Source organism: Streptomyces sp. BK239, from assembly GCF_004217285.1.
Classification (GTDB): domain Bacteria; phylum Actinomycetota; class Actinomycetes; order Streptomycetales; family Streptomycetaceae; genus Streptomyces.
The window spans coordinates 1-111074 of sequence record NZ_SHKS01000006.1; the positions used below are offsets into that span (position 1 = coordinate 1).

111 protein-coding genes, 1 tRNA gene and 1 rRNA gene (1 of these 113 running past the window's edge) are annotated in these 111074 nt (G+C 71.8%); 58 read left to right on the plus strand and 55 right to left on the minus strand.

Annotation, left to right across the window (positions count from 1 at the left end):
* Together rrf and EV567_RS19230 are read left to right on the plus strand one after the other, a co-directional pair.
* Positions 1 to 82: ribosomal RNA gene (rrf, locus tag EV567_RS19225) — 5S ribosomal RNA — on the plus strand; the annotation flags it as partial.
* 82 nt (positions 83 to 164) lie between these two features.
* Positions 165 to 737 (plus strand): N-acetyltransferase, encoded by a 573-nt coding sequence (locus tag EV567_RS19230; protein WP_130441742.1) that lies wholly within the window; start codon positions 165 to 167, stop codon positions 735 to 737.
* A 24-nt stretch (positions 738 to 761) separates the two neighbouring features.
* Here EV567_RS19230 and EV567_RS19235 read toward each other — a convergent pair whose 3' ends face one another.
* The 7 genes from EV567_RS19235 to EV567_RS19265 form a co-directional block, all read right to left on the minus strand.
* Positions 762 to 2333 carry a type IV secretory system conjugative DNA transfer family protein gene (locus EV567_RS19235; RefSeq protein WP_130441744.1) on the minus strand — a complete coding sequence of 524 codons (1572 nt, stop codon included), beginning with the start codon at positions 2331 to 2333 and terminating at the stop codon, positions 762 to 764.
* A 15-nt stretch (positions 2334 to 2348) separates the two neighbouring features.
* Positions 2349 to 3779 carry an ATP-binding protein gene (locus EV567_RS19240; RefSeq protein ID WP_130441746.1) on the minus strand — a complete coding sequence of 477 codons (1431 nt, stop codon included), beginning with the start codon at positions 3777 to 3779 and terminating at the stop codon, positions 2349 to 2351.
* Between the two features lie 9 nt (positions 3780 to 3788).
* Positions 3789 to 5318 (minus strand): SCO6880 family protein, encoded by a 1530-nt coding sequence (locus EV567_RS19245; RefSeq protein WP_407071610.1) that lies wholly within the window; start codon positions 5316 to 5318, stop codon positions 3789 to 3791.
* 35 nt (positions 5319 to 5353) lie between these two features.
* Positions 5354 to 6685 carry a hypothetical protein gene (locus EV567_RS19250; RefSeq protein WP_130441748.1) on the minus strand — a complete coding sequence of 444 codons (1332 nt, stop codon included), beginning with the start codon at positions 6683 to 6685 and terminating at the stop codon, positions 5354 to 5356.
* Positions 6675 to 7493 (minus strand): hypothetical protein, encoded by an 819-nt coding sequence (locus tag EV567_RS19255; protein WP_130441750.1) that lies wholly within the window; start codon positions 7491 to 7493, stop codon positions 6675 to 6677. The genes EV567_RS19250 and EV567_RS19255 overlap by 11 nt, the downstream gene beginning before the upstream one ends.
* 196 nt (positions 7494 to 7689) lie before the next feature.
* Positions 7690 to 7998, minus strand: coding sequence for a hypothetical protein (locus EV567_RS19260; protein ID WP_004000049.1), 309 nt, complete (start codon positions 7996 to 7998; stop codon positions 7690 to 7692).
* 319 nt (positions 7999 to 8317) lie between these two features.
* Positions 8318 to 8848: a hypothetical protein gene (locus tag EV567_RS19265; RefSeq protein WP_130441752.1), complete on the minus strand. Its 531-nt coding sequence runs from the start codon at positions 8846 to 8848 to the stop codon at positions 8318 to 8320.
* A 227-nt stretch (positions 8849 to 9075) separates the two neighbouring features.
* Between EV567_RS19265 and EV567_RS19270 the strand changes: the two genes are divergently transcribed.
* The 3 genes from EV567_RS19270 (at position 9076) to EV567_RS19280 (ending at position 11968) form a co-directional block, all read left to right on the plus strand.
* On the plus strand, positions 9076 to 9843 hold the full coding sequence (locus EV567_RS19270; protein ID WP_130441754.1) for a serine protease: 768 nt from the start codon (positions 9076 to 9078) through the stop codon (positions 9841 to 9843).
* A 154-nt stretch (positions 9844 to 9997) separates the two neighbouring features.
* Positions 9998 to 11005, plus strand: a complete 1008-nt coding sequence (locus EV567_RS19275; protein WP_278044762.1) for a bifunctional lytic transglycosylase/C40 family peptidase — start codon at positions 9998 to 10000, stop codon at positions 11003 to 11005.
* Between the two features lie 246 nt (positions 11006 to 11251).
* Positions 11252 to 11968, plus strand: a complete 717-nt coding sequence (locus tag EV567_RS19280; protein ID WP_130441758.1) for a phosphatase PAP2 family protein — start codon at positions 11252 to 11254, stop codon at positions 11966 to 11968.
* Positions 11969 to 12050: 82 nt separating this feature from the next.
* Here the strand turns inward: EV567_RS19280 and EV567_RS19285 are convergent, their stop codons facing one another.
* Positions 12051 to 13613: an FAD-binding oxidoreductase gene (locus tag EV567_RS19285; protein WP_130441760.1), complete on the minus strand. Its 1563-nt coding sequence runs from the start codon at positions 13611 to 13613 to the stop codon at positions 12051 to 12053.
* A gap of 131 nt (positions 13614 to 13744) precedes the next feature.
* Positions 13745 to 13930 (minus strand): hypothetical protein, encoded by a 186-nt coding sequence (locus EV567_RS19290; RefSeq protein WP_130441762.1) that lies wholly within the window; start codon positions 13928 to 13930, stop codon positions 13745 to 13747.
* 82 nt (positions 13931 to 14012) lie between these two features.
* Here EV567_RS19290 and EV567_RS19295 point away from each other — a divergent pair, with 82 nt between their 5' ends.
* Both EV567_RS19295 and EV567_RS27885 read left to right on the plus strand, forming a co-directional pair.
* On the plus strand, positions 14013 to 14909 hold the full coding sequence (locus tag EV567_RS19295) for a hypothetical protein (protein ID WP_130441764.1): 897 nt from the start codon (positions 14013 to 14015) through the stop codon (positions 14907 to 14909).
* A 183-nt stretch (positions 14910 to 15092) separates the two neighbouring features.
* On the plus strand, positions 15093 to 15257 hold the full coding sequence (locus EV567_RS27885) for a hypothetical protein (RefSeq protein WP_165430427.1): 165 nt from the start codon (positions 15093 to 15095) through the stop codon (positions 15255 to 15257).
* Between the two features lie 47 nt (positions 15258 to 15304).
* Here the strand turns inward: EV567_RS27885 and EV567_RS19300 are convergent, their stop codons facing one another.
* Complete coding sequence (locus EV567_RS19300) at positions 15305 to 15682, minus strand: metal-sensitive transcriptional regulator (protein ID WP_130441766.1); 378 nt, start codon at positions 15680 to 15682, stop codon at positions 15305 to 15307.
* 225 nt (positions 15683 to 15907) lie between these two features.
* On the opposite strand from EV567_RS19300, the gene EV567_RS19305 reads away from it, so the two are divergent.
* Both EV567_RS19305 and EV567_RS19310 read left to right on the plus strand, forming a co-directional pair.
* Positions 15908 to 16528, plus strand: a complete 621-nt coding sequence (locus EV567_RS19305; RefSeq protein ID WP_130441768.1) for a DUF47 domain-containing protein — start codon at positions 15908 to 15910, stop codon at positions 16526 to 16528.
* A gap of 7 nt (positions 16529 to 16535) precedes the next feature.
* Positions 16536 to 17534, plus strand: coding sequence for an inorganic phosphate transporter (locus EV567_RS19310; protein ID WP_130441770.1), 999 nt, complete (start codon positions 16536 to 16538; stop codon positions 17532 to 17534).
* Positions 17535 to 17662: 128 nt separating this feature from the next.
* Here the strand turns inward: EV567_RS19310 and pstB are convergent, their stop codons facing one another.
* The 7 genes from pstB to EV567_RS19345 form a co-directional block, all read right to left on the minus strand.
* Complete coding sequence (gene pstB / locus EV567_RS19315; protein WP_130441772.1) at positions 17663 to 18439, minus strand: phosphate ABC transporter ATP-binding protein PstB; 777 nt, start codon at positions 18437 to 18439, stop codon at positions 17663 to 17665.
* 75 nt (positions 18440 to 18514) lie between these two features.
* Positions 18515 to 19564, minus strand: a complete 1050-nt coding sequence (pstA, locus tag EV567_RS19320) for a phosphate ABC transporter permease PstA (protein ID WP_130441774.1) — start codon at positions 19562 to 19564, stop codon at positions 18515 to 18517.
* On the minus strand, positions 19561 to 20625 hold the full coding sequence (pstC, locus tag EV567_RS19325; RefSeq protein ID WP_130441776.1) for a phosphate ABC transporter permease subunit PstC: 1065 nt from the start codon (positions 20623 to 20625) through the stop codon (positions 19561 to 19563). The genes pstA and pstC overlap by 4 nt, the downstream gene beginning before the upstream one ends.
* Positions 20626 to 20759: 134 nt before the next feature.
* Entirely contained in the window at positions 20760 to 21887 is a 1128-nt protein-coding gene (pstS, locus tag EV567_RS19330) for a phosphate ABC transporter substrate-binding protein PstS (RefSeq protein ID WP_130441778.1), read from the minus strand.
* Positions 21888 to 22182: 295 nt separating this feature from the next.
* Entirely contained in the window at positions 22183 to 22602 is a 420-nt protein-coding gene (locus tag EV567_RS19335) for an NUDIX hydrolase (RefSeq protein ID WP_130441780.1), read from the minus strand.
* Between the two features lie 140 nt (positions 22603 to 22742).
* Positions 22743 to 23951 carry a CHAD domain-containing protein gene (locus EV567_RS19340; protein ID WP_130441782.1) on the minus strand — a complete coding sequence of 403 codons (1209 nt, stop codon included), beginning with the start codon at positions 23949 to 23951 and terminating at the stop codon, positions 22743 to 22745.
* Entirely contained in the window at positions 23932 to 26154 is a 2223-nt protein-coding gene (locus EV567_RS19345; RefSeq protein ID WP_130441784.1) for an RNA degradosome polyphosphate kinase, read from the minus strand. The genes EV567_RS19340 and EV567_RS19345 overlap by 20 nt, the downstream gene beginning before the upstream one ends.
* 505 nt (positions 26155 to 26659) lie before the next feature.
* On the opposite strand from EV567_RS19345, the gene EV567_RS19350 reads away from it, so the two are divergent.
* The 5 genes from EV567_RS19350 to EV567_RS19370 all read left to right on the plus strand — a co-directional run bounded on the left by EV567_RS19350 (position 26660) and on the right by EV567_RS19370 (position 31361).
* Entirely contained in the window at positions 26660 to 27211 is a 552-nt protein-coding gene (locus tag EV567_RS19350; RefSeq protein ID WP_130441786.1) for an RNA polymerase sigma factor, read from the plus strand.
* Entirely contained in the window at positions 27208 to 28044 is an 837-nt protein-coding gene (locus EV567_RS19355) for a zf-HC2 domain-containing protein (RefSeq protein ID WP_130441788.1), read from the plus strand. Before EV567_RS19350 ends, EV567_RS19355 begins: the two co-directional genes overlap by 4 nt.
* Positions 28045 to 28189: 145 nt before the next feature.
* A complete protein-coding gene (locus EV567_RS19360) occupies positions 28190 to 29092 on the plus strand; it encodes an ABC transporter ATP-binding protein (RefSeq protein WP_130441790.1) in 903 nt (300 codons plus the stop codon).
* Entirely contained in the window at positions 29089 to 30660 is a 1572-nt protein-coding gene (locus tag EV567_RS19365) for an ABC transporter permease (protein ID WP_130441792.1), read from the plus strand. Before EV567_RS19360 ends, EV567_RS19365 begins: the two co-directional genes overlap by 4 nt.
* Positions 30661 to 30770: 110 nt before the next feature.
* Positions 30771 to 31361, plus strand: coding sequence for an ABC transporter (locus EV567_RS19370; protein ID WP_242620903.1), 591 nt, complete (start codon positions 30771 to 30773; stop codon positions 31359 to 31361).
* Positions 31362 to 31424: 63 nt separating this feature from the next.
* Here the strand turns inward: EV567_RS19370 and mshD are convergent, their stop codons facing one another.
* Positions 31425 to 32351, minus strand: a complete 927-nt coding sequence (gene mshD / locus EV567_RS19375; RefSeq protein WP_130441794.1) for a mycothiol synthase — start codon at positions 32349 to 32351, stop codon at positions 31425 to 31427.
* Between the two features lie 335 nt (positions 32352 to 32686).
* Between mshD and EV567_RS19380 the strand changes: the two genes are divergently transcribed.
* Entirely contained in the window at positions 32687 to 34489 is a 1803-nt protein-coding gene (locus tag EV567_RS19380) for a bifunctional UDP-sugar hydrolase/5'-nucleotidase (protein ID WP_130441796.1), read from the plus strand.
* A gap of 89 nt (positions 34490 to 34578) precedes the next feature.
* On the opposite strand, the gene EV567_RS19385 is transcribed toward EV567_RS19380, so the two are convergent.
* The 10 genes from EV567_RS19385 to EV567_RS19430 all read right to left on the minus strand — a co-directional run bounded on the left by EV567_RS19385 (position 34579) and on the right by EV567_RS19430 (position 47987).
* Entirely contained in the window at positions 34579 to 36345 is a 1767-nt protein-coding gene (locus EV567_RS19385) for a hypothetical protein (protein ID WP_130441799.1), read from the minus strand.
* Between the two features lie 129 nt (positions 36346 to 36474).
* Positions 36475 to 38115: a glycosyltransferase family 2 protein gene (locus tag EV567_RS19390; RefSeq protein ID WP_165430429.1), complete on the minus strand. Its 1641-nt coding sequence runs from the start codon at positions 38113 to 38115 to the stop codon at positions 36475 to 36477.
* Between the two features lie 415 nt (positions 38116 to 38530).
* The gene (locus EV567_RS19395; protein ID WP_242620904.1) at positions 38531 to 39655 is read right to left on the minus strand and encodes a tetratricopeptide repeat protein; all 1125 of its coding nucleotides are present in this window, start codon (positions 39653 to 39655) and stop codon (positions 38531 to 38533) included.
* Positions 39652 to 40890, minus strand: coding sequence for a 26S protease regulatory subunit (locus tag EV567_RS19400; protein ID WP_130441803.1), 1239 nt, complete (start codon positions 40888 to 40890; stop codon positions 39652 to 39654). Before EV567_RS19400 ends, EV567_RS19395 begins: the two co-directional genes overlap by 4 nt.
* Before the next feature lie 58 nt (positions 40891 to 40948).
* Positions 40949 to 42067 carry a pectinesterase family protein gene (locus EV567_RS19405; protein ID WP_130441805.1) on the minus strand — a complete coding sequence of 373 codons (1119 nt, stop codon included), beginning with the start codon at positions 42065 to 42067 and terminating at the stop codon, positions 40949 to 40951.
* Positions 42068 to 42159: 92 nt separating this feature from the next.
* Entirely contained in the window at positions 42160 to 43605 is a 1446-nt protein-coding gene (locus EV567_RS19410) for a HAMP domain-containing sensor histidine kinase (RefSeq protein WP_130441807.1), read from the minus strand.
* Positions 43602 to 44336, minus strand: coding sequence for a response regulator transcription factor (locus EV567_RS19415; RefSeq protein ID WP_130441809.1), 735 nt, complete (start codon positions 44334 to 44336; stop codon positions 43602 to 43604). Before EV567_RS19415 ends, EV567_RS19410 begins: the two co-directional genes overlap by 4 nt.
* Before the next feature lie 276 nt (positions 44337 to 44612).
* Entirely contained in the window at positions 44613 to 45932 is a 1320-nt protein-coding gene (locus EV567_RS19420; RefSeq protein ID WP_130441811.1) for a S1C family serine protease, read from the minus strand.
* 147 nt (positions 45933 to 46079) lie between these two features.
* Positions 46080 to 47102, minus strand: a complete 1023-nt coding sequence (locus EV567_RS19425; RefSeq protein WP_130441813.1) for a LacI family DNA-binding transcriptional regulator — start codon at positions 47100 to 47102, stop codon at positions 46080 to 46082.
* Between the two features lie 105 nt (positions 47103 to 47207).
* Positions 47208 to 47987, minus strand: a complete 780-nt coding sequence (locus EV567_RS19430) for a response regulator transcription factor (RefSeq protein ID WP_130441815.1) — start codon at positions 47985 to 47987, stop codon at positions 47208 to 47210.
* 234 nt (positions 47988 to 48221) lie between these two features.
* Between EV567_RS19430 and EV567_RS19435 the strand changes: the two genes are divergently transcribed.
* The 8 genes from EV567_RS19435 (at position 48222) to EV567_RS19470 (ending at position 53617) form a co-directional block, all read left to right on the plus strand.
* Positions 48222 to 49073, plus strand: a complete 852-nt coding sequence (locus EV567_RS19435) for a S9 family peptidase (protein WP_130441817.1) — start codon at positions 48222 to 48224, stop codon at positions 49071 to 49073.
* 58 nt (positions 49074 to 49131) lie between these two features.
* A complete protein-coding gene (locus EV567_RS19440) occupies positions 49132 to 49386 on the plus strand; it encodes a MoaD/ThiS family protein (protein ID WP_130441819.1) in 255 nt (84 codons plus the stop codon).
* A gap of 2 nt (positions 49387 to 49388) precedes the next feature.
* Positions 49389 to 50738: a hypothetical protein gene (locus EV567_RS19445; protein ID WP_130441821.1), complete on the plus strand. Its 1350-nt coding sequence runs from the start codon at positions 49389 to 49391 to the stop codon at positions 50736 to 50738.
* 135 nt (positions 50739 to 50873) lie between these two features.
* Positions 50874 to 51611 carry a DUF2993 domain-containing protein gene (locus EV567_RS19450; protein ID WP_130441824.1) on the plus strand — a complete coding sequence of 246 codons (738 nt, stop codon included), beginning with the start codon at positions 50874 to 50876 and terminating at the stop codon, positions 51609 to 51611.
* Between the two features lie 250 nt (positions 51612 to 51861).
* On the plus strand, positions 51862 to 51942 hold the full coding sequence (locus tag EV567_RS28630; RefSeq protein WP_351335063.1) for an Ms5788A family Cys-rich leader peptide: 81 nt from the start codon (positions 51862 to 51864) through the stop codon (positions 51940 to 51942).
* Positions 51943 to 52081: 139 nt separating this feature from the next.
* The gene (locus EV567_RS19460; protein ID WP_130441826.1) at positions 52082 to 52927 is read left to right on the plus strand and encodes a sulfurtransferase; all 846 of its coding nucleotides are present in this window, start codon (positions 52082 to 52084) and stop codon (positions 52925 to 52927) included.
* 41 nt (positions 52928 to 52968) lie between these two features.
* A complete protein-coding gene (locus tag EV567_RS19465) occupies positions 52969 to 53256 on the plus strand; it encodes a DUF1416 domain-containing protein (RefSeq protein ID WP_006139129.1) in 288 nt (95 codons plus the stop codon).
* A 100-nt stretch (positions 53257 to 53356) separates the two neighbouring features.
* Positions 53357 to 53617, plus strand: a complete 261-nt coding sequence (locus EV567_RS19470) for a DUF3099 domain-containing protein (protein ID WP_130441828.1) — start codon at positions 53357 to 53359, stop codon at positions 53615 to 53617.
* Between the two features lie 10 nt (positions 53618 to 53627).
* Here EV567_RS19470 and EV567_RS19475 read toward each other — a convergent pair whose 3' ends face one another.
* Positions 53628 to 53990: a DsrE family protein gene (locus EV567_RS19475; RefSeq protein WP_130441830.1), complete on the minus strand. Its 363-nt coding sequence runs from the start codon at positions 53988 to 53990 to the stop codon at positions 53628 to 53630.
* 254 nt (positions 53991 to 54244) lie between these two features.
* Between EV567_RS19475 and EV567_RS19485 the strand changes: the two genes are divergently transcribed.
* The 3 genes from EV567_RS19485 to EV567_RS19495 are packed head-to-tail and all read left to right on the plus strand — an operon-like array spanning position 54245 to position 56265.
* Positions 54245 to 54820 carry an FABP family protein gene (locus EV567_RS19485; RefSeq protein WP_130441834.1) on the plus strand — a complete coding sequence of 192 codons (576 nt, stop codon included), beginning with the start codon at positions 54245 to 54247 and terminating at the stop codon, positions 54818 to 54820.
* 16 nt (positions 54821 to 54836) lie between these two features.
* On the plus strand, positions 54837 to 55289 hold the full coding sequence (locus EV567_RS19490; RefSeq protein WP_130441836.1) for a Fur family transcriptional regulator: 453 nt from the start codon (positions 54837 to 54839) through the stop codon (positions 55287 to 55289).
* Between the two features lie 10 nt (positions 55290 to 55299).
* Positions 55300 to 56265: a folate-binding protein YgfZ gene (locus tag EV567_RS19495; protein ID WP_130441838.1), complete on the plus strand. Its 966-nt coding sequence runs from the start codon at positions 55300 to 55302 to the stop codon at positions 56263 to 56265.
* 30 nt (positions 56266 to 56295) lie between these two features.
* Here EV567_RS19495 and dtd read toward each other — a convergent pair whose 3' ends face one another.
* Positions 56296 to 56721 carry a D-aminoacyl-tRNA deacylase gene (gene dtd / locus EV567_RS19500; protein WP_130441841.1) on the minus strand — a complete coding sequence of 142 codons (426 nt, stop codon included), beginning with the start codon at positions 56719 to 56721 and terminating at the stop codon, positions 56296 to 56298.
* A gap of 301 nt (positions 56722 to 57022) precedes the next feature.
* On the opposite strand from dtd, the gene EV567_RS19505 reads away from it, so the two are divergent.
* The 3 genes from EV567_RS19505 (at position 57023) to EV567_RS19515 (ending at position 60279) form a co-directional block, all read left to right on the plus strand.
* The gene (locus tag EV567_RS19505) at positions 57023 to 57688 is read left to right on the plus strand and encodes an aerial mycelium formation protein (protein WP_407071611.1); all 666 of its coding nucleotides are present in this window, start codon (positions 57023 to 57025) and stop codon (positions 57686 to 57688) included.
* A gap of 89 nt (positions 57689 to 57777) precedes the next feature.
* On the plus strand, positions 57778 to 59049 hold the full coding sequence (locus EV567_RS19510) for a GNAT family N-acetyltransferase (RefSeq protein WP_130441843.1): 1272 nt from the start codon (positions 57778 to 57780) through the stop codon (positions 59047 to 59049).
* Between the two features lie 312 nt (positions 59050 to 59361).
* Positions 59362 to 60279, plus strand: a complete 918-nt coding sequence (locus tag EV567_RS19515; RefSeq protein ID WP_130441845.1) for a GntR family transcriptional regulator — start codon at positions 59362 to 59364, stop codon at positions 60277 to 60279.
* Here EV567_RS19515 and EV567_RS19520 read toward each other — a convergent pair.
* Positions 60269 to 60451 (minus strand): hypothetical protein, encoded by a 183-nt coding sequence (locus EV567_RS19520; RefSeq protein WP_130441847.1) that lies wholly within the window; start codon positions 60449 to 60451, stop codon positions 60269 to 60271. The two genes, EV567_RS19515 and EV567_RS19520, sit on opposite strands and share 11 nt — an antisense overlap.
* 177 nt (positions 60452 to 60628) lie before the next feature.
* Between EV567_RS19520 and EV567_RS19525 the strand changes: the two genes are divergently transcribed.
* The 6 genes from EV567_RS19525 (at position 60629) to EV567_RS19550 (ending at position 68094) form a co-directional block, all read left to right on the plus strand.
* Positions 60629 to 61507 carry a winged helix-turn-helix domain-containing protein gene (locus tag EV567_RS19525; protein WP_207228810.1) on the plus strand — a complete coding sequence of 293 codons (879 nt, stop codon included), beginning with the start codon at positions 60629 to 60631 and terminating at the stop codon, positions 61505 to 61507.
* Positions 61456 to 62256, plus strand: a complete 801-nt coding sequence (locus tag EV567_RS19530; RefSeq protein ID WP_165430430.1) for an HAD family hydrolase — start codon at positions 61456 to 61458, stop codon at positions 62254 to 62256. Before EV567_RS19525 ends, EV567_RS19530 begins: the two co-directional genes overlap by 52 nt.
* A 338-nt stretch (positions 62257 to 62594) precedes the next feature.
* Positions 62595 to 64742, plus strand: coding sequence for a phosphotransferase family protein (locus EV567_RS19535; RefSeq protein WP_242620906.1), 2148 nt, complete (start codon positions 62595 to 62597; stop codon positions 64740 to 64742).
* Between the two features lie 9 nt (positions 64743 to 64751).
* Positions 64752 to 65369, plus strand: coding sequence for a TetR/AcrR family transcriptional regulator (locus tag EV567_RS19540; protein ID WP_130441853.1), 618 nt, complete (start codon positions 64752 to 64754; stop codon positions 65367 to 65369).
* Between the two features lie 66 nt (positions 65370 to 65435).
* Positions 65436 to 67499, plus strand: a complete 2064-nt coding sequence (locus tag EV567_RS19545; RefSeq protein ID WP_130441855.1) for an AAA family ATPase — start codon at positions 65436 to 65438, stop codon at positions 67497 to 67499.
* 31 nt (positions 67500 to 67530) lie between these two features.
* Entirely contained in the window at positions 67531 to 68094 is a 564-nt protein-coding gene (locus tag EV567_RS19550; RefSeq protein ID WP_242620907.1) for an HAD domain-containing protein, read from the plus strand.
* Here EV567_RS19550 and EV567_RS19555 read toward each other — a convergent pair.
* Positions 68012 to 68917 carry an NAD(P)-dependent oxidoreductase gene (locus tag EV567_RS19555; protein WP_130441857.1) on the minus strand — a complete coding sequence of 302 codons (906 nt, stop codon included), beginning with the start codon at positions 68915 to 68917 and terminating at the stop codon, positions 68012 to 68014. The two genes, EV567_RS19550 and EV567_RS19555, sit on opposite strands and share 83 nt — an antisense overlap.
* A 52-nt stretch (positions 68918 to 68969) precedes the next feature.
* Between EV567_RS19555 and EV567_RS19560 the strand changes: the two genes are divergently transcribed.
* Positions 68970 to 69308, plus strand: coding sequence for a helix-turn-helix domain-containing protein (locus EV567_RS19560; RefSeq protein ID WP_130441859.1), 339 nt, complete (start codon positions 68970 to 68972; stop codon positions 69306 to 69308).
* A 79-nt stretch (positions 69309 to 69387) separates the two neighbouring features.
* Here EV567_RS19560 and EV567_RS19565 read toward each other — a convergent pair whose 3' ends face one another.
* The 3 genes from EV567_RS19565 to EV567_RS19575 all read right to left on the minus strand — a co-directional run bounded on the left by EV567_RS19565 (position 69388) and on the right by EV567_RS19575 (position 71456).
* Complete coding sequence (locus EV567_RS19565) at positions 69388 to 70230, minus strand: GNAT family N-acetyltransferase (RefSeq protein ID WP_242620939.1); 843 nt, start codon at positions 70228 to 70230, stop codon at positions 69388 to 69390.
* A gap of 184 nt (positions 70231 to 70414) precedes the next feature.
* On the minus strand, positions 70415 to 70870 hold the full coding sequence (locus EV567_RS19570) for a DUF6228 family protein (protein WP_165430431.1): 456 nt from the start codon (positions 70868 to 70870) through the stop codon (positions 70415 to 70417).
* An 82-nt stretch (positions 70871 to 70952) separates the two neighbouring features.
* The gene (locus tag EV567_RS19575) at positions 70953 to 71456 is read right to left on the minus strand and encodes an NUDIX hydrolase (RefSeq protein ID WP_130441863.1); all 504 of its coding nucleotides are present in this window, start codon (positions 71454 to 71456) and stop codon (positions 70953 to 70955) included.
* A gap of 111 nt (positions 71457 to 71567) precedes the next feature.
* Between EV567_RS19575 and EV567_RS19580 the strand changes: the two genes are divergently transcribed.
* The 3 genes from EV567_RS19580 to EV567_RS19590 all read left to right on the plus strand — a co-directional run bounded on the left by EV567_RS19580 (position 71568) and on the right by EV567_RS19590 (position 73333).
* Positions 71568 to 71990, plus strand: coding sequence for a helix-turn-helix domain-containing protein (locus EV567_RS19580; protein WP_130441865.1), 423 nt, complete (start codon positions 71568 to 71570; stop codon positions 71988 to 71990).
* Between the two features lie 87 nt (positions 71991 to 72077).
* Positions 72078 to 72773: a hypothetical protein gene (locus EV567_RS19585; RefSeq protein ID WP_130441867.1), complete on the plus strand. Its 696-nt coding sequence runs from the start codon at positions 72078 to 72080 to the stop codon at positions 72771 to 72773.
* A 224-nt stretch (positions 72774 to 72997) separates the two neighbouring features.
* Positions 72998 to 73333, plus strand: coding sequence for a DUF2516 family protein (locus EV567_RS19590; RefSeq protein WP_165430432.1), 336 nt, complete (start codon positions 72998 to 73000; stop codon positions 73331 to 73333).
* 145 nt (positions 73334 to 73478) lie between these two features.
* Here the strand turns inward: EV567_RS19590 and EV567_RS19595 are convergent, their stop codons facing one another.
* The 3 genes from EV567_RS19595 to EV567_RS19605 all read right to left on the minus strand — a co-directional run bounded on the left by EV567_RS19595 (position 73479) and on the right by EV567_RS19605 (position 77355).
* Complete coding sequence (locus EV567_RS19595) at positions 73479 to 74861, minus strand: PP2C family protein-serine/threonine phosphatase (protein ID WP_130441871.1); 1383 nt, start codon at positions 74859 to 74861, stop codon at positions 73479 to 73481.
* A gap of 348 nt (positions 74862 to 75209) precedes the next feature.
* Positions 75210 to 76301 carry a C40 family peptidase gene (locus EV567_RS19600; protein WP_130441873.1) on the minus strand — a complete coding sequence of 364 codons (1092 nt, stop codon included), beginning with the start codon at positions 76299 to 76301 and terminating at the stop codon, positions 75210 to 75212.
* Positions 76302 to 76542: 241 nt separating this feature from the next.
* Positions 76543 to 77355: a class I SAM-dependent methyltransferase gene (locus EV567_RS19605; RefSeq protein WP_130441875.1), complete on the minus strand. Its 813-nt coding sequence runs from the start codon at positions 77353 to 77355 to the stop codon at positions 76543 to 76545.
* A gap of 249 nt (positions 77356 to 77604) precedes the next feature.
* Between EV567_RS19605 and mshA the strand changes: the two genes are divergently transcribed.
* Both mshA and EV567_RS19615 read left to right on the plus strand, forming a co-directional pair.
* Complete coding sequence (mshA, locus tag EV567_RS19610; RefSeq protein ID WP_130441877.1) at positions 77605 to 78942, plus strand: D-inositol-3-phosphate glycosyltransferase; 1338 nt, start codon at positions 77605 to 77607, stop codon at positions 78940 to 78942.
* Positions 78935 to 79438, plus strand: a complete 504-nt coding sequence (locus EV567_RS19615; protein WP_130441879.1) for a YbjN domain-containing protein — start codon at positions 78935 to 78937, stop codon at positions 79436 to 79438. The genes mshA and EV567_RS19615 overlap by 8 nt, the downstream gene beginning before the upstream one ends.
* A 9-nt stretch (positions 79439 to 79447) precedes the next feature.
* On the opposite strand, the gene EV567_RS19620 is transcribed toward EV567_RS19615, so the two are convergent.
* Entirely contained in the window at positions 79448 to 80245 is a 798-nt protein-coding gene (locus tag EV567_RS19620; RefSeq protein WP_130441881.1) for an AraC family transcriptional regulator, read from the minus strand.
* Between the two features lie 49 nt (positions 80246 to 80294).
* Between EV567_RS19620 and EV567_RS19625 the strand changes: the two genes are divergently transcribed.
* Positions 80295 to 80756 carry a DUF2000 domain-containing protein gene (locus EV567_RS19625; protein WP_130441883.1) on the plus strand — a complete coding sequence of 154 codons (462 nt, stop codon included), beginning with the start codon at positions 80295 to 80297 and terminating at the stop codon, positions 80754 to 80756.
* Between the two features lie 206 nt (positions 80757 to 80962).
* Here the strand turns inward: EV567_RS19625 and EV567_RS19630 are convergent, their stop codons facing one another.
* Positions 80963 to 82324 carry an MFS transporter gene (locus tag EV567_RS19630; protein WP_130441885.1) on the minus strand — a complete coding sequence of 454 codons (1362 nt, stop codon included), beginning with the start codon at positions 82322 to 82324 and terminating at the stop codon, positions 80963 to 80965.
* 189 nt (positions 82325 to 82513) lie between these two features.
* Here EV567_RS19630 and EV567_RS19635 point away from each other — a divergent pair, with 189 nt between their 5' ends.
* Positions 82514 to 83275, plus strand: coding sequence for a phosphoglyceromutase (locus EV567_RS19635; RefSeq protein WP_130441887.1), 762 nt, complete (start codon positions 82514 to 82516; stop codon positions 83273 to 83275).
* A gap of 91 nt (positions 83276 to 83366) precedes the next feature.
* Here the strand turns inward: EV567_RS19635 and EV567_RS19640 are convergent, their stop codons facing one another.
* The 4 genes from EV567_RS19640 to EV567_RS19655 all read right to left on the minus strand — a co-directional run bounded on the left by EV567_RS19640 (position 83367) and on the right by EV567_RS19655 (position 85275).
* Positions 83367 to 83642 carry a ribosomal protein L7/L12 gene (locus EV567_RS19640; RefSeq protein ID WP_130441889.1) on the minus strand — a complete coding sequence of 92 codons (276 nt, stop codon included), beginning with the start codon at positions 83640 to 83642 and terminating at the stop codon, positions 83367 to 83369.
* Positions 83643 to 83713: 71 nt separating this feature from the next.
* Positions 83714 to 84136, minus strand: a complete 423-nt coding sequence (locus tag EV567_RS19645) for an arsenate reductase ArsC (RefSeq protein ID WP_130441891.1) — start codon at positions 84134 to 84136, stop codon at positions 83714 to 83716.
* Positions 84137 to 84163: 27 nt separating this feature from the next.
* Positions 84164 to 84898, minus strand: coding sequence for an aquaporin (locus tag EV567_RS19650; protein ID WP_130441893.1), 735 nt, complete (start codon positions 84896 to 84898; stop codon positions 84164 to 84166).
* Positions 84895 to 85275: a helix-turn-helix transcriptional regulator gene (locus EV567_RS19655; protein WP_130441895.1), complete on the minus strand. Its 381-nt coding sequence runs from the start codon at positions 85273 to 85275 to the stop codon at positions 84895 to 84897. Before EV567_RS19655 ends, EV567_RS19650 begins: the two co-directional genes overlap by 4 nt.
* An 80-nt stretch (positions 85276 to 85355) precedes the next feature.
* Here EV567_RS19655 and EV567_RS19660 point away from each other — a divergent pair, with 80 nt between their 5' ends.
* Positions 85356 to 85826 carry an ArsI/CadI family heavy metal resistance metalloenzyme gene (locus EV567_RS19660; RefSeq protein WP_130441897.1) on the plus strand — a complete coding sequence of 157 codons (471 nt, stop codon included), beginning with the start codon at positions 85356 to 85358 and terminating at the stop codon, positions 85824 to 85826.
* Positions 85827 to 86537: 711 nt separating this feature from the next.
* Here EV567_RS19660 and phoU read toward each other — a convergent pair.
* Positions 86538 to 87239, minus strand: a complete 702-nt coding sequence (gene phoU / locus EV567_RS19670; RefSeq protein ID WP_130441901.1) for a phosphate signaling complex protein PhoU — start codon at positions 87237 to 87239, stop codon at positions 86538 to 86540.
* A 223-nt stretch (positions 87240 to 87462) separates the two neighbouring features.
* On the opposite strand from phoU, the gene EV567_RS19675 reads away from it, so the two are divergent.
* Both EV567_RS19675 and EV567_RS19680 read left to right on the plus strand, forming a co-directional pair.
* On the plus strand, positions 87463 to 88878 hold the full coding sequence (locus EV567_RS19675) for a cell wall metabolism sensor histidine kinase WalK (protein WP_130441903.1): 1416 nt from the start codon (positions 87463 to 87465) through the stop codon (positions 88876 to 88878).
* A complete protein-coding gene (locus tag EV567_RS19680) occupies positions 88875 to 89555 on the plus strand; it encodes a response regulator transcription factor (protein WP_130441905.1) in 681 nt (226 codons plus the stop codon). The genes EV567_RS19675 and EV567_RS19680 overlap by 4 nt, the downstream gene beginning before the upstream one ends.
* Positions 89556 to 89655: 100 nt before the next feature.
* Here EV567_RS19680 and EV567_RS19685 read toward each other — a convergent pair whose 3' ends face one another.
* On the minus strand, positions 89656 to 90303 hold the full coding sequence (locus tag EV567_RS19685; RefSeq protein WP_130441907.1) for a DUF461 domain-containing protein: 648 nt from the start codon (positions 90301 to 90303) through the stop codon (positions 89656 to 89658).
* 688 nt (positions 90304 to 90991) lie between these two features.
* Between EV567_RS19685 and EV567_RS19695 the strand changes: the two genes are divergently transcribed.
* The 6 genes from EV567_RS19695 to EV567_RS19720 all read left to right on the plus strand — a co-directional run bounded on the left by EV567_RS19695 (position 90992) and on the right by EV567_RS19720 (position 97548).
* Complete coding sequence (locus EV567_RS19695) at positions 90992 to 91474, plus strand: CarD family transcriptional regulator (RefSeq protein WP_003953493.1); 483 nt, start codon at positions 90992 to 90994, stop codon at positions 91472 to 91474.
* Between the two features lie 355 nt (positions 91475 to 91829).
* Positions 91830 to 92582, plus strand: coding sequence for a 2-C-methyl-D-erythritol 4-phosphate cytidylyltransferase (ispD, locus tag EV567_RS19700; protein WP_130441909.1), 753 nt, complete (start codon positions 91830 to 91832; stop codon positions 92580 to 92582).
* Complete coding sequence (ispF, locus tag EV567_RS19705) at positions 92572 to 93066, plus strand: 2-C-methyl-D-erythritol 2,4-cyclodiphosphate synthase (RefSeq protein WP_130441911.1); 495 nt, start codon at positions 92572 to 92574, stop codon at positions 93064 to 93066. The genes ispD and ispF overlap by 11 nt, the downstream gene beginning before the upstream one ends.
* 130 nt (positions 93067 to 93196) lie before the next feature.
* Positions 93197 to 94597 carry a cysteine--tRNA ligase gene (cysS, locus tag EV567_RS19710; RefSeq protein ID WP_130441913.1) on the plus strand — a complete coding sequence of 467 codons (1401 nt, stop codon included), beginning with the start codon at positions 93197 to 93199 and terminating at the stop codon, positions 94595 to 94597.
* 89 nt (positions 94598 to 94686) lie between these two features.
* Complete coding sequence (rlmB, locus tag EV567_RS19715) at positions 94687 to 95628, plus strand: 23S rRNA (guanosine(2251)-2'-O)-methyltransferase RlmB (protein WP_130441915.1); 942 nt, start codon at positions 94687 to 94689, stop codon at positions 95626 to 95628.
* A gap of 189 nt (positions 95629 to 95817) precedes the next feature.
* On the plus strand, positions 95818 to 97548 hold the full coding sequence (locus EV567_RS19720; RefSeq protein WP_130441917.1) for a DoxX family membrane protein: 1731 nt from the start codon (positions 95818 to 95820) through the stop codon (positions 97546 to 97548).
* A gap of 91 nt (positions 97549 to 97639) precedes the next feature.
* On the opposite strand, the gene EV567_RS19725 is transcribed toward EV567_RS19720, so the two are convergent.
* Positions 97640 to 98371 (minus strand): nucleotidyltransferase family protein, encoded by a 732-nt coding sequence (locus EV567_RS19725; RefSeq protein ID WP_130441919.1) that lies wholly within the window; start codon positions 98369 to 98371, stop codon positions 97640 to 97642.
* Positions 98372 to 98571: 200 nt separating this feature from the next.
* Here EV567_RS19725 and EV567_RS19730 point away from each other — a divergent pair, with 200 nt between their 5' ends.
* Both EV567_RS19730 and EV567_RS19735 read left to right on the plus strand, forming a co-directional pair.
* Positions 98572 to 99531: a MerR family transcriptional regulator gene (locus EV567_RS19730; protein ID WP_130441921.1), complete on the plus strand. Its 960-nt coding sequence runs from the start codon at positions 98572 to 98574 to the stop codon at positions 99529 to 99531.
* A gap of 175 nt (positions 99532 to 99706) precedes the next feature.
* A complete protein-coding gene (locus tag EV567_RS19735; protein WP_130441923.1) occupies positions 99707 to 100969 on the plus strand; it encodes an acyl-CoA thioesterase/bile acid-CoA:amino acid N-acyltransferase family protein in 1263 nt (420 codons plus the stop codon).
* 52 nt (positions 100970 to 101021) lie between these two features.
* Here the strand turns inward: EV567_RS19735 and EV567_RS19740 are convergent, their stop codons facing one another.
* Entirely contained in the window at positions 101022 to 101645 is a 624-nt protein-coding gene (locus EV567_RS19740; protein ID WP_130441925.1) for a histidine phosphatase family protein, read from the minus strand.
* Positions 101646 to 101671: 26 nt separating this feature from the next.
* Here EV567_RS19740 and EV567_RS27890 point away from each other — a divergent pair, with 26 nt between their 5' ends.
* The gene (locus tag EV567_RS27890; protein ID WP_165430434.1) at positions 101672 to 101809 is read left to right on the plus strand and encodes a hypothetical protein; all 138 of its coding nucleotides are present in this window, start codon (positions 101672 to 101674) and stop codon (positions 101807 to 101809) included.
* A 149-nt stretch (positions 101810 to 101958) separates the two neighbouring features.
* On the opposite strand, the gene EV567_RS19745 is transcribed toward EV567_RS27890, so the two are convergent.
* Together EV567_RS19745 and EV567_RS19750 are read right to left on the minus strand one after the other, a co-directional pair.
* Positions 101959 to 102420, minus strand: coding sequence for a hypothetical protein (locus EV567_RS19745; RefSeq protein WP_130442586.1), 462 nt, complete (start codon positions 102418 to 102420; stop codon positions 101959 to 101961).
* A gap of 218 nt (positions 102421 to 102638) precedes the next feature.
* Positions 102639 to 103730, minus strand: coding sequence for an ABC transporter ATP-binding protein (locus EV567_RS19750; protein WP_130441927.1), 1092 nt, complete (start codon positions 103728 to 103730; stop codon positions 102639 to 102641).
* Between the two features lie 273 nt (positions 103731 to 104003).
* Here EV567_RS19750 and EV567_RS19755 point away from each other — a divergent pair.
* A tRNA-Thr gene (locus tag EV567_RS19755) sits at positions 104004 to 104076 on the plus strand.
* A gap of 55 nt (positions 104077 to 104131) precedes the next feature.
* Here the strand turns inward: EV567_RS19755 and EV567_RS19760 are convergent.
* The 3 genes from EV567_RS19760 to EV567_RS19770 all read right to left on the minus strand — a co-directional run bounded on the left by EV567_RS19760 (position 104132) and on the right by EV567_RS19770 (position 107908).
* A complete protein-coding gene (locus tag EV567_RS19760) occupies positions 104132 to 105040 on the minus strand; it encodes an aminoglycoside phosphotransferase family protein (protein ID WP_130441929.1) in 909 nt (302 codons plus the stop codon).
* Positions 105041 to 105115: 75 nt separating this feature from the next.
* Positions 105116 to 106651 carry an MFS transporter gene (locus tag EV567_RS19765; protein WP_242620908.1) on the minus strand — a complete coding sequence of 512 codons (1536 nt, stop codon included), beginning with the start codon at positions 106649 to 106651 and terminating at the stop codon, positions 105116 to 105118.
* Between the two features lie 75 nt (positions 106652 to 106726).
* Positions 106727 to 107908 carry an NAD(P)-binding protein gene (locus EV567_RS19770; RefSeq protein ID WP_130441931.1) on the minus strand — a complete coding sequence of 394 codons (1182 nt, stop codon included), beginning with the start codon at positions 107906 to 107908 and terminating at the stop codon, positions 106727 to 106729.
* Positions 107909 to 108032: 124 nt separating this feature from the next.
* On the opposite strand from EV567_RS19770, the gene EV567_RS19775 reads away from it, so the two are divergent.
* Positions 108033 to 108740: a pentapeptide repeat-containing protein gene (locus EV567_RS19775; RefSeq protein ID WP_130441933.1), complete on the plus strand. Its 708-nt coding sequence runs from the start codon at positions 108033 to 108035 to the stop codon at positions 108738 to 108740.
* A 12-nt stretch (positions 108741 to 108752) separates the two neighbouring features.
* Here the strand turns inward: EV567_RS19775 and EV567_RS19780 are convergent, their stop codons facing one another.
* Positions 108753 to 109253, minus strand: coding sequence for a hypothetical protein (locus EV567_RS19780; RefSeq protein WP_130441935.1), 501 nt, complete (start codon positions 109251 to 109253; stop codon positions 108753 to 108755).
* A 70-nt stretch (positions 109254 to 109323) separates the two neighbouring features.
* On the opposite strand from EV567_RS19780, the gene EV567_RS19785 reads away from it, so the two are divergent.
* The gene (locus EV567_RS19785; RefSeq protein WP_130441937.1) at positions 109324 to 110739 is read left to right on the plus strand and encodes a M1 family metallopeptidase; all 1416 of its coding nucleotides are present in this window, start codon (positions 109324 to 109326) and stop codon (positions 110737 to 110739) included.
* 133 nt (positions 110740 to 110872) lie between these two features.
* Here the strand turns inward: EV567_RS19785 and EV567_RS19790 are convergent, their stop codons facing one another.
* Positions 110873 to 111074, minus strand: partial view of a TerD family protein gene (locus EV567_RS19790; RefSeq protein WP_130441939.1) — the end only. It continues 374 nt past the right edge of the window; only the last 202 of its 576 coding nucleotides appear in the window; its start codon lies off the right edge, out of view; its stop codon occupies positions 110873 to 110875.

The window sequence follows — 111074 nt, forward strand, 5'->3', positions numbered from 1 at the left end:
CATTCCGAACCCGGAAGCTAAGCCTCACAGCGCCGATGGTACTGCAGGGGGGACCCTGTGGGAGAGTAGGACGCCGCCGAACAATCATTGGGAAATCCCCCGCACCTCACGGTGCGGGGGTTTTTCGTTTTACGGCCCTGTCGGGCCCGTATACGGTGACCGGCATGAACTATGTGATCCGGTCCGTGCGTCCCGACGAATGGGCTCTCGCCAGGGAGCTGCGACTGCTGGCGTTGCAGGACCCGGTCGCGCACCTCGCCTTCCTGGAGACGTACGAGGAGGCGCTGGCGAAGCCGGAATCGTTCTGGAAGGAGCGGACGGCGGGGGGCGCCGAAGGTTCGGACACCGCTCAGCAGCTGGTGGCGATAGCCCCGAGCGGGGAATGGGTGGGCACGGCGACCGTGCTGGTCGAGGAGGCCGGGGTCGAGGACTGGGCGGGCCTCCCGGTCGAGCGGCGCCAGGGGCATGTGGTCGGGGTGTTCGTACGGCCCGACGTGCGGGGGATCGGACTGACCGAGGTGCTGTTCGACGCCGTGCTCGAGTGGGCCTGGAGACGCGAGGTGGAGCGGGTGCGGCTCCTCGTGCACGAGGAGAACGGACGGGCGCAGGCCTTCTACCGCCGGGTGGGGTTCCGGCCCACCGGGGTGGTCGTTTCCGTGCCGGCCGATCCCGACGCCCGGGAGCTCGAGTTCGTACTGGAGCCGGCGCGCGGGCGGGGTGCGTCCGAGGTGAGTTGAGGGGCTGACGGGCCGTCGACGGGGTCAGACGGGCAGTTCCGTGTGGGGCCAGCGGGACCGGGCCTGTTCGCGGGAGCGGAGCAGGGCCAGGGTGGGCAGGCCCGCGTCGGCGCCGACCGCCAGGAGGTCCGGGAGCTGCGGGATCGGCGCCACGGCCGCCACGTCGTCCAGGACCAGCGTCAGTGGTGGGTCGAGGCGACCGGAGGATGACCGTTCGGCCATGCGCCGGCCGCGCTCGACCACGCTGGAGACGAGGGCCGTCAGGAGCGGCATGGCGCCGGGATCGCTCCTCGGGTCCTCGATGGATTTGCCGAGCACATAAAGCGTTCCCCCTTCGTTCACGAAGGAATCCAAGGCGAGGGCATCACTTCGGTTGGGAGTGCATGCCTCGCGGATGTTCACCGTGGAGAGGGCGGCGAGGGCACGGGTCGTCAGCTCGTGCGCGATGTCGCGGCGTTCGGGATGTGACGTGAGGGCCGCTTCGAGCTCGCCGGCCGAACCGGGGGCCGCCTTCGGGTTGGTGCGCAGGGCACGGACGGCCTCCTGGACGCCTGAGCCCTGCGACCAGCGGTGGACATGCCGGATGGTGCGGCCGTCGACGGCGGCGGCGTGCAGGTAGCTGCGGAGGAGGGTTTCCGCGGTGTCGGCGACGGCCTGGTCCAGACGGGCCGTGGGGCGTACGGGGGTGAGGAGGGCGGCGGCTCGCGCTGCCGCCGTCGCCTTGTCCGCGCAGCCGGCCGTCGGAGACCAGTGGAGGCGGGCCGGGGTGTCGCAGAGGTGGGCGGGGTCGTAGAGGAGGACGGGGCCGAGTTTGGCGCGGGCGTCCTTCGTGTCCTGCCAGAGGGCGGGTGCGGAGGTGACGACGAGGAGGGGGCCTTCCGCGTCGCGGACGGCGCGGGCGGCCGTGGCGTGGCGGATCTCCCGGGAGGCGTAGAGGACAGGGCCTTCGGGTTGAGAAGGGGTCGTGGGCAGCACCTCCGTGGGCTCGTGGAGTTGCTGCGGGACGGCCGCGGTCACGGCGACCGTCGTGGCGGAGGGCGGAGTCGGCTCGGCTGAAGCTACCTCGGCCTGCTCCCGTGCAGTGGCCGCACCAGTCGCAGCAGTTCCCGTGGTCTGTGGCTCGTGTCGCTCCGCTGGGGGTGCCGTCGCCGCCGCCACCCGGTCCAGGGCCGCCGCCCTTTCCGCCTTCCTGCGTGCCCGGACCGCCCGCCACCGGGCCACCGTCCCCAGTACGAACACCGTGAGGACGAACACCAGCATCAGCTGGCCGATGAACAGCCCCCAGAAGAGGCCGTAACCGGAGAGTTCGGCGGGGTCGGCCTGCGGCCAGGCGCCGGCGATGTCGTGGGGCCGGCCGACGAGGTGGCGCATGGCGAGGGGCGTGCGGGTGAAGGTGACGCCGGCGGGCCAGGCGCCGTGCGCGAAGAGGGCGGCCAGGCCGGTGGCCGTCCAGACGAGCAGGGTCATGCCGAGCAGGAAGCCGAGTATGCCGACCAGGAGGCCGTCGGGGACGCCTCCCGTCTGCGTCGGCCGGCCGCCTCCCGGGCCCGCGTCCCGGTGGTGCCGCTGGTGACGGTGGTCGTCGGTCGGTCTCATGGCCCGGCGACCGCCTTACGCGACCGTCGACTCGGACGAGGACGAGCCGTCCAGGTCGGCCATGTGCTGTTCCATGAAGGCCGCCGCCCGTTCCTCGGCCTCCCGCTCGGCGGCGCGCAGCGCGTCGTCGGCGGACAGGTCGACGGAGGACTCCGTCATCGCGCGGTCGGTGAAGACCACGGGCCGTTCGGTCTCGGTGACCAGGTGTTTGACGACCTGGACGTTGCCGTTGACGTCCCAGACGGCGATGCCGGGCGTGAGGGTCGGGATGATCTCCACGGCCCAGCGCGGCAGGCCCAGGACGCGGCCGGTCGCGCGGGCCTCGTCGGCTTTCTGGGCGTAGATCGTCCGTGTGGACGCCATCTTGAGGATCGCGGCGGCTTCCTTCGCCGCGGCTCCGTCGACCACGTCGGACAGGTGGTGGACGACGGCGACGAAGGACAGACCGAGCCGGCGGCCGAACTTCAGCAGGCGCTGGAACAGCTGGGCGACGAAGGGGCTGTTGATGATGTGCCAGGCCTCCTCGACGAGGAAGATGCGCTTCTTCCGGTCGGGGCGGATCCAGGTGTGCTCCAGCCACACGCCGACGATCGCCATCAGGATCGGCATGGCGATGGAGTTGCGGTCGATGTGGGAGAGGTCGAAGACGATGAGGGGGGCGTCGAGGTCGATGCCGACGGTGGTCGGGCCGTCGAACATGCCGCGCAGGTCGCCGTCGACCAGGCGGTCCAGGACGAGCGCCACGTCCAGGCCCCAGGCCCGTACGTCGTCTATGGCGACGTTCATCGCCTCCGCGGACTCCGGTTCGGGGTGGCGGAGCTGTTCGACGATGTCGGTGAGGACCGGCTGGCGGTCGACGATCGTCTGGTTGACGTAGGCGTGGGCGACCTTGAGGGCGAAGCCGGAGCGTTCGTCCAGGCCGTGGCCCATCGCCACCTCGATGATGGTGCGCAGCAGCGCGAGCTGGCCCGTCGTGGTGATCGAGGGGTCCAGCGGGTTGAGGCGGATGCCGTGGTCCAGGGCGGCCATCGGGTCCAGGCGGATGGGGGTTATTCCCAGCGCCTGAGCGATGAGGTTCCATTCGCCGACGCCGTCCTCGCCCTGGGCGTCCAGGACGACGACCTGGCGGTCGCGGAAGCGCAGCTGGCGCAGGACGTAGGTCTTCTCCAGCGCCGACTTGCCGTTGCCGGACTCGCCGAGGACCAGCCAGTGCGGCGCCGGGAGCTGCTGGCCGTACAGCTGGAAGGGGTCGTAGATGTAGCCCTTGCCGGAGTAGACCTCGCGGCCGATGATCACGCCCGAGTCGCCGAGTCCGGGGGCGGCGGTCGGGAGGTAGACCGCCTGGGCCTGGCCGGTGGAGGTGCGGACCGGCAGACGGGTCGTCTCGACCTTGCCGAAGAGGAAGGACGTGAAGGCGTCGGTGAGGACGGACAGCGGGTCCCGCATGTGAAGCCCCTACCTTCGGATGCCGGTGGCGAACGGGAGCGTGTTCACGAACGCGCGGTGGTGTTCGCGGTCGCACCACTCCAGCTTCAGGTACGACTTGCCCGCCGACGCTCTGATGGTGCGCTTGTCGCGGGCGAGGGCCTCGGGGTTGCGTGAGGAGACGGTGATGTAGCCGACGAGGTTGACGCCGGCGGCGCCGGAGGCGAGGTCCTCGCCGCGCTGGTCGAGGCGGGAGTGGGCGGCCACGTCGCGGGGGTCGACGGTGCGGTTCATCTTGGCGGCGCGGCTCGCCTCGGCCTCGTCGTTGGTCTTCTCGGTCAGCATGCGTTCGATGGCGACCTCGGTGGGTTCGAGGTCCATCGTGACGGCGACGGTGCGGATGACGTCCGGGGTGTGGACCAGGAGCGGGGCGAGGAAGTTGACGCCGACGGGCGTCATCGGCCACTCCTTGATCCAGGCGGTGGCGTGGCACCAGGGAGCGCGGGTGCTGGACTCGCGGGTCTTGGCCTGGAGGTAGGTGGGCTCCATGGCGTCGAGCTCGGCCGGCCAGGCGTTGCGCCGGGTCATCGCCTGGATGTGGTCGATGGGGTGGTCCGGGTCGTACATGGAGTGGACGAGCGAGGCGAGCCGGCCCTGGCCGAGGGGCTGGCGTACGCGGATGTCCGCCTCCTGGAGGCGGGAGCAGATGTCGGTGAGCTCGCGGGCCATGACGACGGCCAGGCCGGCGTCGCGGTCCAGTTTGCGGCCGTTCTGCGGGCGGGCGGCGCGGGCCATGGCGTGGGCCTCGGCGGCCAGTTCGCGCGTGTAGTGCATGCAGGCGACGAGGTAGGCGCGGTGCTGCTCGCTGCTCGTGGACACCATGGACTGGAGCTGGTCGTACGAGGTCTGCAGCCACGGCAGGGACTTGTCGTCGCCGCGCTGGGCGACGTCCTTGGCGTGGGCGTCGGGGTCGGCGGGGAGGGTGCGGGCGAGCATCTGGATGCGGGTGACGAAGCCGTCGCCGTTGGCCACGTGCTTGAGCAGGGTGCCGAAGCGGTCGACGAGGGCTTCCTGGTCCTCGCTGTCGCGCAGGCCGACGCCGGGGCCCTCGATCTCGATGGCGGCGGTGACGGTACGGCGGTCGGCGTGCAGGAGGACGGCGATCTCGTCGGGGCCGAAGGGCGCGGCGAGCCAGGTGATGCGGCCGATGCCGGGGGGCGGGCCGACCTCGATCTCCTGGCCGTCGAGGCGGGTGCCGGCCTCCATGGCGGCCGAGCGGTAGACGGTGCCCTTGCGCAGGGTGCGCTTGTAGCTGCGGTTGATCTCGAACCACTTGTAGAACGTGCGGTGCTTGTACGGCACGTAGACCACGGCGAGGGCGAGCATCGGGAAGCCGGCGAGCAGCACGATCCGCAGGGCGAGGAGGGGGACGAGGAGTCCGCACATCATGCCGAGGAACGCGCCGACGACGATGAGCGCGATCTCGCCGCTCTCGCGGTTGCGTCCGACGATCGCGTTCGGCCGGGCGCGGCCGATCAGATATGTACGGCGGGGCGCCATCGCGTGGGTCACATGGCCCACGTGGGAATCAGCCGTCAACGCCCTTCACCTCCCGTGCGGTTGTTGCGGGTGTTGCCGGCGTGCGGGGTGTTGACCGGGCTGCTGGAGCGGGGTGCGGGTGCGGCGGAGGGGGCGGATCCGCCCCCTCCGCTCGAGGGGCGTGTGCTGTGTGCGGCGACGCCGCCGGCGGCCTGGTTGGCCTGGCGGGGGCTGCTGGAGCCGGAGGCCGCCGAGCCGCCGCCGTTGCTGTCGGCGCGGGTGCTGTGCGTCTTGATGCCCTGGGCGACGAGGGTCGCCGGGGAGCTGATGACGGCGGCGGCCTTGCCTTCGGCGCCCTGCATGATGCGGTTGTTGCGGGAGCCGGCGATCTCGTCGCCGAAGCCGGGGACGAAGCGGTAGATCATGGCGCTGGCGAAGATGGCCAGCAGGATGATCGACAGTCCGGAGACGACGGCGCCGAAGGCGTCCGGGCCGTCGTCGGCGGAGAGGGCGCCGGCGAGGCCGAGCACGATCACGATCACCGGTTTGACCAGGATGACGGCGATCATGATGCCGGCCCAGCGGCGGACGTGGCTCCACAGGTTCTTGTCGACGAGGCCCGCGTAGACGACGGTGCCGAGGAGGGCGCCGACGTAGAGCAGGGCGGCCCTGATGACGAGCTCCAGCCAGAGCACTCCGGCGGCGAGGACGGAGACCAGGGAGACGACGATCAGCATGATCGGGCCGCCGCCGATGTCCTCGCCCTTCTCCAGGGCGGCGGAGAACGTGCCGAAGAACGTGTCGGTCTGGTTGCCGGTGGTCTTGGCGAGGACGTCGGTGAGGCCGTCCGTCGCGGAGACGACGGTGTAGAGGATCAGGGGGGTGAAGGCGGAGGCCAGGACGGTGAGCCAGAGGAAGCCGACGGCTTCGCCGATGGCGGTGGTCAGCGGCACGCCGCGCACCGCGCGCTTGGAGACGGCGAGCAGCCACAGCAGGAGCGTCAGGACGGTGGAGGCGGCGAAGACGACAGCGTACTGCTGGAGGAACTTGGGGTTGGTGAAGTCGACGTTCGCGGTGTCCTTGACGGCCTCGCTGAGCTTGTCGACGGTCCACGCGGCGGCGTCGGCGCAGCCCCTTGCCAGGGAGGAGAGGGGGTCGAGGGTGTCGGAGACGCCGGGGTTGGTGGTGGTGCCGGGGGTGCGGTTGCCGCGCTCGCAGTACTTCTGGGCTTCGCCCGAGATGATGCTGCAGTCGAAGCTGGTCGAGGGGGACGGCGAGGGGCTGGGGCTCGGCGCGGCGAAGGCGCGGCCGGCCAGCAGCAGGGCCGAGGTCTGGACGGCCGTGACCACTCCGGCGAGCCGGAGCACGCGGTGCGGCTTACCGGGCATACGTGAACCCTCCGTACTCCTCGATGGCCTTGCTGATCTCGTCGGAGGCGGCGGCCTTGTCGTCGCCGGGGACCGGGGCGGGGCCGTCCGTCTGATCGTCGGTGACGATCTTCCAGTCTCCGCCGGACCACCGGAGGTCGAAGGTCCAGGTCTTCCAAGACGAGGTGACGGGGTCGGTGGACTTCTCCCCTGACATGCCGATCAGGCCCAGGTACCAGACCGAGACCTTGGCCGTGGCGTCGGTGTAGGCCCGGACGGTGGCGCCCACGGGGACGACGCGGGAGACGAACGTGTTGCCCTGCGGTGCGTTGCCGTCGGCGTCGAGGCCCAGCTTGGCGAGGAAGTCGGCCGAGTAGGCCTGGTCCATGGGCGCCTTGAGCTTGGTGGCGGCGTCGGCGGTGTAGACGGTGGTGAGGATGGTGTGCCGGCTGTCCTTCTGGAACATGTCGGTCGAGCCGAGCGTCACGGCGTAGTTGGCGGCCGCCGACTGGGCGCCCTGCTCGCTCCGGGCGAATCCCGAGGGAATGCCGGAGGCCTCCGTCCCCACCGGCTTCGTGCCTGTCGCCGCCGTCGTCGACGACTTCGGCTTGTCGGTGTCGCCGGCTGCGGTGGAGGAAGGGGAGTCCTCGCCTCCGCGGTTCGCGAAGGCGATCGCGGCGATGAGGAGGACGACGACGCCGACGACCGTCACCAGGCTGCGCGAGCTGGAGCGGGCGGGGCGTTGGGCGCCGCCGTAGGGGTCGGACTCGGGCAGGCGCATCCGCGTGCGCGTGGGCTCGCCGTAGTCGTGTTCGTCGCCGGGACTCATGCCGTGTACGCCCCCTCGTTGCCGTACCTGCCGTACCGGAACGCCTCGAAGTACGACGGTAGCCGTGCTGGTTCCCGCGCGGGCGCGGTGTGGTGACTCGACATCAGGGAAACGCAACCTCAGCCGGTGGGCACGACGGGTGGGTGGGGTCCGGGGGCCGGGCGTGCCCGGACGGGACGGGGACGGGTGGGGCGGGCTACACGGCCATCCCGTACACGATCGTGAACAGTGTGCCGAGTGATCCGATGATGAAGACGCCCGTCAGTCCGGCGATGATGAGGCCCTTGCCCTGCTCGGCGCTGAAGGTGTCCCGCAGGGCGGTCGCGCCGATGCGTTGCTTGGCCGCGCCCCAGATGGCGATGCCGAGGCAGATGAGGATGGCGACCGCCATCACGACCTCGATCATCACCTTCGCCTCGTTTCCCAGGCTGCCGAAGGGCCCCCAGTCCGGCGCGATTCCGCCGATGATGGTGTTGATGTCTCCCTTGTCGGCCGCAAAGAGCATGTAAGTCACCGCCCCTGGTGGGTAGTTCCACGGGCCTCTGCCGGTGTGCAGAGGTCAGCCATCATTCTCGCCGACAAAGCCGCCGTCGCATGTCGACTTGGCGTCAATCGTGAGCGGGATTCGTACGAATAGCTCGTACGGTTACTCTGTGTATCACGGCAGGTCACGCCGGGCAATGAGGTCGTCGCGGAACCTGAGGTGTGGTTCCGTCGTTGACCCACTTCTCAGCCCTGGCACCGGGGCTGACGGCTGGTCGGGTGAGCTTCCGCGTCGATGTTCTCATGCGCGAGAGGGACCGCGGGGGACGGGCGACGGCCGGTCAGATCCGGGCGCGGCGGCGGTGGTAGTGGACGGTGACCGCGCCCAGCAGGGGTCCCCAGGCGACGAGGGGGAGGTAACAGGCGTTCAGGATCCACTGGCCCCACGGGGTGACGTCCAGGTGCGCGTGGAGGGTGGTCCACACGAGGAGGACGCCGTACACCGTGCAGGCGAGGGCGCCGAGTGCCGCGGGGACGACGGCGGCGAGGACGGGGACGGGCCGGCCGCCGAGGTACGGGATCCAGCGGGGCCACACCTCGCCCCACGGCCGGATCAGCCCGTACGTCAGCCAGGCGAGGCCCTCCTGGGCCAGGGACAGCAGGGGGAGCAGCAGCAGGCCCCAGCCGGGGATGAGCATGGCGTCGTACTCGGACTGGCGCAGCCCCAGCGGTACTCCCAGGACGACGGCGATGCGCCATAAGGAGGACGGGAGGTTGACCCACAGGACCGCCGTGGCCGCCCGCCGGGTCCAGGCGGGGACGTCGGGGCGGGGGCGGACGGGCAGGGCGGGCGCGGGGACGGCGTGTGTCACGGGGGCTCCCGGTGGACTGGGCAGGACTGCGGACGCCGTACATGCTGACGGTCGCGCCCCGCCGCCCACGTCGCCCCTGAGGGCCGACCCCGTACGTCCTGAGAGCCGGCTCGGGGCAGTCCCCGGTACCCCTGTGGGCTTACGGGTCTCCCCCCTCGTGCGGGACGACAGGCGGGGGACAGTCTCCTCTGACCTGGTTCTCACTTTCGGGGGTAACAGTGACCCCGATGAAGCGCACTCGTACCGGTCGTCGCCCGTACGCCCTGCTCTGCGTCCTCGTGCTGCTCGCCGCCACCTCGGCCTCCGAGGCGGTCGCCGGGGACGGACCGGGGCCCCTCGGTGTGACCGTCGCCGCGCGGGCGACGGCGCGCACCGTGCGGGTGGGTGCGTTGTTCGACCGGCCGGGCGGTGACCTCGCCGGCGGGCACTTCTGCACCGCGTCCGTCGTCCGCAGCCCGCACCGCGACCTGGTGGTGACGGCGGCGCACTGCCTGGCCGGGCGGGGCGCTCTGTACTTCGCGCCCGGGTACCGCGACGGGAAGGCCCCTTACGGGATGTGGGAGGTGGAGCGGGTGTTCCTGCCCGCCGGGTGGAGGGAGGGGCGGGCCGATGACGAGGACAGCGACGTGGCGTTCGCGGTGCTCGCCGGGCAGGAGGACGGTCAGGAGGTCGAGGACGTCGTCGGCGGCAACCGGTTCGTCACCGGTTCGGTGACCGGTGCCGGCGTCGTGACCGTCACGGGGTATCCCGACGCCGCCGAGGCCCCGTTGACGTGTTCCAACCGCCCTGTGGCCCGCAGCGCGACCCAGCAGCGCATCGACTGCCCCGACTTCACCGGCGGGACGAGCGGGAGTCCCTGGGTGAACGGTTCGGGGGACGTCGTCGGCGTCCTCGGCGGACACGAGCAGGGGGGCGCCACGGCCGACGTGTCGTACAGCGTGGTACTGGGCGGCGGGGCGGGCGCGTTGTACCGGGAGGCGGCGGCCGATCCCTGACGGACGGCAGGGGTGGCAGGGACAGCGGGGGCGGGGCGGGCGGCGGTACCGCGTCAATGGCGGCCGCGCGGGCTGCGAGGGCCCCGGTTGCGCCGGTTTCCCGGGGGGAAGCTCATAGACTGGCGCGGGCGTAATCCGGCTGGGCGAGGGGCGGTTGACGGTGCGTAAGGCATGGATCGTGGCAAGTGCCGCCGCCGCGGTGGGGCTCAGCTTCGTGATGCTGCTCGTCGTCGGTGTGTACATGGTCGCCGGGAACATCGTCAACGGCGTGGGCGGCGGGAGCGTCGGGCTGGCCAAGGGCGCGGTGCCGGCCGCCTATCAGGCGCTCGTGCAGAAGTACGGAAACCTCTGTCCCGCGATCAACCCGGCTCTGCTGGCGGCGCAGTTGTACCAGGAGAGCGGATTCAACCCGAACGCCAGGAGTCCGGCGAAGGCGCAGGGGATAGCGCAATTCATCCCCGGCACCTGGGCCACGCACGGCGTCGACGGCGACGGCGACGGCGACCGCGACGTCTGGGACCCGAATGACGCGATTCCATCGGCCGCGAAGTACGACTGCACCCTCGCCGCGTACGTGAAGAAGGTGCCCGGCGACCCCACGCACAACATGCTCGCGTCCTACAACGCGGGCGCGTACGCGGTCATCAAGTACGGGGGTGTGCCGCCGTACCAGGAGACCCGGAACTACGTGAAGACGATCACGACGCTGGCGAAGAGCTTCGCCGCTCCCGTCACCCGCGTCGATCCCTCCAAGCAGGCCGCCGGGGCGATCTACTTCGCCCAGAAGAAGCTCGGCACGCCGTATCTGTGGGGCGGGAACGGCACGCCTGATCAGGGCGGACGGTTCGACTGCTCGGGGCTGACCAAGGCGGCCTACGAGAGCGTGGGGATCACGCTCCCCCGGGTGGCCAACGACCAGTACAACGCCGGCCCGCACCCCTCGCGGGACGAACTGCTGCCGGGGGACCTGGTGTTCTTCTCGACGGACAAGACCAACTCCCGGGCCATCGACCACGTGGGGATCTACGTCGGCGGCGGCTACATGATCGACGCGCCGTTCACGGGCGCGGTGATCCGGTTCGACCCCATCGACACCCGCAAGTACTTCGGCGCCACCCGGGTGACCGAAGATGGCGCGAAAGCGCTCCCCGCGACCGCCTGAAGGGGCCGGTAACGCACCGTCTGAGCTGCGAGGACCATCTCCCTTCGATAACGTCTGAGTGATCATTCGGTGGAGAGTGGAACGTATCGACGGGGGACGTGCGTTCCTGTTGACGTAGCCCAGCGATGCTTGTGACCGGCGTACCTGTCCCGTACTGGCGGAAGCGGATCTACGAACCACGGGGGTGGGCACGAACGGCGTGCGTGAGGCGCGCCGGGCAACATCACGACGAAGGGCCGCAGCACCATGGCTGGACTCGCCGCATCCGGGTCGAACCCCGACGTCGACCTGCTCTACGACATCAACGGCCTCGCCAAGGACGCGCCCCACTGGCTGGACCGGATCGTGGAGTTCGTCGGCGAGTACGGACTGCTGCTCGCGATGATGCTGCTGATCGTGGGCTGCTGGTGGACCGTGCGCCGCAGACCGGTCGGCGTGGAGGAGGCCTCGGCGTCCGTGGCCGCGCTGGTGTGGGCGCCGCTCGCCGCCGCGGTCGCGGTGCTGGTGAACGTGCCCATACGCGGGTTCGTCGAGCGGCCCCGGCCGTTCCTCGATCACGAGGGGCTGGAGGTGCTGGTCTCCGGCAAGACCGACTACTCGTTCGTCAGCGACCACGCGACGATCACCATGGCGATGGGCGTCGCGCTGTTCGTCGCCAACCGCCGGTTCGGGATCGCCGGACTCGTGCTGGGCCTCGTCGAGGGCTTCTGCCGGGTGTACATGGGCGTGCACTACCCGACCGACGTGATCGGCGGGTTCGCGCTCGGCACCGCCGTGGCGCTGCTGCTGTCGCCGCTCGCCTCGATGCTGCTGACGCCCCTGCTGCGCGCGGTGGACCGTTCGCCCCGGCTCGGCTGGGTCGTGCGGAGCCGCTCGGCGCGGGAGGCCGCGGACGGACGGGACGCCGTGGTGCCGGGGGCCCGGATGGAGGCCGCCAGCCGGGAAAGGGACCTGGCCGCCTAGGCCGTCCAGCGGTGTCGAAGCGAACTGCCGAAGGGGCGGGGCCGGTCGTGCGACCGGCCCCGCCCCTTTCATCTGTCCGCGGTCACAGGCCCTGCGGGTAGGAGAAGACGCCCTTGGGGTCGTACTGCTTCTTCAGCTGCGTCAGCCGGGGCAGCGCGGCGCCGTAGTACGCCTTGCGCCAGTCGGCGAGGGCGGGGTCGGCGTAGTTCTGGTAGGCGGCGCCCGAGGCGTACGGGGTCATGGCGCGGTGCGCCGAGGTCAGCCAGGCCTGGGCGGCGGCGCCGCCGGTGCCGGCCCGCCAGGACGCGAGGTACTGGGCCAGCATGCGGGAGCGGCGGTGTACGAAGGCGGTGGCCGTCGGGGAGACGCGGTTGACCGCGCCGCCCAGCGCGGTCAGCGCGATGCTGCCGGAGCCGCCGCGGACGGCGGTCAGCTGCCTGAGCAGCGTCTGGATGCCCGCCGCCGACAGCGAGCGGTCGAAGAAGGCCGAGCGGGCCGCGTACGTCTCCCGGGCCAGCTTGCCCTGCGGGGAGCGGCCGGGGGTCGCGCCGGGCAGGTGGCACTGGGCGTCGGCGGTGAACGAGGAGCAGCCGGCGTAGATCTCCATGGCCTGCTCGTAGCCGCGGCGGCGCAGGGACACGCCGGTGGCGGGGGCGCCCACGCGCGAGGCCAGGCGGTCCACGGCGTTCTTGAGTTCGCCGTAGGTGCCGATGGAGAAGGCGGAGACGGAGATCCTCGGGCTGCCGCCGGGGGTGTTGGCGAGGTGGAGGGAGGACCAGATCTCGTCGGGCTGGGACGGGCCCCACTCCTGCCAGGCCTTCAGCACCGCCGCCGCCTTCGACCAGGGCCAGGTGAGGTGACAGGTGACGGCCTGGGGCGCGGGGTGGGTTTTGAAGTGCAGTTCGGTGACCACGCCGAAGTTGCTGTTGCCCGCGCCGCGCAGGGCCCAGAACAGGTCCTTGTCGGTCGTGGCGTCGGCGGTGAGCTCCTTGCCGTCCGCCGTCACCAGCGTCGCCCGGGTGAGGCTGTCGCAGGTCAGGCCGTACGCGCGGGAGACCACGCCGTGGCCGCCGCCGAGGACAAGGCCGGAGACGCCGACCGTGGGGCAGGAGCCCGCCGGGATCGTCACGCCCTTGGCGGCCAGCGCCCGGTAGACGTCGATCAGCTTCGCGCCGGCGCCGACGACGGCGGAGCCGCCGCTCGCCCGGACCCGGTTCAGCCGGGAGACGTCGAGGATCAGCCGGCCGTCGCCGGAGGACCAACCGCCGTAGGAGTGGCCGCCGTTGCGGATGGCGATCCTGACGCCGTGCGCGCGGGCGTAGCCGAGGGCGGTACGGATGTCGGCGGCGTGGGCGACGTAGGCGACCGCGGCCGGCTTGAGCGTGTCGAAGCGGGTGTTGTACAGCTGGCGGGCCGCGGTCCAGGAGGCGTCTCCGGGGCGGATCAGGGACCCGTCGAGATCGCGGGCGAGGGCCGCCCAGTTCGCGGCGGCCGCCGCGCTAGCCGTCCGCATCGGGGCGCCGGCGGTCCGGCTGCCGTCGGCCGGGCTCCCCGCTGAGCCGGTGCCGCCGCCCGCCCGGCGGGCGTCCGCCGCGGCCGCCGCGAACGCGGCCGTGCCGCCCGCGATGAACATACGTCGCTGCATGTCGTCGTCCCCCCTGCGCGCCCACCCGCGCGCCTGCCGTGCCTTCGGCGCGCGGCGCGCGCCGTCAAGGAGCGAGACGGCGGCGCGGAGTCAGGGGTTCCACCGGCGGAGCCTTCGGGCGCCGTGCGCGGTCAGCCGTGGGCGTGGTGGTCCGCGTCGGAGCGGGCCGTGCTGCGGGCCCTGCGGGCGGGGCCGCGCCAGCCGCAGGTGCAGCGGGCCAGACAGAAGCGGCCTTCCTCGACGGTGGTGGTGCGGTGTTCCCCGCCGGGCGCTTCTTCCGGGCCGGGACGCGGGGTCGAGCCGTTCTGCTGGGTCACGAAAGGAACGCTACCCACCTTCGGTCGTTGAACCCGACGACGTGGGCCCGTGACGGACGTACCGGCTGGGGGTAGACAGGCGATGGCGGAGCGGCAGCAGCGGCGGTGGGGATCGGCGGTCGTCGCGGGGCTCATGGCCGGGGTCTGCGCGGCCGGGCTCTGCGCCGGCGCGGCCGGGTGCTCCGCCGACGGGGGCGACGGCGAGGACGATCGTGCGGCGGACCGTGCGGCCCGGATGAGCGCCGATCCGGTGCGCGCGCTGCGGCGGGCCGCCGACGCGCTGGTGGCGGCGGGCAGTTCGAAGGCCCGCACGTCGATGGAGATGGCCACCGGCGGCACCCGGGTGACCATCCGGGGCGAGGGCGTCTACGACTACCGCCGGCGGCTCGGTCGGCTGGAGGTCGTGCTGCCGCAGGAGCCCGCCGGCTCCAGCGGACGCCGGCCCATCACCGAACTCCTCACGCCGGGTGCGCTGTTCATGAAGAACCGGGGTGCGGGTGTGCCCGCCGACAAGTGGGTGCGGGTGGACACGGCCACGCTGTCCGACGGGAACCTGGTGACCGGCGGCGCCACCGACCCGTACGCCGCCGCCGAGGTGCTGCGGGGGGCGCGCGAGGCGACGTACGTCGGCAGGACCCGGCTCGCCGGGGTCGAGGTGCGGCACTACCGGGGGACCGCCGACCTCGCGGCGGCCGCCGCGGTCGCCTCCGGGGGCGGGCGGAACGCGCTGGGCGCGGCGGCGAAGGGGTTCGCGACGGCCCGGGTGCCGTTCGACGTCTACCTCGACGAACAGGGGCGGATCCGCAAGGTCAGGCATCGCTTCGGGTTCGTCAACGGCCGTCAGGCAGGGGCGCGGGGGGCCTCCGGCGCGGTCGTCGCGGTCGCCTCGACGACGTGGCTGTACGACTTCGGGGTGCCCGTCGACGTACGGCTCCCGGCGGCCGGGGACATCTACGCGGGGCGGATCGCCGAGGAATGAGGCACGGGAAGCCGAGAGGCGAGGCGACAAGAACTAGCCCGTCCGTGCCATGCGCGGGGCGTGCGCCCCTCCCTACGCTAGGGCGTGTCGCGAAATCCTCGCCTGCCCCGCGCTCCGGGCGGACGGCGCCGCTTTCGTGACACACCCTAGGGAGCCGGTGACGGCAGAGACGAGGTGATGCGCGTGGCTCCGGTCGGCGGTACGGCGGTTCAGGACCACGAGGCCCTCGCCGAGATCGAACTGTGCGGCGAGCTGATCATCGCGGCCTCGGAGGCCGGGGAGCGGCTCAGCATGGAGAGCATCGACGAGGTGCTGCGTGTCGGCGAGGAGCGGAACGCCACAGGGTGAGCCCGCTCACGGGGAGGCGTTCACCACAGCCGGTCCCGGTCGGGGGCTCAGGTCCGCAGCAGGCGGGCGATGGCCTTCGTGGCCTCCTCGACCTTCGCGTCGATCTCGTCGCCGCCCCTGAGGGCCGCGTCCGCGACGCAGTGCCTCAGGTGCTCCTCCAGGAGCTGGAGGGCGAAGGACTGCAGGGCCTTGGTGGAGGCGGAGACCTGCGTGAGTATGTCGATGCAGTAGGTGTCCTCGTCGACCATCCGCTGCAGGCCCCTGATCTGGCCCTCGATGCGGCGCAGGCGCTTGAGGTGCTCGTCCTTCTGCTTGTGGTACCCGTGCACGGCCGGGGCGGCCCCGGGTGCGGCGGTCGGCGCCTCGGCGCCGGTCCCGACGGCGGTCGTCGCGTCCGTCGTGCCCGTCGCGTGCGTGGCGTCCATCGCATCCTCCATACAGATACCCCTCCTGGGTATATGGTACCGAACTTCGGCGGGTAGGAGCGCCTGTGGCCGTCGCACCGGACGGCCGGTGGACCGGACCTCTCGGCAGCCCCGCTGCCGGTCGCCCCGCACGATGGGTGACACTGGGGGACGGCCCATTAGCCGTGGCCGGATGATGCGCCTAGCATCAGCCTGACCGAAACCGATGCATCCTGAGGACCCCACGTGCGCTTTCGTCTGACCCCCAGGGAGACGAGCTTCTACGACATGTTCGCCGCGTCCGCGGACAACATCGTCACCGGCTCGAAGCTCCTGATGGAACTGCTCGGGGCGGACACCGCCGGCCGGGCCGAGATCGCAGAGCGGATGCGGGCCGCGGAACACGCCGGTGACGACGCCACCCACGCGATCTTCCACCAGCTCAACTCCTCGTTCATCACGCCGTTCGACCGCGAGGACATCTACTCCCTCGCCTCGTCGCTCGACGACATCATGGACTTCATGGAGGAGGCCGTCGACCTGGTCGTCCTCTACAACGTCGAGGAACTGCCCAAGGGCGTCGAGCAGCAGATCGAGGTGCTGGCGCGGGCGGCGGAGCTGACCGCCGAGGCCATGCCCAACCTGCGCACCATGTCGAACCTCACCGAGTACTGGATCGAGGTCAACCGGCTGGAGAACCAGGCCGACCAGATCCACCGCAAGCTGCTGGCGCACCTCTTCAACGGCAAGTTCGACGCCATGGAGGTGCTGAAGCTCAAGCAGATCGTGGACGTGCTGGAAGAGGCGGCGGACGCGTTCGAGCACGTGGCGAACACGGTGGAGACCATCGCCGTCAAGGAGTCCTGAGCTCTTCATGGACACCTTCGCGCTGGTCGCGACCATCGGCGTCGCGCTCTTCTTCACGTACACCAACGGTTTCCACGACTCGGCGAACGCCATCGCCACGTCGGTCTCCACCCGGGCGCTGACCCCGCGTGCGGCGCTCGCCATGGCCGCCGTGATGAACCTCGCAGGCGCCTTCCTCGGCTCCGGCGTCGCCAAGACCGTCAGTGAGGGGCTCATCGAGACGCCTCACGGCTCGACGGGGATGGGCATCCTCTTCGCGGCACTGGTCGGCGCGATCACGTGGAACCTCGTCACCTGGTACTTCGGCCTGCCGTCGTCGTCGTCGCACGCGCTGTTCGGCGGCATGGTGGGCGCCGCGCTCGCGGGCGGGACGACGGTGTACTGGGACGGGGTGCTGGAAAAGATCGTCATCCCCATGTTCCTGTCGCCGTTCGTGGGTCTGATCGTCGGCTACCTGGTGATGACGGCGATCCTGTGGATCTTCCGGAAGGCCAACCCCCACAAGGCCAAGCGGGGCTTCCGCATAGCGCAGACCGTGTCCGCGGCCGGCATGGCGCTCGGACATGGTCTCCAGGACGCCCAGAAGACGATGGGCATCGTGGTGATGGCGCTGGTCATCGCCGATGTGGAGAGCTACGGCGACCCGATCCCGGTCTGGGTCAAGATCGTGTGCGCGGTGATGCTGTCGCTGGGCACCTACGCGGGTGGCTGGCGCATCATGCGCACCCTCGGCCGGAAGATCATCGAGCTGGACCCGCCGCAGGGCTTCGCCGCCGAGACCACCGGCGCGTCGATCATGTTCACCACGGCGTTCCTCTTCAAGGCGCCGATCTCGACGACCCATGTCATCACCTCGGCGATCATGGGCGTGGGCGCGACCAAGCGGGTCAACGCCGTGCGCTGGGGCGTCGCCAAGAACATCGTCCTCGGCTGGTTCATCACGATGCCCGCCGCGGCGGCCGTCGCGGCGATGGCGTTCTGGCTCGTGAACCTGGCGTTCCTCTAGGAACTCGGAACAGACGCCCAGACACGCGGACACGGACAAGGCCCGCCCCCCGGAAGCCAGGGGGGCGGGCCTTCGGCCTCACGGTGGCACCGCCATGCAGCACCGCGAGGGGCTCGGCTCCGGCCGGCTCAGCCGAAGCGGCCGGAGATGTAGTCCTCGGTGGCCTGGACCGACGGGTTGGAGAAGATGCGCTCCGTCTCGTCGAGCTCGATCAGCCGGCCGGGCTGGCCGACCGCGGCCAGGTTGAAGAAGGCCGTGCGGTCGGAGACGCGGGCCGCCTGCTGCATGTTGTGCGTCACGATGACGATCGTGAACCGCTCCTTCAGCTCGCTGATCAGGTCCTCGATGGCGAGCGTCGAGATGGGGTCCAGGGCGGAGCAGGGCTCGTCCATCAGCAGGACGTTCGGCTCGACCGCGATCGCGCGGGCGATGCACAGCCGCTGCTGCTGACCGCCGGACAGGCCCGAGCCGGGCTTGTTCAGGCGGTCCTTCACCTCGTTCCACAGGTTCGCGCCCTTGAGGGACTTCTCCACGATGTCCGGCAGCTCGGACTTCTTGTGCTCGCCGTTCAGGCGCAGGCCCGCCGCCACGTTGTCGAAGATCGACATCGTGGGGAAGGGGTTCGGGCGCTGGAAGACCATGCCGACCTCCCGGCGCACCGACACCGGGTCCACGCCCGCGCCGTACAGGTCCTCGTCGTCCAGGAGGACCTTGCCCTCGACGCGTCCGCCGGACGTCACCTCGTGCATGCGGTTGAGCGTGCGCAGGAACGTCGACTTGCCGCAGCCGGAGGGGCCGATGAAGGCCGTCACCGAGCGCGGCTCGACCGTCATCGAGATGTCCTCGATCGCCTTGTGGGAGCCGTAGTACGCGGTCAGTCCGCTGACGTCGATTCGCTTGGCCATGGCTACTGCTTCACTTCCAGTCTCGGTCGCTGCGGCCGCGTCGGCGACCGGTTACTCGGCTGATGCCGCACAGGGTCATCGGGGGGCCTTCCAACGGGCGAGGCCGCGGGCCACCAGGTTCAGGATCATCACGAAGGCGATCAGCGTGAGCGACGCCGCCCAGGCACGGTCGTACGCCGCCTGGGAGCCCGCGCTCTGCGAGTACTGCTGGTAGATGTACAGCGGCAGCGACGCCTGTGCGCCCTCGAAGGGGTTGGCGTTGATGAACGGGTTGCCGAAGACCAGGAGCAGCACGGGCGCCGTCTCGCCCGCGATACGGGCCACCGACAGCATGACGCCGGTGATGATGCCGCCGATGGAGGTCGGGACGACCACCTTCAGGATGGTGCGCCACTTCGGGACGCCGAGGGCGAGGGAGGCCTCGCGCAGCTCGTTCGGGACGAGCTTGAGCATCTCCTCGGTGGAGCGGACCACCACCGGCATCATCAGGATGGCCAGGGCGAGCGAGCCGGCGAAGCCGAAGGGCTGCATGTCGAACATCAGCATCAGGCTGAGGATGAACAGGCCGGCGACGATCGACGGGATGCCCGTCATGACGTCCACGAAGAAGGTGACGGCCCGGGCGAGGCTGCCGCGCCCGTACTCCACCAGGTAGATCGCGGTGAGCACGCCGATCGGCGCGCCGATCAGGGTGGCGAGGCCGACCTGCTCCAGGCTGCCGAGGATGGCGTGGTAGATGCCGCCGCCGGGCTCGGAGTCGGCGACGACGCCCATGGAGTGGGTCAGGAAGTAGACGTCCAGGACCTTCAGGCCGCGCTGCACGGTCGCCCAGATCAGGGACGCGAGCGGGACCACGGCGAGGAGGAAGGCGACCCAGACGAGCGCGGTCGCGATGCGGTCCTTGGCCTGGCGGCGGCCCTCCACGCGCGCGGCGACGCCGTACGTGCCGAGCAGGAAGAGCAGACCGGCGATCAGGCCCCACTGGATGCGGCTGTGCAGTCCGGCGGCGAGGCCGATGCCCACGGCCAGGGCGGCGGAACCGGCGGCGACGGCCGGTGAGGTCCACTTGGGCAGGGCGGCGCCGCGCAGGCTGCCGGGACGCTTGTCGAGAACGGCGTTGCTCATGCGTTGGCCCCCGAGTACTCCTTGCGGCGGGCGATGATCGCGCGGGCCGCGCCGTTGACCAGCAGGGTGATGACGAACAGGACCAGGCCCGACGCGATGAGCGCGTCACGGCCGAACTCGGTCGCCTCGTTGAACTTGCTGGCGATGTTCTGGGCGAAGGTGCCGCCGCCGGGGTTGAGCAGGCTGGCGTGGATGTCGAAGTCCGGGGAGAGCACGGTGGCGACGGCCATCGTCTCGCCGAGGGCGCGGCCGAGGCCGAGCATGGAGGCGGAGATCACTCCGGAGCGGCCGAAGGGCAGCACCGCCATGCGGACCACCTCCCAGCGGGTGGCGCCGAGGGCCAGGGCGGCTTCCTGGTGCATCTGCGGCACCTGGCGGAAGACCTCGCGGCTGACATTGGTGATGATCGGCAGGATCATGATGGCGAGCAGGATGCCCACGGTGAGCATGGAGCGCGGGGCGCCCTGGTCCCAGGAGAAGATCCCGGTCCAGCCCAGGTACTCGTCGAGCCAGCCGAACAGGCCGTTCAGGTGCGGTACGAGGATCAGCGCGCCCCACAGGCCGTAGACGATGGACGGCACGGCGGCGAGCAGGTCGACCACGTAGGCGATCGGGCCGCTCAGCCGGCGCGGGGCGTAGTGGGTGATGAACAGCGCGATGGCGACCGCGACGGGCACCGCGAGGACCATCGCGACGACCGACGAGACCACGGTGCCGAAGGCGAGCACGGCGATGCCGAACTTCGGCGGGATCAGGTTGGTGTTCCACTCGAACGCGGTGAGGAAGTTCGCCTCGTCCTTGCTGATGGCGAGGGAGGCGCGGTAGGTCAGGAAGACCGCGATCGCCGCCATGATCGCCAGCAGCAGGATGCCCGACCCGCGGGTGAGGGTGAGGAAGATCCGGTCGCCGGGCCGGGTGGCGCCGCGGGCGGCGCGCTTCAGCTCGGCCGTGCCGGGGGCGCCCGGCGTGTGCGGCGCGATCGGGTCGCCCGGTCCGCCCCGTGCGGACGGCGGGGGCGGTGGCTCGGCTGGGTTCTGTGACTTCTTCGTCGATATGTCCATGGGGTTCTCCGGTCTGCGGAGCCGCTCGGGGTGGGCGGCTCGGGCGGGGCCGGGAGTGCGGACGGCCCCTGGCGGCGGTGCACCGGACGGTGCGGTCCGGACCGGGTCGCCCCGGCGCCGGACCGCACCACGGATCAGCTCAGGCCTTCGACGGTGGAGCGGACCTTGGTGATGATGGCCTCGGGGATGGGCGCGTAGTCGATGCCCGAGAGGATGCCCTGACCCTGCTCGCTGGCGATGTAGCGCAGGAACGCCTTGGTGGCGGGCAGAGTCGCGGACTTGTTGCCCTTGTCGCAGACGATCTCGTACGTGACCAGCGTGATCGGGTAGGCGCCCTCGGACTTGGTCGCGTAGTTGATCTTCAGCGCGAGGTCGCTGCCGGTGCCGACGACCTTGGCGTCGGCGATGGCCTTGGTGGCGCCGTCGGAGGAGGCCTTGACCGGGGCCGCGGCGCCGGTGTTGATGGCGACCGTGCCCAGGCCGTCCTTGGCGTACGACAGCTCCATGTAGCCGATCGCGCCGTTGGTCTGCTTCACGCCCTGGGCGACGCCGGAGGAGCCGGACGCGGACTGGCCGCCCTTGGCCTGCCAGGCCTTGCCGCCCTCGTACGGCCAGTCGCTCTTGGCGGTGGCGATCAGGTACTTGGTGAAGTTGTCCGTGGTGCCGGACTCGTCCGAGCGGTGGTACGGCTGGATCTTCAGGTCGGGCAGGCTGGCACCGGGGTTGAGCTTCTTGATCGCCGGGTCGTTCCAGTTGGTGATCTTGCCGTTGAAGATCTTGGCGATCGTCGGGGCGTCCAGGACGAGGTCGTCGACGCCGGAGAGGTTGTAGGCGACGGCGATCGGGCCGCCGACCATCGGCAGGTCGATGCCCTGGCCGCCGGAGCAGACCTGCTTGGAGGCGGTGACGTTCTCGGGCTTCAGCGCGGAGTCGGAGCCGGCGAAGGCGACCTGGCCCTGCGTGAACGCGGTGACGCCGGCGCCGGAGCCCGAGCCCTTGTAGTTGACCTGGACCCCCTTGCAGGCCAGCGTGAAGTTCTTGACCCAGGCGTCGATCGCGTTCTTCTGCGCGGACGAGCCGTCGGCGAGCAGCTGACCCTTGGCGTCGTCGCACTTGACGTCGCTCGCCGCCGCCGCGGGGGAGCTGCCACCGTTCGTGCCGGAGCCGGTGTCGTCGGAGCCGCACGCCGTGAGGGCCAGGGCGCCGGAGACGGCGAGAGCACCGAGGGAGAGGGCCCGCCGGTTCATGCGCTGAAGCTTCACTTGAGGGAGATCCTTCCAGGAGCCGCCGTCCTGAATCCGGCGGCGTGCGAAAGTGCGGTGGTCCGTCGGCGTCCATGAGGGCGCGCGCCGCACCGGGTAAGGCCGAAATTAGGCAGAACAGGTGAAGGCGCCGATGGGCGTGAATGAACGGGGGGTGAACCCCTGTGGTCGGCCTGGTTAGGCGCGGCCGAGGTGACGGAACGCTCACGTCCAGGACACGGGGCGGGCACGGGGCGGGCGGGAGACTGCTGGGGCACGGGGGGCGTCCCGGTGTGGCGTGATCTTCCGGGCCGCGCTATGCGAGGTGCAGGGCGTTCAGCAGGGCGTCCACGAGGGTGCGGTCCCTCGGCTGGGTGAGGCGGTCGCGGGCCGCCGCAGGTGGCAGCCACAGGATGCGGTCGACCTCGTCGTTGCTGGTGAAACGGCCGCCCGCCGCCTCGGCCGCCCAGTAGTGGACCTCCTTGGGGCGGCCCTGCGCGAGGTAGCGCACGGTGGGCAGCCGGGCTCCCGGCAGCGCCGTGTAGCCGGTCTCCTCACCCACCTCGCGCACGGCGCCCGACAGGGGGCCCTCGTCGCGTTTCAGCTTGCCCTTCGGGTGCGACCAGTCGTCGTACTTCGGTCGGTGAACCAGACATATCTCCAGCTCACCGCCGATCGGCGAACGGCGCCACAGGACACAGCCCGCGGCCTGGACGGGGGTTCGGGGAACGGGCACGGTCGCCGCCTCCTGACGGGGTGGGAGGTCGTGAGCCGGGCGGTCGTGGGCTGGGAGGTCGTGGGGCGGGAGGTCGTGGGGCGGGAGGTCGTGGGGCGGGGTCTCCCGCACGGTGGGGGGCTCCTCTCCGAGGCGCTCGGCTAGGTGCTGGTGCCGACGGTCTGCTTCTGCCACGAACGCTGGAAGGCATACCGGGCCGCCTCCACCTCGTGCCGCTGGTCGGCGTGGAGCACACCGAGCGCGTACGCGGTCGCCGGGGCGATCCTCGGTGTGCGGGCCGCCTGAGCGGCGGCGGCAGCGGCCTCCGCCGCGTCGCGGTGCCGGTCGAGGGCCTCGCCGGCGGCGAGCAGCCGCGCGTCGACGGGGACGCGGTCGCCGGTGTGCAGGACCTCCAGGGCGTACCGGTGCAGGCGCAGCAGCAGCCGGACCTGGTGCCAGGGGGTGTCCTGCGGGTGCGGGGCGGGGTCCGGGGAGAGGCCGTGGACCAGGGCTTCCGCGTTGTAGGGGTGGCCCGCGGTGACGAGGGGGAGCGCCGCGACGGCGTCCGTGAGGCGCTCCGCGGCGGCGGCCGCGAAGGACCGCAGGTCGGCGTCCACGGCGGCGGGCGCGAGCGGGACCTCGCTGGCGAGCACCGCCACCTGGTCCGCGACGGCGTGGAAACGGGAGCTGCCCAGGGCCTGGAGGGCGGCGGAGTGCGCGCGGGTGCGGGCGAGGTTCAGCTGCCGGTCGAGCAGGGCGCCGGCCTTCACGGCCCCGACGGTGAGGTGGGCGCGGTCGGGCAGGGGGTGGGGGGAGGTGAGCGTGGCTGCTGCCGTGACGGCGGTGACCGTGGCCGTGGGGCTCGCCGGGCTCGTGGGGGTGGGGGCGCCGGCGGGCGCCGGCTCGGTCAGGTCTGCGGGCTGCCGTGCCGGGGCCGACGACGGCACAGGGGCTGTGGGGGGCGTCGGGGACGTGCCCGAGAGGCGGTGGAGGGCCAGGAGGAGGCGCTCCAGGCGGGCTTCGCAGGCGTGTTCCTGGGCCAGCGTGCCCGACAGCCAGGAGAGTTCGGGGCGGATCCCCTCCGACCAGCCGGGATCGAGGAGCGGACGGAAGGTGTGCAGGGTGCCGCTGATGCGGCGGGCCGCGCGGCGCAGGGCGCGCGCCGCGTCCGGCGAGTGCCCGGCTCCTCCCGTGCGTGGCTGCGCCCGGCCGGCGGCGCCCCCGCCGCCGTACGGTGCGCCGCCGCTCTCCTGGTGCAGGCGCAGGGCGCGGAGGAACTCCACGGCCTGCGCCCGGAGGTAGCCCGTCAGGGCGTCCTCCGCGACGGGCGCGGCCGTGGAGTCCGTCAGTTCATGGTGTCGCTGTGCCACGCCGGCGCCTCCGGGCGTCTATGAGCATCTCCTGGACGTTGCGCAGGGGCTGGCCGTCCGCGTCGGTCGAGTGCCGGGTCCACTCGCCGTCCGGGCCCAGGTGCCAGGACGCGGTCCCGTCCGACATGCCGGTCTCCAGCATCCGGTTGAGCGCGGCCCGGTGGGCCGGGTCGGTGACCCTGACCAGCGCCTCGATACGGCGGTCGAGGTTGCGGTGCATCATGTCGGCGCTGCCGAACCACACCTCGGGCTCGCCGCCGTTGCCGAAGGCGAACACCCGGGAGTGCTCGAGGAAGCGGCCGAGGATCGAGCGGACGCGGATGTTGTCCGACAGGCCGGGCACCCCGGGCCGTACCGCGCAGATGCCGCGCACCCAGACGTCGACCGGCACGCCCGCCTGGGACGCCCGGTAGAGGGCGTCGACGATCGCCTCGTCCACCATGGAGTTGACCTTGATGCGGACGTACGCGGGCCGTCCCGCGCGGTGGTGCTGGATCTCCTTGGTGATCCGGGATACCAGCCCGTCGCGCAGCGACTTGGGGGCGACGAGCAGCCGGCGGTAGGTCTCGCGGCGGGAGTAGCCGGAAAGCCGGTTGAACAGGTCGGAGAGGTCCGCGCCGACCTGCTGGTCGGCGGTGAGCAGGCCGAGGTCCTCGTACAGCCGGGCCGTCTTCGGGTGGTAGTTGCCGGTGCCGACGTGGCTGTAGCGCCGGAGCGTCTCGCCCTCCTGGCGGACCACCAGGGACAGCTTGCAGTGCGTCTTCAGGCCGACCAGGCCGTAGACGACGTGACAGCCGGCCTCCTCCAGTTTGCGCGCCCACTTGATGTTGGCGTGCTCGTCGAAGCGGGCCTTGATCTCGACCAGGACGAGGACCTGCTTGCCGGACTCGGCGGCGTCGATGAGGGCGTCGACTATCGGGGAGTCGCCGGAGGTCCGGTACAGGGTCTGCTTGATCGCGAGGACGTCCGGGTCGGCGGCGGCCTGCTCCAGGAAGGCCTGGACGGAGGTGGAGAAGCTGTCGTAGGGGTGGTGCAGCAGCACGTCCCGGTTGCGCAGCGCGCCGAAGATGTCCGGCGGGCTCGCGGACTCCACCTCGGCGAGGTCGCGGTGGGTGCCGGCGATGAACTTCTTGTACTTCAGTTCGGGCCGGTCGAGGCCGTGGATGCGGAAGAGGCCGGTGAGGTCCAGCGGGCCGGGCAGCGGGTAGACCTCCGCCTCGCTGATCTTCAGCTCGCGGACGAGGAGGTCCAGGACCTCGCGGTCGATTGACTCCTCCACCTCCAGGCGCACCGGCGGCCCGAAACGGCGCCGCATGAGCTCCTTCTCCAGGGCCTGGAGCAGGTTCTCGGCGTCGTCCTCCTCGACCTCGAGGTCCTCGTTGCGGGTGAGGCGGAAGGCGTGGTGCTCCAGCACCTCCATGCCCGGGAACAGCTCCTCCAGGTGCGCGCCGATGACGTCCTCGATGGGGACGTAGCGGCCGGGGGAGCTCTCCAGGAAGCGGGACAGCAGCGGCGGCACCTTGACGCGCGCGAAGTGCTTGTGGCCGCTTACGGGGTTGCGGACGACGACCGCGAGGTTGAGCGAGAGACCCGAGATGTACGGGAAGGGGTGCGCCGGGTCGACCGCGAGGGGGGTCAGGACCGGGAAGATCTGGTGCCGGAACAGCGTGAAGAGGCGGGCACCCTCCTTCTCCGTCAGCTCGCTCCAGCGGACCAGGTGGATGCCCTCCTCCGCGAGGGCGGGCGCGATGTCCTCGTGGTACGTCGCGGCGTGCCGGGCCATCAGTTCGCGCGAGCGGGCCCAGATCATCTCCAGCACCTCGCGCGGCTGGAGGCCGGAGGCGGAGCGGGTGGCCACGCCGGTGGCGATACGGCGCTTGAGACCGGCCACCCGGACCATGAAGAACTCGTCGAGGTTGCTCGCGAAGATGGCGAGGAAGTTCGCGCGCTCCAGCAGCGGCGTGTTCGGGTCCTCGGCGAGTTCCAGAACGCGCTCGTTGAACGCGAGCCAGCTGCGCTCCCGGTCGAGGAAGCGCCCCTGCGGCAACAGGGCCCCGTCGGCCTGTGCCTCTTCGTAGGCGTCGAGATCGGCGTCGAGGTCGGGTTCCAGGTCGGAGACCGTGGCGGCCACGGTGTGCGGGCGGTGCGCGGCTATGGATCCGACGGACGGCTGCGCGTGCTGTGCCTGGGTGTTCTGGCTCATGAACCCATTGTTCCGCGTCAGAGCCGGGACAGGCGCGTCGGAACGGACGACGGGGGGCGCGATGTCACTTCCGCTGTGGCTTGTGCGGTGACTTCCGCGCAGGGGGAGCACCTCGGGGGGCCGCGACGACTCGGAGCGCGGCGCCGGCGCGGGCACGACGGGTTCCATTGCCCGAGCCTCGCAAGCCTGTCTGAACCGACGGTTACGGAGACATGGCGTACGGGATATCTGGGGGCGGCTCGCGGGGGTGGGGTGGGTGGGACGGGGGGTGTCTTACGGGGCTGTCCTGCGGGGTGGGCTGGTGTCGGGCGGGGGCTGGTGTCGGGCGGGTGGGGTGGGCTGGTGTCGGACGGTTCGGGTGGGGCCGGTGCCTGACGGTCGGGCCGGGCTGTCGGAGCCCGTCTCGCCGGTGCGGTTTCGGGGTGCCGGCACGGTGGCGCCGGTGGCGGAAAAATTCGTGGGCCGGGGCGTGAACCGATCGGCGGGGCTCGACCGATGAGGGGATGTGAGCGAAACGAGAAGCGACGGGGAGCTGCTGCGGGCCATCGCGGCAGACGGGGACCGTCACGCCTTCGAGGAGCTGTACCGGCGGTACGCGCCGTGGCTGACCGCGCGCATGCGCGGCCGCTGCGCCGACGCCGGAATAGTCGACGACGTCGTCCAGGAGACGTTCCTCGCGGTGTGGCGGGGTGCCGCCCGCTACCGGGAGGAGGGTCCTTCCGGGGACGCGGCCGGCTGGCTGTGGCGCATCGGCGCCCGTCGGCTGGTGGACGCCATGCGGGGTGACGGCGCGCGCGGGCGGCTTCGGCAGGCGCTGTCCAAGCTGCGCCACCGCGACGAGGCGTCGGCGGAGGAGCGCGTGCTCGCGGGGGTGGAGCACGGGGACCTCGCCGGGGCCCTCACCCGCCTCTCCCCGGAGCTGCGGGCGGTTCTCCAGGCCACCGTCATCGACGGACTCACCACGCGGGAGGCGGCGGTGCTGCTCGGCATCCCCGCAGGCACGGTCAAGACGCGGGCCCAGCGGGCCCGCAAGCAACTGCGGGAGGCGCTGGCATGACATGGCATGTGGCGGAAGACGATATTCGCGCGTACGCGACGGGTGAGCTGGCGCCGCCCCTGCTCTGGTCCGCCGACACGCACCTCGCGGGGTGTGGGGAGTGCCGGTCCCGGCTCAGAGCGGCCGTCGACCCCGTCGCGCTGGACGCGGGCTGGGAGCGGCTGGACGCCGAGCTGGACGCGCCGCGGCCGGGGCTGTTCGAGCGGCTGCTGGTGCGGCTCGGTGTGGCCGACCACACCGCCCGGCTGCTCAGCGCGACGCCGGTGCTGCGCCGCTCCTGGCTGCTCGCCGTGACGTCCTTGCTGGTCATCACGGTCCTCGCGGTGCACACGGTGGACCGTCCCGCCCTGTTCCTCGCCCTCGCGCCGCTGCTCCCGCTCGCCGGGGTCGCCCTGTCCTACGGGCCGGGCCTCGACCCGACGTTCGAGATGGCCGTCGTCGCCCCGATGCACGGCTTCCGGCTGCTGATGATCCGGACGGTCGCGGTGCTGACCACGGGCCTGGCCTTCAACGGCCTGGCGACGCTCGCCCTGCCGGGGTACGGCCTGCTGGCCCTGACCTGGCTGCTGCCGGCGCTCGCGCTCACCGCCACGGGGCTGGCGCTGACCCCGAGACTGGGGCCGGTCCTGGCGCCCGCCCTGGTCGCCGGCTCCTGGGTGACCCTGCTGGTGGTGGCGGAGCAGTACAGCCGCGGGACGCTCGCGCCCTTCACGGCGTACGGGCAGTCGGTCGCGGCGGCGGTCGCCGTCCTCGCCGGCCTGCTGCTCCACCGGAGCCGCGACCGCTTCGACGCCCGCCCCCTCGGCGGTTTCCCCGGCGAAGGCGCCGAATGACACCGCGCCCGGCCGGAGCCCACGTGCCCGTGCGGGACCCCGCCCGAGCGTCGCCCCGCGCACAGGCCCCGGCGCACGCCCCTCAGCGCCGCCCCCGCCCTCCGATTCCCTCCCCGTTCCACGACCGGACTTCCAGGAGCTCCGCATGACCACCGTCCCGGCCACGTCGGCCGCCCCGCCCTCCGCGCCCTCCGCCACCGTGACGGCCACCGGTCTCTCCCTGCGCTACGGCGGCACGCACGCCCTCGACGGCGTCTCCCTGCGGCTCACCCGGGGCGTCACCGGGCTGCTCGGCCCGAACGGCGCGGGCAAGACCACCCTGTTGCGGGTGCTGGCGACGGCGCTGCCGCCCGACCGAGGCGAGTTCACGGCCCTGGGTCACGATCCCCGCACCGCGGCCGGTCGCGTCGATCTGCGTCGCGCGCTCGGCTATCTGCCGCAGAACCCCGGCTTCCACCCGGACTTCACGGCCTTCGACTTCGTCGACTACGTGGCGATCCTCAAGGAGCTGACCGACCGCGCCGCCCGGCACCGCGAGGTGCGGCGCGTCCTGGAGGCCGTCGACCTCTCCCATGTGCGCAGCAAGCGCATCAAGCGGCTGTCCGGAGGCATGCGGCAGCGTGTGGCGCTGGCCGCCGCGCTCGTCGGAGACCCCGGCTTCCTCGTCCTGGACGAGCCGACCGTCGGGCTGGACCCGGAACAGCGCATGAGATTCCGGGAACTGATCGCCGCGGCCGGCGAGGGGCGCACGGTGCTGCTGTCCACGCATCAGACGGAGGACGTGGCGATGCTGTGCCACCGGGTCCTGGTCCTCGCCCACGGCCGGATCCGCTTCGAGGGCACCCCGGCCGAGCTCACCGCCCGTGCCGCGGGCCGGGTCTGGAGCAGCCCCGAGCGCGACCCGGGCGCCCTGGCCGGCTGGCGCACCGGCGCCGGCTCCTTCCGTAACGTCGGCGATCCGCCCGAGGGCGCCGACCTCGTCGAACCCACCCTGGAGGACGGCTACCTGCTCGTCCTCGACGGCACGGACCGGGAGGTACGGGCATGAGCGTCACGGTCGACCCGACCGGGGGCGGCACCGCCACCCACCCCGGACCGCCGCACGCCCGGCCGCCGCACTCCGGCCGCCGCCGGACCGGCGCGGTCCTCGCCCTGGCCCGCTTCGAGACCCGCGAGCTGCTGCTGCAGATTCCGGTGCTGGTCTTCCTCGCGCTCTACGCCGGTGTCGTCGCCGTGCAGATGACGCACTACGACGGCATGGACGACTACCCCGTCCTCCACACCGTCGACCGCGACACGCAGCCGGCGCCCTTGCTGCTCGCCCTCGCGCTGCTGGTCTGCACCAACGCGGCCGCTCTGCGCTCACGCAAGCACGGCACGGTCCAGCAGTTCGACACGCTGGCGATGGAGCCCTGGCGGCGTGACCTCGCCCATTTGCTGTCGGTCCTGCCGTTCGCGGCGCTCACGGCGGTCGCCGTCGGCGTCCGCTTCGCCCGGGAGGCGCTCAAGCCCGGCGCGATCGGGCACGGATCGCTCGGTGAGCTGGCCGTGGGCCCCCTGACCGTCCTGCTGGCCGGTGTCCTCGGTGTCGTGCTGGCCAGAGTCGTGCCCACGCCGTTCGCGCCCATACTGTTCGTGGTCGCCGCGTACCTGCTCGTCGTCATCGCCTCCGCCGCGGCCGGGGCCGGCGGCGAGGGGCTTGGCCGGCTGTCGCCGGTCCTGTTCTCCGGCAACGCCGGCGGCGACCCCGTCCCCGCCGATCTGCTGGGCCGGCCTGCCGGCTGGCACGCCCTCTACGTCCTGGGCCTGTGCGCCGTGCTGGCCTGCGCGGCGCTGCTGCGGTCGGGTGGCCGCACCGGCGCCCTCAAGGCGGTCACCGCCCTCGCCCTGACCGCCACGGTGGCCGGAGCGCTCGGTCAGGGGCTGCGCGACACGGCGGCGCTGGAGGCGGCCCGGCGGACGGCGTCCACGTCACCGCAGAAGGTCCAGACGTGCACGACGGCCGGCGGCTCGACGTACTGCTCCTTCCCCGACTGGGAGAGTGTGCGCGACGACTGGGCCGAGGTCGTCGAGAGGGTGCGGTCATCCGCCGGCGGGACAGCGGCGAACACCGCGCTGACGGTACGACAGCGCATCGACGCCACCGGGGACATCGAGGCGGACGCCGCGCTGACCCCCTCCGGCACGCCGGGCGAGGTGACGGTCGGCACCCGCTGGGGCGGCAACCGCGTCCCCGAGTTCGCGGTGGGAGTCGCCACGGTGCTCGTCGCGGGCAGGGAGGACGCGACGATGCACGGTCTGTGCGGCGCGCGCGGGATCACCGCCATGTGGCTGGTCCTGGCCACCGACCCCACTCCCCGGGCGACCTTCAGAAACGTGCGCCTGGACGACAGCGACAGCGGCCCGGCACAGGTGCTGGCCCCCACGGAGGGCCTGTCCCTGACGGCGCAGCAGACGACGGTCGTCCAGGAACTCCTGGCCCGCCCCCGAGCGGAGATCTCACCCCGGGTGAAGGCGAACTGGCGCAAGCTGACGTCCGCTCAGACCAGCACGGCCGAGGCGGCGGAGCTGCTGGGCGTCGCCGCGCCGAAGGGAGCCGAGCAGTGCGAGGAGTAGGAGGAGCGGGGCGAGGGGCGGCCGGTGTGACCGGTCCGTCGGAGGGGGTGGGCCGGCCCGAGAGGCGCACGACCGTCATCCGGGACCAACTCCGGGCTCTCGTGCCACCCGTGTGGCGGTCCCTCCCCCGGCGGGCGCCGGCAGCGGCGGGTGGCACGGGACTGCTGCTGGCGGCGAGCACACGTTGGCCGGCCGAGGTGCCGGGCGAGGAGGGCGGGCTGATGCTGCTGCGGCTCGTCGCCCTGACCGGTGCGCTGGGCCTGGCGTTCCTCCTGGACGACCCCGCCCGTCACACCACCGCGACGACCCCGCTGGGCCGCCCCCTGAGAGCCGGCCTGCGCCTGGCCATGGCCGTGCCGCTCGCGGCGCTGTGGTGGACGGCGGTCCTGCTCGCCGTCCCCGCGTCCTCCCGCCCACCGCTCGGGCCGGTCACCCTGGAGGCAGCGGCCACGGCCGTCGCCGCGGTCGCCCTCGCCTCGGCCGCGATCCGCTTCTCCGACCGGGCCGAAGTGGGCAAGGGCACGGCACTGCTCCTCGGCGCGGCCGCCGTACTCACGGCACTCGTCCCGGCGCGCTGGGGCCTGTTGACGCTGCCCGGTCAGCCGTGGTGGGAGGAGGCGCAGATGCGGTGGGCGGCGGTGCTGGCTGTGATGCTGGCGTCGGCGGCCCTGTGCACGCCGGAGCCGTTGAGACGCAGGTGAACGGCTCGCCGCACGGGGCGCGCCTTCAGGGGTGCCCGGCGCTTCGGGAGACCTGCCGCGCTCTCACGTCTCCGTGCGGTACATGAGGTCCGTCTCATGGGTGACGAATCCCAGCCGCTCGTAGACCGAGACCGCCGCCTTGTTGTCGGCGTCGACGTACAGCATCGCCGTGGGCAGGCCCTGCCCCGCGAGATGACGGAGGCCGATCGTGGTGAGGGACTTGCCGAGCCCGCCGCCCTGCGCGCCGGGCGCCACACCGAGGACGTACACCTCGCCGAGCTGCTCCTCGGCGTGGACCTTCGTCCAGTGGAAGCCGACGAGCTGCTCGCCCTGGAAGGCGAGGAAGAAGCCCGCCGGGTCGAACCACGGCTCGGACTCGCGGTCGTCGAGGTCGCGCTGGGTGAGCGAGCCCTGCTCGGGATGGTGGGCGAACGCGGCCGAGTTGACGGCCAGCCACGCGCCGTCGTCCTGCCCGGGGACGAAGGTCCGGACGTGCACGCCCTCGGGCAGCACCGGGTCGGGCAGCTCCAGGCCGGTCAAAGGCCGTCGCATCTGCCGCAGTTCGCGGAAGAGGGTCAGCCCGAGGACCTGGGCGAGGTGCCGGGCGGCGGGGTGGCCGCCGTGGGCCCACACGCGCAGCCGCTTGCCGGAGGCGGCGAGGAGGGCGGAGCCGAGCGCGCGGCCGTGCCCGTGGCCGCGGTGGGAGGGGTGGACGACGAGTTCGGCGGCCGGCGCCTCGACGGGGTCGGTGTCCTCCAGCTGGGCGTAGCCGACGAGTTCGTCGCCGACGGCGAGCAGCAGATGACAGACGCCGTCCCGGGGGCCGCCGCGCAACTGCAGCCGGCCCTGCTCGGACACAGCCTGCTGGCCGTCGTTCCGGGCGGCCTCCGCGAGCAGGTCGAGGACGGCCTCGGTCTGCTCGGGGGAGAGCGCGGAGTGGGTCTCGATGGATCGGGAGCCGTAGGTCCGTGCGGCGTCGTCGCTGGTCATGCGTACGAGGGTAAGGGGTCCTCATCGGCGGGCCGGGGAAAAGCGACGGCGACGGGAAGAGCGTGGGCGAACACGCTGCGGAATGCGGGCCGAGGACGGGAACCAGCCAAGCGCAGAAGAGGGCGAGAGCCGGCCGAAGGCAGGCCCATGGCCAGGGCCGCGGGCAAAGGGAAATCAGGATGTGACCTGAACCCCCTGTCGCGCTACGCGCGTTGACCTTAGGCTGCGGCCCGACGGGGCCGCTTGTCTCCGGGGTCCGAGGACCCCTTCATACGCCTCTCAGGGCCGCCCGGCCCGGAGGACCCCGACACCATCGCCGACACACAGGGGGGCGCATGCCAGCCACTTCCCAGTCGTATCCGAGCCGCAGACGCCGTACGTCCCGTCTGGTCGCCGCTGCCGCCGCTCTCGCCACCGCCGGCGCCCTGGCCGCGGCGATGCCGGCCGACGCCCACGACGCCAAGGACTCCGGCAAGCAGGACGACCGCTACCAGGACGTCCAGCTGCTGTCCTTCAACGACCTGCACGGCAACCTGGAACCGCCGTCCGGCTCCTCCGGCCGGGTCACCGAGGTCCAGGCGGACGGCACCACGAAGACGATCGACGCGGGCGGCGTCGAGTACCTCGCCACGCACCTGCGCGAGGCGCGCAAGGGCAACCGCTACTCCATCACCGCGGCCGGCGGCGACATGGTCGGCGCCTCCCCGCTGATCTCGGGCCTGTTCCACGACGAGCCCACCATCGAGGCGCTGAACAAGCTTCAGCTGGACGTCACCTCCGTCGGCAACCACGAGTTCGACGAGGGCGCGAAGGAACTCCGCCGGCTGCAGAAGGGCGGCTGTCACCCGACCGACGGCTGCTACACGGACGAGCGCTTCCAGGGCGCCGACTTCCCCTACCTCGCGGCGAACGTGCAGGACGAGAAGACCGGCACCCCGATCCTGAAGCCGTACTGGGTGTGGAAGGAGCACGGCGTCAAGATCGGCTTCATCGGCGTGACCCTGGAGGACACGCCGGGCGTGGTCTCCGCCGAGGGCGTCAAGGGCCTGAAGTTCAAGGACGAGGTCGAGACGATCAACAAGTACGCCAAGGAGCTGCAGAGCCAGGGCGTGAAGTCGATCGTGGCGCTGATCCACGAGGGCGGCCTGCCGGCCTCCACCGCGTACAACTACGACTGCGACTCGCCGGGTGCGGGCGACGGGATCTCCGGCCCCATCGTCGACATCGCGAAGAACGTCACGCCCGAGGTGGACGCGCTGGTGACGGGGCACACCCACGCCGCGTACGCGTGCACGATCAACGACCCGGCGGGCCGGCCGCGGACCGTCACCTCGGCCGCCTCCTTCGGCCGCCTCTACACGGACACCACGCTGACCTACGACCGTGTCACGGGTGACATCGCCCGCACCGCGGTCAAGTCCGCGAACCACGTGGTCACCCGGACGGTCCCGAAGGCCCCCGACATGACCGAGCTGATCGCCAAGTGGAACACCCTGGCGGCCCCCATCGGCAACCGCCCGATCGGCTACGTCTCCGGTGACGTCCCCAACACGGGCACCGAGTCCCCGATGGGCGACCTCATCGCGGACGCGCAGCTCTGGTACGGCAGGAAGCTCGACGCCGACACCGACCTGGCGCTGATGAACCCCGGCGGCGTCCGGGCCGGCATCACCTACGCGGCCAAGGGCGCGGAGGGCGACGGCGTGGTGACGTACGCCGAGGGCTTCACCGTGCAGCCGTTCTCCAACACCGTGAACCTGCAGAACTTCACCGGCGCCCAGCTGATCCAGGTGCTCAAGGAGCAGGTGAGCGGCTCGAACGCGAGCGCGCCGAAGATCCTCCAGCCGTCCGCCAACCTGACGTACACGCTGGACCTGACGAAGACCGGCGCCGACCGGGTCGTCACGGACTCCATCAGGCTGAACGGCGCGCCCGTCGACCCGGCCGCCGGCTACCGCGTCGCCACCAACAGCTTCCTCGCGGGCGGCGGCGACGGCTTCCCCACGCTGGGCCTCGGCACCGGTGACGTCGTCGGCGCCGACGACCTGACGGCTCTCGAGCAGTACATGACCGCCAACTCCTCGGCCACGAACCCGATCGCGCCCCCGGCGGCGACCCGGATCACCATCGTGAAGTAGCCCGAGACCGGTCGACCGGCAAGCACAAAGGGCCTGTTCCGTACGCGATGCACGTACGGAACAGGCCCCGCCCGTCTCTTCGGCCCGGCTCAGCCCTGGGTCAGCAGCAGGCGGATCGAGCCGTCGGCGTTCTCCTTGCGCCAGGGGTACTCGCAGACCATCTTCTCGACCGGCTCGGCCGCCTCGACGTACGTGCGCTCGGGGTAGGCCTGGCACCTGTGCCGGTCGGCGTACCTGGGGCAGGCCCCGTCGGGCTTGCGGAACTGGTGGGCCTGCCAGGCCAGCGTGCCCGCGAGCTTCTCGCCCGGCGCGGTCGGCAGGTACTGGTTGCTGAAGAACGAGCCGATCATGCCGCCGGCGAGCGCCAGCGCGAGCAGCGCGCCCACCGCGGTGAACTGCCGCGGCCCGCGCGTCGTCCCGCCCGGCAGGGCACGCACCAGCGGGGTGAGCTTTCGCACCGCGAACACGCAGGCCAGCACCGTCAACGCGGTGAGCGTCACCTGGATCACGATCATGGTGCGGGGGAAGAGCTGGACCTGCTGGTCCGCCTCCATGTGCCCGGCCAGCCAGAACCGGATGAACCAGGCGCTCGCGAAGCAGGCGAGCGGGGCGACGACCACGGCCTTGCGCAGCCCGAGCGCGACGGCGACGCCGAGCCCGATCAGGACGATCACGGCGTAGGTGTGCAGTCCGGCGAACTCCCCGAAGCCTGGGTACTCACCGGGTTCGTCCCAGGCCCGGCTGCTGAGCGGGGTGGTGCCGATGTAGGCGGGCTCTGTGAGGGTGTAGCCGGAGCACCACTGGTCGCGGGTGCCGGTGGCGCCGAGCAGCACCCGCAGATACGGGCCCGCGACGAGCAGGAACCCGGCCAGCGAACTGCCGAGGAAGAGGAGACCTCGCAGCCGTCCGGTCTGCCAGGGGTAGAAGAAGAGGACGGCGACGAGCACGCCGGGCAGGGACCACACGTGCCAGCCGGAGTAGACGAGGAAGAGCAGCCCGAAGACGACCCCGAGGAACGCGCCGCGCCCCGCCGTCCCGCGGGTGGTGAAGCGGGGCGAGGCCCGCAGCCACAGCAGCAGCTTCGCGATGAGCGGCACCAGGGCGACGAGGACGAACGGGCTGTACGGCTTGTGCGGCAGCGTCTGCTGGAGCGCGGGCAGCAGGCCGACGGCGAGCGCCGGCAGCGGCCGCAGGCACGACCGCCAGGCGAGGTAGGCGACCGGCCCGGTCAGCGCGACGAACGCGATGAACAGCCACTTCAGCCCGAAGGCGGGCTGCCCTCCCAGGAATCCGGCCTTGGCCGCGTACCCGAGTATGTAGGGCACGGCGGGCGGGTAGAACGCGTCCATCGAGCCGGTGTGCAGGATCTCCTCGGCCCAGCCGAGGATGCGGTTGTTGTCGCCGTAGGGTCCGTTGAGGGGCCAGGGGGTGCCGCGCAGGGCGAACACCTGGCCCGCGCCGATGAACCCGGTGCTCAGCCCGGCGACGGCCGCCGCGGCGAGCCGGACCGTCACCGCCCGCACCCGCTCGCTCCCGCGCACGGTCGCCCAGCCCACCACGGCGAGGACGACCAGCACGAGCAGGGCGAGCCGGAACTGAAGGTTCGACAGCCCGCTGACCTGACCCACCCGCGTGACCGGGCTGTTGGCGACCGTCACACCCCAGTACGTGAACCCCAACGCCGTCGCCACGGCGACCACGCACTCGGCGAGAGCCGGCCACCAACGGCGGGCGAGCGCCTGCGCACGCTCCTTGACCGCACGGCGACCGGCCGACGCTGTCGCGTCCCGTTCGGCCTCGGAGGCCTCATCGACCTGGGACGGCACGGCCGTCTCCACGGACGGGGATGTCTTCAACTGTGTCTCCATGATGAGCGGCCGGGCAGGGGACATCAGCCGCCGCGAACGTGAAAAGCCGGGCACCGGCGAAGCGCGGGGCCCTCGGGGCCGTCAGAGATGAGGGCCCCCAAGAGAGATGACGGCAAATCAGGCTCCCCGGGTTCCCCCGCGAACCCTCCGAACAACACGTCCGAGCCCGCGCCTGATCCGGATCGGCATCGACGGCGGCTCGGGAACGGGCCTGATCTCCACGACGAACCGCCCGCGCTTCGGGCCGACGCTCACCGTGTGCGGGCGGTCGTCGCCGTCGGCCCGCGGCAGGACGACGACCCGCTGTTCGGCCTGGCGCGGGACGTCGGCCCCGAGGGCCGTGCCCAGGCCGCCGCGGGCGGTGAGCCCTTCGGCGGCGCACCGCAGGGAGACCTCCCAGGTGCCGGGGCCGAGGGGACGGCCGTCGTCGGCGGCGGCGAGATCGACCGAGGCACGGAACCCGGCGAGCCCGAAGTCATACGTCTCCTTGCCGCGGCTGACCGTGAGGTGCGGTGTGGCCTCGAGTCGCGCCGGAAGGACGAGCTCCCGTTCGGTGCCGGTGTGCCGGAGCAGCACCTCGGTGCGCAGGGTGCCGGTGTCGACCTGGTCGAGGTAGGCGTATCCGGAGAGTTCGACGACGCTGCCGTCCCAGCCGACCTTGTCGAGTCGGCGGCGTGGGCTGGCACCGAGTGCGGCGTCGGTGATGTCACACAGCTCCTCGTACGCGGCGGAGGAGACCGGAGGGAAGGGGGCGGGGGCGTAGAGCCGGCCGCCGCGGGCCAGGGCTTTGCCGGGCCGTCCTGCCATGTCCCACTCGACGACGGCGGCGAGTTCGTCCAGGAGTCCTTCCCGCAGGCAGTGCACTCGCAGCCGCTCCGCGACGTCGAGCTCGGCGAGGACTCCGGGCGTGACCCAGGTGTGCGCGTGCGGGGCTGCGAGGTCGGCGAGTTCCTTGCGTTCCTCGGGACCGGCGGCGAGGAACCGGCGGTCGAAGCGGCGTAACAGCTCCGCCTTGGCGTGCCGGGCCACCATCCGGTCGCGCGTCGGGCCGGGCTCGGTGAGGCCTGTGACCAGTTCCACCGTCTCCGCGGCTTGGGCGACCATGGTCGGGTAGTCGAGGCCGCCGAGGGTGATGTTGCCGTTGTCGCCGCGTCGGACGAGGTAGTAGCAGTCGTAGTCGGCGACGATCGATATGACCTCGCTGTGCAGGTAGGCGCGGGCGACGAAGTGCTGGTCCTCGCTGATGCGCATGTGCTCGGGGAAGCGCAGCCCGTGCTCCTCCAGCATGGCCCGCCGGAACAGCTTGAACGGCATCAGCGTGTAGTACACGGCCGCCTTGTCGGCGCGGTCGACGTTCTTGGCGAAAACCTCCCGAACCTCCGGCCGGATGACCCTCCCCACGCCGACGAGTTTGCCCAGGACGGTGTCCGCGCCGTTCTTCTCGGCCATGGCGACCAGACGCTCCAGCGTCTCGGGCCCCAGGCAGTCGTCACCGTCGAGAAAGAACACGTACCGCCCGGTGGCGTGGTCGAGCCCGACGTTGCGGGGCCGGCTGGGGCCGCCGGACGCCTCCTGGTGAACGACCGTCATCCGCCAGGGCTTGTCCTTCGCCCAGGCGTCGAGGACCTCGCCACTGCCGTCCGTACTGCCGTCGTCGACGGCGACGACCTCGACGGCGTCCATCCCGATGCTCTGCCGGGCCACCGACGCGAGCGTCTGCTCCAGGTACGGCATCGCGTTGAACACGGGTATGACCACGGAAACCGTAGGAAGGAGCTCTGCGCTCATCGAGTTAATACCCCCAGAGAAACCTCGAATGTGCGGACAAGATTAGGTGCCGGGTGGTCATGTTTCTAGAACGCTCAGGTTGCCGCAGGTCATTTTCTCGCCCATGGAAGTAATCTGCGCGCAGCCGGTGGCCGTGAAAGCGAAGACCGCTAAAGCGAATGCAGTGAATAAATTCGCCCGAGGAAAGTTCTCGCAAATCGCCCAAAATGAGATAAGGGTATGCAAGAAAAGGCGTGTGAAGTATGCGCGGACGATGACGTCGACACCGGCAAGCGTTCTCGAACGCACTCACGGCAGCCGTCGTCCCGACCTTGAGCCCCCTGAAGCGCTGAGCGAGGGGAGGTGCCGTCCTGGTGAGCGGCATGCGTTGATGCCGTCCCGGGCCTCAGTCGCTCTTCCTCCGGTCGAACCACACCGTCGCCAGCGTGGGCAGCAATCCGGCCCAGAAGATCACTTGGGGGATCGTCCGCTCCGTCCACGGGACCTGGGTGAGGAGCAGTGCGCAGAGCATCGCCCAGGCCGCTTGGGCCAGGACGATGCGGGCCCAGGTGCGGCGGCGGATCAGAGAGCGGAGGTTGACCCGGACGCCGGTGCGTAGCCGCCGGTACCTCAGCAGGGCTCCGAGCGTCCAGATCACGGCCATCGGCACGAGGTTCCAGAGCCGTTGACCGAGCGGCAGCGGAAGCGTGCGCTGGACCTCGCCCTCCATCTGAAAGAGGTCGAGCCCGACGCCGGCGAGCGCCACACAGAGCAACGCGAGCCAGCGGATGCCGCGCAGCAGGCGGTAGGAGGCGTCGTCGAGACCGCGCTGCATCGTGGTCGAGTCCGGGACGGAGGCGAGCGCGTCAGCGTACAGGGTGGCCGCCTGCGTCGCGTTGACGCCGGGTGTGGTCGCGGCTTCCTTCGTCCGCCGTTCCAGGGCGGCCTTGTGCTGCGGGTCCAGGCGGAGGATCGCCTCGTCCAGTCCCGCGGCGACGGTGCGGTTGTTCGCCAGGTCGGCGATCGTCCAGGCCACCTCGTACGCGAACACCTTCTCGGGACCCAACCGGATGGCCTGATCGGCCAGTTCCCCCGACTCGCGCAGGAAGCCGTCCATGGCCCGTCGGTCCACGGCCCCGCCGTGGGCCTGACCGTGGCGCACCACTCGGATGCGGTACAGCCAGTTGGCGAGCAGCGCGTAGCCGTACCAGTGGTCGGGGGCGAGGCGGATCACCTCTCGCAGGACGTCCTCGGTCTCCACGAAGCGGCCGCCCACCGCCTGCAGGGCGTGTGCGTGCATGAGGAGCGCGCCGACGTCCTCGGGGTCGAGGGCGAGCGCCCGCTCGGTGGCCTCCAGTGCCTTCGTCCCGTCCGGGGCGTCGCCCAGGTGGCTGTGCGCGAGCCCGACCCAGGCGCGGACGTCCTCCGGCACCTCCGCGAGCCGCTGGGCCAGCAACTGCCGGGCCTCGTCGTACCGCTTCAGGTCGATGAGTACGTCGGCCCGCTCCACGACGGGATGCACGGTGCTCACAGCTTGCGTCTCTTCTTCAGGTAGGCGACGAGGTCGTCGTACATCCCGCCCTCGTTGGCGAACATCGCCACGTTGCGGGCGGAGGCGAACCAGGGCTCGGCCGACGGGACGACGTCCTTCGCGGCGGCCAGCAGGTCCTTCATGCCGATCATGCGGACGGTGCCGGTACGCGCCGAGTCGAGCAGCGCCCGCTCGGCGGCCGTCTCGCACACATGGGCCAGGTCGGCGCCGGACAGCCCTTCGCTGACCTTGGCGAGCTTGCCCAAGTCGATGTTCTCGACGGGGCGTTCGCGCAGGTGGTAGCGGAGGATCGCCTCGCGGGCCGGGGCGTCGGGCGGCAGCACGAGCAGGGTGCGGTCCAGACGGCCGGGGCGGCGCAGGGCGAGGTCCACGTCCCAGGGCACGTTGGTGGCGGCCAGGACGAACACGCCCTCGTTGGCGTCGGACCCGATGCCGTCGAGTTCCGCCAGCAGTTGGTTGACGGTGTTGCGCATGCCGCTGTGTGCGGTGCGGCTGCGTTTGGCGCCCAGCGCGTCCAGCTCGTCGAGGAAGACCACGCACGGGGCCTGGCGGCGGGCGGTCTCGAAGACCTCGTGCATGTTGCGCTCGGAGTTGCCGATCCACATGTCGAGGACGTCGTTGACGGACACGGACAGGAAACCGGCGCCGAGTTCACCGGCGACCGCGCGGGCGATGAACGTCTTGCCGCAGCCGGGCGGCCCGTACAGCAGCAGTCCGCCGCGCAGGCTCTTGCCGTACAGGCGACGCAGTTCGGGGTTGCGCAGCGGGGCGAGGAAGGCCGCCTCCAGCCGGTCCTTGACGTCCCGCATGCCGCCGACGTCGGCCAGTCGCACGGCGCCCGGCCGCTCCACGTCCCACGCGTCGGCGTCGCCGAGGTCGTCCTGCGTGTCGGCGCGGAGCGGCGCCTCGACGAACCTCGGCGGGACGACACCCTCGACCTGCTCCTCGGCGGCTTTCCAGTCGAACCCCGTGCGTGCTGTCGTCAGAGGGGCCTCCGCGGGGCGTGCGGGCGCCCCGAGTGCCCGGGCCATCAACTCCCGTGCCTGCGCGTCCCCCGGAGCATGCTGAAGCGCGACGGCGACCTCGGCGACGGCGGCGTCCGCCCGTCCCTCACCGAGGAGGAGCTCGGCCAGGTGCAGTCGCAACGGAACGTCGGCGGGGGCCGCCGCGACTGCCGTGCGCAGACTGTGGATCAGGGGCGGCTCTTCCGGCATGGCCCCTACCTTACGGAGCCCCTCCGACAGTCCCTCCGCCCGCCCGGAGGACGGTCGTTCAGGAGGTCGACGGCGTCCAGCCCGCCAGCCAGGCCGCGATCTCCTGGTTCGCTGCCTGGGTGTCGGTCAGTTGGGGGCGGTCGCTGCTTGCCGGGTCCGCGCCGGCGCCGGTGTTGCGGTACTCCGCGAAGCGGTCGTCCTTCCAGGAGAAGCCGCTCATGTCCGTCCACGGGGCGGTCCTGATCGCGGCGCTGAGGTTGGTGTTGCGGACCGTGGTCTGCGGGTCGAGGGTGGCGTCCCCGCCGGCGTGCCAGGGGCGGCCGAGGTAGAAGCTGCGGCTGGAGACGTCGCCGCTCACCGTGGAGTTGGCGATCAGGATGCCCTTGCGGTTCGCGGCCGTGCTGGGGGCGGTGACGTAACCGGCCGAGGTGCCGTTCCAGCGCTTCTTCAACGTGATGACGGACCGGTCGATCACCGCGGTGGCCCGGCCGAAGATGAAGTCGACGTTTCCGACGATCGAGGAGTTCGCCATGTAGACGCGGCCCAGCCGGTCCTTGGACGCGGTGTCCAGGAGCAGGGTGTCCTGGTCGCCGCTGACGGTGACGCCGTCCAGGACGACCTTGTCCGCGGCGGTGCGCAGGGCGACCGCCTGCTGGGCGATGTTCTGGTGGGCGGCCTCGTCGAAGTCGTTGGAGAAGGTCAGGTTGCGGGCCTGGAAGTCGTCCGCCTCGACGGCCACGGTCGCGCTGCCGCCCGTGCCGTAGGTGCCCGAGCCGTCGGGCTTCGGCGTCCCCGACGCGTTGTTGTAGACGATCACTGTGTCCTTGCGGTTGCCGCCCGTGCCCTGGATGGTGACGTGCGGCTTGTTGGAGGGAACCTTGACGAGCTCCCGGTACGTCCCCGGCTTGACCGAGATGACGACGCGGGAGGGGTTGTTCGCCGGTACGGCGTTCACCGCGGCCTGCACGGTCCTGTACTGGCCGGAGCCGTCCTGCGCGACCGTGAGGGTCGTGGCGGCGGCGGCCGCGGACGCGGTGCGCTGCGCGTCCGCGCCGAACAGTCCGAGATCCGCGCCGAAGGCGAGCGCGAAGGCGCCGGTCGTGGCCAGTGCCAGCGGGAGGCTCACCGCGGCGGCGCCGCGCCGGCGGTGAGAGGTCGTGCGGCGGAAGTCGCTCATGTGTGGGGTTTCCGTTCCGTGCGAGGGGGAGGGACCACCCTGACGACGTGGGTCATCCGGGGGTCGCCGCTCGCTGCGGAAAGGTTGCCGCCCTAGGGGGCTTCGGGAACCTCCGGCGGCGGTACGGGCGCGCCCGGCAGCCGTACGGTCGCCACCGTGCCGCCGCCCTCCGCGCGGGCCAGCGTGACCTGTCCGCCCGCCTCCCGCACCGTCCGGACGACGATCGACAGGCCGAGGCCCGAGCCGGGGAGGGCGCGGGCGTCGGGGGAGCGCCAGAACCGGTCGAAGACGTACGGGAGTTCGTCCTCGGGGATGCCGGGGCCGTGGTCGCGGACGGTCAGCACGCCGTCGGTCAGCCGCACCTCGATCGTGCCGCCCTCGGGGCTGAACTTCACCGCGTTGTCGAGGATGTTGACCACCGCCCGCTCCAGAGCCGCCGGTTCCGCCCGCGTGAACCAGGGTTCCAGGGTCGCCGTGATGGTCAACTCCGGCCCGCGCAGCCGTGCCCGGCGCAGGGCCGACTCCACGGTGTCCTCCAGGGACACCACCTGGACGCGCTCACCCCGCTGCCCCTCCGAGCGGGACAGGACCTGCAAGTCTCCGATGAGCGCGGCCAGTTCGCTCATCTGCGCCTTCACCGAATCGAGGAGCGCCTTGCGGTCGGCGGCGGGGAGGGGGCGGCCCGTCTCCTCGCTGCGGGTGAGCAGTTCGATGTTCGTGCGCAACGACGTCAGGGGCGTGCGCAGTTCGTGGCCCGCGTCGGCGATCAACTGCTGTTGCAGCTCACGCGAGTCGGCGAGGGAGGCCGTCATCGAGTTGAAGGAGCGGGAGAGACGGGCGACCTCGTCGTCGCTCTCGTCCTCCACCGGGATGCGGATGCCGAGGTCCTCCGTCCGTGCCACGTGCTCGACGGCCTCGGTCAGCTTGTCCACGGGGCGCAGCCCGGCCCGGGCGACGGCGAGACCGGCGGCGCCCGCGCCGACCACCCCGATGCCGGAGACGAGGAGGAGGATGAGGGCGAGTTCGTTGAGGGTGGAGTGGGTGCTCTTGAGAGGGGTGGCGATGGCGAGTGCCGCGGGACCGTCACTGGTCATCAGGGGCACAGTGAAGACTCGCACGGGGTCGCCGTTCTCGTCAGTGCCGTCGTGGTAGACGCCGTCACCGTTCGCGGCGGCGTTCCTGATGACGTCTTTGTCGGTGCCGGAGACCTTGACCTTCCCCACCGAATAGGGGTTCACGCAGACAGTGCCGTCCTCGCGGACCACCTGGAAGTACTGGTTGCCGCTGAAACCGCGGGCGTCGCCGCCCTGCACCTCTTGAGGGCAGCCGGTCAGAACGCTCTGGGCCTGGTCCAGCAGCCCCGGCCGCTGGGCCGTCTTCAACAGGTCGCCGTCGAGCTGGTCGTACAGCTTCCCCTGCACGATGAACCAGCACGTCACCGACACCGCCGCCACCGCGAACGCCACCGCCGCGGCGACCAGCATCGACAGACGGGCCCTGATGGGGAGGGTCCGCAGCCGCCGTACGAGCTTGTTCACTCCGCGCCGCCCTGCCGCAACACGTAACCCACGCCTCGCACGGTGTGCACGAGCCGGGGCTCGCCGCCCGCCTCGGTCTTGCGGCGCAGGTACATCACGTACACGTCGAGAGAGTTCGACGACGGCTCGAAGTCGAAGCCCCAGACCGCCTTGAGGATCTGCTCGCGCGTGAGGACCTGGCGCGGGTGCGCCATGAACATCTCCAAAAGCGTGAACTCGGTCCGGGTCAGCTCCACCGGCCGTCCGGCCCGGGTCACCTCCCGCGTGGCCAGGTTCATGCGCAGGTCGGCGAAGGTGAGGGCGTCGTCCTCCTGGACGTGTTCCGTGGCGGCCGCCGCGTAGGAGCTGCGGCGCAGCAGCGCGCGGACGCGGGCGAACAGCTCGTCGAGTTCGAACGGCTTGACCAGGTAGTCGTCGGCGCCCGCGTCGAGGCCGGTGACCCGATCGCCGACCGTGTCGCGGGCGGTCAGCATGAGGATGGGCGTGGTGTCGCCGGCCCCGCGGATGCGGCGGGCGGCGGTGAGGCCGTCCATGCGGGGCATCTGGATGTCGAGGACGACCAGGTCGGGCCGGTAGGCCGTCGCCTTCTCCAGTGCGTCGGCGCCGTCGACGGCGACCTCCGTGGCGTAACCCTCGAAGGCGAGGCTGCGCTGGAGTGCTTCGCGCACCGCCGGCTCGTCGTCGACGATCAGGATGCGCTGCGGGTCACGGTCGCCTTCGGCGGGGCTCATGGGCGTGGATTCCTCGGGTGCGGTGGGAGGACGGGAGGCCGGACGATCTGAACGGTTTCAGCCTCGCATGCTTCCCGGCGGGTGCGGGGATCGTGTCCGGACTCAGCGGACCCACACGGTCCGGCGGCGTCGGCGTGCGGTGGATCGACGGGCCGACGTGGTCGCCGCGGCGGCGGTCGTTGTCGCGGTGCCGGTCGCTGCCACCTTGGGGGGCGGCGTCGGCACCGCCGTCGTCACCTGCTTGAGCATGACGCGCTCCGTGCTGGTCGAGCGGGGTCAGTTGTCCGAGCCGCCGGCCCGCAGCGAGGCCAGGTCGGCCTTGACGGTGTTGATCGGGATGGCGAAGCCCAGGCCGACGCTGCCGGCGTCGGAGGAGGACGACGCGTTGGCCGCGGAGTACATCGCGGAGTTGATGCCGATGATGTCGCCGCCGGCGTCGATCAGCGCGCCGCCGGAATTGCCCGGGTTGAGCGAGGCGTCCGTCTGGATCGCCTTGTACGTCGTCGTGGACGATCCGGTGTCGCCGTTGAACTCCCGGCCGCCGAACTCGAACGGCCAGCCGCCGCCCTGCTGTTGCTGCTGCTGACCCTGGTTCTCGTCCGTCGATACCGTCACGTCGCGGTTCAGGGCGGAGACGATGCCGCTGGTGACGGTGCCGGTGAGGCCCTCGGGGGAGCCGATCGCCACGACGGTGTCACCGACCTTGACGCCGGCGGAGTCGCCGAGGGTGGCGGCCTGCAGGCCGGAGGCGTTCCGCAGCTTGATCAGTGCGAGGTCCTTGGCGCTGTCGGTGCCGACGACCTGCGCGGTGTACTGCTTGCCGTCGCTCGTCCTCACCTTGATCGAGGAGGCGCCGGAGATCACGTGGTTGTTGGTGAGGATCTCGCCGTCGCCGGTGATGATCACACCGGAGCCGGTGGACGAGCCGCCGGCGAGGGTGGCGTTGATCTCCACGACGCTCGGGCTGACCGCGGCGGCGATGGCGGCGACGTTGCCCGTCTTGCTGGAGGGGACGACGCTGGTGCTGGTCGAGGAGGAGACGACCTGGTCCTTGCCGGTCAGCTCCTGGATGCCGAAGGCCGTGCCGCCGCCGATCGCGGCCGCGACGATCGCCACGGCGGCGAGCAGCGCGAGCGGGCCGCGGGTGCGCTTCTTCTTCGGCGCGGTGGGGCCTGCGGGCACGGGGCTGAGAAGCGCGGTCCCCCCGCCTTCACCGAAGCCCCCAGCGGCCCCCGAGCCACCGAAGCCCCCACCCGCCCCGGAGCCACCGAAGCCCCCGCCGACCTGGGAGGCGCCGAAGCCCCCGCCGACCTGGGAGGCGCCGAAGCCCCCACCGGCCTGGGAGGCGCCGAAGCCCCCACCGGCCTGGGAGCCGGCAAAGCCCCCGCCGCCCCCGCTCGGCACCTGCGCCTGCACCTGCGGCTCCCGCTGCCACTCCCCCGCCGGCTCAGCCGCCCGCGCCGCCGGCCGGTAAGCCGGCGGAGGCGGCCACTCCGGGTTCACGGGGGTGGAGGCGTGCTGCGGGGCGCCCTGCTGAGGGTTCGCGTGGTTCTCGTACGCGTCGTGTTCGCCGCTGCGGCGGATGCTCTCGGTCATGGAAGCGAGCTTCGCGCCCGACCATGAGAGGTCCCTGAGTGCTCCCTGAGAACCACGGCAGAACCTCGTCCGCCCGGCGTAAAGACGCCTCTCGGCACCCTGAGAGCCCTCTCAGGGAACCCTCATGAGAACCGGCGCCGCCGCGTCCTACTGGCAGCCGCAGGAGCCGCGGACGACCAGCCGTGAGGGAAACACCTTCAGCCGTTCGCGGCGTGAGCCCGCGACCCGCAGCCCGTCGTCCAGGACCAGGTCCACCGCCGCGCGGGCCATCGCCGGGCGGTCGGAGGCGACCGTGGTCAGGGGCGGGTCGGCGAGCGCGGCCTCCTTGATGTCGTCGAAGCCGGCGACGGCCAGCTCGCCGGGGACGTCGATGCGCAGTTCGCGCGCCGCCCGCAGCAGGCCGATCGCCTGGTCGTCGGTGGAGCAGAAGACGGCGGGCGGACGGTTCGGGCCCGACAGCAGCTCCAGGCCCACCCGGTAGGCGTCGTACCGGTTGTAGGGGGCCTCGAAGAGCCGCCCCTCCGTGCTGACCCCGGCCTCGGCCATGGCGCGCCGCCAGCCCTCGACGTGGTCGGAGACGGGGTCGCCGACGGCGGGAGTCTCCGCGGTGCCGCCCACACAGGCGACGTACTCGTGGCCGTGCTCCAGCAGGTGGCGTACGGCGAGCTGCGCGCCGCCCTGGTCGTCGGTGACGACGGCGACGTCGTCGATGGCCTCGGGCCGCTCGTGCAGCAGGACCACCCGGGCGTCCCAGGCGTCGATCTCGGCGGCCGCGTTGTCGTTGAGCGCGTGGCTCACGAGGATCAGGCCGGAGACCCGCATCCCGAGGAAGGCGCGCAGGTAGTGGACCTCGCGCTCGCCGATGTAGTCGGAGTTCCCGACGAGCACCATCTTGCCGCGCTCGGAGGCGGCCTGTTCGACCGCGTGCGCCATCTCCCCGAAGAAGGGCTGGCGCGCGTCCGGCACGATCAGGCCTATGAGGTCCGTGCGCCGGGACGCCATGGCCTGGGCGACGCGGTCGGGCCGGTACCCCAGTTCCTTGATCGCGGCGAGTACGCGCTCGCGCGTGGCCGGGGCGACCGGCCGGGGTCCGTTGTTGATGACATAGCTGACCACGGCAGTGGACGTCCCTGCCAGCCGCGCTACATCGTCCCTAGTCACCTTGGCCACGCGCGGAGTCTACGCGGATGGACCCGCTGCGGGCAGGGCGTGAAAGCGCCTTCCCGCGCGGCCGCCGCGCGCTCCCCGGGCGGCCGTCGCGGGTACCGGCCGGTACTAGGCGTCCGCCGAGACCTCTTCGGCGTTCGCCGAAGGCGTGTTGTCCGCATCCTCCGCCTTTGAGCGGCCCGCCTTGCCCTTGCTCTCGTCCGCGGCGCGGTCGGCCTTCTCGGGCGTAACGAATCGGTAACCGACGTTGCGGACGGTTCCGATCAGCGACTCGTGCTCGGGGCCGAGCTTGGCGCGCAGCCGCCGTACGTGGACGTCGACGGTCCGGGTGCCGCCGAAGTAGTCGTAGCCCCAGACCTCCTGGAGCAGCTGCGCGCGCGTGAACACCCGGCCCGGGTGCTGGGCCAGGTACTTCAGCAGCTCGAACTCCTTGAAGGTGAGGTCGAGGACGCGGCCCTTGAGCTTCGCGGAGTACGTCGCCTCGTCGACCGAGAGGTCGCCGTTGCGGATCTCCATCGGGGAGTCGTCGTTGACGATCTGCTGGCGGCCCATGGCCAGTCGCAGGCGCGCCTCCACCTCGGCGGGGCCGGCGGTGTCGAGGAGAACGTCGTCGATGCCCCAGTCGGCGGTGACGGCGGCGAGGCCGCCCTCGGTCACCACGAGGACCAGCGGACAGCCGGGGCCGGTGGAGCGCAGCAGCTGGCAGAGGCTGCGGACCTGCGGAAGATCACGACGCCCGTCGATCAGGATGACGTCGGCGCCGGGGGTGTCGACGAGGGCGGGGCCCTCCGCCGGAGCCACGCGCACGTTGTGCAGCAGCAGCCCGAGCGCGGGGAGCACCTCCGTCGACGGCTGGAGGGCGTTGGTCAGGAGCAGCAGAGAACTCATACGTCTGGTTCCTCCTCGGTCCCTGCGAGGACGCTTCGGGTACTGCGGCACTTCGGCACCGCGCTGCTTCGGTACTGCGGTACGCGGGTACTGCGTCACTTCGGCTTTGCGTTCCCGGGGGCCCGTACACCGGCGGTCACCTGGAGTTTCCCGCTTCGTATACAACGCTTCCGAAAGCACAAAAGGACCCGGGGGCAACGCTGCCCGAGTCCTCTGTCCAGCACAATAGCCCACATGAGCAGCAGCCGGGCAGGTCATCGGGCCGGTCGTCCGCACTCCGAGACGGACGGACGACCGCCTTCCCGGACGTTTCTGCGCACGGCCGACGGCGTTTCCATCGACGCCGTGTACGACCCGGGAAAGGTCCCGCACCACACCTCACGTCCGCTTTCCGGCACCGGCCGCACGCGTTCCCGTCACCCGGTGTTCGTCATCGCGCACGGATTCACCGGGGACGTGGATCGGCCGCATGTTCGGCGGGTGGCGTCGGCGTTCTCCGCGTACGGGGCGGTCGTCACCTTCTCCTTCCGCGGACACGGCCGCTCCGGCGGGCACTCCACCGTCGGCGACCGCGAGGTCCTTGACCTTGCGGCGGCCGTGGAGTGGGCCCGCGGGCTCGGCCACGCGCGCGTGATCACCGTCGGTTTCTCCATGGGGGGCTCGGTGGTGCTGCGGCACGCCGCGCTGCACCCGGGGACGGTGGACGCGGTGGTCTCGGTGAGCGCGCCCGCCCGCTGGTACTACCGGGGCACCGCCCCCATGCGCAGGCTGCACTGGCTGGTCACCCGCCCCGCGGGCCGCCTGGTCGGCCGCTACGGCTTCCGCACGCGGATCCACCGCCGGGACTGGAACCCGGTGCCGCTCTCCCCGGCCGAGGCGGTCCCGCGGATCGCGCCGACGCCGCTGCTCCTGGTCCACGGCGACAGCGACGGCTACTTCCCCCTCGACCACCCCCTGATGCTGGCCGAGGCCGCCGGTGAGCACGGCGAACTCTGGCTGGAGCACGGCATGGGCCACGCCGAGAACGCCGCCGCCGACGCGCTGCTCGCCCGGATCGGGGACTGGGCCGTCTCCCGGGCGGGCTAGCCTGAGCCTGTCGAGCGTCGACAGATCGAGTATTCGAGTCAGGAACCAGAGGAACGGCATGGCAAAGGTCACGGTGCGCTACTGGGCGGCCGCCAAGGCCGCGGCCGGGGTCGCCGAGGAGCCGCACGAAGCGGCCGACCTCGCCGAGGCGCTCCGTGCCGCGCGCGAGCGACACCCCGGCGACCTCGCGCGCGTCCTGCAGCGGTGCTCGTTCCTCGTCGACGGCGACCCGGTGGGCACCCGCGCACATGAGACGGTACGGCTGGCCGACGGCGGCACGGTCGAGGTGCTCCCGCCGTTCGCAGGAGGGTGAGGATGAGCGACCAGCCGTATCGACAGGGGCAGGGCCACGAGGGGGAGAACCCCTACGCCCAGCAGCAACAGCAGCCGCAGCAGGCGTGGCCAGGGCAGCAGTACGGGTACGACGACCAGCAGGCCCACCTCCAGTACACGCAGGAGTGGCAGGGCCAGACCTGGGAGACCAGCGTGCAGCCGCAGATCGACGCGACGGACGCGGCGCAGACGGCGTACCTGCCGCAGCAGACGGGTGAGGCGCCCGCGTACGGCGCCGCCCCCCAGCCCGGCGCGCTCCCGCCGCAGCCCGGCGCGCTCCCCCCGGAGACCGGCGCCCCGACGGTCTGGCAGCACCAGTCGCCCTACGGCACGCAGCAGCCGTCCCACACGCCTGTGCCGGGCAACCCCTACGCACCCGAGTCCGGCGCGGGGCACGAGCCCGCCCACGGCGCGGCTCACGGGCACGGGCCGTCCGCCTACGGCCCCACGGCCGAGCCGGCCCACGGCAGCACCCCCGGGCAGCCCCCCGTCGGCGCGCTCGCCGAGCCGCCCCCCGCCGCCTCCGGCGGTGACAGCAGCGGTTACGGTCCCGCCACCCTCGCCGGCAACGCCCGTGTCACCGACGCCCAGCGGGCCCGGCTGGAAGGGCGGTCGCCGATCATCGAGCCCGGGATGCAGCCCGCGGCGCTCACCGCGCTGCTCGGACTGCTCCTGTCCGCGGCGGCGGCCGTCGGCACGTACGCGCTGCTCGTGCCGGTCGTCGTCCTCCAGGCCGTCACCGCGGCGGGCTGGTTCCGGCTGAACGGCATGTGGCCGGCCCGCCAGGGCATCGCGCTGGCCTTCCTGGGCGCGCTGGCCGCGGACGCGGCGCTGCTCGTCGCCGGCCGGGGGAACGCCCCGGCGGCCATCCTCGGCACGCTCGGCGTCTGGGTCCTGCTCTGCCTGGTCCTCCAGCTGCGCTCGCACGCCGACCCCGACGAGCGGATGTACGGCCTGATGGCGACGGTCGCCTCCGCGGCCCTCGCGATCGTCGCCACCGGTCACCTGGGGGCCGACCCCGACGCGGTGACCGTCGGCACGGCGGCCGTCGCCGTGGCCGCCCTGGCCCGGGCCCTGCCGCTGCCGACGCCGGTGTCGGTGGTGGTCGCCCTGCTCGCCGCGGCGGGCGCCGGCATCGCGGTGGGCGGGATGACCGGCCTCGGCGCGAAGGGTGCGCTGCTCGGCGCCGGCGCGGCTGTCTGCGCGCTGATCGGCCACCGCGTCGCGAGCTACGACTACCCGTCCCGGTTCGTCCACTTCACGGCGGGCGTGGCCCTGCCACTGGCTGCCGCCGCCCCGGCGGTGTACATCCTGGGCCGGTCGCTGGCCTGAGCCACCCGACCGCCTCGCGGCGGGTCCCTCACTGTCACAGGTGGTCGACAGTTCCCGGTCACCCCTCACCAGGGGGTTACCGTGTGTGGGCACTGAACTGTCCGTCGGACACACCCGGGTGGGGGACCAACCGCAATGCGCGCGCTTCGAATACTGCTGGTCGTCGTGGTGATCCTCGGCGGTCTCTTCGTCATCGCCGACCGTCTCGCCGTGAACTTCGCGGAGGACGAGACCGCGGAGAAGCTGAAGGCCAACGAGGGCCTCGCCACCACGCCGGACGTGTCCATCAAGGGTTTCCCCTTCCTCACCCAGGTCGCCGGCGGCGAGCTGGACGACGTCGAGGTGGGGATCAAGGACTACGAGGCGACGGCGGGCACGGGCGGCGAGAAGATCCGCATCCAGGATCTCCAGGCGAACATGAAGGGCGTCGCGTTCTCCAGCGACTTCAGCTCCGCCACCGCCGCCGACGCCACCGGCAGCGCGTCGATCTCGTACGCCGAGCTGCTGAAAGCCGCCAAGTCCGAGCCCAACCGGGTCGGGCCGGGCGTCACCGCCCAGGTCGTGGGCCTGTCCGACGGCGGCAACGGCAAGATCAAGGTGACGGTGGAGGCGTCCGTCCTCGGCAACAAGCTGCCGCAGCCCCTCACCGTGCTCAGCTCGGTCGCCGTCGAGGGCGACACGGTCCGGGTGCACGCGGACACGCTGCCCAGCTTCGGCGGGGTGCGGGCCGCGGAGAACGAGGTGCGCTCGATCACCGACTTCCAGCAGAAGATCGACGACCTGCCCGGCGGCATCAAGCTGGACAAGGTCGAGGCGGCGGCCGACGGTGTGGAGATCTCGGTGAAGGGTTCGAACGTCCGCCTCGCCGGGTAGGGCCGTTCTCGGACGATTCCCGCGAGGTTGGGGCCACCACAGGAGCCTTCCCGGCGGCGAATGTCCGACAGGCGAGACGCCGCCGTCCGTACAGTAGATATGAGCGCCCCCGCACGCGCCCGGAAGCCGTCCCGCGACGGCCCGGGCGCGTCGTCGTTTCTCCACCCGTTCCGAAATGCGGACGATCGCATCTCACCATTCGGCACGCTGATGACATGCCGCCCTTTCCGTCCCTACGATCGGCAGCATGATGCAGCGACAGGCGGATCTCACGAAGCGGCGGGCAGTAGACCTGTGCCGCGTCGCCGCCATGCTCTGTCGCCCCTTCTGAGCGCAAGGCGCCGCCCGCCTTCCGCGCCCTCCCGGCGCCCCCGATCTCGAGGGCATCCGTGCGCCCGGCCGCAGGCGAGTCCCGGCCGCGCACCCTTCTTCATCCCACCCCGCCGTAACTGCCCCGGAGGAGAACGAGCATGAGCCGCAGCGACGTCCTGGTCGACGCCGACTGGCTGCAGGACCACCTGGACGACGAGAACATCGCCGTCGTAGAGGTGGACGAGGACACCTCGGCGTACGAGAAGAACCACATCAAGAACGCGATCCGGATCGACTGGACCAAGGACCTCCAGGACCCGGTCCGCCGTGACTTCGTCGACCAGGAGGGCTTCGAGAAGCTCCTGTCGGCCAAGGGCATCGCCAACGACACCCTGGTGATCCTCTACGGCGGCAACAACAACTGGTTCGCGTCCTACGCCTACTGGTACTTCAAGCTCTACGGCCACGAGAACGTGAAGCTCCTCGACGGCGGCCGCAAGAAGTGGGAGCTCGACGCCCGCGAGCTGGTCGACGGCACCGACGTGCCCGAGCGCCCGGCCACGGACTACAAGGCCAAGCCGCAGGACGCCTCCATCCGCGCCTTCCGTGACGACGTCGTCGCCGCGATCGGCTCGCAGAACCTGGTCGACGTCCGCTCGCCCGACGAGTTCTCCGGCAAGCTGCTCGCCCCCGCGCACCTGCCGCAGGAGCAGTCGCAGCGTCCGGGCCACGTCCCGAGCGCCCGCAACATCCCGTGGTCGAAGAACGCCAACGACGACGGCACCTTCAAGTCGGACGACGAGCTCAAGGAGCTCTACGCCGAGGAGCAGGTGGACCTCGCCAAGGACACCATCGCCTACTGCCGCATCGGCGAGCGCTCCGCGCTGACCTGGTTCGTCCTGCACGAGCTGCTCGGCGTGGAGAACGTCAAGAACTACGACGGCTCCTGGACCGAGTACGGCTCCCTCGTCGGCGTGCCGATCGAGCTCGGCGCCAACAAGTAACCACCTCCGACCGACCTTTCAACGAACTCTGGAGTAGCAGCATGTGTGGAGCGAAGGCCGGCGGCCCGGACGCCTCGACGATCAAGCCCGGTGAGACCACGATCCAGGGTCAGGTGACCCGCGACGGCGAGCCCGTGACGGGCTACGTCCGTCTGCTGGACTCGACCGGCGAGTTCACCGCGGAGGTCCCGACCTCCGCGACGGGCCAGTTCCGCTTCTACGCGGCGGAGGGCACCTGGACCGTCCGCGCCCTCGTTCCCGGCGGCAGCGCCGACCGCACGGTCGTCGCCCAGCAGGGCGGCCTCGCCGAGGTCGCGATCGCCGTCTGAGAGGTCGCCTTCCGAGGCACGACGTGACGGTCGCAAGGGCCGCGCCCCGCGGGTTGGACGCCTGGGGTGCGGCCCTTGGACGTGCGCCTACGCTGGACGTATGTACGCACGCCGGAGGCGTCTCTACTTCGCCATGATGGGCACCTGCGTCGCCCTGTTCGTCCTGGCCTGGGGAGTCGTGCGCCTCTGGTCGACGCCGGTGGCCGTCGGGATGTGCGTGGTGGCGATGGTCATCCCGCCGCTCGCGGCGATCGTCGCCAACCGTCGCGGTCCCGAGGACCGCTGGTGGGACGCCCCGTCCGGGGACACGAAGTCCGACGAGTGGTGGGACGAGCTGGACGGCAGGAAGCGCCACCCGTGAGCGGCGCGTCTCAGTAGACGAGCGCCTGCGTCCCGTCCCCGAGCGCCTCCTGCACGAACACCTGCGCGCCCGCGATCCGTACGCCCTCCAGGACGTCCCCCTCCGAGATGTCCCGCCGGGCCGCGCACTGCGTGCACAGCGTGATCCGCCCGCCGGCCAGGATCGACTCGATCAGGTCGGGCAGCGGCGCGGCGTGCGGCAGCTCGAACTCGGCGGCCTTCCCGGGCAGCGCGAACCACGCGGACTCCCCGGTCAGCCACAGCGACACCTCGACCCCACTGGCCACGGCCACCGCCGCGACGGTGAACGCCTGGGAACACCGCTCAGGAGCATCGGCCCCCGCCGTCACCTTCACCACAAGCTTCTTCGCCATCCCCGAATCGTAGTCAGAGCCGCTCCTCGGCCGCCCCCTGGGCGCACCTCGCGCGGAGGGCGTCGGGGGGGCCGCGTAAGCTGGGGGGCGGCCCTGTGTCGTACCGAACCGCGCTCATGCGAGGAGCACCCCGTGGAGATCTTCTTCGAAGCCCTGCTGGTCCTGGTCTGCGTCGGCGTCCTCGCCTTCGCCGCCCTGACCGTGAAGAAGCTGTACCAGGGCCAGCGCTGACCCCCGTCTAGGAACTGTCACCCATGATCGAGATCCCGTCCGACCTCCACAAGGACCTCGTCCCCCTCGCCTTCCTGCTGGGCACCTGGGCGGGCGCGGGCGTGCACGACTTCCCCGGCTCCGAGAAGTGCAACTTCGGGCAGGAGGTCACCTTCAGCCATGACGGCCGGGACTTCCTGGAGTACCGCTCGCACACCTGGGTCCTGGACGGCGACGGCAACAAGGTCCGCCCCCTGGAGTCGGAGTCCGGCTTCTGGCGGATCGACGGCCTGCGCAAGGTCGAGGTGACGATGACCCGCGACGACGGCGTCATCGAGATCTGGTACGGCGAGCTGGCCGACAAGAAGCCGCAGATCGACCTGGTCACCGACGCCGTGGCCCGCACGGCCGCCTCCCGCCCCTACACCGGCGGCAAGCGCCTGTACGGCTATGTGAAGAGCGACCTCATGTGGGTCGGCGAGAAGCAGACCCCCGAGGTCGAGCTGCGCCCCTACATGTCGGCGCACCTGAAGAAGGTCGTCACCCCGGAGGAGGTCGAGCGCTGGGCCAAGGCCCTGCCCGACGACATGCCGGACGACGGCATCGCCTTCTTCAAGTAGTCCTAGACTCGTCGGTGTGGTGAGCACCGACTGGAAGAGCGACCTCAGGCAGCGCGGCTACCGGCTGACGCCGCAGCGACAGCTTGTCCTCGAAGCCGTGGACACCCTGGAGCACGCGACCCCCGACGACATCCTCGTGGAAGTGAGGAAGACGGCGTCGGGGGTCAACATCTCCACCGTGTACCGGACCCTGGAGCTCCTGGAGGAGCTCGGGCTGGTCAGCCATGCCCATCTGGGGCACGGCGCGCCGACCTACCATCTCGCCGACCGGCACCATCACATCCATCTGGTGTGCCGGGACTGCTCGAACGTCATCGAGGCGGACGTGCAGGTGTCGGCCGAGTTCACGGCCAAGCTCCGCGAGACCTTCGGCTTCGACACCGACATGAAGCACTTCGCGATCTTCGGCCGCTGCGAGGCGTGCACGCGGAAGGCCGGGGCCGCCCAGAGCCCGACCACCGGGTCGTAGGCTTGCGTTCATGAAGAGCCCCCTGCTGTCCCTGCCCGGCGCCGTCCCCGCCGAGGGCGTGGACGAAGGCGTCGCGGCCCACTACGGGGACCTGTTCCGCGAACAGCGCGCCCTCGCCGACGGCGCCGGCTTCGTCGACCTCTCACACCGCGCGGTCGTCGCCGTGACCGGCGAGGACCGGCTGAGCTGGCTGCACCTGCTGCTCACCCAGCACGTCAGCGACCTGCCCACCGGCGAGGCCACCGAGGCGCTGATCCTCTCCGCGAACGGCCACATCGAACACGCCCTCTACCTCGTCGACGACGGCGCCACGGTCTGGGCCCATGTAGAACCCGGCACGCAGGACGCGCTGATCGCGTACCTGGAGTCGATGAAGTTCTTCTACCGGGTCGAAGTCGCCGACCGCACCGCCGACTTCGCGGTCGTCCACCTGCCGGCCGGCTCGATCGCCGAGGTCCCCGAGAACGTCGTCGTCCGCGAGACCGCCCACGGCCGGGACCTCTTCCTGCCGCGCGCCGACCTGGAGTCGTACGCCGCGAAGTCCGGTCCCGCCGCCGGGATCCTCGCCTACGAGGCGCTGCGCGTCGAACAGCACCGTCCGCGCCTCGGCTTCGAGACCGACCACCGCACGATCCCGCACGAGCTGGGCTGGATCGGTACGGCGGTCCATCTCCAGAAGGGCTGCTACCGGGGTCAGGAGACGGTCGCCCGGGTCCAGAACCTGGGCAAGCCCCCGCGCCGCCTGGTCTTCCTCCACCTCGACGGCAGCGAGGTCCACCTCCCGCCCGCCGGCACCGAGATCCGTACCGCCGACGAGGGCCCCGACGGCCGCAAGATCGGCTTCGTGACGACGTCCGCGCGCCACCACGAGCTGGGCCCGGTGGCGCTGGCCCTGGTCAAGCGGAGCGTCCCGGTGGACGCCCGCCTCATCGCCGGCGAGACCGCCGCGGCCCAGGAAGTCGTCGTCGAGCCGTAGGCCCGGTCGGACCTCGGCCGGCAGCCCTGCTCAGATCTCGATCAGCACGGTGAACGGGCCGTCGTTCGTCAGGGAGACCCGCATCTGCGCGCCGAACCGGCCCGTCGCCACCGTCGCGCCCAGCGCGCGCAGTTGCGCCACCACCTCGTCGACGAGAGGCTCGGCCACGTCGCCGGGGGCGGCCGCGTTCCAGGTGGGGCGGCGGCCCTTGCGGGCGTCGCCGTAGAGCGTGAACTGGCTGATCACCAGCAGCGGCGCGTCGACGTCGCTGCACGAGCGCTCGTCGGTCAGCATCCGGACCGACCACAGCTTGCGGGCGAGCTGGGCCGCCTTCTCCTTGGTGTCCTCGTGCGTGACCCCGACGAGCACGCACAGGCCCTCGCCGTCGATCGCGCCGACCGTCTCGCCGTCCACGACGACGCTCGCGCCGTCCACCCTCTGCACCACCGCACGCATGCGCCCCATCATGCCGTGCCCCCGTCGAGCGTCGGCCTGGGGGTCGCTTTTTGATCCCTAGGGGTCCTTACGGCCCTATCTGAGGCCGTTCGGGGGCACTCGGTCACATTGCGGCCACTTGGGGTGGCACGATGCTTCCACACGCCGGTCGAGGGGACGGTAGAGGTACATGAGCACTTCGAGCACCGTGAGCACAGTGAGCGCCGCGAAGCCGGCCGGGCGCTGCCCGGCGGCCGCGGCGTCCACCGGCGAGGGCGTCCCCGGCGGGGCCGGCGCGGACAGCACAGGGGGCGGAACCGGCATCGGCGGAACCGGCACAGGCGGCACCGGCACCAGTGCGGGGCCGACAGGGGGTCGCGCCGCCGCCCGCCCCCAGCGCCCCCCGGTGCAGCGCACCGACAGCCCGCCCCGCGCGCTCCCCGTCGAGCCGCCCGCGCCGGACCTGCCCCGGCTGAGCCTGCCCGAGCTGCGCACCCTGCGCCGGGACGCCCAGCGCGACGAGGCCGACCTGAGTTACGTACGGCGGCTGCTCCAGGGGCGGATCGACATCCTGCGCGCGGAGCTGGCCCGGCGCGCCCCGGCGGCCGCTCCCGCGCCGGCCGAGGCGTCCATGGTGGCCCGGCTCCCGGAGATCCTCACCGACGCCCCGGCCCGCCACCGTTCCTCCGCCCGGCACGTCACGCTGGGCACCCCGTCCAGCGAGGAGTACGGCAGGCTGGCCGCGGAGATGCTCTCCGAGGTCGAGCTGTCGGACCTGGACGCCCGCACGGACGAGGAGCTGCACGAGGCGATGGCCCGTCTGGTCCGGTACGAACAGCAGGTCTCCAGCCGCCGCCAGGGCCTCCAGCGCACCGCCGACGGCTGCGGGGCGGAGATCACGCGGAGGTACCGGGAGGGCGAGGCGCAGGTCGACGACCTGCTCGTGTGCGACAGCCCGCCCGGGAGCGCCCCCTCCGGGGGAGCGTGAGGCGAGGCCCTCCGGGGACGGGGAGGGACGGGCGGCGGGGCGGAGAAAATCCCCGCACCCCTCCCCCGGCCCCGCCTACCGTGGCTCCCATGACCTCCCGAGCCGACGCCAACGCCCCGATAGAAGTACGCCGGATCACCGATGCCGAACTCCCCGACTGGATGCGCGCGGTCAACACCGGCTTCCTCAGCAGCGCGGCCATCACCGACCGTGAGATCGCCGACCGCCGCACCAACCTCACCGGGTCCCGCGTCTCCGCCGCCCTGGACGCGGGCCGATGCGTCGCCACCTTCCGTTCGTTTCCCCAGGAGCTGACCGCCGTAGGCGGTGCCCGGGTCCCCGCGGACGCCGTCTCCGCCGTCACCGTCTCCCCCACGCACCGCCGCCGGGGCCTCCTCACCCGGCTGATGACCGACGACCTGGCCGCCGCCAAGGAGCGCGGCGACGTCGTCGCCACCCTCATCGCCGCCGAGTACCGGATCTACGGCCGCTACGGCTTCGGCCCGGCGACCACGTCGACCGAGTGGTCGGTGGACGTGCCCCGCTCCGGCCTCGACCCACGCTGGTCGGGCCCGGAGGACGGCGGCCGCGTCGACCTGGTCGACGGGGAGGAGGCCCGCAAGGTCGGCCCCGAACTGCACGAGCGGCTCCGCCTCGCCCAGCCCGGCGCGGTGAGCCGTACAGAGCACTGGTGGGAGGTGGAGACCGGCGTGCTGCGGCTGCACGGGGAGGCCTCGTGGACCGAGCCGTTCTACGCGGTGTACCGCTCGGCGGACGGCGAGGTGCAGGGGCTGGTCTCCTACCGGGCGGACGACAAGTGGGGCGACGCCAAGCAGCCGTTGAACACCGCCTCGGTGCGCTGGCTGATCACCTCGACGCCGGCCGCGGAGCGCGCTCTGTGGCACTACCTCTGCTCGATCGACTGGGTGGTGCGGGTGAAGTCGGGCTGGCGGGGCCCCGACGACCTGCTGCCGCAGCTGCTGCCCGACCCGCGCGCGGCCACCGTCACCACGCAGGCGGACTGGCTGTGGGTGCGGATCCTGGACGTCGTACGGGCGCTCGAGGCCCGGACGTACGGCGCGTCGGGGGCGCTGGTGCTGGAGGTGGCCGACGGCGGCGGTCTCGCCGGGGGCCGCTATCTGCTGGACGCGTCCGGGGACGGCGTCTCCTGCGCGCCGACGACCCGTACGGCCGATCTCACGCTGGACGTGGCCGACTTGGCGAGGCTGTGGCTGGGCGACGAGTCGGTGACGCGGCTGGCGGCGCTGGGCCGGGTCCGGGAAGAACGAGCGGGCGCCGCCCGTGAGGCCGACGCCCTGCTGCGTACGCCCGGGCGACCGTGGTGCCCGGACATGTTCTGAGGCTCCTTCCAGCTCGTCCGTAGCCGTGGCTGTCGTTTCCTCCGTGCTTGTTCAGTTGTGGCTGTGCGGGTGACGACGATCTGTGGTTGTGGCTGTGCGGGCGATCTGCAGTTGTGACTGTGCCTCGGTGCCGGCCTGCGCGGGCTCCCGGCTCCCCTCCGGAAGGGAGCCCGACCGGCCAACCGTCTGAAAGTTTGACCACGTTGTTGAAGTTGGCAGCCAACTTCACTGTACTTATGTCCGTTTGGAAGCGTCCTATAACCATCTCTCCTTGAACTGCCGCAAGATGGCGAGAAGTTGTAGTGTTCGGTCGTGGAGCCGGAACATGCCTCCGTCAAGGGGCGGGGGAGCCCGGGGCGGCCGGCGCGGCCGCGGCCGACCCCCCGTGACGTGGCCGACGAGCTGCGCACCCGGATCAGGACCGGGGTGCTGCGGCCGGGCCAGCGCATGCCCACCCAGGCCAGGCTGGCGGACGAGTTCGGGGTGGAGCGGGGCGCGGTGCGCCAGGCGCTGCGCATTCTCCAGGCGGAGCGCCTGCTCACCAATGTGACGAAGGGCGCCCCTGCGACGGTCGCCCCGCACTCCGGCGGGAGAGGTTTCCCGGCCGGGCCGGGGGCGCCGCCGCAGCCCACGATGGCGGCGCTGACCCCGCGTATCGTCGAGGCGTTCGCCGCTCCGCACGTGCGGATCGACGCCCTTTGCCTGACGGCCGTCTCGCTGACCCTCGCCATCGGCGAACCACTGCGGCGGATCCACGCCGGGGAGCTGAAACCGGCCAAGATCGAGGTGCGGGTCCTGCTGCCGTCCCGGGACATCGAACTGGCCTTCCCGACACCGGTGGACGCCTCGGAGACCGGGCGGCTGCAACGCCGCTGGCTGTCCCACCGCAACGCCCAGGGCCAGGTGCTGCGGCACAACCTGCTCACGCTGCGCGAGACGCACGGCATCGACGTCGACGTCAGCTTCCGCGCGCTGCCCTTCACCCCGCCGGTCAAGCTGTACCTCCTCAACGGCACGGAGGCGCTGCTGGCGTACTACACCGTGCAGCGCCGCGAGCAGGAGATCGACCACGAGCAGCTCCAGATGTACGACGCCGAGGGCACGCGGTCGGTTCTGTTCGCCTTCGAAGAGGGCGCCGGGCCGCGTGACTCGGCGTTCGTGAAGCAGTCGCTGCGCTGGTTCGACGCGCTCTGGGAGACGATCAGCTCCGGGCTGACGCTCACGAGTTGACGGCGGGGCCGCTGACCAGGAGGGCGAGGATCACGGCGCCGGCGGAGCTGACGCCGGGGCGGCCGGTCCTGATGCCGACGGTGAGCATGAGCAGGCCGACGGTGCCGGCGGTGCCGTACTTCCACTGGACGGCCTGTTCGAGAACGGCGGAGAGGACGGTGAGGGCGGTCATGGCGGTTCCTCTCTTCGGATGTGCCGCGGAGGCGGGTCCCTTCGGAGACGCTGCGGAGACGGGGTTCTGCCAACTGAGCCAAGTTGGCAACCAACTTTGATAATGTTGTCCCCACTTGGCAGCAACTACTAAACAACTTCCAAGCAACTGCCGTCAGATGGATCGAAGTTGTAGCGTTTGGTCGTGACCCAGGAGAACGTGGCCGTGAACGGCAGCAGAAGGCTCTCGCCCCAGGAGATCGCCGATGTCCTGCGCGAACGCATCCGCGTCGGGGACCTCAAGGCGGGCGACCGCCTGCCCACCCAGGCCGAGCTGGCTCACGAGTTCGACGTCGAGCGAGGCGCCGTGCGCCAGGCCCTGCGGGCCCTCCAGGACGACGGACTGCTCACCGACGTCAGCAAGGGCAGCCCACCGCGCATCGCCGAACCCCCGGCGCCGGCCCGGGAAGAGCCCCAGCCCACGATGGTCGCCCTCGCCCCCCGCCTGACCGAGGCCTTCTCCGCCCCGCACGTCCGCATCGACGCCGCCTGCCTCACCTCCGAGAGCCTCATACCGGCCCTCGGCGAACCGCTGCGCCTCATCCACGGCGGCAGCATCCGCCCCGAGCGGATCGACGTCCGCATCCTCCTGCCCTCGCGCGACATCAACCTCGCCTTCCCCGTCCCCGTCGACGGACGGAGCGACGACGACCCGGTGCACCAGCGCTGGCTGGCGATGCGCAACGCCCAGGGCCACGTCCTGCGGCACAACCTGCTCACCCTGCGCACCCACGGCGTCGACGTCAACGTCACCTTCCGGGCCCTGCCGTTCACCCCGCCGGTGAAGCTGTACCTCCTCAACGGCAGCGAGGCGCTGATGGCGTACTACATGGTCGAGCGCCGGGAGGAGCCCACCGAGGACGGCACGCTCGACATGTACGACGTGCTGGGCACCGAGTCGCTGCTGTTCTCCTTCGAGAAGGCGGCCGGCCGGCGGGACGCCGCCTTCGTCGAGGAATCCCAGAAGTGGTTCGACGCCCTCTGGGAAACAATCACCTCGGACCTGACACTCTCCTAGTGACTTCTGATACGACGCAGACTGATCTGGTGGCATCCGAGACCGAGGACACAACCGTGGATCTGCGGGAAACGATCAGGCGTGCCCGAGTCGTGCTCTGGGACTTCGACGGGCCGATCTGCCGGCTGTTCGCCCGGCACTCGGCCGAACTGGTGGCCGACGGCCTGGTGGAGTGGCTGGAGGGGCGCGGACTGCGCGGACTGCTGACGGAGTCCGAACGGGAGTCGCTCGACCCCCACGCCGTGCTGCGCGCCGTGGACCGCCGCCACCCCGGCAGCGACCTCGTCGCGGAGCTGGAGGAACGCCTCACCCAGGAGGAACTGAAGGCCGCCGCCTCGGCGATGCCCACCGCCTGGGCCGACCCCCTGATACGCACCTGGTCGGCCGTCGGCGCCCGCCTGGCCATCACCACCAACAACTCCCCCCGGGTGGTCGGCGCCTACCTGGACAGCCGCGGCCTGACCGGCTGCTTCGCGCCCCATGTCTACGGCCGCACCCAGGACCTGCACCTCCTCAAGCCCCACCCGCACTGCCTGCGTCGCGCCCTGAACGCGACAGGCTCGGCCCCCGGCACCGCACTGATGATCGGCGACACCCCCGCCGACTTCCTGGCCGCCCGCGAGGCCGGGGTCCCCTTCCTCGGCTACGCCCGCAACGAGCGCAAGGAAAAGCTCCTGAGAGACGCCGGAGCGACGACCGTGGTGGCCTCGCTGGAGGCGGTGCTGGACACCGTCAGACAGGCGGCCTGAGTCGAACGGGGTGACGGTCACGGCGTCATCTCCCGTCTTGGCGCCACCGGGCTCAGGAGCTGCGCTACAGTTCCGCAATCGCGTGAGCAACAGCTCCCGCCGGCACGTATGAGACGGCGAACAGGCCCGATTCCTCGACCACGCCGGACGCGTCTGAGCGGCGATCAACCCAATGGCCCAGCTCATGGCGGTCCGGGCGTGCGCGGCAGCACACGGCATCTAGCGTTTGCCGTATCCATTCGACGAGTGTGAGCACCCGGAGCGGCCCAGTGGGCGACGACCCTGTTTCCCCCCGCCCCTTCGGGGGTCGGACGGCCGCACGGAGCAGGTCCGCCGCCGTGCTCCACGCCTTCGTCCGGGACGCGGCGTCGACCCCGTCGGCCGGCGGTCCCCACCGTCGCGACCATGTGCTGGACCTGCCGCCGGACGTGGCCCGGATCGTCGGCGGGCAGGCCGGGGCACCGGTCACCGTGCGGATCCGGCGCCCCGACGCGCTGCCCGCGGTGATCAGGACCTGGCGCGAGGAGAAGGCCGTCCAGAACGCCGTCCGCGCCGTCCTGCCGCACACCCCGCGGTGCCTGGCCGAGGGGCCGGGATTCGCCGTCCACAGCCATGTGCCGGGCGTACCGCTGCCGGCGCTGTGCGGAAACGGTAAACCTGTCGACGCGGTGCTCGTGGAGTCACTGACCACCCTGCTGGCCCGGCTGACCCAGGTGCGCGCCTCGGCGCTGCCGCCCCTGCCGTCGGCGTGGCCCGCCAACCACACCGACAGCCGCGCCTTCCTGCGGACCCTGGCCCGGCTCGCCGACGAACAGATCCGCAGGCCCAACTGGGCCGTCTTCGGCGGCCTGTTCACGGCGCTGGGCATCCCCGCCGACGCCCTGTCCGCGCTGGCGGAACGGGTTCCGCCGATGACGCGGAGGCCGTACAGCCTGCTCCACACCGACCTGCGCCGGGACAACCTGATCGTCCCCGAGCCGGACGGCGACGCATCCGTCGTCTGCGTCGACTGGGGGCCGGCCACCTACGGGGACCCGCTGCACGACCTCGCCACCCACCTGGTGCGCATGAGGTACCCGCGGCACCAGGAGCAGGAGGTCACCGAGGCCTGGGCGCGGGCCATGCGGCACGTCCGCCCCGCCGCGGTGAACGGCCTGGCCAAGGACCTGGACCACTACCTGGCCTTCGAACGGGCGCAGTCCGTGTACCCGGACGTCATGCGCGCCGCGCGGTCCCTGGAGCGGTCGTTCACCCAGGAGAGCCTGGAGGAGGCGACGGCGGAGGTGCACCGGGCGGTCCTGGCGGCGGCCGAACCGCTGCGGCTGAGCCGTGTCCCCACCCCCCTGGAGATCGAGGGCGCCCTCTTCCGCTGGCTGGCCTCGCGCGGCCTCGACGACATCGGCGGCCGGCACCGGGGTGCCGGGGCCTTCGACTGGAAGCCCGACCCCCGCCTCCCCGAGCACCCCGACTTCCCGGCGTCCGCGGTCCGGGACGCCCTCCTGGCGGAGGGCGCCGCCCCGGCCGGCCGGGTGGTGAAGGGGACGGCGCACCTCAACTCGGTGGTGCGGGTGCCGGGCGTCGAGTTCCCGGTGGTCGTCCGGCGCAGACTGCGCGACGTCTGCCGAAGGGAACCGAGCTTCCTCAGCGAGCACGCGGTGCTCCGCGCCATCGAGGACTCCGGTGTAGAGGTGGCCGCCCCGAGGGTCCTCGCGCTGGGCACGGACTTCACCGGCGACGCCTTCGCCGTCCACACCTACGTGGGTCCCTGGGACGTCGACCTGCGCCCCGTCCACCCCGTGAACGGCCTGCGCCCGCACGAGGCCGACGCTCTCGTCGACCAGCTGTGCGCCCTGACCGCCGTGAACCACGAGAGCGTCGACCCGGCGGCAGGACAGGGCGGCTTCCACGCCTGGCTCACGGGGCAACTCGTCGCCTTGGTGAGGGACCTCCCCAGGGACTCCATGCGGCTGGCGCGGTCGCTCGGCCTGCCCGACCACCAGCGGCTGGGGGAGATCCTCTCCCGGCACACGGTCACCGACCGCGTGCCCGCGCTCCTGCACGGCGACCTCAACCCGTGGAACCTGGTGTGCCGCGACGACGCGCTCGGACTCACGATCATCGACTGGGAGATGGCACTCGTCGGCGACCCCCTCTACGACCTGGTCCGGCACATGCACCTCACCCCCAACCGCCAGGAGATCAGGGAGCGCATGGTGCGCCGCTGGGAGCGGCGGCTGGCCCCCGAGTACACCCGGGACTGGCGCCGCGACTGGCGCGTCTACCGCTGCGTCGAGATCGTCCGCTCCGCCTACATCGACCTCGACCGCCTGGTCACCGGCGCCGCCCTGGACGCCCCGAACGTCCGCCGCGCCGTCGACTCCTACGCCTCCACCCTGGTCGCCGCCACCACGGCCCTGGGCCTGCCCGTCCCCCCGACGACGAACCCGTACACGGCCCGCGCCCGGGTGAGGACGGCGGATGCGTAGGCTCGCCCCATGAGCGAGCCCGGCCTGCGTGAACGCAAGAAGCGACGGACGTTCCAGAACGTGTCGGACACCGCCGTACGGCTCTTCGTCGAGCGGGGGTTCGACGCGGTGTCCGTCGCGGAGGTTGCGGCGGCCGCCGAGATCTCCAAGCCGACGCTGTTCCGGTACTTCCCGGCCAAGGAGGACCTCGTCCTGCACCGGATCGCCGACCACGAGCGGGAGGCGGCCGACGTGGTCACCGCGGCGCGCGCCGAAGGCGTCGCCCCCCTGCCCGCGCTGCGCCGCCGTTTCCTCGACCTGCTGGCCGCCGCCGACCCCGTCACCGGCCTGAACGACGACCCGGAGGTCCGCGTCTTCCACACCCTCCTCTACGGCACGCCCGCCCTGGTCGCCGGCCTCCACGCGCATGTGGAGCGCTCCGAGGCCGCCCTCGCCGACGCCCTGGGCGGCGACCTCGACGCCAGGCTGGCGGCCGGTCAGATCGTCGCCGTGCGGCGCGTCCTCGCGGAGGAGAACTGGCGGCGGATCGAGGCCGGCGAGCGGGTGGCGGCCGTCCGCCCGGACGCGGTGGCGGCGACGGAGCGGGCGTTCACGGGGCTGGAGGCGGGGCTGCCGCACTTCGCGTGAACGATCACTGATTGGAACTCGGTAAAAAATTTAACTCGGTAACGTCAGTGGGCTAGGGTCGTCGGCATGACGTCTCCCGCTGCCGCCCCATGCCCCGAGGACCCCGCCGAGCTCCATGTCTCCCTCCGCCGCGAACGCGCCCACCACGACGCCTGCCGCACGGCCTTCGCCGCGATGGTCGCGGGCGCCGACCTCCAGGTCGTCACCGGCGAGGACGTCTCCGCCTCCGGCGCCGACGCCGAAGTGCTCGGCCACCGGCTGCGCAGCCAGGCCAAGGCCCTGCGCGAACTCCCCGAAGGGCCCCTGTTCTTCGGACGGCTGGACTTCGCCGAGGGCGCGGGCGACCACGCAGGCCTCAGTCACCACATCGGCCGGCTCCGCATCGGCGAACACCCGGCCGCCCCGCCCCTCGTCGTCGACTGGCGCGCGCCCGTCTCCCGCGCCTTCTACCAGGCGAGCCACCGCGACCCGCTGGGCGTCGCCGTGCGCCGCCGCTTCGGCTGGGCGCCGGGCAGCCGCGGCGACTCCGCCGACCTGACCGCCCTGGAGGACGAACACCTGGGCCATGGCGAGCACGGGCACGGCGACCTCCTCGCCCGCGAGATCGAACGGCCCCGCCTCGGACCGATGCGCGACATCGCGGCCACCATCCAGCCCGAGCAGGACGACCTCGTCCGCGAGGACCGGGACCGGTCCGTGTGCGTACAGGGCGCCCCCGGCACCGGCAAGACCGCGGTGGGCCTGCACCGGGCCGCCTACCTCCTCTACACCCATCCCCGGCGCCTCCACCGCGACGGCGGCCTGCTGATCCTCGGCCCCCACCGCGGCTACCTCTCCTACATCGCCGAGGTCCTGCCCGCCCTCGGCGAGACCGGCGTCCGCCAGTCGACCCTCCTGGACGAGATCGCCCGCCACCCGGTGACCGCCGTCGACCCCGCCGACACGGCCGCCGTCAAACACGACCCCCGGATGGCACAGGTGCTGCACCGGGCCCTCCACGGCAGGGTGACCGCCGCCCGCTCCGACGACCTCGCCGTGCCGGACGGCTCGTACCGATGGCGGGTCACGGGCGACGAACTCGCCCGCATCGTGACCGACGTGCTCGCCGAGGCCCCGCCGTACGACGTCGGCCGTGAACGCGTACGCAGCCGGATCACGCGCCGGATCCAGGAGCAGGCCGAGCGCCGCGGGGGACCGCGGCCGGCCGCCTGGCAGCGCCGGACGCAACGGTCGCGTCCGGTCAGCGCCTGCGTGGACGCCGTATGGCCGAAGGCACGACCGGAAGAGGTGCTGGCCGAACTCCTCACAGATCCGGAGGCGTTGGGCGAGGCCGCGCACGGAGTCCTCGGCCCCGCCGAGCAGCGCGCCCTCCTCTGGCCGCGCCCGCCCCGCTCGTACAGGTCCGCACGCTGGTCGGCGGCCGACCTCGTCCTCCTCGACGAGATCGCCGGCCTCATCGAACGCCCCCAGGGATACGGCCATGTCGTGGTCGACGAGGCGCAGGACCTCTCCCCGATGGAGTGCCGGGCCATCGCCCGCCGGGCGCCCTCGGGGGCGCTGACCGTCCTCGGCGACCTGGCCCAGGGCACCACGCCCTGGGCCGCGCGCACCTGGCCGGAACTTCTCGCCCACCTGGGCCGGCCCGACGCGGCGGTGGTCACGCTGACCACCGGTTTCCGAGTCCCCGCAGCGGTGCTCGCCCTGGCCAACCGGCTCCTCGCCCGCCTCGACACCGGCGTCCCGCCCGGCCGCTCCCTGCGCCGCGACGGTGAACTGCGCGTCCGGCGCGCGCACGGCGGCCTCACGGCCGAGGTGGTGGCCGCCGTGCGGGACGCCCTCGCCCACGAGGGCTCCGTCGGCGTCGTGACCCCGGACGCCGACGCCTCCCGCATCCGCCAGGCCCTCGCCGGGGTCGGGATCCCCCTCGCCGCCGACCCCGCCGACAAGGCCGCACGGGTGACGGTGATCCCCGCGACGCAGGTCAAGGGCCTCGAGTACGACCATGTCGTCGCCGTGGAACCGGCGGCGATCGCCGAGGCGGAGGAACGCGGCCTGAACCGGCTCTACGTGGTGCTGACCCGCGCGGTGACGCGCCTGGAGGTGATTCACGAGCGGGAGCTGCCCTGGTGAGGCTTCGGGGCGGGTGGGATGGTGGGCGGTGATGCTGCTCTTCCTCGACGTCGACGGGCCGTTGATCCCCTTCGGGGGGCCGGGGCCGTATCCGGCTCACCGTCCTGGCCCCTCCTGGGGGCCTCGGGCCGCGCCGGACGAGGTGCATCCGCTGCTGTCCCGTCTCGACCCGGCTCTCGGGCCTCGCCTGCTCGCACTCGGGTGTGAGCTGGTGTGGGCCACGACCTGGCTGGACGACGCCAACGCGGTGGTGGCGCCGTGGCTCGGACTGCCCAGGCTGCCGGTGCTGGAACCGCCGCGGACGCCGGCCCCGTCCGGCCCGCACTGGAAGACGCCGTCACTGCTGGACCGGGCGGCCGGCCGGCCCTTCGTCTGGGTCGACGACGAGATCAGCGCCGTGGACGAAGACCTGGTCGCCGCCCTGCACCCGGCTCCGGCCCTCCTGCACCGTGTGGACCACCGGCACGGCCTCACCGACGCCGACTTCGCGGTGCTGGAGGAGTGGCTGCGGGCTAACGCCGCGCCGGCGTCTGCTTCGGCTCCATTTCCTCCACCACCCGGATGTACCCGTCCGCGCCGTGCCCCCGGCCGATGACCCGGCGGGCCTGACCCTCCACCGCCCGCATGACGGCCGCGTCGATGCCGTGCGCTTCTGAGGCGTCGATGACGTGCTTCATGGTCACCGCCGCCGACGTGACGGGGTAGGCCTCGCCGGAGAAGGTGGCCGCGTCCACCTCGGCGGCGGTCTCCGCGAACTGCGCCGGGAGGATCGCCGCGATGCCCGCGGCGTAAGGGGCCAGTTCACTTGCGGTGACGCCCTCGGCGCGGGCCAGCGCCACGGCGTGGGCCCAGCCCGCCTTCGCCGTCCAGAACACGTCGAGCAGCGCCACGTCGTGGGCGGCGGCCCGGCCGATCTCCTCGCCGAGGTGGGTGTGGGAGCCGCCGAAGGCGCGCAGCGCGGGCAGCCACTCCTCGTAGAGGTCCGCGGGCCCGCTGTACAGGAACACCCCGGCGGGCGTTCCGATGGTGTCCGTCGGCGTCATGATCGCGCCGTCCAGGTACCGCACTCCGTGCCGTGCCGCCCAGTCGGCGGTGTCCCGGGCGCGGGCCGGGGTGTCGGCGCAGAGGTTCACGACCGTGCGCCCCTTGAGCGCGGCGGTGACCGGCTCCGCCCGCAGGACGGCGTCGGCGGCGTCGTAGTCCCGCACGCACACCACGGTCAGCGCGCTCGCCGCGACGGCGTCCCGCGCCGTGTCCGCTGCCACGGCGCCCCGTTCGACCAGTTCCCGGTCCCGGCCGGGGGTCCGGTTCCACACCGTGGTGCGCAGCCCCGCGTCCAGGAAGGCGCCGGCGAGCGCACGCCCCATGGGGCCCAGCCCCACAACGGTGACGGAGAGGTCGGCAGACGATGAGGACATGGCTCAACTCCCTTATGATGAAGAACATTTGATGACAAAGAGGGGGAGACGGATGGCGAGCAGGCGTGCCGAGCACACGAACGTCTGTGGAGTGACCGCCGCGATCGCCGTGATCGACGGCAAGTGGAAGACCAGCGTGCTCTGGCTGCTGGAATCCGGCCCGCACCGCCCCGCCGAACTGCGCCGGCGGCTGCCGGGGCTCACGGAGAAGGTGCTGACCCAGGCGTTACGGGAGATGGAGGCCGACGGTCTCGTGCACCGGGAGGTGCACGACGTCCTCCCCCTGAAGACCGTCTACTCCCTCACCCCGTTCGGCCGTGAGCTGTCCGAGGCGCTGGCCCCCCTTTCCGACTGGGGCCACCGCCGCCTGGACGGGCTGGCCGCCTCCTGACCACCTGTCACCAGCCTCGCGGCAGGGCCGTCCGCTGCCAAGTACGCACAAAAAAGTGGGTACGGCACGGCCTTCCCGCCTACGTCGCGGCGGGGGCGAAGTCGTACGTGGACCACTCGGTGAGCGGGCGGTAGCCGAGGCGCTGGTAGACGGCGTTGCTCGTCGGGTTGGCCAGGTCCGCGAAGAGGACGACCTCCCGTGCGCCCGCCGCCAGCGCCGCCCGGCTCACCTCGGCCGTCACGGCTGCCGCGTAGCCACGACCGCGCAGGTGGGCCGGGGTGTAGACGACGTCCACCTGGACCTGGCCGCCGATCAGCGGGTTCATGCCGGCGACGGAGACGGCGTCGCCGTCGGGGGTTTCCCACACGGTGTAGCGCTTGTCGGCGTAGCGGGTGCCGGTCCAGGTGCCGGCGTCGACGGTGACGTCCTCGCCGACGGCTGCGGCGAACTCGCCGCACCAGTAGATGACTTCCTCGAGGTCCTCGTCGCCAAGGAGGCGGGCCCGGCCGGCCGGGTGCGGGTCCGGCGGGGTGAGCGTGCCGAGGCCGTACAGGCAGAGCCGGGTGGCGCGGAGCGCCGGGATCGCGCCGGTGCGCCGCTGCCAGGCCTCGGCGAAGGCGGTGGCGGTGTCGTGGTCCGCGCTGACGGCCGGGAGGGGGTGCCCGAGGGCGGCGAGACGGTCGGCGAGGCCGTCGGCCTGCCCGGGGGTGAGCGGGGTGGGGGCCACGGCGCGGGGCCGGAGCTGGTGGAAGGCGGCCTCGACCCCGCCCGCCCGCTCCAGCACCCCGAAGACGGGAGCCTCGGTGCAGCCGAACGCCTCCGCCCCCCGCGCCCGAAGCCTCGCGGCCCACGTCGACTGCATGACATGCCGCCCCGGCCGGGACCGCAGGAACCCTCCGGCAAGGGCGAGGTATTCGTCCACGTCCTCGGTGAGACGCCATCGCCCGACGTCCGGGCCACTGCCCGGGCGGCGCCGGTCGCCTCGGGTGGTGTCGCCTTCGGTGGTCTGCACGTCATCGGGGAGCATGCTTGATGATGCCCCACCCCGAGGCCGCGCCCCACGCTTTTGCGTCAGCGCGAGGGGGCGCCGGCGGGCGTCCCCACTGTCACCCGTGCTCCTCGGCGAGGAAGCGCCGGACGTCGGCGGCCAGGGACGTCATCTGCTCGCCGGCCTCCAGCCATGTGGTCGCCGAGGCGCTCCAGCCGCCGGCGGCTCGCGGCCAGGGGCGCAGGGTCCAGGTCAGCCCGACGTGGCCGCCCGACCGGAAGACGGCCGACACCTTCAGGTCACCGTCGTCGGTCTGCCGGCACCGCTCGCCTTCCCATCCCCGGTAGTCCGCGGCCAGTCCTTCCAGGAACGCGGGGAGGCCGCCGTCCCGGACCCAGGCGACCACCTCGTCGACGCGGGCGGTCAGACCCGGGGCCCGTAGCTCGACGGCGTAGTGCACGCAGTCCGCGTCGAGGCGGAACCGGTCGCAGAGGGTCACGCCGACGGAGGCGTTGTCCTGGCAGCGGATGGTCACGCCGGCCTTGTCGTCGGTGTCGGTGTCCAGGGACGTCATGGTCGGAAACGGTAGGCCGACGTCGCGTGGGGCGGCAGTGGAATTCTTCCCTGCACGAGCGGGTGTCCCGGACCGGGCGAGGTCAGGGCCGCGTGGCCCGGAACGCGAGGTAGCGGTTGAAGGCTTCGTGGCTGTCGGGGGTGAAGTTCCACTCCCGCAGGGCCGACCGGAGTTGCGGCTCGGTCAGCCAGGCGTGCCAGGCGACTTCGCCGGGATCGGCGGTCACGGTGTCCGGCGCCACGGCTTCGTGCACGCCGAGCCAGTGAGGGCTCACACCGCTGCGGTTGAGGAACGTGAACAGCAGGCGGGGCCGCACACGCACGCCCAGCTCTTCGGCCAGCTCCCGCGCGGCGGCGTGTTCGTAGGACTCGCCGGCATTCACGGCGCCGCCGACCAGGACCTCGTAGCGCCCGGGGAAGCGCGACAGGTGCTCCGACCGGCGGTGGACGAGGATCCGCCCGCGCTCGTCCCGGCACACGGTCACGGCGACCCGGTGCAGCCACCCCTCCCGGACGGCCTGCCGGCGGCTGACCACCGCCCCCAGCCCACGATCCTGATCGTCGACGCGCTCCACCAGCTCATCCATGACCGACACCCTGGCAGGGCCTACCGACAACGCAGCCCCGGCGCCGAGTGAAACCGCACTTTTGCAAGCGGGTGCTTGCAATTGTTAGCGGAAGTGAGGCACTGTGGAGGCATGGCATCGCTCAACGTCGGCAATCTCGGTGAGTACCTGCGCGAGCAGCGGCGAAACGCTCAGCTCTCGCTGCGGCAGCTCGCCGACGCCGCCGGGGTGTCCAATCCGTACCTGAGCCAGATCGAGCGAGGGCTGCGCAAGCCCAGCGCCGAGGTGCTGCAGCAGGTCGCCAAGGCCCTGCGGATCTCCGCCGAGACGCTCTACGTGCGCGCGGGCATCCTGGACGCCGAGCGGGGCCGTGACGAGATCGAGGTGCGGGCCGTCATCCTTGCCGACCCCGCGCTCACCGGGCAGCAGAAACAGGTGCTGCTCCAGATCTACGAGTCCTTCCGCAAGGAGAACGGGTTCGCGCCCGGCGACGGCGCGGTGGACTCCCGGGACCTCGGCGGCAGCGACGCCGATCCGCAGCAGACGGCCGGTTGACCGGACCAGGGGACCGGACGCCGGCTGCGGATCCGCACCAACCGATATCGACGAACGTCAAGAACGCGACTACGGGAGACCAACACCATGGCCATCAGCGACGACCTGCGCAAGACCCTCAGCGACCCGACTCCGCTCTACTTCGCCGCGGGCACCGCCGACCTGGCCCTCCAGCAGGCGAAGAAGGTGCCGGGTCTGGTGGAGCAGCTGCGCACGGAGGCCCCGGCCCGTTTCGAGGCCGTCCGCAACACCGACCCCAAGGCCGTGCAGGAGAAGGCCGCCGCCCGTGCCAAGGAGGCCGGCGCCAAGGCCAAGGAGGCGCAGGAGTCCTTCCAGAGCAAGGTCGGCGAGTTCCTCGGCAGCCTCGACGGCGACCTGAAGAAGCTGGGCAGCACGCTCGACGCCGACCTGAAGAAGCTCGGCGAGTCCGCCCAGGACTTCGCGCTGCGCGGTGTCGGCGTCGCCGCCGAGTACGCCGTCAAGGCCCGTGAGACCTACGAGAAGGTCGCCGAGCACGGCGAGCAGGCCGTGCGCACCTGGCGCGGTGAGGCCGCCGAGGAGATCGAGGAGCTGGCGATCGTCGTCGAGGGCAAGGAGGACACCACGCCCGGGACGGTGACCGAGATCAAGACCGAGCCGAAGCCCGCCCCGACGCCCGTCGCCACCCCGCCCGAGGCCAAGATCGACCCCCTGACGGCGAAGAAGCCCGCGCCGGCCCCCAAGAAGGCCCCGGCTCCCCGCAAGACCCCCACGGCGAAGAAGACGACCCCGCCGGCCAAGTGAGACCGACCGCGCCGGACGGGCACGTACGAAGACGGCGTGACCGCGAGCGGAGCGGACGCGGCGAACACGCCGAAGGGCCGGGCACTCCTGGAGTGCCCGGCCCGTTGTCCGGGTAGCGGGAGTGAGGTTGCGGGTACGGTGAGCGCGTAGAACCGAGAACGAACTGGGCGAGTAGGCCCAGTCCAGTCGGAGTCGTGCCGAGTCGGGTGGTGGACGTAGTGCTGATGCAAGGTTTCGCAGGGTTCATGTCTCTGCTGAGCCTGGCCCTGATCGTGTTCAGCGGCTTCGCTCTCGTCGACGCGGCGATCCGCCGCGAGGACGGCTACCGGGCTGCCGACAAGCAGACCAAGCCGTTCTGGATGATCATCCTCGGCCTGGCCTTCGTGGTGGACCTGATCTTCCCGATCCTGTCGTTCCTGCCCGTCATCGGCCTGGTCGCGACCATCGTGTACATGGTCGACGTGCGCCCCGCTCTGCGCTCCCTCCCCGGCGGCGGCCGCCCCCGCCGAGGCGGCTCCAGCAGCGACGGCCCCTACGGCCCGTACAACGGCGGCCGCTGAACGCCGCTCCCGCCGCGTCACCGCCGGCCGGACACCGCCAACGAGGCGCCACCGCTGGTCATGCACGACCGCCGTTCAGGCGCCACCGCTGATCAGGCACCTCCGACGTTCAGGCGCCAGCGCTGATCCGGCGCCGCGACCGTGGTCACGGCACGCGGTCGAGCAACACCACGGCCACGTCGTCCGTCAGCTCCCCGCCGTTGAGCTCCCGCACCTCGTTGACGGCGGCCCGCAGCAGATCCTCCCCCTGGAGGCCGGAGGCCAGCTGGCGGCGGATCATCTCCACCATGCCGTCCTGGCCCAGCCGCTCGCGGCCCTCGCCGACGCGGCCCTCGATCAGTCCGTCGGTGTAGAGCATCAGGCTCCACTGCGCGCCCAGCTCGACCTGCATCCGCGGCCAGCGGGCGCCCGGCAGCAGGCCGAGGGCCGGGCCGTTGTTGTCGTAGGGCAGCAGCCGGGCGGGCCGGTCCGGGCGGGCGATCAGCGGCGCCGGGTGACCGGCCAGGCACAGGCCCGCACGGCGGCCGTCGGGCGCGATGTCCACCGTGCACAGCGTCGCGAAGATCTCGTCGTCGTCGCGCTCGTGCTCCAGCACCTGCTGCAGCGTGTTCAGCAGCTCGTCGCCGCACAGCCCGGCCAGCGTCAGCGCCCGCCAGGCGATCCGCAGCTCCACGCCGAGCGCCGCCTCGTCCGGGCCGTGCCCGCAGACGTCGCCGATCATGGCGTGGACGGTGCCGTCCGGGGTGCGGACGGTGTCGTAGAAGTCGCCGCCGAGCAGCGCGCGCGAGCGGCCGGGGCGGTAGCGGGCGGCGAAACGCAGCGGCGAGCCCTCCAGGAGAGGCGTCGGCAGCAGGCCGCGCTCCAGGCGGGCGTTCTCCTGCGCGCGCAGCTTGCCCTCGGCGAGCCGCCGCTCGGCGGTGTCCGACCGCTTGCGCTCCACGGCGTACCGGATGGCGCGGCTGAGCAGCCGGCCGTCCAGCTCGTCGCGGAACAGATAGTCCTGAGCGCCCACCCGCACGGCCTGCGCGCCGCGCTCGGCGTCGCCGGACGCGGTCAGCGCGAGCACGGCGTGCCGGGGCGCGAGCTTCAGGACATGCCTGAGTACGGCCAGCTCGTCGTCGTCGGCGGTGCGTCCGGGCGCGGGCAGCGCGAGGTCCAGCAGGATGCAGTGGACGTCGTCGGTGAGCAGCCGCTCGGCCTCGGTGAGGTTGCGGGCGGTGCGCACGCGGATCGGCTTGCCGGCCGAGTCGAGCAGGCCGGGGACGATCGGGGCGGCCGCGGGGTCGTCCTCGATCAGCAGCAGTGTGAGGTTGGTGTGGGCGGCGGCGCTCATACCGTGAGGGACGCGGTCGCCGTCGGTGGCGGCGTCGTCCCCGACCGTGGGGTTCTTCGCTTCGTCGCGATGGTCGTTCCGGTCGTCCGTGCGCGGGGCTTCTTCCTTGGAGGGGCCGCCGACTGCGGGCGCGGCCTGCGCCTGACCACACTCCACGGCCGGGATCGCTCTCTGCCGCGGTACGGGTACGGGCATTGTCCTGGGTTCCTTCCCTCCCCCCGAGGGCATGGCGGGTACGAGGGACCTCGACCCACCGACGGGGACCATAGCGGCAGAAAGGGTCGCAGCGGAATGGTCCACGGCACGCCGCTTGATCTCAGACCGGCGTCATATGCCGCCAATTGTGGCGCAGTTGGGCAGGGTCGGACCGGTCCGGGGATGACGAAGGTCACGTCGGCGCGTGGTGTGCCGACGGGTTGAGGTGCGGTGGGTCACGTGGGCGGTGTCACGGGCGGGCGCACCCCCGGTCGGGCGCACCCCCGGTCGGGCGCGCCCTCAGCCCCGTACACGCCGTACGTCCCGTGCGCCGCGGCCGGAGCGCCCTCACGCGTCCGGGCGGACCACCCCGAGTATCGGCATCGAGCCCGCGCCGGCGACGGTGATCGTCCGGCCCGGGCGCGGGGCGTGGATCATCTTCCCGTCGCCCAGGTAGAGCGCGATGTGGCTGGCGTCGTCGAAGTAGACGATCAGATCCCCGGGGCGCATGTCCTTGACGTCGACGCGCGTCAGCTGCCGCCACTGCTCCTGCGAGGTCCGCGGGACCTGGACGCCGGCGGACGCCCAGGCCTGCGACGTCAGGCCGGAGCAGTCGAAGGACTCCGGGCCCTCGGCGCCCCACACGTACGGCTTGCCGAGCTGCGCGGTCGCGTACGCGATGGCCCGCTCGCCCTGCGGGCCGGCCTGGCTGTCGACGCCGGCCAGGGCGCCGCTGTCCAGCCAGGCGGTCTGCGCCCGCTGGGCGGCCTGCTCCTGGAGCCGGGTGAGGCGGTCCCGCTCCTCCTGCTCCAGCTCCGATTCCAGCTTCTCGGCGGCCGTGATCTGCTGCTCGACCTTCTTCTGGGCCGTCGCCTTGGCCTTGCGGTTGGCCTCCAGCTTCTGCCACTGGGCCGAGGCGTCCTTGGCGTACTGCTCCAAGTCCTGCTGGGTGCGGGTCATTTCGCCGAGCAGTCCCTCGGTCGCCCGCTGGCCCTGCCGGGCCCGGCCCGCCCCGTCGAGGAACTCGCCCGGGCTGTCGCTGAGCACCAGTTTCGCCTCGTCGGGCAGACCGCCGCCCCGGTACTGGGCGCGGGCCGCGGCACCCGCGCGGTCCTTCAGGCCGGCCAGCGCCTCACGGCCCTCGGCGATCTTCTTCGCCAGCTCCACGATCTCCGTGGACTGCTTCTCCGCCTGCTCCTCGGCCGCGTTGTAGGCGTCGGTGGCGACCGCGGCGTCGTGATACAGCGCGTCGAGCCTGGTGCGCACCGCCTCCAGGTCCGTGTCGGACGACGGCGGCAGGGTCAGATCGGGGTTCGTGGTGGGCAGCGGCGTGGGTGTGGGAGCCGGGGCCGCGAAGGCGGTGCCCGGAACCGTCAGCACGGTGACCGCGCAGACCGCGGCCACCGCGGCCGCGATCAGGCTGCGCTTGCCCCTACCCATACATCCCCCAAGACCTGATTTCCCGTCAGTAACATACGGTCGTCCGGGGGATCGTGCCACGCCGCGCCGGAAAACGACAGGGTCTGTCCCACCCCGTCCTCACCTGCCGTGAGGATCTCCCCGCCATGTGTGACGAACGCCTCGCGGAGATCGTTCCCGGCGGGCGCGGGTCGATCGGCTCAGTCGTCCGACGGCAGCCCGCGCCCGGGTCGCCCGGTCCCAGCACCCCCGTGTCCGCCTCTCACCCCCGAGGGGCCAGCGCCTCCCACCGCACGGTCACTTCGCCCTGCCGCCACCGCCCCGGCCCGTCCGCCACCGGCCAGTCCGCGGTGAGGTCCCGCACGGCCCGTATCCACCGCTGGCGCGCGCCGTACGACGCGTAGGGCGCCGCCGCCGCCCAGGCGCGGTCGAAGTCACGGAGAAACGTGTGCACGGGCTCACCGGGCACGTTCCGGTGGATGAGCGCCTTGGGGAGCCGCTCGGCGAGGTCGGAGGGGCGGTCCAGGGAGCCGAGCCGGGTGGCGAAGGTGACCGTCCGCGGCCCTTCGGGCCCGAGCGCGACCCACACGTGCCGCCGTCCGACCTCGTCACAGGTCCCCTCGACGAGCAGTCCCCCGCCGGAGCCGTCCGTCGCCGGCGCGAGCCGTGCGCACAGCCGTTCCCAGACGCCGCCGACCTCCTCCTCGTCGTACTGCCGCAGCACGTTGGCGGCGCGGATGAGGTGCGGCCGGTGGGGGAGCGGGATCTCGAAGCCGCCGTGCCGGAAGACGAGGCCGTCGCGTTCGTACGGCTTCGCGGCGGCCACCCGGGCCGGCTCGATCTCGACGCCCACCACGCGCGCGTGAGGCGCGACCGACCGCAGCCGGCCCAGCAGTTCGACGGCGGTCCAGGGGGCGGCGCCGTAACCGAGGTCGACGGCGACGGGACGGCCCGCGCGGCGCAGCTCGGCCCCGTGCACGGCCGCGATCCAGCGGTCCATGCGGCGCAGCCGGTTGGGATTCGTCGTCCCGCGCGTGACCGTCCCCACGGGGCGGGACGGTGCGCGGGAAACCATGCATACGAGTATGCGGTGCCCGCGCGGGCGCCCGGTCCCCCCGCTCCACCCCAGGCGCGGCCGCTGAAGGCGCTCCAGGGCCCCGGACGCCACCCGCCCTCGAACGGTTGAGCGACCACGGTAACGCTCAGGCAAAAACCGCCCCAAGGAGTCCCTTCCAGGAATGGGAACGTGCCCTTCCGGTGTTCCTCCCCCCGGAGGGCGCCCCACACCCTCCGCCCGGCATGCCCGCAGCGAGGAGGACCGGCAGTGAGCCAGTACGGCAGCAGGCTCGGGCGTCGCTCCACGACGGCAACCCCACGCCGCAGACTGCACCGCCGCCCCCGCCGTGTCGCCATGCTCTCCGTGCACACGTCACCGCTCCACCAGCCCGGCACCGGGGACGCCGGCGGCATGAACGTCTACATCGTGGAGCTCGCCCAGCGCCTCGCCGCGCTCAACATAGAGGTCGAGATCTTCACCCGCGCCACCACCGGCGGTCTGCCCCCCACCGTGGACCTGGCACCCGGCGTCCTCGTCCGGCACGTCGACGCCGGCCCCTACGAGGGCCTCGCCAAGGAAGACCTCCCCGCCCAGCTGTGCGCCTTCACGCACGGCGTGATGCAGGCCTGGGCCGGCCACCGCCCCGGCTACTACGACCTCGTCCACTCGCACTACTGGCTCTCCGGCCACGTCGGCTGGCTCTCCGCCCAGCGCTGGGGCGCCCCCCTCGTGCACGCCATGCACACCATGGCCAAGGTGAAGAACGCCAACCTCGCCGACGGCGACACCCCCGAGCCCGCCGCCCGCGTCATCGGCGAGACCCAGATCGTCGAGGCCGCCGACCGTCTCATCGCCAACACAGCGGAGGAGGCCGACGAGCTCGTCCGCCACTACCGCGCCGACCCCGGCAAGGTCGCCGTCGTCCACCCCGGCGTCAACCTCGACCGCTTCAGTCCCGCCGACGGCCGCGCCGCCGCCCGCGCCCGCCTGGGCCTGCCGCAGGACGCCCTGATCCCGCTCTTCGCCGGCCGCATCCAGCCGCTCAAGGCCCCCGACGTCCTGCTGCGCGCCGTGGCCGTCCTCCTCGACGAGCGGCCCGACCTGCGCTCCCGGCTCGTCGTCCCCGTCGTCGGCGGCCCCAGCGGCAGCGGCCTCGCCAAGCCGGAGGGGCTGCAGAAGCTGGCCGCCCGCCTCGGCGTCTCCGACGTCGTACGGTTCCGCCCGCCCGTCGGGCAGGAGCAGCTCGCGGACTGGTTCCGGGCTGCCTCCGTCCTCGTCGTCCCCTCCTACAGCGAGTCCTTCGGCCTCGTCGCCATAGAGGCGCAGGCGGCCGGCACACCGGTGCTCGCCGCGTCCGTCGGCGGACTCCCGGTGGCCGTGCGCGACGGTGAGACGGGATTCCTCGTCGAGGGCCACGACCCGGCGGCCTACGCGCGCGTGCTCGCCGAGTTCGCCGACCGCCCCGAACTCCCCGCCCGCATGGGCGCGGCAGCCGCCCGGCACGCCCAGTCCTTCGGCTGGGACACGGCGGCGGCCGCCACCGCCGACGTCTACGCGGCCGCGACGCAGGCGCACCGCCGTCGCGTACGCTCCCAGCATGGGTGATGCCGAGAAGACCGCCGCGCAGGTCATCGAGGACGTCCTGAAGGACGCCGAACTGGAATGGGAGAGTCCCGAGCCGGGCAACTACGTCGTCCAGCTCCCCGGCACGCGCAAGCTGAAGACGACGCTGTCACTCATCGTCGGCCGCCACTCCCTGTCCCTGAACGCCTTCGTCATCCGCCACCCCGACGAGAACGAGGCCGGCGTCCACCGCTGGCTCCTGGAGCGCAACCTCAAGCTGTACGGCGTGAGTTACGCCGTCGACCAGCTCGGCGACGTCTACGTCACCGCCCGCCTCCCCCTCGCCGCCGTCACCGCCGACGCGACCGACCGTCTCCTCGGCCAGGTCCTGGAGGCCGCCGACGGGGCCTTCAACACCCTTCTGGAACTGGGCTTCGCCACCGCGATCCGCCGCGAGTACGCCTGGCGCGTCTCCCGCGGCGAGTCCACCCGCAACCTGGACGCCTTCGCCCATCTGACGCGCCGGGAGGAGCAGTGAGCACGCCGGTCAGCGGACGGCGGGCCCCCGCGCATACCGTCCCGGAGTGACCCCGACCCACTTCCTGAAGTGGCGGGTGAGATGGGACTGGTCGAAGAAACCGCTGGCCACCGCCGCCTCCCCGGGCGGCAGACCGCCGAGCAGCAGGCCGCGGGCCCGTTCGAGGCGGCGGGACATCAGATACCGGTGGGGCGCGATGCCGTACGCCGTGCTGAACGCCCTTACGAGGTGCGCCGGGTGAGCGCCCAGCAGCCGGGACGCCTCGTCCAGGGCCACGCCCTCCAGGACGCGCTCGTCGAGGAGTTCGCGGAGCCGACGGGCCAAGGCCGGGTCGCGGCGGACGGATTCCACGGGGTCGCGGGGACGCAGATGCGAGCGCAGTCGCTCGCCGATCAGCGTCAGCCGGCTGTCCGCCTCCAGCTCGCCGCCGGGCCCGGCGAGCGCCGTGTGCAACTGCCCGACGCGCTGCCTCAGTACGGGATCCCGCAGGTCGGGGCCGTCGACGGCGGCGCCGATCAGATCCGCGCCGAGCACGCTCGCGTCGAGGTACAGCACCCGCTTGCGGAAGCCGCCCGGGGTGGCGGCGGAGCCGTTGTGCGGCACGTGCGGCGGCAGCAGCGTCACCGTGTCGTTCGGGGTGCCGTGCTCGTGCCGCTCCAGGTCGTACCGCACGGCCCCCGCGTCCACGATGAGCAGCGTCCACACGTCGTGCACGTGCATCGGGTACGCGTGGTCGGTGAAGTGGGCGTGGAAGACCTCGACGACGCCCGGGACACGCGGGCGCCAGGCGGAGACGTCGGCGACCATGCAAAGAACGTACAAGACCCCGTCGTGGCGGGAGAGGCAGTCTCGCCCTATGAGCACGCACCCGAATCCGAATGCGGACGTCGACGCCGGTGACGCCCCCGTCCGCTTCGACACGAAGATCGCCGTCCTGCTGCGCGGGGACCTGGAGACCTGGCAACGCCTGAACGTCACCGCGTTCCTGGTCAGCGGCCTGGGCACCCAGCTTCCCGAGGTGATCGGGGAGCCGTACGAGGACGCGGACGGCGTCGGCTACCTGCCGATGCTCCGTCAGCCGGTGATGGTCTTCGAGGCGACGAAGGAAGTGCTGACGACGGCCCACACGCGTGTGCTGTCCCGGGCCCTCCCGCGCGCGGTGTTCACCTCGGACCTCTTCGCCACCGGCAACGACCGCGACAACCGTGCGGCGGTGCGGGCGGTGCGGACCGACGACCTGGACCTGGTGGGCCTCGCGGTGTACGGCCCGCGGAACGCGGTCGACAAGGTGGTGAAGGGGGCGCGGATGCATCCCTGACGGATGCGGGAGGTGACGGCCGGGCGGCGGGGGCGGCGGTGAACGCCTCTGCCGCCCGGCGGGGTTGGGGGAGGCGACCAGCCGGCCGGGAGTGGACCGGGCGGCTGGAGGGGCGGCGGCCGGTGACGGCTCGGACGGCCGGGAGTGGGCCGGGCGGCCGGTAGCGGGTCAGACGGCCGGGAGTGGGCCGGGTGGCCGGTAGCGGGTCAGACGGCCGGGCTGACCTCGGGCTTGCCGCACGCGACTCCGCTCGCCGTCCGAGGCGCGTCCTCGGCCCCGTCGGCCGGCTCCGCCGCAGGCACCGCCTCGACCTCGTCAGCAGGCTCCGCCCTCTCAGCCCCTTCGGCAACCTCGGCCGCTCGCGTCTCCTCCGCCGGCAGCCACCGGGTCAGCGCGGCGAACCCGACGCCCGCCACCGCCCCGACGACGGCGCACAGCCCCCACAGCCACTCCGCCCCCAACCGGTCGATGACGAGACCGGAGAACACCGGGGCGATCAGCGAGGCCACCGCCCACGACATCGTGTACATGCCCTGGTAGCGCCCCCGCCCGTGGACGGGGGAGAGGCGCACGACGAGACCGGTCTGGGTCGGCGCGTTGACGATCTCGGCGAGCGTCCACACGCAGACCGTGAGCGCGAAGACCCCGACCGACCCGGCGAAGGCGGTGAGCCCGAAACCGGCCCCGGCGAGCACGGACGACACGAAGAGCAGCCGCCCGGGGTCACGGTGCTGGATCAACCGGGTGACCGGGATCTGCAGGACGACGATGAGGACGCCGTTGACGGCGATGGCCATGCCGTAGTCGGCCGGCGTGAAGCCGGCCTCGCCCATCGCCACCGGCAGGCCGATCGCGCCCTGCTGGAAGATGAAGGCGACGGCGAAGGACAGCCCGACGAGCCCCATGAACCGCCCGTCGCGCAGCACGGAGCCGAGACCGACGGCGCTCTCCTCGACGGACGCGGCCTCCCGCACCGGCCGCGACTCGGGGAGCTTGAGGAAGACGACGACCGCGCAGAGCAGGGTCATCCCGCCCTCGATGAGGAAGCCGGCGAGGTAGCTGAACTCGGCGATGAACCCTGCGCCCATGGAGGAGACGGCGAAACCGAGGTTGATGGCCCAGTAGTTGAGCGAGAACGCCCGGACGCGGTCCTCGGGCCGCACGATGTCGGCCATCATCGCCTGCACGGCGGGCCGGGAGGCGTTGGAGGCCGCGCCGACGAGGAAGGCGACGGCCGCGATGGCGACGGGATGCTCCATGAAGCCGAGCAGCGTCACCGACAGACCGGTGGCCACCTGGGCGACGAGCAGCGTGGGCCGCCGCCCGAGCCGGTCCGCCATCACACCGCCCGCGAGGGAGGAGAGGACGCCGCCGAGCCCGTAGAGGGAGGCGACGACACCGGCGTAGACGGCGGAATAGCCACGTTCGAGCGTCAGATACAGGGCCATGAAGGTGGCGACGAACGCCCCGAGCCGGTTGACGAGGGTGCTGGTCCACAACCACCAGAACTCCCGGGGCAACCCGGAGACGCTCTCGCGGGCGGCACGTCTCAAAGAGGCGACGGACACAGGGATCCCCCGAACGGTAAGAGGCACGGCAAGAGACACGCACCGGAGGTGCATGTAAGAGGCGAAGACGGTGTCGACAACTTACGAGCACGGAGGTGCCGATGGCCACTCGATTAACAGATCCCGTCAACCGTCCGCTCTACGGGCGGGGCGCACCCCCGCCCAAAGGCTTGGATTACGCTCATACGCATGGCCGACGCACCGTACAAGCTGATCCTGCTCCGTCACGGCGAGAGCGAGTGGAACGCGAAGAACCTGTTCACCGGCTGGGTGGACGTCAACCTCAACGAGAAGGGCGAGAAGGAGGCGGTCCGCGGCGGTGAGCTGCTGAAGGACGCCGACCTGCTCCCCGACGTGGTCCACACCTCGCTCCAGAAGCGCGCGATCCGCACCGCGCAGCTCGCCCTGGAGTCCGCCGACCGCCACTGGATCCCCGTCCACCGCTCCTGGCGCCTGAACGAGCGCCACTACGGCGCCCTCCAGGGCAAGGACAAGGCCCAGACGCTCGCCGAGTTCGGCGAGGAGCAGTTCATGCTGTGGCGCCGCTCCTACGACACCCCGCCGCCGCCGCTCGAGGACGGCACGGAGTTCTCCCAGTCCGACGACGCGCGCTACGCGACGATCCCGCCGGAGCTGCGCCCCCGCACGGAGTGCCTCAAGGACGTCGTCATCCGGATGCTCCCCTACTGGTACGACGGCATCGTCCCCGACCTCCTCACCGGCCGCACGGTCCTGGTCGCCGCCCACGGCAACTCCCTGCGCGCCCTGGTCAAGCACCTCGACGGCATCTCCGACGCCGACATCGCCGGCCTGAACATCCCGACGGGCATCCCCCTGTACTACGAACTCGACGCCGACTTCAAGCCGCTGACCCCGGGCGGCAAGTACCTCGACCCCGAGGCGGCAGCAGCAGCCATCGAGGCGGTCAAGAACCAGGGCAAGAAGAAGTAACGCGACACCAGCAAGCCCCCGATCTGCGTTTCCTGGCAGGCCGGGGGCTTTGTGGTGGGGCTGGGCCGTCAGCCGGTTGATCCGGCCGTGCTCAGCGCTTCAGGAAGTCCGGCTCCGGCTGTTCTCTCGTCTCCGCCCGCGCTCCCGCATCGCGGAGGGCCGACACGGCCGCCGCCGCATCTTCCTCGGGCACGCCGGCGAGAATGACGGCGGGGACCCGAGTCGCCAGAACCTTGCTGCGCCACAGGCTCAGTCCCGTAAGCCGACGCACGACCTGGACGACGTCCATCACACGGACACCGAGGTCAGTGAGCACCACGTCATGAGGCACGCCGTCGCAAACCAGCAAGAAGTACTCGTCCGCCATTGCTCTCCCCGTCCCGTCCTCGCCTTGGCGCGCCGCAGAGGCGCGGGCTCGGGGATCACCCGGAGGCGCACTCACGGCTGGGCCGGCGGGGCGAGTTCGTCGACCAGGACGCGGATGCGCTTCTCGATCTCGTCGCGGATCGGGCGGACCGCTTCGACTCCCTGTCCGGCCGGGTCGGGGAGCTCCCAGTCGAGGTAGCGCTTGCCGGGAAAGACCGGGCAGGTGTCGCCGCAGCCCATCGTGATGACGACGTCGGACGCCTGGACGGCCTCCACGGTGAGCACCTTGGGGGCCTCGGCCGAGATGTCGATGCCCACCTCCGCCAAGGCCTCCACCACGGCGGGGTTCACGGTGTCGGCGGGGGCGGACCCGGCGGAGCGCACCTGAACGCGGTCGCCCGCCAGCCGGGTGAGGAAGGCGGCGGCCATCTGGGAGCGGCCGGCGTTGTGGACGCAGACGAACAGAACGGAGGGGCGCGCGTCGGGAGTGGGCATCACGGGTGTCTTTCTGAGCGGAGCGGGTCAGGGGGCGGCGAGTTCGGGTTCGTCGTCGGTGACGACGGCGCCGGTCCGGGGCGGTGCGGGGTGGGTGAACACGGCGGCCACCAGGCCGAGGCCGGTGACGGCGCCGACGAACTGGGCCACGATGAACGGGAGGACCGAGGCGGGTGCGATGCCGGCGAACGTGTCCGTGAACGCGCGCCCGATGGTGACGGCAGGATTGGCGAACGAGGTGGAGGACGTGAACCAGTACGCCGCGCCGATGTAGGAGGCCACGGCGACGGGGGCGAGCTGGGCGCGGCCGGTGCGGGTGAGGCCGAGGACGAGCAGGACGAGCCCGGCGGTCGCGACCAGTTCACCGAGCCAGAGGTGACCGGCTGAGCGGTCACGAGTGGACCACTGGACCAGCGGCTCGGCGAACATGGCGTCGGCCAGGATCGTGCCGCCGATCGCCCCGGCCGTCTGGGCCGGGACGTACGCGGCCAGGTCCCGTAGGGTCGGCCCGTCGAGGGTGTGGCGGCCGGTGAACCAGGCGGCGAGTGTCACCACGGGGTTGAAGTGCGCGCCGGAGACCGGCCCGAACAGCGCGATGAGTACCCCCAGGCCGAAGACGGTGGCCAGGGAGTTGGCCAGCAACTGGACGCCGACGTCATCGGTCAGTCCGGTGGCCTGGATGCCGGAGCCGACCACCACCGCGGTCAGGGCGGCCGACCCCACCGCCTCGGCCAGGGCCCGGCGGCCGAGCGATGCGCTCACGCGGTCGCCTCATCGGTCCGTGTGGTCGCCAGGAAGGCGGACAGCCGCTCCAGGGTTCCGGGAAGGGCCCAGTAGTACACCCACGTCCCGCGGCGCTCGCAGTCGATCAGCCCCGCCTGGCGGAGCAGCTTGAGGTGATGCGAGATCGTCGGCTGTGAGAGGTCGAAGGCCGGGGTCAGGTCACACACGCAGACCTCGCCGCCCGACGGCGAAGCGATCATCGACAGCAGCCGCAGCCGGACCGGGTCGCCCAGCGCCTTGAAGATCTTCGCCAGGCCGGCCGCCTGGACGTCGTCCAGAGGGGCGGTCGCCAGCCCCGGGCAGCAAGCGGCGGACCCGTCGTCCTGCCCGACCACCACTAGTTCTTGCTTCGACATTCTTCTATGTTGACGTTTCTCGATCCAAGGCGCAAGCTCTGTATTGACAGACATCAATGCAAGCAGATCGGAGTCACGTCATGTCTCGTGCCCAGCTCGCCCTGCGCGTCAGCGACCTCGAAGCCTCGATCACCTTCTACTCGAAGCTCTTCGGCGTCGAACCGGCCAAGCGCCGCGAGGGCTACGCCAACTTCGCCATCACCGAGCCCCCGCTCAAGCTCGTACTGATCGAGGGCGGGCCCGGCGAGGAGACCCGCCTGGACCACCTCGGCGTCGAGGTCGAGTCGACCGGCCAGGTCACCGCCGCCACCACCCGACTCAAGGAGGCCGGCCTGGCCACCTTCGAGGAGAACGACACCTCCTGCTGCTACGCGCTCCAGGACAAGGTGTGGGTCCACGGCCCCGGCAAGGAGCCGTGGGAGGTCTACGTCGTCAAGGCCGACGCCGACACCCTCGGCAAGAGCGCCGGCACCGACGCCGCCGGCGACGGCTGCTGCACCGGCCAGGCCACCGACGAGGCCCCGGCCGCTGTCGGGTGTTCCTGCGGCTGACCAGTCCGTCGCGCGCCGGCAAGGCCGACGACGGGACGTCAGCTCACGCCCGCCGACCGGGCATCGCTCCCCTGCGCGCGCCGCCACTCGTACGCACCGGGTGACGTCTCGACGACCTCTCGGGGACAGGCCTCGTACCCGGGCCAGCAGATCACGCTGCTTGTCGTCCCGCTCGCTGTTGTCTCGGGCGGCTTCGACGGCCCATGAGCGGCCGCCGTCGCATGGCGTCGACGCGGGGAGAGGCGCCGGCGGAAGGCTGAGGTCCGGTGGGGCCCCGCGGAGGTGGGCCGGGCGCTGACGGCCCGTGTACGGAGAGGAAGGGGCCCGGGCGGAACGCTGGGCCCCTTCAGTGGCGGTGGGCTGTCAGCCGCACTGGCACGGGCTTCCCGACTGGCACCCGCACCCGCAGCCCGAGCCGCAGCCGCACGCCGCGATCAGGGGCAGGCTCCTGATCTGCGCGGGCTGTTCGGTCGGGCGTTCCTGGGTGGGGGCCGTCGGGGTGGAGGTGCTGGGAGCTTCGGCCATGGGTTCCTCCTGGAGGCCTGAAGGCTGGAGCGCCTTGTCGCCCATTGCATGCCCCTCCCGGCGGGCGCATCAACGGCGCACGGAGGCTCCACCGCGCCCGGGGCTCGCTCCTCCGCGCCGACGCGCCGACGCGCCGTCGCGCCGTCGGGGACGGCCGCCTCCCCGGGCCCACGGTCCCGCGGCCGGCTACGCCCCCTCCGTCCCCGGCACCGGCTGGATCTCCGTCGGCAGGTCCTGCTGGAGTTCGTCCGCGTGTTCACCGGTCACCAGGAACACCACCCGCTTCGCGACCGCCACCGCGTGGTCGGCGAAGCGTTCGTAGTAGCGGCCCAGCAGGGTGACGTCCACCGCCGTCTCGATGCCGTGCTGCCAGCGATCGTCGATCAGGTGCTGGAACAGCGTCCGGTGCAGCAGGTCCATCTCGTCGTCGTCCGTCTCCAGCTGGAGCGCGAGGTCGACGTCCTTCGTGATGATCACCTCGGCCGCCTTGGCCATCAGACGCTGCGCCAGCTGGCCCATCTCCAGGATCGTGGCGTGCAGGTCACGCGGCACCGCCCGCTCCGGGAAACGCAGTCGCGCCAGCTTCGCCACATGCTGGGCGAGGTCGCCCGAGCGCTCCAGGTCCGCCGACATGCGCAGCGACGTCACCACTATGCGCAGGTCCGTCGCGACCGGCTGCTGCCGCGCCAGCAGCGCGATGGCCCGCGCCTCCAGGTCGTGCTGAAGCTCGTCGACCTTCTGGTCGGCCTCGATCACGCTCTCGGCCAGCTTGAGATCGGCGTCGAGGATGGCGGTCGTGGCGCGTCCGACTGCCGACCCCACCAGCCGGGCCATCTCCACCAGACTGTCGCCGATCGAGTCCAGTTCCTCGTGGTACGCGTCCCGCATCAGGGTTCCCTCTCGTACGTCGTTCTTCAGGGGCTCCGGGGGCCGGACCGGCCGTGGAACCGGCGCTGTGAACCCCACCGTGCCACGGTCCGCCCCGTACGCGTCGGTTTCCGTCACCTCAAATGAACCACCACTGGCTCCAAGGTGAACTCTGGGCGACGAGTGTCCGAGGTCCCACACCGATGGCTGTGGCCAGGCCGGACGCCATGCCTAACCTGGACGCATGGACGTGAACGCGGCGGTCGCCGCAGCGGCTGCGATCGCCGGGGTGCTCACCGGTGTCATCGCCATGCTGGCGTTCCGTTGGAGCGAACGCGAACAGAAACGACCCACCAGGACCTCCTTGCACACCGATCCCGTCCTCCCCCCGGGTGTGGACACCGTCCTGTCCGTCCTCCGTTCCTCGGCCGTCGTCCTCGACGAGGCCGACGCCGTCGTCAAGGCCAGCTCGGCGGCGTACGCCCTCGGCCTGGTCCGCGGCGGCAAACTCGCCGTCGAGCCGATGCTCCAGATGGCCCGCGACACCAGACGCGACGGGGAGATACGCCAGGTCGAACTGGACCTGCCCAGACGGGGCACCGGCCGGGGCGAGGCCCTCGCCGTCTCCGCCCGCGTGGCGCCCCTCGGCTCCCGCCTCGTCCTGCTCCTCGTCGAGGACCTCACCGAAGCCCGGCGCATCGAAGCCGTACGACGCGACTTCGTCGCCAACGTCAGCCACGAGCTGAAGACGCCCGTCGGCGCGCTCTCCCTGCTCTCCGAAGCCGTCATGGACGCCTCCGACGACCCGGAGGCCGTGGAACGCTTCGCCGGCCGGATGCAGATCGAGGCCACCCGGCTCACCAACCTGGTCCAGGAGCTCATCGACCTCTCCCGCGTGCAGAACGACGACCCCCTGGAGGACGCCGAGCCCGTCGCGGTCGACGAACTCGTCACCGAGGCCGTCGACCGCTGCCGCCACCAGGCCGGCGCCAAGCAGATCACCATGGCCGCCGCCGGCGCCTCCGGCCTGCGCGTCCACGGCAACCGCGGCCAACTGGCAGCCGCCCTCGGCAACCTCGTCGAGAACGCCGTCAACTACTCGCCCGCCCGCACCCGCGTCGGCATAGCCGCCCGCCGGGTGACCGCCCCCGGCGGCGACCTGATCGAGATCGCCGTCACCGACCAGGGCATCGGCATCTCCGACAAGGACAAGGAACGCATCTTCGAGCGCTTCTACCGCGTCGACCCCGCCCGCTCCCGCGCCACCGGCGGCACCGGCCTCGGACTGGCCATCGTCAAGCACGTGGCCGCCTCGCACGGCGGAGAGGTCACCGTGTGGAGCGCCGAGGGACAGGGCTCCACCTTCACACTCCGGCTCCCGGAAGCGGCCGCCCGCCGCCGCACCGACCCCTACGGCGAAGACGACCACTCCTACGGGGACGACGGCGCGTACGGCGACGATGCCGACCTCTACGCCGACGGCGTCTACGGCCAGGACCCCGGACCCTACGACCCCGACGCGCCCGCCGGCGGCGCCCGCCGCACCTCACCTCCCCCGGGCCCCGGCCCCTCCCCGGGGACCCCCGAACACCCCGCAACTCCCGCATCCCCCGACTCAACCGCGTACCAGACGCTTTCCGCCCCGGAGGTCCTTCCGTGACCCGAGTGCTCGTCGTCGAGGACGAGGAGTCCTTTTCCGACGCCCTGTCGTACATGCTCCGCAAGGAGGGTTTCGAGGTCGCCGTCGCGACCACCGGGCCCGACGGACTCGACGAGTTCGAGCGCAACGGCGCCGACCTCGTCCTCCTCGACCTGATGCTGCCGGGGCTGCCCGGCACGGAGGTGTGCCGGCAGCTGCGCGGCCGCTCCAACGTCCCCGTGATCATGGTGACCGCCAAGGACAGCGAGATCGACAAGGTCGTCGGCCTGGAGATAGGCGCAGACGACTACGTCACCAAGCCGTTCTCCTCACGCGAGCTGGTCGCCCGGATCAGGGCCGTCCTGCGCCGGCGGGGCGAGCCGGAGGAGACGACCCCCGCGGCGCTGGAGGCGGGGCCGGTCAGGATGGACGTCGACCGGCACGTCGTGACCGTCGCCGGCTCGAAGATCGACCTCCCGCTGAAGGAGTTCGACCTGCTGGAGATGCTGCTGCGCAACGCGGGCCGCGTCCTCACCCGTATGCAGCTCATCGACCGCGTCTGGGGCGCCGACTACGTGGGCGACACAAAGACCCTGGACGTCCACGTCAAGCGCCTGCGCGCGAAGATCGAGCCCGACCCGGGCGCGCCCCGGTACCTGGTGACGGTACGGGGGCTCGGCTACAAGTTCGAGCCGTAGGCCGTCACGGCCGGCCGGGAGCGGTCACCGAAGGCATGACGAAGGGCGGCGCCCCACGCGGGGCGCCGCCCTTCGTCATGTGTACGAGGCGGTACGGGGCTCAGTGGCCGGCGGCCGCCGACTCCGAGGCGCTCGCGGAGGCCGCGCCCGCCGTGCCCGGCTGGCCCGCCGACGCGGAGGCCGACGCCGACGCGGAGGCGGACGGGGAGGCCGAGGCCCCCGGCGCGGACGGGATGTCGCTCGGGCCCCACTCGCTGAAGTAGCTCTCGGCGGGGACGACGAAGGCCAGCAGGCTGACCTCGCCGGTCTCGCTGAAGGTGAACGTCACCTTCTGGGCGTTGCCGCCCTGGACCGCCTCTTCGCTGCCGTCCACGACCGCGGAGGCGTTGTCCTTGCCGCCGATGACGACCGAGCCGCCGGCCGGGATCGTCACCTTGCTCTCACCCTTGGCGGGCTTGATCTCGACGGGCTTGCTCACCCCGTCCACGCTGATCGAGTCCAGCGTCTGCGGCTTGTCGCCGCCGTTGAAGACTGTCGCGGAGACCGCGGCCGGACCCGTGGACTCCGGGTCGGGCTGGGTGATGACGACGACGTTCTGCAGCTTGATGTCGCCGACGCTCGTGGCGGCGTTGTCCGGCTTGATCTCCAGCGTCTGGCTGTCGTTGCCTGCGCCGCACGCGGCGAGCGTGGCGATCGAGAAAGCAAGGGCGGAGGCGGCGAGGGCGCCGCGTCGAAGGCTGCTGCTCACGGCGGCGGCATCTCCTTGGAACGCGCGGGCAGCTCTCCTGGATAAAGCCACCCTAAGGGTCTGTCAGCGGGCCACAAGGTTACCGAGCCGCTCCCACGCCGCCGCACCCGACCCGCCTCTACGGCGTTCCGCACCGGTGAGGGCGGCTCCCGCGGGCGGGCGGCACCTCCGGCACTCGGGTGCCCTGGGGGCGCGGTGGCCACTCAGATCACTTCCGTCACTCACATCACAAGTGACTCACCAGTCACTTCAGCCACTTCAGTCCCTTCGTCATTCACATAACCGCCACTCGGCGGGACCGGGGATTTTCGGTGCGGGAAAGCGGGGCCGCCCCGGAAATTGATCACCGGGCGTTCGGTCGGCGGTGCGATCCCCCGGCGTGATCAATTCGGGAAACGGCTCGGATGCGACTCAGCACACCGAACGGAGTAGCGGAAGTCGCACACCGGCAACCGGACATATGGGGATGTTCGGGCACTCGGGAGGGGTTGTGGATGCGTGTAACGTACGCGTTTCACCCCCGTCGGACAGCCGCTCCGACCTGCGAATACCTGCTTCCGCGCACCGTCCGCAGCACGTCCCTGTCGTGGTTGTCAACCCCCGAGATATGCCCTGACCTGCGAAAACGCCATTCAGAACCCGCGGATTCCGTGTTACCCTGGATAGCCACGGAAGGGGTACCTGTCACATGACGTTCAAGGTTGGCGACACCGTGGTCTATCCCCATCACGGGGCCGCGCTGATCGAGGCTATCGAAACTCGTCAGATCAAAGGCGTGGACAAGACCTACTTGGTGCTGAAGGTCGCCCAGGGCGACCTGACAGTGCGTGTGCCAGCGGACAATGCGGAGTTCGTCGGCGTGCGTGATGTGGTCGGTCAGGACGGGCTGGACCGGGTCTTCGAGGTGCTGCGCGCGCCGTACGCCGAGGAGCCCACGAACTGGTCGCGTCGTTACAAGGCAAATCTCGAGAAGCTCGCCTCCGGCGATGTCATCAAGGTCGCGGAAGTCGTGCGTGACCTGTGGCGTCGTGAGCGTGAGCGTGGACTCTCCGCCGGCGAGAAGCGCATGCTCGCCAAGGCCCGCCAGATTCTGGTGAGCGAGCTCGCCCTCGCGGAGAACACCAACGAGGACAAGGCGGAGGCGCTCCTCGACGAGGTCCTCGCGTCCTGACGCCGACGCACACCGGCCTCGGCTCAGCACACTGAAATGCCGCGGTGCCCGATGACGAAGCTCAAGTCGCCGGGCGCTGCGGCATGTCCGTGCCCGGACGCCGTCCGCATGTCTCTCCCGCAGTGCCGCACGCCGTCGCCACGCCACCCCGAGTGCTCTTCGCATGTCGCGCGCAGTCGATCGCGTCTCGCGGTCGACCGCATCGTGCTTCGGAGGAAGATCCCCCGATTTTCCGGGGTGCCGGGCCCGGGCAGCAGGCTCGACCGGCGTCACGGAAGGGTCCGGTCAAGGCGTCGCGCCCGGCACGCTGTCTCCGTACCCACCAAGGCCGAGCACACAAACCTGACAGGAACCGATGTCTGACGATTCGCGTCCCTCGCCCGCCCCGGCCCGTGCGGCCGCGGTCATCCCGGCTGCCGGCCGGGGCGTACGCCTGGGCCCGGGCGCCCCCAAGGCGCTCCGCGCGCTGGGCGGGACCCCCATGCTGATCCACGCGGTGCGCGCCCTCGCCGCCTCCCGCGCGGTCACCCTCGTGGTCGTGGTCGCCCCACCCGAGGGCGCCGCCGAGGTCAGGTCACTGCTCGACGCACACTCCCTGCCCGAGCGCACCGACTTCGTCGTCGTCCCCGGCGGCGAGAGCCGGCAGGAGTCGGTCAGGCTCGGCCTCGACGCGCTGCCGCCCGGCCACGACATCGTCCTCGTGCACGACGCCGCCCGGCCGCTGGTCCCCGTCGACACCGTCGACGCCGTGATCGAGGCCGTCCGCGACGGCGCCCGCGCCGTCGTCCCCGCCCTGCCCCTCGCCGACACCGTCAAAGAGGTCGACCCCGCGACCGCCCCCGGCGAACCGGAGCCGGTCGTCGCCACCCCGGAGCGGGCCCGGCTGCGCGCCGTCCAGACCCCCCAGGGCTTCGACCGCGCCACCCTCATCCAGGCCCACGAGAGCGTGACCGACGAGGTCACCGACGACGCCGGCATGGTCGAACGGCTCGGCCTGACCGTCGTCGCCGTCCCCGGCCACGAGGAGGCCTTCAAGGTGACGCGCCCGCTCGACCTCGTCCTCGCCGAGGCGGTCCTGGCCCGCAGGAGGCTCAACGATGGCTTCTGACGCCCCGCTTCTGCCCCAGGTCGGCATCGGCACCGACATCCACGCCTTCGAGGACGGCCGCGAGCTGTGGTGCGCGGGCCTGAAATGGGAGGGCGAGGGACCCGGGCTGGCCGGCCACTCCGACGCCGACGTCGTCGCCCACGCCGCGTGCAACGCGCTCTTCTCCGCCGCCGGACTCGGCGACCTCGGACAGCACTTCGGCACCGGCCGCCCCGAGTGGTCCGGCGCCTCAGGGGTGACCCTGCTGACGGAGGCCGCCCGGATCGTCCGCGCCGCCGGCTTCACCATCGGCAACGTCGCCGTCCAGGTGGTCGGCCCGCGCCCGAAGATCGGCAAGCGGCGCGACGAGGCCCAGAAGATCCTCTCCGACGCCGCCGGCGCCCCCGTCTCCGTCTCGGGCGCCACCACCGACGGCCTCGGCTTCCCCGGCCGGGACGAGGGCCTCATGGCGGTGGCGACGGCGCTGGTCGCCCGCACGGGCTGACGCGCCCGGGCGCCCCCGGCAGCCGCGCCGGGAGCGCCCGCGGGCCGTCATATGCCGTGTCGTGTCACGAATCTGTGGCCCTTGAGCGGAAGAGAGCGGGGCATGGTCCCACGCCCACTACCCTGGAGGGGTGACTATTCGCCTGTACGACACCAGCGCCCGGCAGATCCGTGACTTCTCCCCGCTCCAGCCGGGTTGCGTCTCGATCTACCTGTGTGGCGCCACCGTGCAGGCGGCCCCGCACATCGGGCACATCCGCTCGGGCCTGAACTTCGACATCATGCGCCGCTGGTTCGCCCACCGCGGCTACGACGTCACGTTCATCCGCAACGTCACCGACATCGACGACAAGATCATCGCCAAGTCCCACGACCAGGGCCGCCCCTGGTGGTCCATCGGGTACGACAACGAGCGCGCGTTCAACGACGGCTACCACGCCCTCGGCTGCCTGCCGCCGACGTACGAACCGCGGGCCACCGGGCACGTCCCCGAGATGATCGAGATGATGCGCGGCCTCATCGAGCGCGGACACGCCTACGAGGCCGACGGCAACGTCTACTTCGACGTGCGGTCCTTCCCGGGGTACCTGCGGCTGTCCAACCAGGAACTGGACAACCTGCTCCAGCCCTCCGGCGAGGGCGAGACGGGCAAGCGTGACCCCCGCGACTTCGCCATGTGGAAGGCGACCAAGCCCGGCGAGCCCAGCTGGGAGACGCCCTGGGGCCGAGGCCGCCCCGGCTGGCACCTGGAGTGCTCGGCGATGGCCCACAAGTACCTGGGCACCGCCTTCGACATCCACGGCGGCGGCCTCGACCTGATCTTCCCCCACCACGAGAACGAGATCGCCCAGGCCAAGGCCTACGGCGACGACTTCGCCCGGTACTGGGTGCACAACGCCTGGGTCACCATGAGCGGCGAGAAGATGTCGAAGTCGCTGGGCAACAGCGTCCTCGTCTCCGAGATGGTCAAGCAGTGGCGGCCCATCGTCCTGCGCTACTACCTCGGCACACCGCACTACCGCTCGATGATCGAGTACAGCGAGGAAGCCCTGCGCGAGGCCGAGTCGGCGTTCGCGCGGATCGAGGGCTTCGTCCAGCGCGTCGTCGAGAAGGCGGGGGGAGTCGTCGAACCCGCCCCCGAGGTCCCGCCGGCCTTCGCCGAGGCGATGGACGACGACCTCGGCGTCCCCCAGGCGCTCGCCGTCGTGCACACGACGGTCCGGCAGGGCAACTCCGCCCTCGCCGCCGACGACAAGGAAGCCGCGGTGGCCCGCCTCGCCGAGGTCCGCGCCATGCTCGGCGTCCTCGGACTCGACCCCCTCGACGCACACTGGGCGGGCGAGACCGACCGGGGCGAGGACCTCCACGGCGTCGTCGACAGCCTCGTACGCCTCGTCCTGGACCAGCGCGAAGCCGCCCGGGGACGCAAGGACTGGGCGACCGCGGACGCCATCCGCGACCAGCTCAACCAGTCCGGCCTCGTCATCGAGGACGGCCCGCAGGGACCACGCTGGTCCCTGGGCCCGCGTTGACAGCACCCTTGATCGATTGTGCCGCCCGGCCCCCCGGGCGGCACACTGCATGTACGCACGCACCACAGTTCACGGAAAACAGGTAGGTCATGGCAGCCAACAACCGTCGCATGTCCGGCAAGAAGGGCGCGCAGGTCGGCAGCGGCGGCCAGCGGCGCCGAGGCCTTGAGGGCAAGGGGCCGACCCCGCCCGCCGAGATGCGCAAGGGCCACAAGAAGAACCGCATCGCCACCGCCAAGACCAAGCAGGCCGCACGCCGTCCCGCACCCCGCGGCCGAGGCGGCAAGTCGGCCTCCGAACTGGTCGTCGGCCGCAACCCGGTCGTCGAGGCACTGCGCGAGGGCGTCCCCGCCTCCACGCTCTACGTCCAGCAGTTCATCGACAACGACGAGCGCGTGCGCGAGGCCCTCCAGCTCGCGGCCGAGCGCGGCGGCATCAACCTCATGGAGGCCCCGCGCCCCGAGCTCGACCGCATGACGAACGGCCTCAACCACCAGGGCCTCGTCCTCCAGGTCCCGCCCTACGAGTACGCCCACCCCGAGGACCTCGCCGCCGCCGCCTTCGACGCGGGCGAGGACCCGCTCATCGTCGCCCTCGACGGCGTGACCGACCCGCGCAACCTCGGCGCCGTCGTCCGCTCCGTCTCCGCCTTCGGCGGCCACGGCGTCGTCGTCCCCGAACGGCGCGCCGCCGGCATGACCGCCGGCGCCTGGAAGACCTCCGCCGGCACCGCCGCCCGCACCCCGGTGGCCCGCGCCACCAACCTCACGCGCGCACTGGAGGCCTACAAGAAGGCCGGCATCGCGGTCGTCGGCCTGGCAGCCGACGGAGAAGCGGAGATCGGCCAACTGGAAGCCCTCCAGGGCCCCGTCGTCATCGTCGTCGGCAGCGAGGGCAAGGGCCTGTCCCGACTGGTCGGCGAGACCTGCGACTTCCGGGTGCGCATCCCCATGCCGGGCGGCGCGGAATCCCTCAACGCCGGTGTGGCGGCGGGAGTCGTGCTGTACGAGGCCGCGCGCCGACGGGGATAGCCCGGCACGCGGGAGACGGGGGCGCGCCGCCGGGGCAGTCACGCGTGTACGGGGCGGCGCGCCGGCGCAGGTCGCCGGGCGCCGTGCGCGCGGCTCCCCGGGGGCGCGGGCGGCTGTGGGCAGCCTTGACGGCGTCCGGACAGATCCGGTCGGTCAAGGCAGTGTCCTAACGTCACGTCACTCGGTTAGATGAGTGTGGACACCAGAACACCCCGCACACCCACGGGGGACCGCTCGTCGGGATTCGACGACGCTCCCGCGCTGAGCATGGTGAAGGTGCCGAGCGATCCGGCGCAGGTCATCGTCAGTCACGCGAGCTTCCGCGTGCAGTTGGGCGCGTCGGCCCGGCGCACCCAATCCCCGCGCGTCGCCCGGCACTTGAGCGCCACCCAGGACACCGCCCGCATCCCCGTCGTAGGGACCGCGGGCAGAGCGGGCCTGGCCGGCGCGCCCGGAACGCGCCGCCGGGCCGTCGTCTGGAGCGGCCGGTCGGCCCCGGACGACACCGGTGCCCACCGCCTCCTCCAGGCCGTGCGGGCAGGCAGCGTGGGCCACGGCGAACCGCCCTCCGACATCGCCGGAGCCACCCGCGTCATCCCCCGCGTCGGGCCCGGCGAGACCTACGACGGCTACGACGGCGGCCTCACCGCCCAAACCCTCGAAACCCCCACCGTCGGCGCCCAGCGCACCCCCGGCGCCGGCGAGAACCGCATCCTGCCCGCCATGCGCACCGTCGGCAGCGCCTACGACGAGCCCGCATACGCTCCACCGGGCCACGGCCACGACCTGTCCGGCTACGACGAACCGCCCTACGACGACGCCCCCTTCGAGGAGTTCGGCGAAGCCGTCGCCGCGCAGACCGCCCCGCGCTCCCGGCGCCACGGCGACGAACCCGCCCGGCACGCCTTCTACCCCGACCGCCGCCTCAACCTCGGCGTGGTCCTGCTCCCCCTGCGCGTCCTCCTCGGCTTCATCTCCGTCTACACCGGCATGGGCAAACTGTGCGACCCCGTCTACTTCGACGGCGGCGAACGCGGCTCCATGGTGAAGTGGCTCAACACCCTGCACCCCTGGGAAGTCGCCGAGCCACTGCGCCAGTTCGCCCTGCACCACCCCGTCGGCTCGGGGCTCGTCATCGCCTTCCTCCAGGTGATCGTCGGCGTCCTCACCGTCCTCGGCTGCTGGCAGCGCGTCGCCGCGTTCGTGGGCGCGTCGCTCTCCGCCGCACTCCTCGTCACCGTCAGCTGGAAGACCGCCCCGGTCTACGAGACGCCCGACATCATCTACCTCGCCGCCTGGTCGCCCCTGGTCATCGCAGGCGCCCCGGTCTACTCCGTCGACGGCCGGCTCGCCGCCGGCGCCTGGCGCCGGCTCGGCCCCCGCGCCGACCTGTGGGACCTGCGCCGCTACGTCCTGCGCCGCGGCGCACTCGTCACCGCGATCACCGTGGGCATCACCCTCCTCGTCGGCTCCCTGCTCGGCGGCGCCGTCCGAGACGCCGACCGCGTCGTCGTCCCCGGCCCCGGCGAGGCCCCGCGCAACGAACTGCCCGGCTCCCCGCTCCCGCAGGAGTCCGGCGGCCAGCGCCCCAGCAAGAAGAAGGCCTCGCCGTCCGCCGAGCCCACCCGGGAGGCCACCTCGGCGGCCCCCACCGCCGGCACGGACAGCTCCCCCGACGCCACCCAGGACGACACCGAGAGCGCCACCACCGGCGCGCCCAGCCAGACCCAGGGCACCGGCGGCGGCCAGGCCCCGCCCCAGCGCTCCACGCCGGACCAGCAGGCCCCCAGCACCAGTTCCGGCCCCACCTCCGGCGGTTCCTCCAGCACCGGAGGCTCCACGAGCGGCGGCTCCGACAGCACCGGCGGATCGTCGTCCGACACCGGCCGTCCGGGCCTGGTGGGCGGGCTCCTCGGCTGACACACAGCTCCTCAGGAGCCCTGCGGAATCGACGGTGGCCCCGGTGCTCTCCAGCACCGGGGCCACCGTCATGTCGAGGCCGGACGGGCCGTCAGCGCCCCAGCGCCGCCAGCTCCTTCGCCGCCTCCGTCAGGTCCTTCGCCGTGTCGATCGCCCGCCAGTACGCGCCCTGCGGGATCGGGAACCCCGCGAGGCGCCGCTCCCGGGCCAGATGCGGGAACGTCGTGCGCTCGTGATCCCCACGCTCGGGCAGCAGGCCGGCGAACTCGGGGGAGAAGACGTAGACGCCCGCGTTGATCTCGTACGTCGTCGGCGGCGCCTCGATGAAGTCCGTGATGTGGCCGAAGCCGTCCGTCTTCACCGCACCCCACGGGATGCGCGGACGGGCCAGCGCGAGGGTGGCGAGGGCGTCGCGCTCGGTGTGGAAGTCCGCCATGTCGCGCAGCGAGAACCGGGTCCAGATGTCGCCGTTGGTGGCGTACCAGGGCCGGTCCGGGTGCGGGAGGCGGGCGGCCGCGTACTTGAGACCGCCGCCGCGGCCGAGAGGCTCGGACTCCACGACCGTCGTGACACGCACCGGCAGATCGGCGGTCTCCAGCCACTTCTCCAGCACGTCGGCGAGATGACCGCAGGAGACGACGACGTCGGTGACGCCCTCCTCGGCGAGCCAGCCGAGCTGGTGTCCGATGATCGGCTTCCCCGTCCCGGGGATCTCGACCATCGGCTTGGGCCGGTCGTCGGTGTAGGGGCGCAGCCGCGACCCCTGGCCACCGGCCAGGACGACGGCTTGCGTGGGGCGGGACGCGGCATGCGGATGGGTCATGACGGGCACTGTACGCGGCGCCCTCACCGGCCCTGGGGGCTGCCCCGGAGGCAGGCGGGCACGGGGGCCCGGGCGGACGGCAGCCACCGCGACGGGGCAGCGGAAGACGACAGCCGCGACTCAGCCCGCTTCCTCACCGGAGCGCCGGTGCTTGACCTTACCCTCAGGGGCAAGGTTTAGCGTTCTTCGAGGTGAGAGGCATGCGGATAGGTGAGCTGGCCCGGCGAGCAGGTGTGACGACCAAGGCGGTGCGCTACTACGAATCGCTGGGGCTGCTCGCGCCGGTGCGTTTGGCCAACGGCTACCGGGACTACGACGAGCACGACGTACGGCTCACCCGGGAGATCCGGGCGCTGGGCCGTCTCGGCATCCCCGTCGAGGCGACACGGCCGTTTCTGGAATGCCTGGGCCTGGGGCACCGGCACTCGGACGACTGCCCGGCCGCGCTGGCCGGGTACCGGGACGCCATCGATGAGCTCACGCAGCGGATCGAGGGCCTCACCGCCCGCCGGGCGGTGCTGGTGGCGCACCTGCACGAGGCCGCTCACCGCAACAGCCGCTTCTCACCGGCTGACGGAGAGGAACCGATGACCGACTACACGATCCTGCCTGCAGACCTGCCCGTTCCCGAGGACGACGGCGCTGCTGCCCGCCTGCGCGGTGCGAGCCTGCCGCAGCTGACGCTCCATGCCACCGACGGCGCCATGATCAGCCTTGAGGCGCTGGGCGCAGGTCGCACGGTGCTCTACATCTATCCGCTGACGGGCCGCCCCGGCACCGATCTGCCCGAGGGCTGGGACACCATCCCCGGCGCCCGTGGCTGCACCGCCGAGGCATGCGGCTTCCGCGACCACCACCAGGACCTGCTCGCGGCCGGCGCGACCCAGGTGTACGGCCTCTCCAGCCAGGACAGCGACTACCAACGTGAGGTCACCGAGCGGCTCCGTCTGCCGTTCCGGATGCTGTCCGACCCCGCACGGCGTCTGGGCCGGGCACTTGACCTTCCCACCTTCACCGCAGGCGGGCTGACGCTGTACAAGCGGCTCACGCTGATCATCAAGAACAACATGATCGAGCACGTCTTCTACCCGGTCTTCCCGCCGGACAAGCACGCCGACCAGGTGCTGGCCTGGCTCAGCGACAACGCCCACCGGCCTTGATACATCGCCGCTGACCCGGTTCTCGTATTCGCGGCGGGCCTTGCGCTGTGCCGGGACGGTCGGCTCACCTTGAGTGCCGTCGAGGAACTGGCAGCCGGCGGTGGGCTGCCGGGGGAAATCACTGTGCTTATTTCTCCCCTTCCCTGCGAGAACACCGGACGATCACACTGCACGCATGCAGAGAGCGAGAAGACGAACCGCAGCCTACGCGGCAGCGTTAGCGTTGATCCTGCCGGCCGGCGCAGGCTGCTCCGGGGGCCGCGAACCGGACGTCGCACACAGCCAGGCGGCCACCCTTCATCTGGACAAGCCGGTTGGTCTGGCGGACGAGCCGGTGCACACTCGGATCAGCGGGCTCGCCTCCGGCGAGGAAGTCACCGTCACAGCACGCGCCACCGACGCCGACGGCATGACCTGGACGGGGCGCGCCGTCTTCACCGCCGACGACAAGGGCATCGTCGATCTGGATCACGCCGAGCCCGAGGCAGGCACCTATCGGGGAGCCGACGGCATGGGTCTGTTCTGGTCCATGACCCCCGCCAAGGGCGATCCCGACAAGAGCTGGTTCCGCACGGAACATCCGCAAAAGGTGTCCTCCTACCAGGTGCGCCTCATGGTCGAAGCAGGCAGCCGGACCATCGCGGAGCGACAGCTCACCCGGACATGGGCCATTAACGGAGTGCACCGCAAGGAGCTCACCGTGGCCCACGACAAGCTGCGCGGGGAACTCTTCCTGCCTCCCTCGCACGGACCCCGGCGTGCGCCGGTCCTGCTTCTCGGGGGCTCGGAGGGCGGCCTCGGCGACCCGCTCGCGGCGGCCCTGCTGGCCTCCCGCGGCCACCCTGCCCTGACCCTGTGCTACTTCGACTGCCAGGGACGGCCCAAGAACCTGGCCGCCATCTCCCTGGAGTACTTCGCCGCCGCCGCCCGGCTTCTGCGCAACCAGCCGCAGGCCGATGCCCAGCGTCTCGTGGTGATCGGTGCATCCCGCGGCTCCGAAGCAGCTCAGCTGATGGCCCAGTACTATCCGGACCTCGTCCGCGACGCCGTGGTCTACATGCCCAGCCGCAACACCAACAGAGCGTATTACCGCGGCTGCTTCGAATGCGGGCGAGGGCAGGCCGCATGGACCAAGAACGGCAAGGGCCTGCAGCTCATCCCCATTCCGCTCGACCACGTCCGAGGCACCGTGCTGGCCATCGCCGGCGGCGACGACCCGGTGTGGAACTCGCTCCCGTCCGCCGAATCGATCGCACAGGAACGCAACGCGACCGGCCACAAGCACAGGGCCCTGCTCTATCCGAAGGCCGGTCACGCAGTCGGGGTCTTCCCCTACCTCCCCGACAGCGGCGGCAGCCACTTGGGTGGAACCCGCACAGCGAACGCCCGAGCGAAGGCCGACAGTTGGCCACACGTGCTCCGACTCCTCGGACCATGATCTACATCAGGTGCTTCCTGCGATGGATCGACATCGATCTCATCTACGGGCCTCAGACGTGGAGCTCCGGCGGGAAGCCGGTCCAGCGGAGCTCGGCGGGGAGGTGGCCGGTGTCGTTGAAGAGGAGGACCGCCGGGGGACGATCAGGTGTGTAGCGGATGACGGTCAGGGCCGCGTTGGCATGGTTGATGCCCAGCCATCGCCACTTCGGCGCGTCGAGGGCGGCTCGGATGAGCCAGCCGACGAGGAAGTTGTGGGTGACGACAAGCTCGTGGCGCGGTTCGTCTCCGGCGACAGTCCCGGTGAACTCTGCGAGTGCCGCCGCCGCGAGCCCGGGGCCCTGCTCGCGTTCCTCGACCGTGAACTGCTGCAGGAACTCGATCCAGGCGTCCGCTGCCTCCGGCGGCAGCTCCTCACGTGTCGGCAGGTAGGGGAGGTAGTCGCCAGCCGCTTCGGAACGACGGCAGGGAACTCCGTCGAGCTGCTCACCGACCAGCAGCGCGGTCTGTTCGGCACGGGCGAGAGGGCCGTGGTGTATCGCCGCCAGCGGGACCCCACGGAGCCGCTCCCCCAGCAGGGCGGCCTGGCGGCGGCCCGCATCCGTCAATTCACTCTCATCCGGCGATGCCTCGCCGTGACGGGCGAGATAAAGGTAACGGGCGGCCGTGCCGGTCATGGATGCGTCCTTGAGTGAAGTCGATCTTGCGGACTCATGGAAGGACGCCGACCCATGCGGACCGGTTCCACGAGGGGTACGACCTCTTGGAGTTCGGGCCGAAGCCGGTGGTCTCCCTCAACCGTGCGGTCGCCGACGCTGACGACCGCATGGCCCGCCTGTGACGGCGCCGAGGCGACGGAGAGGTGGGCGCGGGTGCCGGAGTGGGGTACGCGGGGGGTTTTCGCGCGCCGGCGCGCGGGGGCGCGATCCGGGGGGCGGTGCGGGTGGCGGCGTGCGGGCTCACCCGGAGGGGTGCGCCCGCTGCCGTGCCTCAGCTGTGGGCCGCCATGACTCCCGAGGCGAAGGACGTGTCACAGACGGGCCGGGCGTAGGACTGCGCCCGGGTGGGGCCGTGGAGACGGACCGCCGCGCGGCCGAGGGCGCGGGCGATGGAGGCGCAGTGCCTGGCCAGGGACGGCTTGCCGTTCACCGCTTCCTGGAGGTGGGTCAGCGCGACGCCCGGGTTCTCGTCGTGGAGCTCGGTCAGCAGCCGGTCGCGCAGGATGTCCTGCGGGGCCTTCACGGCGCTGTGGGAGGTGCGGTGCCCGGTGGAGGCGGAGGCGTCGGAGGCGGTGAGCACCGAATCCGAGGGGTCCCCCGACCAGTTGACCCGGGTGACCGCCAGGGTGCCGGAGAGCACCATGACGACGGGCAGGACGAGGGCGAGGGAGCGACCGATCCGCCGGGCGGGGCCCCGGCCGCGTCGCGTCTGAGGGGTGCTGGAGTGCTTCACGGAGTGCTTCACGCGTGTGAGGGTAGCGCGCCGTAATGACACGGCGACATTAAGTCACTCGGTCGGGGGATGAAGGCGTGCTTCTTTTTGGGTAGGGGGTTGACGAGTGCCGTTCGAAACACCCGGTGTGTCGGGGTTCGCCGGGTGGGCGACGGCGACGAGAAGGGCCCCGCGGCAGCCGCGGGGCCCTTCTCTTGAAGCTGTGGAGCGGTCCGACGTCAGTCGGAGAGCCGCTCGCCCGTCGAGGTGGAGAACACGTGGGTCTCGCCCGCGCGCGGGACGACGTGCAGCGTGCTGCCCTTCTCCGGGACGTCACGGCCGCTGACACGGACGACGAGGTCCTTGGAGTCGTCGCCGCCGAGCTTGGCGGTGCCATAGACGTAGGCGTCGGCGCCCAGCTCCTCGACCACGTTCACGGTGACCGCGAGGCCCAGGTCGGACTCCGGGCCGGCGACGTCGAAGTGCTCGGGGCGGACGCCGACGGTGACCGTCTTGTCGGTGGTCGCCGAGATCGCGTCGCGCTGGACCGGCACGACCGAGTTGCCGAACTTCACGCCGCCGTCGGCGATCGGCACCTCGACGAGGTTCATCGCCGGCGAGCCGATGAAGCCGGCCACGAAGAGGTTCGCGGGACGGTCGTACATGTTGCGCGGGGTGTCGACCTGCTGGAGCAGACCGTCCTTGAGGACCGCCACACGGTCGCCCATCGTCATGGCCTCGACCTGGTCGTGGGTGACGTAGACGGTGGTGATGCCGAGACGGCGCTGCAGCGAGGCGATCTGCGTACGCGTGGAGACACGGAGCTTGGCGTCCAGGTTGGACAGCGGCTCGTCCATGAGGAAGACCTGCGGCTCGCGCACGATGGCGCGGCCCATCGCGACACGCTGGCGCTGGCCGCCGGAGAGGGCCTTCGGCTTGCGGTCCAGGTACTCGGTGAGGTCGAGGATCTTCGCGGCCTCCTCGACCTTCTGCCGGATCTCCGCCTTGTTGACGCCGGCGATCTTGAGCGCGAAGCCCATGTTGTCGGCGACGGTCATGTGCGGGTAGAGCGCGTAGTTCTGGAACACCATGGCGATGTCCCGGTCCTTCGGCGGCAGGTGCGTGACGTCGCGGTCACCGATGCGGATGGCGCCGCCGTTGACGTCCTCGAGCCCCGCGAGCATCCGGAGCGAGGTGGACTTGCCGCAACCCGACGGGCCGACCAGGACGAGGAACTCGCCGTCCTCGATCGCGATGTCGAGTGCGTCGACGGCGGGCTTGGTGGAACCCGGGTAGATCCGGGTCGCCTTGTCGAAAGTGACAGTGGCCATGGCTCGAAGGCCCCCTTCTACCGGCAGGAACGTGCCGGACGATCCGTTGTAGGAAGGTGGTTGGTGTAGTCCACCGGAGTGAACTGGCTCAGGACGGTACCCGGACACCGCCGCCCTGTCAGCACCTGCGGGCCTGTGAACTTCACGGAAATTTTCGAGGGCGTCCGGCTCCGGACCCCCGGGCCGTTCTCCGGGACGGCAACTCCGTGGCTGGGTGAAGCGGCGCCTGTGTAAAGTGGTCCCGCCTTCGCGTGCGGCCTTGTAGCGCGTGATGCCGCCTTAGCTCAGTTGGCAGAGCAGCGTACTTGTAATGCGCAGGTCGTCGGTTCGATTCCGACAGGCGGCTCAGCAGCCCAGGTCAAGCAGTGTTTGGCCTGGGCTTCTCCATGTGTGCGGCGTGGTCATGGCCGCCTTCCCGGGCCTGCGCGGTCGTCGCCGAGGCGGTGGGCGATCTCCAGGTCCTGTGCGGAGGGGCGGTCGCCGTTCTCGATGTCCCAGAGGGCGTTCTGGAGGAGGCGGGCCAGGATCCAGGCGCGGGCCCGGGCGCGGTCCAGGGACAGGACGTCGGTCATCGCGTCGAAGCGCCAGCGGACGTCGGCCGGGTCGAAGCGGTTGGCGAGGGCGGGCCAGAGGTCGAAGCCGGGGTCACCCGCGAGGGGTTTGGGGTCGATGGCGAGCCAGGGGGCGCGGTCGGCGGCGAGGACGTTTCCGTCGTGGAGGTCCCAGTGGAGGAGCCGGTCGCCGGGTTCGTCGGCGACCTCCCGCAGTGCGGCGGCGCAGTCGGCGAGCTGTCGGCGGGCGGTGGGGTCCTCGACGCGGGTCAGGGCGTGCGGGGTGCGTTCCAGCATGCGGGCCGCGATGTCGCCGAGGCGGCGCATGCCGGCGGGTGCGGGGGCGGCGGTCAGTTCGGCCAGTAGCCGGGCGATGACGAGGACCGCTTCGTGGGGGTCGGGGACGTGGGTCAGCATGCGGGCGGGGTCGAGGCGTTCGAGGAGCAGGGCGCCGGTGGGTTCGTCGTGCCGCAGGAGTCGTACGGCACGTTGGCCGGCCCAGGTTCTCAGGGCGACGGGTTCGCCTGCGCTCTCGTCGTCGACCGGTTGGAGTTTGAGGGCGGCGTGGGCGCCGTCGGTGGTGGAGGCGACGGGCAGGACCAGGGCGCATCGGCCGTGCATGGGGGTGCCGTCGAGGCGTAGGTTCCAGCGTTCGAGGAAGTGCGCGGCGAGTGCGGGCAGTGCGGCGATGAAGGCTCGTCCCGCCTCGCCGTTGGCTTTGGCCTGTGATGTCGCCAGTGCGTCGGGAACGTCGATCATTCCTGGGACGGTAGGGCGGAGCGGGTGCCGTATCACGCGGTTTTCCCGCGGTTTCCGGCTGGGGCGGGGGTGGTTTCAGGTGATTGATTCGGGCAGGGCCGGTTGTTCGGTCGGGACGTGGTGGCGGGTGGGTCTGCCGGTGACCATCAGGCCCGCCACGAGGGCGGCGGTGAGCATGATGGCGGCGGCGCACCAGATGGCGACGGTGTAGCCGTGCACGGTGGCCTCCGCGGCGATGCGTGCTCGGTCGGCGTGGTCGGTGAGGTGGGCGCCGGCGTACGCGGTGGCGCTGGTGGTGGCGATGGTGTTGAGCAGTGTGGTGCCGATCGAGCCTCCTACTTGTTGTGAGGTGTTGACGGTGGCCGATGTGACTCCGGCGTCTTGGGGGTCGACGCCGGCGGTGGCTGTGGAGAAGACGGGCATGAAGGTGAGGCCCATGCCGAGGCCCATGAGGACGAGTGCGGGGAGGATCTGGGTGGCGTAGACGCTGTCCACGGTCATGCGGGTGAGGACGAGCATGCCGCCGGCCGCGAGGGTCATGCCGGGTGCCATGAGCATGCGGGGTGGGACGCGGTTGATGAGCCGGGCGGAGATCTGGGTGGAGCCGGTGACGATGGAGGCGGTGAGGGGGAGGAACGCGAGTCCTGTTTGCAGGGGGGAGTACTCCAGGACCACTTGGAGGTAGTAGGTCATGAAGAGGAACATGCCGAACATGCCTACGACGGCGAGGGCCATGGTGAGGAAGCAGCCGGCGCGGTTGCGGTCCCGGACGATGTGCAGGGGCAGCAGGGGTACCGGTGCGCGGGTCTGCCACCAGACGAACACCGTCAGGAGTGTGATCCCGGTGGCGAGGAGGGTGGGCACGAGGGGGTCGCTCCAGCCGCGTGGCTGGGCCTCGCTGACGGCGTAGACGATGGAGATGAGGCCGCCGCAGCCGAGCAGGACGCCGGGCACGTCGAGGCGGGCGGCGGTGGGGCCGGGGCGGTCGCGCAGGACGGTGAGGGCGATGCAGACCGCGGCGATGGCGAGGGGGACGTTGACGTAGAGGCACCAGCGCCAGTTCAGGTACTGGGTGAGGAGTCCGCCGACGATGAAGCCGATGGCTGCGCCGCTGGCGGAGAGCGTGCCGTAGGTGCCGAATGCTTTGGCGCGTTCCTCGGGGTCGGTGAAGGTGGTGGTGAGGAGGCTGAGCGCGGAGGGGGCGAGGACGGCGGCGAAGACGCCTTGGAGGGCGCGGGCGGCGAACAGCGTGCCGGGGCCGGTGGCGGCGCCGCCGAAGATCGAGGCGAGCGCGAAGCCGACGAGGCCGAGGACGAAGGTGCGTTTGCGGCCGACGAGGTCGGCGATGCGGCCGCCGAGGAGGAGGAGGCCGCCGAAGGCCAGTGAGTAGGCGGTGATGACCCATTGGCGGTTGCCGTCGGTGATGCCGAGGTCGTGTTGCGCGGAGGGGAGCGCGATGTTCACGATCGTGGCGTCGAGGACGACCATGAGCTGTGCGAGCGCGATGACCACCAGGGCCCACCAGCGGCGGGGGTCCGGGGTGGGCTGGGGGTCGGGCTCGGGGGCGGGGACGGGGGCCGGCGCGGGCTCACCTGCCCTGTGGACGATCACCTGGCCAGAAGATCACGCCCGGGGCGGGGGCGCATGCGGGGCGGGGCCGCTCGGGGGTCTGCCCGTTCGTCGGTCTCATGCGGGTTCGCGTTCGCGGCGGGTGCGGCCGAGGGCGAGGGAGACGGCGGTGAGGGCGCTGGTGAAGGAGACTTCGCAGAGCACGCCGGGTGAGGCCACCTGGTCGCCGGCCAGGTAGACGTCGTCGCCGCGGTCGATGGCGGGGCGGTCGCGCCAGTTCGTGCCGGGTGGGTCGACCGCGCCGGTGCGGCCGGTGGAGATCGCCTCGCGTCGCCAGGTGAGGCGTTCGCGCCAGTCGGGGAAGCCGAGGTCGAGGAGCTGTTCCGCGCGTGCGATGCCGTCGGCTTTGGTTTCGTGCGGGGCGATCGGGATCTGGCCTTGGATCAGTTGCTCACCGGCGGGGGCGAGGGTGCGGTCCTGGGCGGTGAATCGTTCGATCCAGCCGGGTGCGTCGAGGTCGGAGAGGGCGAAGACGTCGCGGGCGGGGGTCCTTCCGGCCGAGTGGGTGCGCAGGGCGAGGTCGATGAGTGCGGTGCGGCCGCTGGGCCAGGTGAGGGAGTCGTCCTTGAGCAGTCGGCGGGCGGCGTCGAGGGAGGTGGCGACGATCACGGGGGTGTCGTCGGGGAGGGTGTCGACGCGGGACTGGGTCTCCAGGCGGACGCCGAGGTTCCAGGCGTGGGTGGCCATGCGGTCGATGAGGGTCGTCCAGCCGCCGCGCGGATAGTGCGCTTCGGGCGGGAGTTTGGTGGCGCGGCGCAGGCGCTCGTGGACGAAGGCGGCGGACAGGGCGCCGGGGTCGTGGTGGAAGAGGGCGACGGCGCTGTAGTGGGCGGCGGCGCGGGCGCCGTCCTCGCCGGCCAGCTCGGTCGCCCAGGTGAGGAAGTCGGTGTCCACGGGTGCGTGGTGGCGGGCGGCGCGGTGCAGGAGTCTCAGCATCGCGAGGGGCGGGGTGCGGCGGAGGGCGCCGTGGTGGCGGAGGCGGAGGCGGGTGGCTTCCAGGGGCGGCAGGGGTGCGAGGGGCCCGATGAGGTCGCGTCGGGCGAGCCAGGTCCAGTGGGGGCCGCCGTTGTAGAGGGCGTGCGGGCCTTCGTTCGTCCGGTAGCGGCCGTCTGTGGTCCTGGCTCGCCCGCCGAGGGTGTGGTGGGCTTCGTGGAGGGTGACTTCGGCGCCCGCCTCCGCGGCGGCGATGGCGGCGGTGAGGCCGGCGAGGCCGCCGCCGATGACGGTGATGCGGTGCACGGGCTCTCCTTCGGTCGGTGTGCTGGGGTCTTGTGGATACGACCGGTTCGGGGCCCTGGTTTGTGACATCCCGGTGTCTGTGCTGGTCGGGGGGTTTGTCAGTGGTGGGGTGCAGGATGGGGGCATGGCGAGGACAGGTGTCGGCGGGGCCGGTGCGGGGCGTGCGGCCGGCGGGAGCGTGGTGAAGGGTGCTCGGCGGCCGGAGGTGCGGTTGCCGGCGTCGTTGGAGCCGTACGGGGGAGGGGAGGTGGAGCCTGACGGGGATTACGACGGGTTGGAGTTCGTGGGGGCGGATCTCGCGCGGCAGGACGGCGCGGGGGCGCGTTTCATGGACTGCGCGCTGAGAGAGTGCGCGTTGGACGGGACGCGGCTGCATCACGCCCGCTTCCTCGATTCGGTGCTCACCGGGGTGCGGGGCGTGGGCACGGAGCTGGCCGATGCGACGCTGCGGGATGTCGAGGTCGTCGACGCGCGGCTGGGTGGCGTCCAGTTGCACGGGGCGGTTCTGGAGCGGGTGTCGGTGCGCGGCGGCAAGATCGACTTTCTGAATCTGCGGCAGGCGCGGTTGCGGGATGTGGTGTTCGAGGGCTGTGTGCTGGTGGAGCCTGATTTCGGAGGTGCGCGGCTGGAGCGGGTGGAGTTCGTGGACTGTGCGCTGAAGGCCGCTGATTTCACCGCCGCGGTCCTGAAGGACGTGGACTTCCGGGGTGCGGCGGAGCTGGGTCTCGCGGGCGGTCTGGACCGTCTGTCGGGCGCGGTGATCAGTGCGGCCCAACTGCTGGATCTGGCACCTGCGCTGGCTGCGGAGCTGGGGATCAGGGTGGAGGGCTGAGGCGGGGCGGGGTCAGCTGATACGGGGGAAGCGTGCCTGGAGGGTCCAGATCGCGGGGTTGTCGGCGAGGTCCTCGTGGAGGTCGGCGAGGTCGGCGATCAGGTCGTGCAGGAAGTCACGGGCCTCACGCCGGAGTTCGGAGTGGGAGAAGGTCAGCGGCGGTTCTTCAGCCGGCATCCAGTCGGCTTCGATGTCCACCCATCCGAAGCGGCGTTCGAAGAGCATGCGGTCCGTGGATTCGGTGAAGTCCAGCTCCGCGTGCTGGGGGCGGGAGGCGCGGGAGCCCGCCGGGTCGCGGTCGAGGTGTTCGGCGATGTCGCACAGCGCCCACGCGAAGTCCAGTACGGGCACCCATCCCCAGGCTGTGGACAGCTCGCGGTCCGCCTTGGTGTCGGCGAGGTAGACGTCTCCGCAGAACAGGTCGTGCCGCAGTGCCCGGACGTCCGCGCGGCGGTAGTCGGTCTGCGGGGGGTCGGGGAACCGGTTGGAGAGGGCGTAGCCGATGTCGAGCACGTAGGCGATGGTGTCATGAGGTGGGTGCGATCAGGTGTCCGGTCGAACGGCTGCGCATAGGATCGCCGGCATGTACCGAACTGTGCGGCTTGTCCGGGCCGCTGCCGCGGGGGTTGTCGTTCCGGTGCTCGCGTTATGTCTGGGGGCGTGTGACGGAGGGGAACGGGGCGATGCCGAGGGTTCTTCGGGGGTGGGGGACCCGTACTTCCCGAAGGCCGGCAACGGTGGTTACGACGTCACGCACTACGCCTTGGACCTGGCCTACGATCCGGCCACGCGTCGGCTGTCCGGCACCGCCCGGATCACGGCCCGGGCCACCCGGGCGCTGGACGGGTTTCACCTCGATCTGAAGGGGCTGGAGGTCGAGGGGGTCACGGTCGAGGGCAAGGAGGCGTCCTTCGACCATGAGGGCCAGGAGTTGATCGTCCGCCCGCCCGCCCGGCTGGCGGAGGGCGCGATGTTCGAGACGTCCGTGCGCTACGGGGGGCGTCCGGCTGTGATCACCGATCCCGACGGTTCGGAGGAGGGCTGGCTGCGCACGGCCGACGGCGCCTTGGCGTTGGGCGAGCCGACCGGCTCCATGGCGTGGTTCCCGGGCAATCACCACCCTTCCGACAAGGCGTCGTACGACATCACGGTGAGCGTGCCCGAGGGGCTCACCGCCGTCTCCAACGGTGAGTTGCGGGGTGAGCGGACCGCCGGTGGGCGTACCGCCTTCTCCTGGCACACCGCGGAGCCGATGGCGAGCTATCTGGCCACGGTCGCCGTCGGCCGGTACGACATCAGCCGGCCCGCTGCCGGGGACGGGCCGCCCCTGTACGTCGCCGTGGACTCGACCCAGGCCGCCCGTGGTCGTGAGGCGCTCGCCCGGTTGCCGGAGGTGCTGGAGTGGGCGGCGTTCAACTTCGGGCCGTATCCCTTCTCCTCCGCCGGTGCGATCGTCGACCGCCCGGACGACGTCAAGTACGCCCTGGAGACGCAGAACCGTCCTGTGTTCCCCGGCCCGCCCGATGCCTCGCTGCTCGTCCATGAGATCGCCCATCAGTGGTTCGGTGACTCCGTGACGCCGCGGACCTGGCGTGACATGTGGCTCAACGAGGGGTTCGCCACCTACGCGCAGTGGCTGTGGACGGAGGACGAGGGCGGCCCCACCGCCGAGCAGACCTTTCAGGAGCTGTACGACGAGGGCGAGGAGTCGTTCGAGGATTTGTGGTCCTTCCCGCCGGCGGTGCCGCCTGGCGCCGAGGACATCTCGGCGCAGGGGCCCGTCTATCAGCGTGGCGCGATGGTGATCCACAAGATCCGGCAGACCGTGGGCGACGACGCCTTCTTCGATCTGGTCCAGGGCTGGACCGCCGCCCACCGTCACGGCAACGCCACGACGGAGCAGTTCACGGCCTTCGTGGAGAAGCAGGCGCCGGACAAGGACTTCCGCCCCGTCTGGCGGGACTGGCTGTACGGGGAGGGCAAGCCGGAGCGGGCGTGACGGGGTCTCGCCCTTCGGGAGACGCGGGGGTGGCTTCCGCCGGGCACGCCGGAGCCCCCGGCTTTTCGGCCGGGGGCTCCGCGAGACGTGATGCTCGCTCAGGCGTGGCACCGGGGTGCCGCAGGGGTGCGGGTCAGACGTTGACGCCGAAGTCCTGGGCGATGCCGACCAGGCCCGAGGCGTAGCCCTGGCCGACCGCGCGGAACTTCCACTCCGCGCCGTTGCGGTACAGCTCGCCGAAGACCATGGCCGTCTCGGTGGCCGCGTCCTCCGACAGGTCGTAGCGGGCGACTTCCGCGCCGCCGGCCTGGTTGACGATGCGGATGTAGGCGTTG

What these genes read in the sequence shown, in the direction of transcription:
- EV567_RS19230 (WP_130441742.1), top strand. Translation starts at nt 165, where the DNA reads ATGAACTATGTGATCCGGTCCGTGCGTCCCGACGAATGGGCTCTCGCC.
- EV567_RS19235 (WP_130441744.1), bottom strand. Translation starts at nt 2,333, where the DNA reads ATGAGACCGACCGACGACCACCGTCACCAGCGGCACCACCGGGACGCG.
- EV567_RS19240 (WP_130441746.1), bottom strand. Translation starts at nt 3,779, where the DNA reads ATGCGGGACCCGCTGTCCGTCCTCACCGACGCCTTCACGTCCTTCCTC.
- EV567_RS19245 (WP_407071610.1), bottom strand. Translation starts at nt 5,318, where the DNA reads ATGGCGCCCCGCCGTACATATCTGATCGGCCGCGCCCGGCCGAACGCG.
- EV567_RS19250 (WP_130441748.1), bottom strand. Translation starts at nt 6,685, where the DNA reads ATGCCCGGTAAGCCGCACCGCGTGCTCCGGCTCGCCGGAGTGGTCACG.
- EV567_RS19255 (WP_130441750.1), bottom strand. Translation starts at nt 7,493, where the DNA reads ATGAGTCCCGGCGACGAACACGACTACGGCGAGCCCACGCGCACGCGG.
- EV567_RS19260 (WP_004000049.1), bottom strand. Translation starts at nt 7,998, where the DNA reads ATGCTCTTTGCGGCCGACAAGGGAGACATCAACACCATCATCGGCGGA.
- EV567_RS19270 (WP_130441754.1), top strand. Translation starts at nt 9,076, where the DNA reads ATGAAGCGCACTCGTACCGGTCGTCGCCCGTACGCCCTGCTCTGCGTC.
- EV567_RS19280 (WP_130441758.1), top strand. Translation starts at nt 11,252, where the DNA reads ATGGCTGGACTCGCCGCATCCGGGTCGAACCCCGACGTCGACCTGCTC.
- EV567_RS19285 (WP_130441760.1), bottom strand. Translation starts at nt 13,613, where the DNA reads ATGCAGCGACGTATGTTCATCGCGGGCGGCACGGCCGCGTTCGCGGCG.
- EV567_RS19295 (WP_130441764.1), top strand. Translation starts at nt 14,013, where the DNA reads ATGGCGGAGCGGCAGCAGCGGCGGTGGGGATCGGCGGTCGTCGCGGGG.
- EV567_RS19300 (WP_130441766.1), bottom strand. Translation starts at nt 15,682, where the DNA reads ATGGACGCCACGCACGCGACGGGCACGACGGACGCGACGACCGCCGTC.
- EV567_RS19310 (WP_130441770.1), top strand. Translation starts at nt 16,536, where the DNA reads ATGGACACCTTCGCGCTGGTCGCGACCATCGGCGTCGCGCTCTTCTTC.
- pstB (WP_130441772.1), bottom strand. Translation starts at nt 18,439, where the DNA reads ATGGCCAAGCGAATCGACGTCAGCGGACTGACCGCGTACTACGGCTCC.
- pstA (WP_130441774.1), bottom strand. Translation starts at nt 19,564, where the DNA reads ATGAGCAACGCCGTTCTCGACAAGCGTCCCGGCAGCCTGCGCGGCGCC.
- pstC (WP_130441776.1), bottom strand. Translation starts at nt 20,625, where the DNA reads ATGGACATATCGACGAAGAAGTCACAGAACCCAGCCGAGCCACCGCCC.
- EV567_RS19345 (WP_130441784.1), bottom strand. Translation starts at nt 26,154, where the DNA reads ATGAGCCAGAACACCCAGGCACAGCACGCGCAGCCGTCCGTCGGATCC.
- EV567_RS19355 (WP_130441788.1), top strand. Translation starts at nt 27,208, where the DNA reads ATGACATGGCATGTGGCGGAAGACGATATTCGCGCGTACGCGACGGGT.
- EV567_RS19360 (WP_130441790.1), top strand. Translation starts at nt 28,190, where the DNA reads ATGACCACCGTCCCGGCCACGTCGGCCGCCCCGCCCTCCGCGCCCTCC.
- EV567_RS19365 (WP_130441792.1), top strand. Translation starts at nt 29,089, where the DNA reads ATGAGCGTCACGGTCGACCCGACCGGGGGCGGCACCGCCACCCACCCC.
- mshD (WP_130441794.1), bottom strand. Translation starts at nt 32,351, where the DNA reads ATGACCAGCGACGACGCCGCACGGACCTACGGCTCCCGATCCATCGAG.
- EV567_RS19380 (WP_130441796.1), top strand. Translation starts at nt 32,687, where the DNA reads ATGCCAGCCACTTCCCAGTCGTATCCGAGCCGCAGACGCCGTACGTCC.
- EV567_RS19400 (WP_130441803.1), bottom strand. Translation starts at nt 40,890, where the DNA reads ATGCCGGAAGAGCCGCCCCTGATCCACAGTCTGCGCACGGCAGTCGCG.
- EV567_RS19405 (WP_130441805.1), bottom strand. Translation starts at nt 42,067, where the DNA reads ATGAGCGACTTCCGCCGCACGACCTCTCACCGCCGGCGCGGCGCCGCC.
- EV567_RS19415 (WP_130441809.1), bottom strand. Translation starts at nt 44,336, where the DNA reads ATGAGCCCCGCCGAAGGCGACCGTGACCCGCAGCGCATCCTGATCGTC.
- EV567_RS19420 (WP_130441811.1), bottom strand. Translation starts at nt 45,932, where the DNA reads ATGACCGAGAGCATCCGCCGCAGCGGCGAACACGACGCGTACGAGAAC.
- EV567_RS19430 (WP_130441815.1), bottom strand. Translation starts at nt 47,987, where the DNA reads ATGAGTTCTCTGCTGCTCCTGACCAACGCCCTCCAGCCGTCGACGGAG.
- EV567_RS19435 (WP_130441817.1), top strand. Translation starts at nt 48,222, where the DNA reads ATGAGCAGCAGCCGGGCAGGTCATCGGGCCGGTCGTCCGCACTCCGAG.
- EV567_RS19440 (WP_130441819.1), top strand. Translation starts at nt 49,132, where the DNA reads ATGGCAAAGGTCACGGTGCGCTACTGGGCGGCCGCCAAGGCCGCGGCC.
- EV567_RS19445 (WP_130441821.1), top strand. Translation starts at nt 49,389, where the DNA reads ATGAGCGACCAGCCGTATCGACAGGGGCAGGGCCACGAGGGGGAGAAC.
- EV567_RS19450 (WP_130441824.1), top strand. Translation starts at nt 50,874, where the DNA reads ATGCGCGCGCTTCGAATACTGCTGGTCGTCGTGGTGATCCTCGGCGGT.
- EV567_RS28630 (WP_351335063.1), top strand. Translation starts at nt 51,862, where the DNA reads ATGCAGCGACAGGCGGATCTCACGAAGCGGCGGGCAGTAGACCTGTGC.
- EV567_RS19460 (WP_130441826.1), top strand. Translation starts at nt 52,082, where the DNA reads ATGAGCCGCAGCGACGTCCTGGTCGACGCCGACTGGCTGCAGGACCAC.
- EV567_RS19465 (WP_006139129.1), top strand. Translation starts at nt 52,969, where the DNA reads ATGTGTGGAGCGAAGGCCGGCGGCCCGGACGCCTCGACGATCAAGCCC.
- EV567_RS19470 (WP_130441828.1), top strand. Translation starts at nt 53,357, where the DNA reads ATGTACGCACGCCGGAGGCGTCTCTACTTCGCCATGATGGGCACCTGC.
- EV567_RS19475 (WP_130441830.1), bottom strand. Translation starts at nt 53,990, where the DNA reads ATGGCGAAGAAGCTTGTGGTGAAGGTGACGGCGGGGGCCGATGCTCCT.
- EV567_RS19485 (WP_130441834.1), top strand. Translation starts at nt 54,245, where the DNA reads ATGATCGAGATCCCGTCCGACCTCCACAAGGACCTCGTCCCCCTCGCC.
- EV567_RS19495 (WP_130441838.1), top strand. Translation starts at nt 55,300, where the DNA reads ATGAAGAGCCCCCTGCTGTCCCTGCCCGGCGCCGTCCCCGCCGAGGGC.
- dtd (WP_130441841.1), bottom strand. Translation starts at nt 56,721, where the DNA reads ATGCGTGCGGTGGTGCAGAGGGTGGACGGCGCGAGCGTCGTCGTGGAC.
- EV567_RS19510 (WP_130441843.1), top strand. Translation starts at nt 57,778, where the DNA reads ATGACCTCCCGAGCCGACGCCAACGCCCCGATAGAAGTACGCCGGATC.
- EV567_RS19520 (WP_130441847.1), bottom strand. Translation starts at nt 60,451, where the DNA reads ATGACCGCCCTCACCGTCCTCTCCGCCGTTCTCGAACAGGCCGTCCAG.
- EV567_RS19540 (WP_130441853.1), top strand. Translation starts at nt 64,752, where the DNA reads ATGAGCGAGCCCGGCCTGCGTGAACGCAAGAAGCGACGGACGTTCCAG.
- EV567_RS19545 (WP_130441855.1), top strand. Translation starts at nt 65,436, where the DNA reads ATGACGTCTCCCGCTGCCGCCCCATGCCCCGAGGACCCCGCCGAGCTC.
- EV567_RS19550 (WP_242620907.1), top strand. Translation starts at nt 67,531, where the DNA reads ATGCTGCTCTTCCTCGACGTCGACGGGCCGTTGATCCCCTTCGGGGGG.
- EV567_RS19555 (WP_130441857.1), bottom strand. Translation starts at nt 68,917, where the DNA reads ATGTCCTCATCGTCTGCCGACCTCTCCGTCACCGTTGTGGGGCTGGGC.
- EV567_RS19560 (WP_130441859.1), top strand. Translation starts at nt 68,970, where the DNA reads ATGGCGAGCAGGCGTGCCGAGCACACGAACGTCTGTGGAGTGACCGCC.
- EV567_RS19570 (WP_165430431.1), bottom strand. Translation starts at nt 70,870, where the DNA reads ATGACGTCCCTGGACACCGACACCGACGACAAGGCCGGCGTGACCATC.
- EV567_RS19575 (WP_130441863.1), bottom strand. Translation starts at nt 71,456, where the DNA reads ATGGATGAGCTGGTGGAGCGCGTCGACGATCAGGATCGTGGGCTGGGG.
- EV567_RS19580 (WP_130441865.1), top strand. Translation starts at nt 71,568, where the DNA reads ATGGCATCGCTCAACGTCGGCAATCTCGGTGAGTACCTGCGCGAGCAG.
- EV567_RS19585 (WP_130441867.1), top strand. Translation starts at nt 72,078, where the DNA reads ATGGCCATCAGCGACGACCTGCGCAAGACCCTCAGCGACCCGACTCCG.
- EV567_RS19590 (WP_165430432.1), top strand. Translation starts at nt 72,998, where the DNA reads ATGCAAGGTTTCGCAGGGTTCATGTCTCTGCTGAGCCTGGCCCTGATC.
- EV567_RS19595 (WP_130441871.1), bottom strand. Translation starts at nt 74,861, where the DNA reads ATGCCCGTACCCGTACCGCGGCAGAGAGCGATCCCGGCCGTGGAGTGT.
- EV567_RS19600 (WP_130441873.1), bottom strand. Translation starts at nt 76,301, where the DNA reads ATGGGTAGGGGCAAGCGCAGCCTGATCGCGGCCGCGGTGGCCGCGGTC.
- EV567_RS19605 (WP_130441875.1), bottom strand. Translation starts at nt 77,355, where the DNA reads ATGGTTTCCCGCGCACCGTCCCGCCCCGTGGGGACGGTCACGCGCGGG.
- EV567_RS19615 (WP_130441879.1), top strand. Translation starts at nt 78,935, where the DNA reads ATGGGTGATGCCGAGAAGACCGCCGCGCAGGTCATCGAGGACGTCCTG.
- EV567_RS19620 (WP_130441881.1), bottom strand. Translation starts at nt 80,245, where the DNA reads ATGGTCGCCGACGTCTCCGCCTGGCGCCCGCGTGTCCCGGGCGTCGTC.
- EV567_RS19625 (WP_130441883.1), top strand. Translation starts at nt 80,295, where the DNA reads ATGAGCACGCACCCGAATCCGAATGCGGACGTCGACGCCGGTGACGCC.
- EV567_RS19635 (WP_130441887.1), top strand. Translation starts at nt 82,514, where the DNA reads ATGGCCGACGCACCGTACAAGCTGATCCTGCTCCGTCACGGCGAGAGC.
- EV567_RS19640 (WP_130441889.1), bottom strand. Translation starts at nt 83,642, where the DNA reads ATGGCGGACGAGTACTTCTTGCTGGTTTGCGACGGCGTGCCTCATGAC.
- EV567_RS19645 (WP_130441891.1), bottom strand. Translation starts at nt 84,136, where the DNA reads ATGCCCACTCCCGACGCGCGCCCCTCCGTTCTGTTCGTCTGCGTCCAC.
- EV567_RS19655 (WP_130441895.1), bottom strand. Translation starts at nt 85,275, where the DNA reads ATGTCGAAGCAAGAACTAGTGGTGGTCGGGCAGGACGACGGGTCCGCC.
- EV567_RS19660 (WP_130441897.1), top strand. Translation starts at nt 85,356, where the DNA reads ATGTCTCGTGCCCAGCTCGCCCTGCGCGTCAGCGACCTCGAAGCCTCG.
- phoU (WP_130441901.1), bottom strand. Translation starts at nt 87,239, where the DNA reads ATGCGGGACGCGTACCACGAGGAACTGGACTCGATCGGCGACAGTCTG.
- EV567_RS19675 (WP_130441903.1), top strand. Translation starts at nt 87,463, where the DNA reads ATGGACGTGAACGCGGCGGTCGCCGCAGCGGCTGCGATCGCCGGGGTG.
- EV567_RS19695 (WP_003953493.1), top strand. Translation starts at nt 90,992, where the DNA reads ATGACGTTCAAGGTTGGCGACACCGTGGTCTATCCCCATCACGGGGCC.
- ispD (WP_130441909.1), top strand. Translation starts at nt 91,830, where the DNA reads ATGTCTGACGATTCGCGTCCCTCGCCCGCCCCGGCCCGTGCGGCCGCG.
- ispF (WP_130441911.1), top strand. Translation starts at nt 92,572, where the DNA reads ATGGCTTCTGACGCCCCGCTTCTGCCCCAGGTCGGCATCGGCACCGAC.
- rlmB (WP_130441915.1), top strand. Translation starts at nt 94,687, where the DNA reads ATGGCAGCCAACAACCGTCGCATGTCCGGCAAGAAGGGCGCGCAGGTC.
- EV567_RS19720 (WP_130441917.1), top strand. Translation starts at nt 95,818, where the DNA reads ATGAGTGTGGACACCAGAACACCCCGCACACCCACGGGGGACCGCTCG.
- EV567_RS19725 (WP_130441919.1), bottom strand. Translation starts at nt 98,371, where the DNA reads ATGACCCATCCGCATGCCGCGTCCCGCCCCACGCAAGCCGTCGTCCTG.
- EV567_RS19730 (WP_130441921.1), top strand. Translation starts at nt 98,572, where the DNA reads ATGCGGATAGGTGAGCTGGCCCGGCGAGCAGGTGTGACGACCAAGGCG.
- EV567_RS19735 (WP_130441923.1), top strand. Translation starts at nt 99,707, where the DNA reads ATGCAGAGAGCGAGAAGACGAACCGCAGCCTACGCGGCAGCGTTAGCG.
- EV567_RS19740 (WP_130441925.1), bottom strand. Translation starts at nt 101,645, where the DNA reads ATGACCGGCACGGCCGCCCGTTACCTTTATCTCGCCCGTCACGGCGAG.
- EV567_RS19750 (WP_130441927.1), bottom strand. Translation starts at nt 103,730, where the DNA reads ATGGCCACTGTCACTTTCGACAAGGCGACCCGGATCTACCCGGGTTCC.
- EV567_RS19760 (WP_130441929.1), bottom strand. Translation starts at nt 105,040, where the DNA reads ATGATCGACGTTCCCGACGCACTGGCGACATCACAGGCCAAAGCCAAC.
- EV567_RS19775 (WP_130441933.1), top strand. Translation starts at nt 108,033, where the DNA reads ATGGCGAGGACAGGTGTCGGCGGGGCCGGTGCGGGGCGTGCGGCCGGC.
- EV567_RS19785 (WP_130441937.1), top strand. Translation starts at nt 109,324, where the DNA reads ATGTACCGAACTGTGCGGCTTGTCCGGGCCGCTGCCGCGGGGGTTGTC.